General features: G+C 60.8%; 101 protein-coding genes, 2 tRNA genes and 1 riboswitch (3 of these 104 running past the window's edge). Of the genes, 44 read left to right on the top strand and 59 right to left on the bottom strand.

The genetic code is table 11. The features are described 5' to 3' along the window. On the top strand, positions 1-8 hold the end of the coding sequence (locus tag ASG47_RS11745; RefSeq protein ID WP_082511707.1) for an ABC transporter permease. 892 nt of this gene lie to the left of the window's left edge; the window shows 8 of its 900 coding nt (coding positions 893-900); its start codon lies beyond the left edge, outside the window; it ends in the stop codon at positions 6-8. Continuing rightward, positions 1-718 carry the 3' portion of an ABC transporter ATP-binding protein gene (locus ASG47_RS11740; protein WP_061909209.1) on the top strand. Its footprint begins 17 nt before the window's first position, so the window shows 718 of its 735 coding nt (coding positions 18-735); the start codon falls outside the window, past its left edge; it ends in the stop codon at positions 716-718. Before ASG47_RS11745 ends, ASG47_RS11740 begins: the two co-directional genes overlap by 25 nt. 16 nt (positions 719-734) lie before the next feature. Further along, entirely contained in the window at positions 735-2,096 is a 1,362-nt protein-coding gene (locus tag ASG47_RS11735; RefSeq protein ID WP_061909207.1) for an LLM class flavin-dependent oxidoreductase, read from the top strand. Positions 2,097-2,100: 4 nt separating this feature from the next. Beyond that, positions 2,101-3,216 carry an LLM class flavin-dependent oxidoreductase gene (locus tag ASG47_RS11730; protein WP_061909205.1) on the top strand — a complete coding sequence of 372 codons (1,116 nt, stop codon included), beginning with the start codon at positions 2,101-2,103 and terminating at the stop codon, positions 3,214-3,216. Positions 3,217-3,237: 21 nt separating this feature from the next. Here the strand turns inward: ASG47_RS11730 and ASG47_RS11725 are convergent, their stop codons facing one another. Beyond that, positions 3,238-4,089, bottom strand: coding sequence for an alpha/beta fold hydrolase (locus ASG47_RS11725; protein WP_162243254.1), 852 nt, complete (start codon positions 4,087-4,089; stop codon positions 3,238-3,240). 100 nt (positions 4,090-4,189) lie between these two features. On the opposite strand from ASG47_RS11725, the gene ASG47_RS11720 reads away from it, so the two are divergent. The 4 genes from ASG47_RS11720 to ASG47_RS11710 all read left to right on the top strand — a co-directional run bounded on the left by ASG47_RS11720 (position 4,190) and on the right by ASG47_RS11710 (position 7,399). Next, positions 4,190-4,615, top strand: a complete 426-nt coding sequence (locus ASG47_RS11720; RefSeq protein WP_061909201.1) for a thiol-disulfide oxidoreductase DCC family protein — start codon at positions 4,190-4,192, stop codon at positions 4,613-4,615. A gap of 187 nt (positions 4,616-4,802) precedes the next feature. Further along, positions 4,803-5,330: a hypothetical protein gene (locus tag ASG47_RS21270; protein WP_320408921.1), complete on the top strand. Its 528-nt coding sequence runs from the start codon at positions 4,803-4,805 to the stop codon at positions 5,328-5,330. Further along, on the top strand, positions 5,225-5,914 hold the full coding sequence (locus ASG47_RS21325) for an FAD-dependent monooxygenase (protein WP_413813459.1): 690 nt from the start codon (positions 5,225-5,227) through the stop codon (positions 5,912-5,914). The genes ASG47_RS21270 and ASG47_RS21325 overlap by 106 nt, the downstream gene beginning before the upstream one ends. Before the next feature lie 189 nt (positions 5,915-6,103). Further along, complete coding sequence (locus tag ASG47_RS11710) at positions 6,104-7,399, top strand: glycoside hydrolase family 125 protein (RefSeq protein WP_200940907.1); 1,296 nt, start codon at positions 6,104-6,106, stop codon at positions 7,397-7,399. Between the two features lie 275 nt (positions 7,400-7,674). Here the strand turns inward: ASG47_RS11710 and ASG47_RS11705 are convergent, their stop codons facing one another. The 6 genes from ASG47_RS11705 to ASG47_RS11680 all read right to left on the bottom strand — a co-directional run bounded on the left by ASG47_RS11705 (position 7,675) and on the right by ASG47_RS11680 (position 14,179). Beyond that, complete coding sequence (locus tag ASG47_RS11705; protein WP_061909197.1) at positions 7,675-8,757, bottom strand: ABC transporter ATP-binding protein; 1,083 nt, start codon at positions 8,755-8,757, stop codon at positions 7,675-7,677. A 20-nt stretch (positions 8,758-8,777) separates the two neighbouring features. Further along, positions 8,778-9,770 (bottom strand): levansucrase, encoded by a 993-nt coding sequence (locus ASG47_RS11700; protein ID WP_061909195.1) that lies wholly within the window; start codon positions 9,768-9,770, stop codon positions 8,778-8,780. Between the two features lie 27 nt (positions 9,771-9,797). Beyond that, positions 9,798-10,676 carry a carbohydrate ABC transporter permease gene (locus ASG47_RS11695; RefSeq protein ID WP_061909193.1) on the bottom strand — a complete coding sequence of 293 codons (879 nt, stop codon included), beginning with the start codon at positions 10,674-10,676 and terminating at the stop codon, positions 9,798-9,800. Positions 10,677-10,679: 3 nt separating this feature from the next. Then, the gene (locus ASG47_RS11690; RefSeq protein WP_061909191.1) at positions 10,680-11,762 is read right to left on the bottom strand and encodes a carbohydrate ABC transporter permease; all 1,083 of its coding nucleotides are present in this window, start codon (positions 11,760-11,762) and stop codon (positions 10,680-10,682) included. A 75-nt stretch (positions 11,763-11,837) separates the two neighbouring features. Continuing rightward, complete coding sequence (locus tag ASG47_RS11685) at positions 11,838-13,106, bottom strand: extracellular solute-binding protein (protein WP_061909189.1); 1,269 nt, start codon at positions 13,104-13,106, stop codon at positions 11,838-11,840. Then, positions 13,103-14,179: a LacI family DNA-binding transcriptional regulator gene (locus tag ASG47_RS11680; RefSeq protein WP_061909187.1), complete on the bottom strand. Its 1,077-nt coding sequence runs from the start codon at positions 14,177-14,179 to the stop codon at positions 13,103-13,105. Before ASG47_RS11680 ends, ASG47_RS11685 begins: the two co-directional genes overlap by 4 nt. Before the next feature lie 305 nt (positions 14,180-14,484). Here ASG47_RS11680 and ASG47_RS11675 point away from each other — a divergent pair, with 305 nt between their 5' ends. The 3 genes from ASG47_RS11675 (at position 14,485) to ASG47_RS11665 (ending at position 18,484) form a co-directional block, all read left to right on the top strand. Next, complete coding sequence (locus ASG47_RS11675; RefSeq protein WP_061909185.1) at positions 14,485-15,666, top strand: phosphoserine transaminase; 1,182 nt, start codon at positions 14,485-14,487, stop codon at positions 15,664-15,666. A 172-nt stretch (positions 15,667-15,838) separates the two neighbouring features. Next, complete coding sequence (gene serA, locus ASG47_RS11670) at positions 15,839-17,422, top strand: phosphoglycerate dehydrogenase (RefSeq protein ID WP_061909183.1); 1,584 nt, start codon at positions 15,839-15,841, stop codon at positions 17,420-17,422. 132 nt (positions 17,423-17,554) lie between these two features. After that, positions 17,555-18,484: an aldo/keto reductase gene (locus ASG47_RS11665; RefSeq protein WP_061909181.1), complete on the top strand. Its 930-nt coding sequence runs from the start codon at positions 17,555-17,557 to the stop codon at positions 18,482-18,484. 8 nt (positions 18,485-18,492) lie between these two features. Here ASG47_RS11665 and ASG47_RS11660 read toward each other — a convergent pair whose 3' ends face one another. After that, positions 18,493-19,440: a DMT family transporter gene (locus tag ASG47_RS11660; RefSeq protein WP_061909179.1), complete on the bottom strand. Its 948-nt coding sequence runs from the start codon at positions 19,438-19,440 to the stop codon at positions 18,493-18,495. 181 nt (positions 19,441-19,621) lie between these two features. Between ASG47_RS11660 and ASG47_RS11655 the strand changes: the two genes are divergently transcribed. Together ASG47_RS11655 and ASG47_RS11650 are read left to right on the top strand one after the other, a co-directional pair. After that, the gene (locus ASG47_RS11655; RefSeq protein ID WP_061909178.1) at positions 19,622-20,911 is read left to right on the top strand and encodes an adenylosuccinate synthase; all 1,290 of its coding nucleotides are present in this window, start codon (positions 19,622-19,624) and stop codon (positions 20,909-20,911) included. 48 nt (positions 20,912-20,959) lie between these two features. Further along, positions 20,960-23,014: a hypothetical protein gene (locus ASG47_RS11650; protein ID WP_061909176.1), complete on the top strand. Its 2,055-nt coding sequence runs from the start codon at positions 20,960-20,962 to the stop codon at positions 23,012-23,014. 37 nt (positions 23,015-23,051) lie between these two features. On the opposite strand, the gene ASG47_RS11645 is transcribed toward ASG47_RS11650, so the two are convergent. The 3 genes from ASG47_RS11645 to thiB form a co-directional block, all read right to left on the bottom strand. After that, the gene (locus ASG47_RS11645; RefSeq protein WP_061909174.1) at positions 23,052-23,690 is read right to left on the bottom strand and encodes an ATP-binding cassette domain-containing protein; all 639 of its coding nucleotides are present in this window, start codon (positions 23,688-23,690) and stop codon (positions 23,052-23,054) included. Then, positions 23,677-25,266, bottom strand: coding sequence for a hypothetical protein (locus tag ASG47_RS11640; RefSeq protein WP_061909172.1), 1,590 nt, complete (start codon positions 25,264-25,266; stop codon positions 23,677-23,679). Before ASG47_RS11640 ends, ASG47_RS11645 begins: the two co-directional genes overlap by 14 nt. Positions 25,267-25,418: 152 nt before the next feature. Then, entirely contained in the window at positions 25,419-26,423 is a 1,005-nt protein-coding gene (thiB, locus tag ASG47_RS11635; protein WP_061909170.1) for a thiamine ABC transporter substrate binding subunit, read from the bottom strand. A gap of 67 nt (positions 26,424-26,490) precedes the next feature. Further along, positions 26,491-26,592, bottom strand: a riboswitch (TPP riboswitch). A 33-nt stretch (positions 26,593-26,625) separates the two neighbouring features. Between thiB and ASG47_RS11630 the strand changes: the two genes are divergently transcribed. After that, positions 26,626-27,318: a thiamine diphosphokinase gene (locus tag ASG47_RS11630; RefSeq protein WP_156464078.1), complete on the top strand. Its 693-nt coding sequence runs from the start codon at positions 26,626-26,628 to the stop codon at positions 27,316-27,318. A 58-nt stretch (positions 27,319-27,376) separates the two neighbouring features. After that, positions 27,377-28,021, top strand: coding sequence for a hypothetical protein (locus tag ASG47_RS11625; RefSeq protein WP_061909166.1), 645 nt, complete (start codon positions 27,377-27,379; stop codon positions 28,019-28,021). 46 nt (positions 28,022-28,067) lie between these two features. Here the strand turns inward: ASG47_RS11625 and rpoH are convergent, their stop codons facing one another. Beyond that, positions 28,068-28,937, bottom strand: a complete 870-nt coding sequence (gene rpoH, locus ASG47_RS11620) for an RNA polymerase sigma factor RpoH (RefSeq protein ID WP_061909164.1) — start codon at positions 28,935-28,937, stop codon at positions 28,068-28,070. Positions 28,938-29,178: 241 nt separating this feature from the next. Beyond that, positions 29,179-30,207 carry an RluA family pseudouridine synthase gene (locus ASG47_RS11615; RefSeq protein ID WP_061909162.1) on the bottom strand — a complete coding sequence of 343 codons (1,029 nt, stop codon included), beginning with the start codon at positions 30,205-30,207 and terminating at the stop codon, positions 29,179-29,181. Here ASG47_RS11615 and ASG47_RS11610 point away from each other — a divergent pair. Then, the gene (locus tag ASG47_RS11610) at positions 30,206-30,559 is read left to right on the top strand and encodes a DUF6476 family protein (RefSeq protein WP_062629889.1); all 354 of its coding nucleotides are present in this window, start codon (positions 30,206-30,208) and stop codon (positions 30,557-30,559) included. The two genes, ASG47_RS11615 and ASG47_RS11610, sit on opposite strands and share 2 nt — an antisense overlap. A gap of 18 nt (positions 30,560-30,577) precedes the next feature. On the opposite strand, the gene ASG47_RS11605 is transcribed toward ASG47_RS11610, so the two are convergent. After that, a complete protein-coding gene (locus tag ASG47_RS11605; RefSeq protein WP_061909158.1) occupies positions 30,578-31,753 on the bottom strand; it encodes a hypothetical protein in 1,176 nt (391 codons plus the stop codon). A gap of 166 nt (positions 31,754-31,919) precedes the next feature. Then, a complete protein-coding gene (locus ASG47_RS11600; RefSeq protein ID WP_061909156.1) occupies positions 31,920-32,492 on the bottom strand; it encodes a DUF1134 domain-containing protein in 573 nt (190 codons plus the stop codon). 124 nt (positions 32,493-32,616) lie between these two features. On the opposite strand from ASG47_RS11600, the gene ASG47_RS11595 reads away from it, so the two are divergent. The 3 genes from ASG47_RS11595 to ASG47_RS11585 all read left to right on the top strand — a co-directional run bounded on the left by ASG47_RS11595 (position 32,617) and on the right by ASG47_RS11585 (position 34,412). Then, positions 32,617-33,084, top strand: a complete 468-nt coding sequence (locus tag ASG47_RS11595; RefSeq protein WP_061909154.1) for a YHS domain-containing (seleno)protein — start codon at positions 32,617-32,619, stop codon at positions 33,082-33,084. A 78-nt stretch (positions 33,085-33,162) separates the two neighbouring features. After that, the gene (gene chpT / locus ASG47_RS11590; RefSeq protein ID WP_082511704.1) at positions 33,163-33,915 is read left to right on the top strand and encodes a histidine phosphotransferase ChpT; all 753 of its coding nucleotides are present in this window, start codon (positions 33,163-33,165) and stop codon (positions 33,913-33,915) included. Between the two features lie 128 nt (positions 33,916-34,043). After that, complete coding sequence (locus tag ASG47_RS11585; protein ID WP_061909152.1) at positions 34,044-34,412, top strand: response regulator; 369 nt, start codon at positions 34,044-34,046, stop codon at positions 34,410-34,412. A gap of 3 nt (positions 34,413-34,415) precedes the next feature. Here the strand turns inward: ASG47_RS11585 and ASG47_RS11580 are convergent, their stop codons facing one another. From ASG47_RS11580 to ctrA, 3 genes are all read right to left on the bottom strand, one after another. Continuing rightward, the gene (locus ASG47_RS11580; protein ID WP_061909150.1) at positions 34,416-35,693 is read right to left on the bottom strand and encodes an RNA polymerase sigma factor; all 1,278 of its coding nucleotides are present in this window, start codon (positions 35,691-35,693) and stop codon (positions 34,416-34,418) included. An 81-nt stretch (positions 35,694-35,774) separates the two neighbouring features. After that, a complete protein-coding gene (locus ASG47_RS11575) occupies positions 35,775-36,641 on the bottom strand; it encodes an alpha/beta fold hydrolase (RefSeq protein WP_413813464.1) in 867 nt (288 codons plus the stop codon). 160 nt (positions 36,642-36,801) lie between these two features. Then, a complete protein-coding gene (ctrA, locus tag ASG47_RS11570; RefSeq protein ID WP_061909146.1) occupies positions 36,802-37,509 on the bottom strand; it encodes a response regulator transcription factor CtrA in 708 nt (235 codons plus the stop codon). A 428-nt stretch (positions 37,510-37,937) separates the two neighbouring features. Here ctrA and fliI point away from each other — a divergent pair, with 428 nt between their 5' ends. Further along, on the top strand, positions 37,938-39,260 hold the full coding sequence (gene fliI, locus ASG47_RS11565; RefSeq protein WP_061909144.1) for a flagellar protein export ATPase FliI: 1,323 nt from the start codon (positions 37,938-37,940) through the stop codon (positions 39,258-39,260). 61 nt (positions 39,261-39,321) lie between these two features. Then, entirely contained in the window at positions 39,322-39,735 is a 414-nt protein-coding gene (fliJ, locus tag ASG47_RS11560; RefSeq protein WP_061909142.1) for a flagellar export protein FliJ, read from the top strand. Positions 39,736-39,845: 110 nt separating this feature from the next. On the opposite strand, the gene ASG47_RS11555 is transcribed toward fliJ, so the two are convergent. The 3 genes from ASG47_RS11555 to ASG47_RS11545 form a co-directional block, all read right to left on the bottom strand. Then, a complete protein-coding gene (locus tag ASG47_RS11555; RefSeq protein ID WP_061909140.1) occupies positions 39,846-40,508 on the bottom strand; it encodes a PRC-barrel domain-containing protein in 663 nt (220 codons plus the stop codon). 380 nt (positions 40,509-40,888) lie between these two features. After that, positions 40,889-41,347 (bottom strand): GNAT family N-acetyltransferase, encoded by a 459-nt coding sequence (locus ASG47_RS11550; protein WP_061909758.1) that lies wholly within the window; start codon positions 41,345-41,347, stop codon positions 40,889-40,891. Between the two features lie 58 nt (positions 41,348-41,405). Further along, positions 41,406-42,500: a putative zinc-binding metallopeptidase gene (locus ASG47_RS11545; protein ID WP_061909138.1), complete on the bottom strand. Its 1,095-nt coding sequence runs from the start codon at positions 42,498-42,500 to the stop codon at positions 41,406-41,408. 140 nt (positions 42,501-42,640) lie between these two features. Between ASG47_RS11545 and ASG47_RS11540 the strand changes: the two genes are divergently transcribed. From ASG47_RS11540 to ASG47_RS11530, 3 genes are all read left to right on the top strand, one after another. After that, positions 42,641-42,853: a DUF2934 domain-containing protein gene (locus ASG47_RS11540; RefSeq protein WP_061909136.1), complete on the top strand. Its 213-nt coding sequence runs from the start codon at positions 42,641-42,643 to the stop codon at positions 42,851-42,853. 93 nt (positions 42,854-42,946) lie between these two features. Continuing rightward, complete coding sequence (locus ASG47_RS11535; RefSeq protein ID WP_061909134.1) at positions 42,947-43,558, top strand: LysE family translocator; 612 nt, start codon at positions 42,947-42,949, stop codon at positions 43,556-43,558. Positions 43,559-43,620: 62 nt separating this feature from the next. Next, on the top strand, positions 43,621-43,818 hold the full coding sequence (locus ASG47_RS11530) for a DUF2934 domain-containing protein (RefSeq protein ID WP_061909132.1): 198 nt from the start codon (positions 43,621-43,623) through the stop codon (positions 43,816-43,818). 51 nt (positions 43,819-43,869) lie between these two features. Here the strand turns inward: ASG47_RS11530 and flhA are convergent, their stop codons facing one another. The 6 genes from flhA to fliF form a co-directional block, all read right to left on the bottom strand. Beyond that, entirely contained in the window at positions 43,870-46,032 is a 2,163-nt protein-coding gene (gene flhA / locus ASG47_RS11525) for a flagellar biosynthesis protein FlhA (protein ID WP_061909130.1), read from the bottom strand. Positions 46,033-46,102: 70 nt separating this feature from the next. Further along, entirely contained in the window at positions 46,103-47,470 is a 1,368-nt protein-coding gene (locus ASG47_RS11520; protein ID WP_061909128.1) for a sigma-54 interaction domain-containing protein, read from the bottom strand. A 21-nt stretch (positions 47,471-47,491) separates the two neighbouring features. Next, complete coding sequence (gene fliN, locus ASG47_RS11515) at positions 47,492-47,782, bottom strand: flagellar motor switch protein FliN (protein ID WP_244484006.1); 291 nt, start codon at positions 47,780-47,782, stop codon at positions 47,492-47,494. A 56-nt stretch (positions 47,783-47,838) separates the two neighbouring features. Beyond that, on the bottom strand, positions 47,839-48,522 hold the full coding sequence (locus tag ASG47_RS11510) for a hypothetical protein (RefSeq protein WP_061909124.1): 684 nt from the start codon (positions 48,520-48,522) through the stop codon (positions 47,839-47,841). A gap of 3 nt (positions 48,523-48,525) precedes the next feature. Next, positions 48,526-49,602 (bottom strand): flagellar motor switch protein FliG, encoded by a 1,077-nt coding sequence (gene fliG, locus ASG47_RS11505; RefSeq protein ID WP_061909122.1) that lies wholly within the window; start codon positions 49,600-49,602, stop codon positions 48,526-48,528. Between the two features lie 6 nt (positions 49,603-49,608). Next, positions 49,609-51,261 carry a flagellar basal-body MS-ring/collar protein FliF gene (gene fliF / locus ASG47_RS11500; protein WP_061909120.1) on the bottom strand — a complete coding sequence of 551 codons (1,653 nt, stop codon included), beginning with the start codon at positions 51,259-51,261 and terminating at the stop codon, positions 49,609-49,611. 150 nt (positions 51,262-51,411) lie between these two features. Here fliF and ASG47_RS11495 point away from each other — a divergent pair, with 150 nt between their 5' ends. Then, positions 51,412-52,032 carry a glutathione S-transferase family protein gene (locus ASG47_RS11495; protein WP_061909118.1) on the top strand — a complete coding sequence of 207 codons (621 nt, stop codon included), beginning with the start codon at positions 51,412-51,414 and terminating at the stop codon, positions 52,030-52,032. 71 nt (positions 52,033-52,103) lie between these two features. Here ASG47_RS11495 and ASG47_RS11490 read toward each other — a convergent pair whose 3' ends face one another. The 4 genes from ASG47_RS11490 to ASG47_RS11475 all read right to left on the bottom strand — a co-directional run bounded on the left by ASG47_RS11490 (position 52,104) and on the right by ASG47_RS11475 (position 55,941). Further along, on the bottom strand, positions 52,104-52,382 hold the full coding sequence (locus tag ASG47_RS11490; protein ID WP_035102845.1) for a DUF1153 domain-containing protein: 279 nt from the start codon (positions 52,380-52,382) through the stop codon (positions 52,104-52,106). 146 nt (positions 52,383-52,528) lie between these two features. Next, positions 52,529-53,668, bottom strand: a complete 1,140-nt coding sequence (locus tag ASG47_RS11485) for an MFS transporter (RefSeq protein ID WP_061909117.1) — start codon at positions 53,666-53,668, stop codon at positions 52,529-52,531. Positions 53,669-53,811: 143 nt separating this feature from the next. After that, positions 53,812-54,498, bottom strand: a complete 687-nt coding sequence (locus ASG47_RS11480) for a flagellar hook assembly protein FlgD (protein ID WP_061909115.1) — start codon at positions 54,496-54,498, stop codon at positions 53,812-53,814. A 12-nt stretch (positions 54,499-54,510) separates the two neighbouring features. After that, a complete protein-coding gene (locus tag ASG47_RS11475) occupies positions 54,511-55,941 on the bottom strand; it encodes a flagellar hook-length control protein FliK (protein WP_061909113.1) in 1,431 nt (476 codons plus the stop codon). A gap of 277 nt (positions 55,942-56,218) precedes the next feature. Between ASG47_RS11475 and mnmA the strand changes: the two genes are divergently transcribed. Next, the gene (gene mnmA / locus ASG47_RS11470; RefSeq protein WP_061909111.1) at positions 56,219-57,370 is read left to right on the top strand and encodes a tRNA 2-thiouridine(34) synthase MnmA; all 1,152 of its coding nucleotides are present in this window, start codon (positions 56,219-56,221) and stop codon (positions 57,368-57,370) included. A 66-nt stretch (positions 57,371-57,436) separates the two neighbouring features. Here mnmA and ASG47_RS11465 read toward each other — a convergent pair whose 3' ends face one another. Next, positions 57,437-58,321, bottom strand: coding sequence for a LysR family transcriptional regulator (locus tag ASG47_RS11465; RefSeq protein ID WP_061909109.1), 885 nt, complete (start codon positions 58,319-58,321; stop codon positions 57,437-57,439). A 156-nt stretch (positions 58,322-58,477) separates the two neighbouring features. Between ASG47_RS11465 and ASG47_RS11460 the strand changes: the two genes are divergently transcribed. Next, positions 58,478-59,995 (top strand): lyase family protein, encoded by a 1,518-nt coding sequence (locus ASG47_RS11460; protein ID WP_061909107.1) that lies wholly within the window; start codon positions 58,478-58,480, stop codon positions 59,993-59,995. Between the two features lie 58 nt (positions 59,996-60,053). On the opposite strand, the gene ASG47_RS20680 is transcribed toward ASG47_RS11460, so the two are convergent. Further along, positions 60,054-60,227, bottom strand: a complete 174-nt coding sequence (locus tag ASG47_RS20680; RefSeq protein WP_156352012.1) for a hypothetical protein — start codon at positions 60,225-60,227, stop codon at positions 60,054-60,056. 108 nt (positions 60,228-60,335) lie between these two features. Here ASG47_RS20680 and ASG47_RS11455 point away from each other — a divergent pair, with 108 nt between their 5' ends. Together ASG47_RS11455 and ASG47_RS11450 are read left to right on the top strand one after the other, a co-directional pair. Next, on the top strand, positions 60,336-60,890 hold the full coding sequence (locus ASG47_RS11455) for an RNA polymerase sigma factor (protein WP_244487088.1): 555 nt from the start codon (positions 60,336-60,338) through the stop codon (positions 60,888-60,890). Then, positions 60,887-62,866 (top strand): YfbK domain-containing protein, encoded by a 1,980-nt coding sequence (locus ASG47_RS11450; protein ID WP_061909105.1) that lies wholly within the window; start codon positions 60,887-60,889, stop codon positions 62,864-62,866. The genes ASG47_RS11455 and ASG47_RS11450 overlap by 4 nt, the downstream gene beginning before the upstream one ends. A 160-nt stretch (positions 62,867-63,026) precedes the next feature. Here ASG47_RS11450 and ASG47_RS11445 read toward each other — a convergent pair whose 3' ends face one another. The 3 genes from ASG47_RS11445 to ASG47_RS11435 all read right to left on the bottom strand — a co-directional run bounded on the left by ASG47_RS11445 (position 63,027) and on the right by ASG47_RS11435 (position 64,707). Then, positions 63,027-63,977 (bottom strand): ring-cleaving dioxygenase, encoded by a 951-nt coding sequence (locus tag ASG47_RS11445; protein ID WP_061909103.1) that lies wholly within the window; start codon positions 63,975-63,977, stop codon positions 63,027-63,029. 116 nt (positions 63,978-64,093) lie between these two features. Next, on the bottom strand, positions 64,094-64,327 hold the full coding sequence (locus tag ASG47_RS11440) for a hypothetical protein (RefSeq protein ID WP_061909101.1): 234 nt from the start codon (positions 64,325-64,327) through the stop codon (positions 64,094-64,096). 59 nt (positions 64,328-64,386) lie between these two features. After that, positions 64,387-64,707 (bottom strand): putative quinol monooxygenase, encoded by a 321-nt coding sequence (locus tag ASG47_RS11435; RefSeq protein WP_061909099.1) that lies wholly within the window; start codon positions 64,705-64,707, stop codon positions 64,387-64,389. 165 nt (positions 64,708-64,872) lie between these two features. Between ASG47_RS11435 and ASG47_RS11430 the strand changes: the two genes are divergently transcribed. Both ASG47_RS11430 and ASG47_RS11425 read left to right on the top strand, forming a co-directional pair. Next, positions 64,873-66,111 carry a putative DNA modification/repair radical SAM protein gene (locus tag ASG47_RS11430; RefSeq protein WP_061909097.1) on the top strand — a complete coding sequence of 413 codons (1,239 nt, stop codon included), beginning with the start codon at positions 64,873-64,875 and terminating at the stop codon, positions 66,109-66,111. Further along, positions 66,111-67,553, top strand: a complete 1,443-nt coding sequence (locus tag ASG47_RS11425; protein ID WP_061909095.1) for a UdgX family uracil-DNA binding protein — start codon at positions 66,111-66,113, stop codon at positions 67,551-67,553. Before ASG47_RS11430 ends, ASG47_RS11425 begins: the two co-directional genes overlap by 1 nt. A gap of 36 nt (positions 67,554-67,589) precedes the next feature. On the opposite strand, the gene ASG47_RS11420 is transcribed toward ASG47_RS11425, so the two are convergent. The 6 genes from ASG47_RS11420 to ASG47_RS11395 all read right to left on the bottom strand — a co-directional run bounded on the left by ASG47_RS11420 (position 67,590) and on the right by ASG47_RS11395 (position 74,129). Then, a tRNA-Phe gene (locus tag ASG47_RS11420) sits at positions 67,590-67,665 on the bottom strand. 126 nt (positions 67,666-67,791) lie between these two features. After that, a complete protein-coding gene (locus ASG47_RS11415) occupies positions 67,792-68,922 on the bottom strand; it encodes a zinc-dependent alcohol dehydrogenase family protein (protein ID WP_061909093.1) in 1,131 nt (376 codons plus the stop codon). Between the two features lie 122 nt (positions 68,923-69,044). After that, the gene (gene hisD / locus ASG47_RS11410; protein ID WP_413813463.1) at positions 69,045-70,355 is read right to left on the bottom strand and encodes a histidinol dehydrogenase; all 1,311 of its coding nucleotides are present in this window, start codon (positions 70,353-70,355) and stop codon (positions 69,045-69,047) included. A 29-nt stretch (positions 70,356-70,384) separates the two neighbouring features. Then, positions 70,385-71,383 carry an ABC transporter permease gene (locus ASG47_RS11405; protein ID WP_061909089.1) on the bottom strand — a complete coding sequence of 333 codons (999 nt, stop codon included), beginning with the start codon at positions 71,381-71,383 and terminating at the stop codon, positions 70,385-70,387. Further along, positions 71,380-73,011 (bottom strand): sugar ABC transporter ATP-binding protein, encoded by a 1,632-nt coding sequence (locus ASG47_RS11400; protein ID WP_061909087.1) that lies wholly within the window; start codon positions 73,009-73,011, stop codon positions 71,380-71,382. Before ASG47_RS11400 ends, ASG47_RS11405 begins: the two co-directional genes overlap by 4 nt. After that, positions 73,011-74,129, bottom strand: coding sequence for a sugar ABC transporter substrate-binding protein (locus tag ASG47_RS11395; protein WP_082511703.1), 1,119 nt, complete (start codon positions 74,127-74,129; stop codon positions 73,011-73,013). The genes ASG47_RS11400 and ASG47_RS11395 overlap by 1 nt, the downstream gene beginning before the upstream one ends. 265 nt (positions 74,130-74,394) lie before the next feature. On the opposite strand from ASG47_RS11395, the gene ASG47_RS11390 reads away from it, so the two are divergent. Beyond that, positions 74,395-75,468 carry a LacI family DNA-binding transcriptional regulator gene (locus tag ASG47_RS11390; protein ID WP_061909085.1) on the top strand — a complete coding sequence of 358 codons (1,074 nt, stop codon included), beginning with the start codon at positions 74,395-74,397 and terminating at the stop codon, positions 75,466-75,468. 26 nt (positions 75,469-75,494) lie between these two features. Here the strand turns inward: ASG47_RS11390 and ASG47_RS11385 are convergent, their stop codons facing one another. Further along, positions 75,495-77,288, bottom strand: a complete 1,794-nt coding sequence (locus tag ASG47_RS11385; protein WP_061909083.1) for a hydantoinase B/oxoprolinase family protein — start codon at positions 77,286-77,288, stop codon at positions 75,495-75,497. A gap of 5 nt (positions 77,289-77,293) precedes the next feature. Beyond that, entirely contained in the window at positions 77,294-79,351 is a 2,058-nt protein-coding gene (locus ASG47_RS11380) for a hydantoinase/oxoprolinase family protein (RefSeq protein WP_061909081.1), read from the bottom strand. 202 nt (positions 79,352-79,553) lie between these two features. Between ASG47_RS11380 and leuC the strand changes: the two genes are divergently transcribed. From leuC to ASG47_RS11345, 7 genes are all read left to right on the top strand, one after another. Next, positions 79,554-80,966 carry a 3-isopropylmalate dehydratase large subunit gene (gene leuC, locus ASG47_RS11375; protein ID WP_061909079.1) on the top strand — a complete coding sequence of 471 codons (1,413 nt, stop codon included), beginning with the start codon at positions 79,554-79,556 and terminating at the stop codon, positions 80,964-80,966. Further along, positions 80,966-81,616 (top strand): 3-isopropylmalate dehydratase small subunit, encoded by a 651-nt coding sequence (gene leuD / locus ASG47_RS11370; protein ID WP_061909077.1) that lies wholly within the window; start codon positions 80,966-80,968, stop codon positions 81,614-81,616. The genes leuC and leuD overlap by 1 nt, the downstream gene beginning before the upstream one ends. Further along, positions 81,613-82,251, top strand: a complete 639-nt coding sequence (locus ASG47_RS11365; RefSeq protein WP_061909076.1) for an isochorismatase family protein — start codon at positions 81,613-81,615, stop codon at positions 82,249-82,251. The genes leuD and ASG47_RS11365 overlap by 4 nt, the downstream gene beginning before the upstream one ends. After that, positions 82,248-83,129, top strand: a complete 882-nt coding sequence (locus ASG47_RS11360; RefSeq protein ID WP_061909074.1) for an isocitrate lyase/PEP mutase family protein — start codon at positions 82,248-82,250, stop codon at positions 83,127-83,129. Before ASG47_RS11365 ends, ASG47_RS11360 begins: the two co-directional genes overlap by 4 nt. After that, complete coding sequence (locus ASG47_RS11355; RefSeq protein WP_061909072.1) at positions 83,126-84,055, top strand: 3-hydroxyacyl-CoA dehydrogenase; 930 nt, start codon at positions 83,126-83,128, stop codon at positions 84,053-84,055. The genes ASG47_RS11360 and ASG47_RS11355 overlap by 4 nt, the downstream gene beginning before the upstream one ends. A 15-nt stretch (positions 84,056-84,070) precedes the next feature. Further along, positions 84,071-85,537 (top strand): NAD-dependent succinate-semialdehyde dehydrogenase, encoded by a 1,467-nt coding sequence (locus ASG47_RS11350; protein WP_061909070.1) that lies wholly within the window; start codon positions 84,071-84,073, stop codon positions 85,535-85,537. A gap of 179 nt (positions 85,538-85,716) precedes the next feature. Then, positions 85,717-85,793, top strand: a tRNA-Met gene (locus ASG47_RS11345). Positions 85,794-85,895: 102 nt separating this feature from the next. Here the strand turns inward: ASG47_RS11345 and ASG47_RS11340 are convergent. Continuing rightward, positions 85,896-87,743: an ABC transporter ATP-binding protein gene (locus tag ASG47_RS11340; protein ID WP_082511702.1), complete on the bottom strand. Its 1,848-nt coding sequence runs from the start codon at positions 87,741-87,743 to the stop codon at positions 85,896-85,898. A 345-nt stretch (positions 87,744-88,088) separates the two neighbouring features. Between ASG47_RS11340 and ASG47_RS11335 the strand changes: the two genes are divergently transcribed. Further along, a complete protein-coding gene (locus ASG47_RS11335) occupies positions 88,089-88,640 on the top strand; it encodes a flavin reductase family protein (RefSeq protein ID WP_244483994.1) in 552 nt (183 codons plus the stop codon). A 79-nt stretch (positions 88,641-88,719) separates the two neighbouring features. Here the strand turns inward: ASG47_RS11335 and ASG47_RS11330 are convergent, their stop codons facing one another. From ASG47_RS11330 to ASG47_RS11320, 3 genes are all read right to left on the bottom strand, one after another. Beyond that, a complete protein-coding gene (locus tag ASG47_RS11330) occupies positions 88,720-89,697 on the bottom strand; it encodes a magnesium transporter CorA family protein (RefSeq protein ID WP_061909066.1) in 978 nt (325 codons plus the stop codon). A 224-nt stretch (positions 89,698-89,921) separates the two neighbouring features. Further along, on the bottom strand, positions 89,922-92,570 hold the full coding sequence (locus tag ASG47_RS11325) for a response regulator (RefSeq protein ID WP_082511701.1): 2,649 nt from the start codon (positions 92,568-92,570) through the stop codon (positions 89,922-89,924). Positions 92,571-92,575: 5 nt separating this feature from the next. Then, on the bottom strand, positions 92,576-93,355 hold the full coding sequence (locus ASG47_RS11320) for a TatD family hydrolase (protein ID WP_061909064.1): 780 nt from the start codon (positions 93,353-93,355) through the stop codon (positions 92,576-92,578). Positions 93,356-93,538: 183 nt separating this feature from the next. On the opposite strand from ASG47_RS11320, the gene ASG47_RS11315 reads away from it, so the two are divergent. Next, complete coding sequence (locus tag ASG47_RS11315; protein WP_061909062.1) at positions 93,539-95,380, top strand: adenine deaminase; 1,842 nt, start codon at positions 93,539-93,541, stop codon at positions 95,378-95,380. Here ASG47_RS11315 and ASG47_RS11310 read toward each other — a convergent pair. Beyond that, entirely contained in the window at positions 95,362-97,053 is a 1,692-nt protein-coding gene (locus ASG47_RS11310) for an ABC transporter ATP-binding protein (RefSeq protein WP_061909060.1), read from the bottom strand. The genes ASG47_RS11315 and ASG47_RS11310 overlap by 19 nt on opposite strands. 155 nt (positions 97,054-97,208) lie before the next feature. On the opposite strand from ASG47_RS11310, the gene ASG47_RS11305 reads away from it, so the two are divergent. The 3 genes from ASG47_RS11305 (at position 97,209) to ASG47_RS11295 (ending at position 98,769) form a co-directional block, all read left to right on the top strand. Continuing rightward, positions 97,209-97,592, top strand: a complete 384-nt coding sequence (locus tag ASG47_RS11305; protein WP_061909058.1) for a hypothetical protein — start codon at positions 97,209-97,211, stop codon at positions 97,590-97,592. Positions 97,593-97,657: 65 nt separating this feature from the next. After that, positions 97,658-98,176 carry a copper chaperone PCu(A)C gene (locus tag ASG47_RS11300; RefSeq protein ID WP_061909056.1) on the top strand — a complete coding sequence of 173 codons (519 nt, stop codon included), beginning with the start codon at positions 97,658-97,660 and terminating at the stop codon, positions 98,174-98,176. Beyond that, positions 98,176-98,769, top strand: coding sequence for an SCO family protein (locus tag ASG47_RS11295; protein ID WP_082511700.1), 594 nt, complete (start codon positions 98,176-98,178; stop codon positions 98,767-98,769). Before ASG47_RS11300 ends, ASG47_RS11295 begins: the two co-directional genes overlap by 1 nt. Before the next feature lie 77 nt (positions 98,770-98,846). Here the strand turns inward: ASG47_RS11295 and ASG47_RS11290 are convergent, their stop codons facing one another. The 10 genes from ASG47_RS11290 to nrdE all read right to left on the bottom strand — a co-directional run. Beyond that, complete coding sequence (locus tag ASG47_RS11290; RefSeq protein ID WP_061909054.1) at positions 98,847-101,105, bottom strand: tetratricopeptide repeat protein; 2,259 nt, start codon at positions 101,103-101,105, stop codon at positions 98,847-98,849. After that, on the bottom strand, positions 101,102-102,148 hold the full coding sequence (locus tag ASG47_RS11285; RefSeq protein ID WP_061909052.1) for a glycosyl hydrolase family 8: 1,047 nt from the start codon (positions 102,146-102,148) through the stop codon (positions 101,102-101,104). The genes ASG47_RS11290 and ASG47_RS11285 overlap by 4 nt, the downstream gene beginning before the upstream one ends. Next, the gene (locus ASG47_RS11280; protein WP_061909050.1) at positions 102,145-104,394 is read right to left on the bottom strand and encodes a cellulose biosynthesis cyclic di-GMP-binding regulatory protein BcsB; all 2,250 of its coding nucleotides are present in this window, start codon (positions 104,392-104,394) and stop codon (positions 102,145-102,147) included. The genes ASG47_RS11285 and ASG47_RS11280 overlap by 4 nt, the downstream gene beginning before the upstream one ends. Continuing rightward, complete coding sequence (gene bcsA / locus ASG47_RS11275) at positions 104,391-106,559, bottom strand: UDP-forming cellulose synthase catalytic subunit (protein ID WP_061909048.1); 2,169 nt, start codon at positions 106,557-106,559, stop codon at positions 104,391-104,393. Before bcsA ends, ASG47_RS11280 begins: the two co-directional genes overlap by 4 nt. Positions 106,560-106,574: 15 nt before the next feature. Next, the gene (bcsN, locus tag ASG47_RS11270; RefSeq protein ID WP_061909046.1) at positions 106,575-107,504 is read right to left on the bottom strand and encodes a cellulose biosynthesis protein BcsN; all 930 of its coding nucleotides are present in this window, start codon (positions 107,502-107,504) and stop codon (positions 106,575-106,577) included. A 339-nt stretch (positions 107,505-107,843) separates the two neighbouring features. Beyond that, the gene (locus tag ASG47_RS11265; RefSeq protein ID WP_061909044.1) at positions 107,844-108,509 is read right to left on the bottom strand and encodes an epoxyqueuosine reductase QueH; all 666 of its coding nucleotides are present in this window, start codon (positions 108,507-108,509) and stop codon (positions 107,844-107,846) included. A gap of 201 nt (positions 108,510-108,710) precedes the next feature. After that, the gene (gene prpB / locus ASG47_RS11260; RefSeq protein ID WP_061909042.1) at positions 108,711-109,631 is read right to left on the bottom strand and encodes a methylisocitrate lyase; all 921 of its coding nucleotides are present in this window, start codon (positions 109,629-109,631) and stop codon (positions 108,711-108,713) included. 94 nt (positions 109,632-109,725) lie between these two features. After that, positions 109,726-110,868, bottom strand: coding sequence for a 2-methylcitrate synthase (prpC, locus tag ASG47_RS11255; RefSeq protein WP_061909040.1), 1,143 nt, complete (start codon positions 110,866-110,868; stop codon positions 109,726-109,728). A 147-nt stretch (positions 110,869-111,015) separates the two neighbouring features. After that, positions 111,016-111,990 (bottom strand): class 1b ribonucleoside-diphosphate reductase subunit beta, encoded by a 975-nt coding sequence (gene nrdF / locus ASG47_RS11250; protein WP_061909038.1) that lies wholly within the window; start codon positions 111,988-111,990, stop codon positions 111,016-111,018. A 19-nt stretch (positions 111,991-112,009) separates the two neighbouring features. Continuing rightward, positions 112,010-113,469 carry the 3' portion of a class 1b ribonucleoside-diphosphate reductase subunit alpha gene (gene nrdE / locus ASG47_RS11245; RefSeq protein ID WP_061909036.1) on the bottom strand. The gene runs 715 nt beyond the window's last position, so the window shows 1,460 of its 2,175 coding nt (coding positions 716-2,175); the start codon falls outside the window, past its right edge; the stop codon is at positions 112,010-112,012.

Raw genomic sequence — 113,469 nt, 5'->3', positions numbered from 1 at the left:
CTCATTAAAGGCGGTTGAAGTCCGCCGGCTGACCCGCCGCTTTGGCGACGTCACCATCCTCGACGACCTCGACCTCGACATTGCCCAGGGCGAATTCGTGGCTCTTTTAGGCAAGAGCGGTTCAGGTAAGAGCACATTCCTGCGTGCACTGGCCGGGCTCGACTACGAGGTGGACGGCACCGGGTCACTCCGAACGCCGGAAAAGCTCTCCGTCGTGTTTCAGGATGCGCGGCTCCTGCCTTGGCGCAGTGTGATCCAGAATGTCACGTTGGGCCTTGGTGGGGCAGGGCGTGAGCCTGGCCGAAAAGCTCTTGAAGAGGTGGGGCTCGCAGGTCGCGAAACGGCCTGGCCGATCCAGCTTTCCGGCGGCGAGCAGCAGCGCGTGGCGCTGGCCCGCTCGCTGGTACGGGAGCCCGCATTGCTCCTGGCCGACGAGCCTTTTGGGGCACTCGACGCGCTGACGCGGCTCAAGATGCACGATTTGCTCCGCGAGCTCTGTGCGCGCCACCGGCCGGCAGTGCTCCTCGTCACACACGATGTCGACGAGGCGATCTCTCTGGCCGATCGCATTCTGGTGCTCGACCAGGGCCGCCTGGTCGAAGACCTCAAGGTCGACATCAAGGGCCGTCGCAGCCACGGCGATCCACGCTTTGGTGCTATCCGATCCCAATTGCTGTCGCGGCTTGGCGTCGACGTCGACGACCGAAGCGCTGCCTAAACGAAAGGACACTGAAATGAGTGAGAAAAGACAGCTCAAGCTCGGCGCCTTTATCATGGCGACCGGACACCATGTTTCGGCCTGGCGGCATCCAGCCTCGCAAGCCGATGCAGGACACAATATCGACCACTATAAAGACCTGGCGCAGACCGCCGAGCGCGGCAAGTTCGATCTCGTCTTCGTCGCTGACAGTCCGGCGGGGTGGGAGCGAGCCAAAGATCCGGAAGCGCTGCGACGCTCAAGCCAGGGCGCGCATTTCGAACCGATAACGCTTTGGGCAGCCCTGTCGCAGGTGACGAGCCATATCGGCTTTGTGGCGACGGCATCCACCACCTACGAGGATCCCTATCTCCTCGCGCGAAAATTTGCCTCGCTCGATCATATCAGCAAGGGTCGAGCTGCCTGGAACGTCGTGACGACCGGGGCCGACGTCTCCAAGAATTTTTCCATCCCAGGACATCCCGCGCATGCGGATCGGTATGAGCGCGCCGAGGAGTTCGTCGATCTCGTCAAAGGGTTGTGGGATTCCTATGAGGACGATGCCTTCGTGCGCGACAAGGCAAGCGGCGTCTATCTCGACCCCGATAAAATCCACCAGCTCAATCACCAGGGCAAATTCTTCACCGTCAGCGGTCCGCTCAATGTCGCGCGTCCCGTGCAGGGCTATCCAGTAATCGTGCAGGCTGGTGCCTCCGAGCCGGGACGTGAGCTGGCGGCCCGGACCGCCGAAATGATCTTTACCGCCAATCAGACCATTGAAGATGCGCAGGAATTTTATTCGGACGTGAAGGGCCGACTTGGGCGCTACGGCCGAAGCACCAATGAGCTCCTCATCAATCCTGGCATCTTCCCCGTTCTCGGCGGCACCGAGAAGGAGGCACAGGAAGAGTATAACTATATCCAGTCCCTCATCCACCCCTCGATCGCCTGGACAATTCTGGAGCGCCACTACAAGGGCATCGATCTTTCGGGATATTCGCTCGACGACCGCGCTCCGCCATTGCCGCAGAACACCGAGCTTAACAAAAGCCGGCTCAAGCTCGTAACCGATCTTGTCGAGCGCAATAACCTCACTCTCCGTCAGCTTTATCTGGCGGTTGCGGGCGCTCGTGGACACCGCACTGTCGTCGGTACGCCCGAGCAAGTTGCCGATGCGATCCAGGATTGGTTCGACAACGGCGCCGCGGATGCTTTCAACATCATGCCGCCCATTCTGCCGACCGGCCTTAGCGACTTTGTCGATCAGGTTGTCCCGATCCTGCAGAGAAGAGGGATTTTCCGGACCGAGTATGAGGGCCAGACACTGCGCGAAAATCTCGGACTGTTGCGTCCGGCCAACGGGCTTGCCCAGCCTGCCCTCCAGCGTAAGGCCGTCTAGAGACATGAGCACGACCGAATTTCTTTGGTATATCCCCAATCAGGTGAACCCCGGCCATCGCGGCGAGCCCGTTGCCGTCGATCACAACAGCCTCGACGTACTGACCGCGCAGGCCGAGGCGCTTGAGGACAACGGTTGGCATGGTGCGCTGCTCGGAACGGGCTGGGGGCGGCCCGACACGTTTACCCTTGCGACGGCATTGGCTGCGCGCACCCGAACCTTCGAACCGTTGATCGCCATCCGGCCCGGCTATTGGCGACCGGCCAATTTCGCGTCTGCGGCGGCGACGCTCGATCATCTCACCGGTGGGCGGGTGCGGATCAATATCGTGTCGGGACAGGATAATCTGGCCGCTTATGGCGACAGCGAAGGTGACCAAGCGCATCGCTATGCGCGGACCAAGGAATTCATGAGGCTCGTCCGGCGGCTTTGGACGGCGGAAAACGTCACCTTTGCCGGTGAGCATTTCTCGGTGACCGACAGCACCGTCGTGCCACGACCGATCGTTCGAGGCGATCGCAGACATCCAAAGCTCTACTTTGGCGGGGCGTCCGAAGCCGCGGAGCGCGTGGCGGCCACTGAAGCCGATGTGCAGCTTTTCTGGGGCGAACCGATCGAGGGCATTGCCGAGCGCATCGCTCGACTCAAAGCACTCAGTCTCGAGCTTGATCGCGACCTGCCGCCGCTCAAGTTTGGGCTGCGGATCACCACTTTGGTGCGTGACACAACCGAAGAGGCCTGGCGGGATGCCGAGGCCAAGGTGGCTCAAATGGCGAGGCATCAGGGCTTGGGGTGGGACGATCACAACCGCAAGGTTGCCGTGGGTCAGAAGCGGCTATTGGATTTGCATGCTCGCGGCGAGGTGCTCGACGATAATCTCTATACTGCGCCGGGCAAGTTCGGCGGGGGCGGCGCCGGGACAACCTGGCTCGTCGGTTCGGCCCGAGACGTGGCCAATAGCCTCGAGAAATATCGCGCCCTCGGTATCGATACGTTTGTGCTGTCCGATACACCCTACCTCAATGAGATCAAACGTCAGGGCCGGCATCTGCTGCCGCTGCTCCGTAGCGTCCCGGCAGATAGAGATGCGCAGGAAATAGAGCCGGAACTAGTGAATTAGGCCTCTACAAGTGTGCCCGGGCTAAGTGCTTGCGCGCAGTTCCGCGCGCCTCCAGTGCTCTTCCAATGCCGCACAAAAAGCTTCGGGAACATCCAGATTGGCACAATGGCCACCTTTGGGAAGGTCAATCAGATCGATATTGGGCCGGTGGGCTAACCTGCGGATATCGTGTCGCAGCCGCAGATTGACCGCGTGGTCCTTGCCGCCCCGAAGCACGAGCACGGGGCGATCGTAGCTGAGCGCATTGGCGATGAAGTCGTAGCGGCGCAGACCAGAGACAATTGCCGCGCCAGCCCCAACGTTGAATTGCCGTATGGCTGTCTCAATCGACTGTCGGCCAAACAAGCTTTGCGTCGTCGTTCGAGCGGTCAACCAAGCGGTCACGGGCGCGCCGGGCAAAAACGATAGGCGCAGGACGTGGGCCGCCTGCGCAGGCAATTGCATCGAAAAACAGGTGCCGAACAGCGCTAGGCTCTCCAGCCGATCGCTTTGCGGTGTTCCCAGGAGATGGAGAGCCAGGATGCCTCCGAGTGAATTGCCAACCCAGTGCACCTGCCTGGCATTGGCGTGCTCAAGTACAGCGAGGACGTCCTGCGCCATGGTGGCAATGGAAAAATCGGCAGCACGAATGGGTCCGGAGGGCACGCCCGAAGCTCCATGTCCCCTCAAGTCGGGCACGATCACCCGATGGCCGCTCTCGGCAAAACGCACTGCGTCATTGTGGAACTGCCGGCCCGAGGATGCGAGACCGTGCACCAAGACGATGTCGGTTGCGGAGCGTCGGAGGGGCACGTATTCCGCATAGGCCAGCGTAACGCCCGAAGCGGTGTCGAGACGATGCCTCTCAAGCATGCCGGAGGTTTTTATGTGCACGGCTTCAGGCTCTCCTTTGCCTAGAGTTGGGGGCGAGATCGGCCGTTCGCAATCGGAACGGCCGATTGTTGTTCCCTGCCAAACCGGCGTAGAAGACAGCATGGAAGACTTTCACAGCGAGACCGACGGATCGCAGCGTCCCATAATTGTCTTTGATGCAATGTGCGTACTCTGCTCGGCCAATGCGCAATTTGTTCTCAACAACGATAGCCGCGGCCATTTTCTGCTGGCATCCATGCAGGGCGAAGTTGGCAGCGCAATCTATCGCAAGTTCGGTATCGATCCTTCTCAACCCGATACTATGGTGGTCGTGACCGGAGAGCATGTTCGGCGGAACAGTGACGCTATTCTCTCCATTTATGAAGGGCTGGGGTGGCCATGGCGAATGCTCTCGATTTTTCGGATCATTCCCCGGGCTCTCCGCGATCCAATCTATCGCTTTATCGCCCGCAATCGCTACCGCATCTTCGGTAAGCGAGACGCGTGCTGGCTGCCGACACCGGAGCAAGCCAAGCGTGTGCTTTAGACACTCGGTCAGATTGGTCGCCACCTTGCAGATCAGATGGGGAGCCGCTCTTGCGTAAACGCCTCGATATCGCAGTCGCGGGTGCAGGTCCGGGTGGCTTGGCGACTGCCTGTTCCTTGCGCGGCAAGGGCACAGGGTCCGATTATTCGAGCGCTTCGAAACGCCCCAACCTGTCGGGTCGGGCCTCATGCTGCAGCCAACCGGTCTGGCAGTTCTCGATGCGCTTGGACTGAGCCAGGGCATCGCCGCGCTTGGATCGCCTGTGGATCGGCTCGTTGGGACGGATTTTCGTTCGGGCCGAACGGTACTTGACGTCAGTTATCGCCCACTCGGGGCTGATGTCCACGGGCTGGCGGTCCACCGCGCGGCGCTGTTCAGCGTTCTGCACGATGCGGTTGTGGCAGAGGGCATAGAAACTTCGGTTGGTTTTGCCGTCACCGATATGTCCCGCGCCCGCTCCGGCTATTACCTCCACAGCGGCAATCGGCGCCAAGGCGCGTTCGATCTTATCGTTGATGCGACCGGCTCCTTGTCGCGCCTGCGCCAGTTCGCCCGGCACAAGCCAACAGCGCGTGCGCTCTCGTTCGGTGCGCTCTGGGCCACTCTGCCTTGGATCGACGAGGGTTTCGACCGGCGCGCGCTCGTGCAGCGCTATCGCAAGGCGAGCGTGATGATCGGCGTCCTTCCGGCCGGCAAGCAGGTTGCAGACGGCTAGACCTCGCAGCTTTCTTCTGGAGTTTTAAGACCGCTAACTATGAGGCCATCCGCAGCGCCGGTATTGAAGCCTGGCGGTCAGACGTTCGCAAATATTGGTTAGAGACGGAGCCGCATCTGGCAAATGTTGCGCATTTCGACCAACTCACTCTCGCCCGATATACGCACTCGACCCTCAAAATTCCCGCAGGCGATGGGATAGTTTTCATCGGCGACAGTGCGCATTCAACGAGCCCGCAATTGGGGCAGGGGGCCAATATGGCCTTGCTGGACGCAGCAGCGCTGGCCTGGGCAATGGACAGCACGAATGACATTCCCTCGGCGCTTGCCGCTTATGCGCAGATGCGGCGCTGGCATGTGCGGCTCTATCAGTTTCTCTCCAACGTGCTGACGCCGCTCTACCAGTCTGACAGCTCTATCTACCCGATGTTTCGCGACATCGGTGCCGGCAGCCTGGGTAAGATCGCACCGCTGCCGTGGCTATTGGCCAAACTGATCTCGGGGCAGCTTCTGCTGCCGCACAACCCTCTGCTCCTCTCTGAGAAAGCAGGCCGTGGTGAAGCACCCGGGCATAAGTTCGTTTGATTGAGGAGCGCTTCGGGCTGGGCGCCTTGGTGTTGTTTGGGCTGGCAGATAAATGAAAGATTTGGGACCGGCTTCGAATTCCGGACGCTGGCGCATTGTCGATGTGCTGCGCTCTGGTTAGGCTCCGAATCTGAAGCCATGAGATAATTAGAAGTGCGTGAGTAGCGCCAATAGATGGAGACGGCCGTGATGGGGGAGTCAGTTTACCCAATCGTTCAGAAAATCTCGAACCAGGTCGGGGAGACGCTGGGCGCACAGGTGGGCGAAACCGTCGAGCGCTGCCTGGTCGATATGCTGACAAGGACCGTCACGCGTCTGCCCGACGGGACGGCGTTCGTCATAACGGGCGATATTCCGGCAATGTGGCTCCGGGATTCCACGGCACAGCTGGCGCCATTTCTGCATTTTGCGCATCAGGATGCCGGGCTGGCCGATCTCATTGCCGCCGTATCCAGGCGCCAGCTCGACTATGTTCTGCTCGATCCCTATGCCAATGCCTTCAACGCCACCGATAATGCTGCAGGACATAAGGACGTCTTCCCTCAGTCGCCCTGGGTGTGGGAGCGCAAATACGAAATCGACTCGCTCGCTTATACGATCCAACTGGCCTACGACCTGTGGGCGACAACAGGCAGAACCGACCATTTAAAAAGCTTCGAGGCGGTGGCGAAGGTCGTCATCCAAACATGGCGGACAGAGCAGGACCACGAGCGCAATTCGACCTATCGCTTTGAGCGTATGGACTGCCCGCAGAGCGATACGTTGACGCGCGAAGGTCTGGGGCCGGTTACGGGGCATACCGGAATGACCTGGGCAGGGTTCAGGCCGAGCGACGATGCCTGTGTCTACGGCTACAATATTCCCGGCAACGCTTTTGCTGCAGTCGCGCTGCGCGATATAGCGGAGGTGGCAGTCAAAGTTTTTGGAAACGACAGCCTTGGGCGGGACGCCGATCGCCTCCGCGAGGAGATCGAGAAGGGCATAGAGCGTTTCGGACTGGTGGAGGTCGATGGCAAAGACCCGGTCTATGCTTACGAAGTCGACGGGCTGGGCAATAGTCTTCTGGCCGACGACGCCAATGTGCCGAGCCTACTCTCGCTGCCCATGCTGGGTTGGTGCACCGCAACTGACCCGATCTATCTGGCGACCCGCTCCCGCATCCTTAGCAAGGCCAACCCGTATTTCTATGCCGGGAAGGCTGCGTCTGGGATCGGCAGCCCGCATACGCCACCCGACCAAGTGTGGCCCATTGCCCTCGCCGTACAGGGGCTGACCTGCGACAGCCTCGCCGAAAAGCGCGATTTGCTAGACCTGCTGCTCGCAACCGACGGGGGCACGGGCCTTATGCACGAATCCTTCCATGTCGATGATCCCACAAGGTTCACGCGACCATGGTTTTCCTGGGCCAATGCCATGTTTTGCGAGCTCGCACTGGACGTTGCCGGCCTACGCAGCTATCGCCGCTCCGCTGTGAATTATAAATAGCTGGCTCGTTTATTGACTCCAGCCTCCGCGCGGTGCGCTGCCGCAAACGCAATCTGCGCTAGCAAGATGCGAAAGCTCACACTGAAAAATCGGCGCTTTGAATGAACCGCCGGACGAAGTGGATTTCTCCAGCGTTAAGGGCATCTTACCGAACAACAGTTTTGGCGACCGCTATCGTGGCGGTGGTCCGAAGTGGATCTGGTGTTGCGGGACTGACGTCATCAAAGGTGGCGGTTCGGATTCGTCCGCAGCCACCCTTTATTGCGACGTGGTCGTTATGTGACCTGCAGTGCGGTTCCATGAGCGTCGAACAGGACGGCTTTGCTCGCCTCGGGGGTGAGGTGCAGGGTGGCGCCGTGGGTTACGGGGAAGTCGCCGTCCAGGGCTGCGACGATGGCTTTGCCGGATGGCAGGCGCAGACTGACGATGGTTTCGTTGCCGAGGTGCTCGACGAGGGCCACCGTCGCGGTGATGGGGCCATGATCGGCTGCCTGCATTTGGTGGGGGCGAGTGCCGAGCGTCAAAGCGGCGCCGACTTTGAGGCCATCGGTGGCGACCGGGATGGATACCGGCTTCATATCCGGACCGGAGACTGTCACCACGCCTGATCCGATTTCGTCGATCGTAACGTCGAGGAAGTTCATCTTGGGCGAGCCGATGAAGCCGGCGACGAAGAGGTTGGCGGGGCGATGATAGAGTTCGAGCGGCGAACCGACCTGTTGGACGACGCCGGCATTGAGGACGACGATCTTGTCGGCCAGGGTCATGGCCTCGACCTGATCATGCGTCACATAGATCATGGTGGCGCCGAGATCCTGATGGAGTTTTGAAATCTCCATGCGCATGTCCATGCGCAGCGACGCGTCGAGATTGGAGAGTGGTTCGTCGAAGAGGAACACTTCAGGCTGACGCACGATAGCGCGCCCGATGGCGACGCGCTGGCGCTGGCCGCCCGAGAGCTGGGCTGGCTTGCGATCGAGAAGGTGCTCCATCTGGAGAATACGCGCGGCTTCGCGGATTTTTGCGTCGCGCTCGTCCTTGGGGGTCTTCTTGATGCGAAGCCCGAAGCCGACATTGTCGTAGACTGTCATATGCGGATAGAGCGCATAGGACTGGAACACCATGGCGACGCCGCGGTCGCGCGGTTGCATGGCATTGACCACCTGGCCGCCAATGCTGAGTTCGCCGCCGGTGATATCTTCGAGCCCCGCAATCATGCGGAGCAGGGTGGATTTGCCACAGCCGGACGGGCCGACGAACACGACGAATTCGCCATGTTCGATCTCAAGGTTGACGCCCTTGATGACCTCGACCTTGCCATAGGTCTTCTGGAGGTTTTGCAGGCTCAGTCCAGCCATGATGTTCTCTCCGTTTTCGCTTAGACCTTGGCGCCCGGGGGCAGCTTGTCGAGTTCGGTGTGGAGGAGCCCGTCGGCATCGACGCGCACCGGGATCGGGTCGGACACCTGGCCGATGAAGGAACCATCGGCGGCGTCGTGGAGGAAGCCCATGAAGACAAGGCCATTGTCGGTTTCGACGATCTTGCCGGCATAGCGGCTGCCCTGGGCGCCGTCGAAGAACGGGCCGGGTGCAACTTCCCATGGACCCTGCGGATCATCAGCCACGAGATAGTGCGAGCCGCGGACCGGCGTTTCGGGATTGAGCTTCTTATAGGCCTCGGACCAATGCGAGCCATCGGTGCAGAACAGCATGTACCACTTGCCGTTGACCTCGAAGACCTGTGGCACTTCCATCTGGCCGAACATGCCGCCCTTATAAACGGGAGGCTGCAGCGTCCAGCTATTGAGATCGGGCGAGGTGGCAAAGCCGACCGTGCCACCGGCATTGGGCTCGGCCGTGCCCGGCTGGCGCGCGACCATATACATGAACCAGCCATCGCCCTTAGGGTTCTTCATGACCCAGGGATCGCGGAAGGCACGGTCGTGCCAGTGGCCGGGGGTGTATTCCTCATAGTCCGGGCCGGAAATGTCGAGCGCGAGGCCATTGCCGACGCGCGTCCAGTTGTGACCATCGGTCGAGGTGGCGTGGCCGATGCGCTGCTTCATGCCATCTTCGGCATGTTCGGTGCCCGTGTAAAAGAGGTGCCAGAGGCCGGTATCGTCACGGAGGGTCGAGCCGGTCCAGGTGGTCCAATCGTCCCAGGCGGTCTCTGCGGACGGCGCAAAGGTCGTGCCGAGATGGGTCCAGTTGATCAGGTCTTTTGAGACCGCGTGGCCCTGGGTGACATTGCGGTGGCGCATGTCTGGATGGGCGAGGGTGTTGTCGGCCTGGAGGAAATAGATGTGGTAGTCGTCCCCATCGCGATAGGTCCAGAAATCCCAAATCCATTTGTCTTTAAGTGCGAGAACCAATGTCGTGTCTTTCTAGGTCTAGGAGCGTCAGCCCTTGATGCCGGTTGAGGCGATCGAGGTGATGAAGGCGCGCTGGAGGAAAATGTAGAAGGCGAGGACGGGCAGGGTGATCATGGAGAGGTAGGCCATGACCTCGCCCCAGGCGGTGTTGAGCTGGAAGAAGTATTGGAGACCAACCATGACCGGTCGGAACTGCTCGGATTGGGTGACCATGAGCGGCCAGAGATATTGGTTGTACATGGCGAGGAATTTGAGGATGGCGGCCGTTGCAAAGACCGGGCCGGCGATCGGCACGATGACCATGGAATAGACCTGGAACCAGCTTGCCCCATCGAGACGCGCCGCTTCGACCAATTCCTTGGGCAGATCGCGGAAGAACTGGACGAAGAGGAAGACTGTCAGCGCATCGGCGAGAAAGGGGACGATCTGGACGTGATAGGTATTGAGCCAGCCCCAGGTGACGCCATTGCCGCCGATCCAGGGGAGCGAATTGACCACCATCAGCATCGGCACGGCAATGGTTTCGAAGGGCACGATGAGCGTCGCAATGATGATCGAAAGGACGATCTCCTTGCCGCGGAATTCGAGGAAGACGAAGGCGAACGCTGCCATCGAGCAGAGGAAGAGCGAGCCGACGACGGTCAGCGACGTCACGAGGATGGAGTTGAAGACAAAGAGCCCCACCGGCGCACGGCGGAACGCGGCGAAGTAATTGTCGAGCGAGATATCTCCGATCGGCAGGAAGGCGTTGAACGAGGACGTGTCGCGCAGCAATTGCAGGTCGGGCTTGAACGAGCTCACCACCATGAAGACGATGGGGAAGACGAAGATCACGGCGACCAGGATCAGCAGCAGATATTTGAGGCTGATCTTGAGGCGTTGATTGGGCGAGGTGACAGCGGCCATTTCTTAGCGCTCCCGGGTGACGTAGCGCTGGACCAGCGAGATGGTCAGCACGATGAGGAACAGCAGCACCGAGATGGCGGAGCCACCGGCGATATTCTGTTGCTCATAACCGCGCTGCACGGCCTGGAAGACCAGCGTCTGGGTGGAATCGAGCGGCCCGCCATTGGTCATGACGTCGATCTGCGAAAAGAGCGCGAAGGCCTGCATGGTGATGACCACAAGGATCAGGACCGCGGTATTGCGCAGGCCTGGCCAGGTGACGAAACGGAATTTCTGCCAGCTTGAAGCGCCTTCGATATCGGCGGCTTCATAAAGCGTCAGCGGGATGTTCTGGAGGCCCGCCAGCCAGATCACCATATGGAAGCCAACCGCCTGCCAGATCGACATGACGATGATGGCCCACATGGCCGTATCGGGATTGCCCAGCCAATCGACCGGCTGGAAATGGCCGAAGGAGAGGAACTGGAGGAGATTGTTGAGGAGCCCGCTGCGCCCGTCATAGATGAAGCGCCAGAGGAGCGAGACGACGACGATCGAGACGACGACCGGCATAAAATAGACGGTGCGGAAGACGTTTATGCCGCGCAGCTTCTGATTGATCATCAGCGCCAAAAGGAGCGCGATAATGGATTGGAGGGGCGCGACGATGGCGACGAAAAAGAGCGTATTGGTCAGCGCCTTCATGAAGACGAGGTCGCGGGCGAGGACCAATATTTTGGTATTGCCCCACTCCCAGCCGAACCATTCGCGCATGCCGTTGAGATGCTGAAAATCAGGGTTGTTGCGGGTGAAATCGCGAACGCGCGGATAGCTCAATTCGCCCGTGGCGCTGACGACGAGGCTGCCGTCCTCGGCCTTTTCCGGCTGCAGCACCAGAGTGCCGACGCCGAGCAATTGCTCGAAATTGGATGTGCCGACGAATTGGGTCGGATTGGGCGAAATCAGCCGCTGATTGGTGAAGGAAAACCAGAAGGCCAGAAGAAACGGCACGATAAGGAAAAGCGTGATCAGCAGCAGCGCAGGGCCGCTCATCAGCCATCCGGCGAGCGTATTGGACTGCAGCGATTTGGTCTGTTTGGGGCGCATGTGCGACTGCCTTGAAGACGTGCCGGGAGGCCGGCCCAGAAAAAATCCGGGCCGACCGTGCTCGGGAGGGAGAGGTTACTGCGCGGCAGCGTAATTGTTGTTGCGCGCGATATCGGCGTTGATGGCGTCGGTTGCCGCGTCGAGCGCGTCGACGACGTCAGCGCCATTGGCGATGTCCGAGAGCGCCTTGCGGAATTCGAGCGCTTCGAACACATAGCCCGGTGTCACCGGACGCAGCATGGCCTGCTTTTCAGAGAGCGCGTAGAAGCTTTCGAGCGCGCCGCCGGGAGCGTAGTTCTTGGTGAGCGCGGCGGCTTCAGCGGTTGCCGGGATCAGGCCAATGCCATCGGAGAAGGCTGCTAAGTACTTTGGCTGCAGGGCGAACTCGATGAAGGCGCTGGCGCCATCGGGGTGAGCGGAGGTCGCCGACACGCCGAACTGCCAGGAAGCGCCGCCGATCTTGGGGCCGTTGCCGAAGTCTGGTGCAGGAAGGAAGAGCACGTCGTCGCCGAGGGCTTCGAGCGTCTTGACCGCCACCCAATTCCCATTCCACTGCAGGGCATAATCGCCATCGATGAAGCCGGTTTCGTGGCTCGCCATGTCCTGGCTCGTGCCCGGCACATAGTTATTGGTGAAAAGGCTCTGCCACCACTCGCCGAACGCGACGGCTGCATCGCCATTGAGCGCGCCTTCGGCGGTTTCATAGGAGGTGCGATCGACGAGATCGCCACCGAAGCTCCAGAGGAAGGGCGCGAAGGCATAGGGATACCATTCGCCCTGATCGGCCATGCCGAGGTTGAGCGGATAGTCGAATTCGCCCGAAGACTTGAGGGTTTCAAGGATGCCGTTGAACTCTTCGCCGGTCCATGGCTGTTCGAGGGTCGGAATGCGGATGTTGAACTTTTCGAGCGTCGACTTGCGGGCATACATGGCGACCGCAGCATCCCAGAGGCCGACCGAATAGACCTGGTCGTTATACTTGCCGATCGCGCCGGGCAGGAAACCATCGAGCGCGCCTTCAGAAAGCTGGAGCGGCTGCATATAGCCGGCCCAGGCCCAGTTCGGCATCACCGGACCATCGACGTCGATGATGTCGGGCAGATTACCGGCAACGGCGGCGGCGACGACGGAGTCATTGTAAGCGGCCTGCGGAAATTCCTGCAGCGAGACTTTCCAATCGGTCTGCGAACCGTTGAAATCGGTGATGATGCCGTTGATCAGGTCACGTTCCACCGTGCTGCCGGCGCCGTGGTACCACATGGTCAGGTTGGTTTGGGCGAACGCGGCGCCGCCGAGGGCGGTGCTAAAGGCCAGCGTTGCAGCGAGAAGCTTCAGGGATTTCATATGTCTTTCCTCCTGGTCGATAATTGGGTGATGGTTGTGTCGCGCGGCTGGACGCTGTCGCGCCAGGCGACAGGGCCAGAGACCAACTCATGGGCCGGTTCGCCCGGGCGTTGCGTGCCGGCGATGAGACGCAAAAGCTTGTCGGCAGCGCGGGCGCCCATGGCGGCATAAGGCAATTGAGCGCTGGTCAGGCCGGGATGCAGGTGCTCCGCGATCATGCGATAGTCGTCGTAACCGGCGACTGAGATATCGCGCGGGATGGCCATGCCGCGTTCGCGCAACAGGCCATAGACCCGCATCGCCATCTTGTCGTTGGCGCAGCAGATGACCGTCGGCTCGGCGCGGAGGACACGGTCGAGCGCATCCCAGAGCAGATCGAATTCGTGCGCGGCATTGGCGAGGGCGCCGACCTGAACCAGTTGCTCGTTGAAGGCAATGCCATTGCTCTCCAGCGCGCGCCGATAGCCATCCATGCGCAGTCCGGAGGCAATCTGCTGTTCGGGCAGGGTGAGGAAACCGATGCGGCGATGGCCCCGCTTGATCAACCCATCGACGAGGGTGAATTGGCCGCCCGCGTCATCGGGCAGAACGGCCGGGGTCTCGTCGGCATCAAAGCAATTGACGAGCACCATGGGCCGATCGCGCAGATTGGCCGGCAGGCTGACTTCGCGGTGATATTCGGCGACGTAGAGGACGCCCTCGACGCGGTGCTCGCGGAAGGTCTGCAAGAGCGCCGGGATGCGATCGACCTGACCGCCGCTATCGGCGATGAGCAGGGTGCGATTGCTCTGGGCAATGACGCGCTGCGCGCCTTGCACAAGATAGATTTCGGGAAGGCCAGTATCTTCGAAATGGTGGGTGGTGCTGATGGCGCCGGTGATCATCCCAATCAGCCCGGAGCGCTGCGAGCGCATAGTGCGGGCGGCACTTGATGGCACATAGTTGAGAGAAAGCATGGCCGCTTCGACGGCTTCGCGCGTCTTTTCGTTGACGGGCGCATCCCCGTTCATGACGCGACTGACCGTCTTGGGCGAAACACCCGCAGCTTTCGCAACGTCATAGATGGTGGCCAAGCGATCCTCCCTTGGTTGGACTGATCCGGCACACAGCGCTGCCAACTAATCCACCCCGATGTCTTCCCGGTGATTATGACACCGATGTCATGACATCGGTGTCATATATGCATCTTGCGTTTATCCGGTCAATCCCTGTTGCTGAAGGTCTGCTGCGAGCACATCCTAAGCGCCAATTTTTGGGCAATTTTGCAACCAAAAATGCCAACCAACTCCAGTTGACGCCTTCGAGGCGGAGGAGTATCTCGGTTCTCAGGACATCTCGCCCTAACGCGAGACCATAGGCCTGGGAGGGCCGCTAGAGAATGGCTGATACGCCCCTGACCGCACCGGCGGTAAAACCGGCTAATCCAAATTTTTCGTCGGGTCCATGTGCCAAGCGTCCAGGCTGGACGATTGAAGCGCTTGCTGGCGCGCTGACTGGCCGATCGCACCGCGCCAAGCCTGCCAAGGCGCGCATTCAGCAGGCCATCGACCTGACTCGCGAACTTCTCGAAGTCCCTGCCGACTATCGGATCGGCATTGTTCCCGCGTCCGATACGGGTGCGGTCGAAATGTTCCTATGGAGCGCGCTTGGTGCTCGGGGCGTCGATATGCTGGCTTGGGAATCGTTTGGTGCCGGTTGGGTAACCGACGTGCAGAAGCAGCTCAAACTTGCTGATTGCCGCGTTCTGGAAGCGCCCTATGGCGAACTGCCTGATCTGACGCAGGTCGATTTCAACCGCGATGTGGTGTTCACCTGGAATGGAACGACTTCGGGCGTGCGCGTGCCGAATGCGGACTGGATCCCGGCTGACCGCGAAGGCCTGACCATCTGCGACGCGACCTCGGCGGCCTTTGCGCAGAAGCTCGATTTTGCGAAGCTCGATGTCGTCACCTTCTCCTGGCAGAAGGCGCTGGGTGGCGAAGCCGCGCACGGTATTCTTATTCTCTCGCCACGCGCCGTCGAACGTCTCGAAACGTTCAAGCCTGATCGTCCGCTGCCGAAAATTTTCCGCATGACCAAGGGCGGCAAGCTGATCGAGGGCATTTTCAAAGCCGAAACGATCAACACCGTTTCGATGCTCTGCATCGAAGACGCGATCGATGCCATGCAGTGGGGTTTGCAGATTGGTGGTTTGCAGGCCATGCAGGCCCGTGCCGATGCCAATTATGGCGTGTTGGCCGACTGGGTGGAAAAGACCGATTGGGTCGATTTCCTCGCCAAGAATGCCGATCAGCGGTCGAACACTTCTGTGTGCCTCTCGATCGTTGATCCTGAGATCACGGCGCTTGATGATGAAGGTCAGGCTGCGTTTGCCAAGGCGATCGTGGCGCGGCTGGACAAGCTCGGTGTGGGTTATGATTTTGGGTCGTACAAGGACGCGCCGGCTGGCCTGAGGATCTGGGCCGGCTCGACGGTCGAAGCCTCCGACCTTGCGGCGTTGACGCCTTGGCTCGATTGGGCCTTTGCCCAGGAAAAGGCCGCGCTCAAGGTTGCTGCCTAAGTAGTAAAAACACCCCCTCCCAACCTCCCCCATCAAGGGGGAGGTGCTGATCGAGTTCCTGGCAGGCGACTGCGACAAACTCGGAGCGAAATTGCGGGGATGATCTCTCAGTATTCATGCGGGTCGCCGGTTCAAATCCCGCTCCTGCAGCAAAATTGGAAAAACCCAAAAAATGCCAAAAGTTCTCGTTTCCGACAAACTGAGCCCGACCGCCGTCCAGATCTTCAAGGACAATGGCGTCGAAGTCGATTACCTGCCCGATCTCGGCAAGGACAAGGAAAAATTCCTTGAGGCCATCGGCCAGTATGATGGTCTTGCCATCCGTTCGGCCTCGAAGGTCACCGAGAAGATCATCGCTGCCGCGACCAATCTGAAGGTCATTGGCCGCGCCGGTATCGGTGTCGACAATGTCGATATTCCGGCGGCGACCAAGAAGGGCATCATCGTGATGAACACGCCCTTCGGCAATTCGATCACGACTGCCGAACACGCCATTGCCATGATGTTCGCGCTGGCTCGCCAATTGCCGGAAGCCGATGCGTCTACGCGCGCTTCGAAGTGGGAAAAGAACCGCTTCATGGGCGTGGAAGTCACCAACAAGACGCTTGGCCTGATCGGCGCCGGTAATATCGGTTCGATCGTTGCCGACCGCGCCATTGGTCTGCGGATGAAGGTCATTGCCTTCGATCCGTTCCTGACGCCGGAACGCGCCCAGACGCTGGGTGTCGAAAAGGTCGAGCTCGACGATCTGCTGGCCCGCGCCGATTTCATCACGCTGCACACGCCGCTGATCGACGCGACGCGCAATATTCTCAATGCCGAAAATCTTGCCAAGACCAAGAAGGGCGTGCGGATTATCAATTGCGCCCGTGGCGGCCTGATCGATGAGGACGCGCTCTATGCGGCTTTGAAGTCGGGCCATGTCGCTGGCGCGGCGCTTGACGTTTTCCTCGTCGAGCCCGCGGAAAACAATCCGCTGTTCGAGCTGCCCAATGTCATCTGCACGCCGCACCTTGGCGCCTCGACGACGGAAGCGCAGGAGAATGTGGCGCTGCAGGTTGCCGAGCAGATTTCTGCTTATCTCATGACCGGCGAAATCACCAATGCGCTCAACTTCCCGTCGATTTCGGCGGAAGAAGCGCCGATCATCACGCCATGGGTGAAGCTGGCCGAAGCGCTCGGCTCTTTTGCGGGCCAGCTCACGGAAACGGCGATCACCGGCATCAAGATCGAGTTTGAAGGTACGCCGGCTGGGCTGAATACTCGCCCCATGGTGGCGGCCGCCATCAATGGCGTGCTGAAACCGTCGCTTGGGGACATCAACATGGTTTCGGCGCCGCAGATCGCTAAGGATCGCGGTATCACGGTTGAAACCACGACCCGCGACCAGCAGGGCGCCTATGAAGGTTATGTCCGCCTGACCGTCACCACAGAACAGCAGACCCGCGCAGTTGCCGGCACGATTTTCGCCAATGGCAAGTCGCGCGTCATCCAGGTTAAGGACATCAACATGGAAGCGGAACTCACCCCGTCCATGCTCTATGTCACCAATGAGGACAAGCCGGGTCACATCGGTCGCCTCGGTACACTGCTCGGCACGCTTGGCATCAATATCGCCAATTTCAACCTCGGTCGTGCCGACGTTGGTGGCGATGCCATCGCGCTAGTCTCCATCGACGGGACGCTGACTGAAGAGCAATTGGCCAAGATCGCGGCGCTTGAAGGCGTCAAGCAGGCCAAGGCCGTACGCTTCTAAGACAAGTTCAATTATTGACAATTGGCCCCGCCGGCATGCTGGCGGGGCTTTCTTTTTGGGCGTGCGACGCGCTACTCTCCGGCGTCCCCTGCGCCGGCTTCTGGCGCCAATCCCAAAAATTTCGAGGTTCTGATGAAGACCTTCAAGGTGCCCCACACCGATCTGACCGTGTCGAGCGTCGTGCTTGGCTTGATGCGTATCGCCAAGATGAGCGACAGCGAAATCCAGGCGCTGTTTGGCGCGGCGATGGATGCCGGCGTCACGGTTTATGACCATGCCGATATCTATGGCGGCGAGCGTCATCGTTGCGAGGAGCGATTTGGCGAAGCCATCACGCTCACCGCCGCCGATCGCGAAAAGATCCTGATCCAGTCTAAGGTCGGCATCCGCAAAGGATTTTTCGATTTTTCGTCCGAGCATATTTTGCAGACGGTCGATGAATCATTGGCGGCGCTTCGCACCGATTATCTCGATGTGCTGCTGCTGCATCGGCCCGACACCCTGGTCGAGCCCGAAGATGTCGCTGCCGCCTTCGACAAGCTCGCAGCCTCGGGCAAGGTGCGCCATTTCGGCGTTTCCAACCATACGCCCGGCCAGATCGAAGTGCTGAAGACGGCGGTGAAACAGCCGCTGCTGTTCAATCAGGTCCAGCTCAGCGTCACCCATGCCAATCTCTTCGCGCAGGGTGTCGCGGCCAATATGAATGGGCTCGACCAATCGATCAGCCGCGACAATGGCCTCCTCGATTATTCGCGCCTCAAGGGCATGATGTTGCAGGCCTGGTCTCCGTTCCAGAAGGGGTTCTTCGACGGCGTTTTTGTTGGCGATCGGGAAGGGTTTCCCGAACTCAACGAGGCGCTCGATGAGCTGGCTGAGAAATACAGCGTAACGCCGACGGGCATTGCGGTGGCCTGGATCACGCGCCACCCGGCCAATGTCCAGGTGGTTCTCGGCACGACCAAGCCCTCGCGCGTCGCGGAATGTGCGGCGGGGTCATCCGTGCCGCTGACGCGGGAAGAATGGTATCGTCTGTTCCGCACGGCGGGGCATACGCTGCCATAGGCTTGCGGCTAGGCGGCGCTTTTCCGCGCCGCCCACTCCGCCAGGACGATGCCGGTGATGATGATCGCGGCGGCGAGGAAGTGATAGGCCTCAAGATGCTCGCCTAGGATGATCACCGAGCCTAGCGTGCCGAAAACCGGAATGAGATTGTGGCTCGGCGCCGCGCGATTGGCGCCGACGAGTTCAACGCCGCGGGCATAGGCGATCTGGCTGAACATGGATGGGAAAGTCGCGACATAGGCGATGACCAGCCAGACAGTCGGGGACATTTGCGGCAACGTCGCCACCGTTCCGAGCCCGCCGCCGAACAGCGCCAGCATGATCACCGCTGCGGTTGCCGCGCCGAAAAACGAGACCGCCATGAAGCTGAAAACATGGACCTTTGGGCGAAAGCGGAGTGCGAGCGTATAGGCGGTGTAGGCGAGGCAGGCGAGTATGACAAAACCATCGCCGAGATTGATGTCCATGCGCAGAAGCCGCGATGGATCGCCATGTGTTGCCGTCAGAATGACGCCGAAAATTGCGAGCAGCACGCCAAAAATCTGCAGCCATCTGGCGCGCACGCGAAAAATCAAAAAGTTGGCGCCCAGAATCAGCATGGGCAGTGACGCCTGCTCGATCGCGGAATTGACCGCCGTGGTCATGGTGAGGCCGACGTAAAGCAGCGCATTGAAGAGCGCGTAGCCGATAATGCCGTAGCTCATCAGCACCGGCCACGAGCGTTTCACTTCATCCCAATCGGCGCGCAAATGATGCCAGGAAAAGGGGAGAATGAACAGCGTCGCCAGGACACACCGGCAGGCGAGCAGCAGGAATGGGCTGATTTCGCCGACTACAAGCTTGGCGGCGATGACATTGCCGCCCCAGAAAAGCGGCGCCAGAACCAGCAAAAGATAGGGCTGATCGAGAATTCTGGCGGTTATGCCGCGATTTTCGATGGTCTGCGGCTTTGTCATCGGCGCTTGGGTGATGTAAGGACAGTCGGACTTATCAGTTATTCGGCTGCATTCAAACCCGACACCGGGCGCGGCCGAAAGGACGAATGTCCGCCACTTGGGTAAGGGTGCAGCCTTTCTGGCCGGCCCGATTTCTGTCGTGCCGGGCCTTGGCACGCCTTAAGTTAAGGAAGACTGGACTATGGCGAATGTGGTTGTCGTCGGCTCTCAATGGGGTGACGAGGGCAAGGGCAAGATCGTGGATTGGCTCTCGGAACGCGCTGATGTCGTCGTGCGCTTCCATGGTGGTCACAATGCCGGCCATACCCTTGTGATCGATGGCGTGAGCTATAAGCTGGCGCTGCTGCCCTCGGGCCTCGTCCAGGGCAAGCTCTCGGTCATCGGCAATGGCGTCGTCGTCGATCCCCACCATTTCGTTCAGGAAATGGCCAAGCTGCGCGGGCAGGGGGTCGAGATTACCCCGCAGATCCTGCGCATTGCCGATAATGCGCCGCTCATCCTGTCGCTGCATCGCGAGCTTGACGGTATTCGCGAGGACGCCAATTCCGGCCTCAAGATCGGCACGACACGCCGCGGCATCGGCCCAGCTTACGAAGATAAGGTCGGCCGTCGCGCCATCCGCCTCATCGATCTCAGCGAACCCGATACGCTCATGCCCAAGATCGAGCGTCTTCTCTCGCACCACAACGCGCTGCGCCGCGGTATGGGTCTTGGCGAGATCGACGCGCAGACGATCTATGACGAGCTGACGTCCATCGCCGGCGAAATCCTGCCCTTCATGGATCAGGTTTGGCGCGTGCTCGATGACAAGCGCCGCGAAGGCGCGCGGATCCTTTTCGAAGGTGCGCAGGGCGCGCTCCTCGATAATGATCACGGCACCTATCCTTTCGTAACCTCGTCCAACACCGTTGCCGGTCAGGCCGCCGCTGGTTCAGGCCTTGGGCCAACGGCGATCGGCTATGTCCTGGGGATCACCAAGGCCTATACGACGCGTGTCGGCGAAGGCCCGTTCCCCTGCGAACTCGACGATGAAATCGGCCGCCATCTCGCGACCGTCGGCAAGGAAGTCGGCGTCAATACCGGCCGCCCGCGCCGCTGCGGCTGGTTTGATGCGGTCCTCGTGCGCCAGACGGTCAAAACCTCGGGCATTACCGGGATCGCTTTGACCAAGCTCGACGTTCTCGATGGTCTGAAAGAGATCAAGGTCTGCGTCGGCTATGAGCTCGATGGATCACGCATTGATTATTTGCCCGCCTCAATGGGGGCACAAGCCCGCGTTAAGCCGATCTATGAGACGCTTGAGGGCTGGTCGGAAACGACTGCCGGCGCGCGTTCCTGGGCCGAGCTGCCGGCCCAAGCCGTTAAATATGTTCGCTATATCGAAGAGCTGATCGGGGCCCCGGTCGCATTGTTGTCCACTAGTCCCGAACGCGCAGATACCATCTTGGTAGTTGACCCGTTCCAAGACTGATAAAACTTGCTAAAAGACGTCGCTGCAATTGTGAGTACCCAGTAGCCAATGGCGGACTATAAGGAGCTGTTGCGCCGAGCAATCTCGGCGCTGCCGGAGAACAATGGAGCTGCGCGCCGCGCAGTTTACGAAAAGGCACGCGCCGCCCTTGTCGGGCAGTTGCGGTCTATCCAGCCTCCTTTGCCGGCTCGCGAAATCACCCAGCACCGCCTGCAGCTCGAAGACTGCATCCGTCAGGTCGAGCAGGAAGCGAGCGAAGCCGTCATCAGCCTTGGGCGCGACGCCATGTTTGCGCCCAAACCGGCAGCGGCGGCTCCTCAGCCCGCGCCACAACCTGCCGAACCCGATCCAGTCGCGGTCATCAGCCCACGACCAACTGCAACTGATGCGCGCCCCGCACAAAGTTTCGTGCCGCCGCAGGCCGTCAAGCGCCCAGCGCCGCAACCGGTTTTCGTTCCGCCGGAACCCGAACCAGAACCAGAGCCGGAATATGTTCCGGAGCCTGAGCCGGAACCGATTGTTGAGGCGGTCGACGAGCCTGCCGATGACGATATGCTCACGCAGAGCCCGATGGATGAAACCCTCTCGATCGAGGAAATCATCAGCCAGGCTGCCGATGCGGGTGGCGCCAAGGTCCAGTCCTCGACGCTGCCGTTCGAGCTGCGTCCGGCCGAACGTCCGGGCGTCGCAAAATCCGATGAGCCCGATTTTGTGCCGCCGCCCGCGGTTGCGCCGGTTCCGCTCAAGCGCCCCGATTTCACGCCGCGCCGCGACGTTGCGGCCATTGGTGCCGCTGCTGCTGTCGGATTTGGTGGCACCGCGTCTGCTGTTGCCCGCGTTGAGCCCTCGCTCGGCGGCAGCGCCGCTTTGGCGCGCCAGCCGGTCATCGAGCCCGAGATCACCGTTGTCGAGCGCCCGGTCGAAACCGCGCTCTCGAGCGTGCGCGAAGTCGAGATCGATGACGGCGCCAAGGAAGCCGAAGGCGCCATCGAGCGTGCCATCGAGACGCTTGATCGCGAAGCACGCGGCGAAGTATCGGAAACGACGGCGAGTGGAGAGACTCCAGCTCTCGCCGATGCCGGCCTTGCCGAAGACAATGCCGATCCGAGTGCCTTTGACACGGCTGGCAGCCAGCGTCGCCAGGGTGCAGGTCTGACCATTTTCCTCATCGTCTTTGCCTTGCTGCTCGCGGGTGCCGGTGGCGCCGGTTTCTGGGCGTGGCGCGAAGGTTATGTCGACCTCGACCAGATGTTCGGCCGCGCCGCAGCACCGGTGACCCAGACGGCGGATACACCCATCGCAACGACGCCAACGCTCGATGCGCCGAGCGTCAACGAGACGACGACAGGCCCCGGCAATACGGCGACGACCCCGACGATCGAACCGACAACGTCGATCGACGGCACCGAAGATCGCTTGGAGCCGACACCAGAAGCGGTTACGCCTAATGGCACTGAAACCGCCTTGCCCTCGCTCAATGGCGGTGAGGTCAAGACCGAAGAGCGCCTCTCGGGCGCCGATACCAGCATCGCCGCAACCAACGATCCCGCGAATAGCGTCGATCCGGCCGTGCTCGCTGGCAGCCAGTCGCTGCTGCTTGAGGCCTCGTCCGATGGCCGCACTGGCGCCGTGCCCTTCTCAGGAACGGTCGATTGGGCCAAGGGCGAAGATGAACTCGGCCAGCCGACCCTCGTTGGCAAGGCGAGCATTCCGGCCCGTGCGCTCAATGTCTCGGTGACGATCCGTCGGAACACGGACCCGAGCCTACCGGCCAGCCACTTGATGGAAGTCAATTTCGACGTCAGCGACACCTTTGTCGGCGGCTCGATTTCGAGCCTTCCTGGCGTTTTGCTTAAGAACGAAGAACTTGTGCCCGGCACGCCGCTGGTTGGCGCCTCGGCGCGCATCGTGGGCAATAGCTTCCTCTTTGCCCTCAGCTCATCCCCTGATGACGAGACGGCCAACGTCAACCTTCTAGAAAACCGTCGTTGGCTCGATCTGGCGATTGTTTATGGGACAGGCCGAAACGCCATCCTGACGCTGGAAAAAGACAGCGAGGCGGACTTGCTCTTCAAGGAAGTGTTCGCCGCCTGGGCACAGTAATCAAAAGGCCGCTGGATGAAACCAGCGGCCTTTTTCTTTAGGTCTCGCGAAGACTGCCATTCTCCAGCCGGTAACTCCGCTGCGCCAGCGCAGTGATGTCATCCTCGTGGTGGCTGACGAGAATGGTGTGCCAACCTTCACCCTCTGTCAGTTCTGCGACCAGCGCGCGAATGCCGTGCCGCGTGTCGTCGTCGAGCGCGGAAAACGGCTCGTCGAGGAGAAGAACCGGCTGGTCGCGCAGCAGCGTTCGCGCCAGCGCGATACGTTGCTTCTGGCCGCCGGAGAGGGTGGCTGCTGTCTGCTCGCCAATGCTCTCAAGCCCCATCCGCTTCAACACGGCATCCACGCGGGTGCGCTTTTCCGTCTTGCCGACATGGCGCGGCAGGCCCAGGGCGACGTTGTCACGCGCCGATAGATGTTCAAAGAGATTATCGGATTGCAGCAGCAGTGAGATGGGGCGCGTCTCCGGCGAGAGCGGCAGAAGATTTTGTCCGTCGAGATCGAGGCTCCCACCTTTTGGGTTCAAGAAACCAGCCAGAAGATCGAACAGCGTCGATTTGCCCGAGCCGCTGGCGCCTGAGATCGCAGTCACGGCGCCAGCTTCAGCCGCAAAGCTGAAATCATAGGTTTGCGTGTCCGCGCCATAGGCAAAGGCGAGGTGGTCAGCGCGAAGCATGATCTAGTCTTTCGAAAAGGCGGGGTAGAGCCACAAAGGCGACAATGGTGCCGACGAGGAGGATCGCAGCGATAGCCGCGGCATCATTGTTGCGATAGGCGCCGAGCGCGCGGAACATCATCAGCGGCAGGGTCTGAAAATCCTGCGTGCCGAACAGCGCGATGACGCCGAGATCGCCGAGCGAGAAGCAGAAGGCCAGGGCCAGCATCAGGCCGATATCCTTGCCCAGCAGCGGATATTCCACCAGCCGGAACTGCTGCCAGCCGGAAAGGCCCAGCGATCGGATGAGTTTTCCGCGTGACCGCGCAACCGCGTCGAGTGGCGGGCCGAGCGTCGCGACGGCGAAGGGCAGGGCAAGGAGACTGTTGGCGATGATGACGACAACCGGCGCCGCTTGCGCTGGCGCCACGCCGAGATTGCGCACGATCAGGAAAAAGCCGAGCGAGAGTACGACGGCCGGCACCGCGAGATAGGCAAAACTCGGCGTGCCCAGCAGCGTTCGCGCGGCGCGCGAACCGCTGGCAGCGCGGCCCAATGTCAATGCCAGAGCCAGAACCAGCGTCAGCCCCGCCGAGGCGCTACCGATGATGAGACTCGTGCCCAGCGCCCACCAGAATGTTGCCTGGGCGAACACGCGGAGGAGGCCGAAGCCGAGCCCGTCAATCAGCACGGAGACAAGCGGCAGGGCGAAGCCAACGGTGGCGAGAGCCAATATCAGCCCCTGCAGGACGCGCGCGCCAAAACCATCGCGCCAAGTTGGCGGCAGCGAGCGGCCTTGGACGCTGACGACAGGCGTCGTGCTTGATGCAAGAAGGATAACGAGCGCGCAAACGCCGATCTGGGTCAGGGCCAGTCGCACGGCGCCGACAAGATCGAAATCGAGCCGCACCGCCGAATAGATGGCCACCTCTAGCGTTTGGTTTGCTGGTCCGCCGCCGAGCAGCAGCACGATCGGGAAGCTCGTAAAGGCGAGGAGAAAGATGATGGCGCCGAGGCCCGGCAGGCTGGTGCGCATGGCGGGCCAATCTATCAGCCGAAACCGCTGCGTCGCTGATAGGGCAAGTGATTGCCCGACCTTGAGCTTGCTTTGCGGAATGGCATCGAGCCGCGCAAGGAGAATGCGCGCGGCAAAGGCGCCGTCGAGGATGACATGGGCGAGGAGAATGCCGGAAAGCCCAAAGGCCGGATTGCCGATCGAAAAACCGAATAGCGTTTCGCTCGCCTGGTTGATCCAGCCATTGCGGCCCCAGATGGAGAGGAGCCCAAAAGCGACGACCATGCCGGGCGTGACAATGGCGGCGGCAAAGAGCCCGACCACCAGATCGCGCCCCGGAAAGCGCAAGCGATTGAGCGCCCAGGCGAGGGCCATGCCGACGGTGAGCGAGAGGATGGTAGTAAGGCCTGCCTGGATGGCGGTCATCCGCAGAAGGTGCGGAATGTCGACGCGCGAGGAGCCGCTGGCGTCGGTGGCGGCGGAGAAGATGGCCCAGAGCACGGCGGCGATGAGGCCGGCTATGGCGACGGCGAGGGCTGCGGAGATGGCGATGCGGGTGGGGCGGTGGGGGAGGGTCAGCATGAGTAGCCACACGCACTGAACGGCACCTTCCCCCTTGCGGGGAGGGTTGGGGAGGGGGGAGTGAGCCACAATAGCGTCGTGGCTGCCGACACCCCCTCCCAACCTCCCCCGTCAAGGGGGAGGTGCCATATCGAGTTTGTGGACAGCATCGATTACTGCACCGCCGCCAGCATCTCGTCGATCCACTCGGACGAATCCGCCAGGATATCCTCGTCGCTCAGCCGCAAGGTCTTTTCAGGCTGCGGCAAGCTGGCAAAGGCCGGGTTGAGATCAGCCCCAAGATCGACCACGGGGAACATCCAATTGGTCGTCGGGATGATCTTCTGGCCCTCGGGCGAAGCGAACCATTCGAGGAACTGCTTGGCAAGATCCTGGTGCTTGGAAGATTTCAAAATCCCGGCCACTTCGATCTGCGGATAATGCCCTTCTTCGAACAGCGCCGCTTTGATCGTGTCGTCGTTCTCTTCGATGATGTGGTAGGCGGGCGAGGTCGTATAGGAGAGCGCCATGTCGGCTTCGCCATCGAGGAAGAGCGAATAGCTCTCGCTCCATTCGCGCGTGACGGTCAGGATATGGGGCTTGAGACCGGCCCAGATTTCCGTCGCGCGGTCGCCATAGGCGGCCTTGATCCAGAGGACGAGCCCAAGGCCCGGCGTTGCCGAACGCGGGTCCTGGATGGCGATCTTGAAATCGTCTGGCATGGCGATGAGCTCTTCAAAGCTCTTGGGCGGGGTTGCGGTCCGGTCCGTGTCGTACATGAAGGCGAAATGCGAATAATCGAATGGCACGAATTGCGCATCCGCCCAGGCTTCCGGCAGATCAAGCTTGTCGAGCGTCAGGCCATGATCGGCAAAAAGCCCGGTGGCGCGGGCTTCGCCGGCAATGGCGGTGTCGAGCCCGACAATGAGGTCGGCCTCGGTCGTGGCGCCTTCAAGCTGCACGCGGCGGAGGGTGCCGATGGAGGAGTCGGCGGCGACCCAATTGAGCTTGCAGCCGCAGACGGGTTCGAAGGCTGCGGAAAGCTGCGGGCCGGGACCCCATTCGGCCGCAAAGCCGTCATAGGTGTAGATGGTGAGCGTGGGTACATCCTGCGCATGGGCAGAAACGGCAGACAATCCAAAAAGGACCGCAAGCGCGAGGCAAGTGGATTTGACCATTGGGTCATCCCTTCAACGGTTGCGGCCATGGGAGAAGGGATAAGTCAATGGAGAGGACGCGAAGAGACGCCCTTGCCATCTCGAACTTCCTCCGCCAGCATGACCTGGTTCAGGTTCTATGGGTAACTCTCAGCTCCGGACATGATCCGGAACACCCCAGCGAGACGGCTCGGACCATATTGAGAGAATTGTGACAGTGCAAGTGACTTCAGGAAGCGGCGCAGGCGCAGTGCCGCTGGTCTTTCAACGGCCTATGGCCATTGTCGGCGGCGGTGCCGTCGATATCGCGCTTTTGCAGGATCTGGGCGCGCGCGGCATTGCGCTGGTTGGTGCCGATGGCGGCGGCGACGCGATCGGCGCGGCGGGCCTGACGCCCGATGCGATCATCGGCGATCTCGATTCTCTATCCGATCGAGCCGGGTGGGAGCAGCGCACGCGCGTCATCCATATCCCCGAGCAGATCACCACCGATTTCCAAAAGGCGCTCTATTCGACCAGTGCCCCGGTGACCCTTGCCCTTGGGATGACCGGTAAACGCCTCGACCATACGCTCGCCGCGCTCAGCGCGGTCCTCCAATATGCGCAGATGCGCAAATTACTGCTGGTCGATGAAACCGATGTCGCGCTCGCAGTGACCGGCTGCATCGCTTTCGACGCGGCGCCGAAAGAACGTGTGTCGATCCACCCGCTGGTGCAGATCCAGTTCCGCCGATCGACCGGGCTTTATTACCCCATGGATGGCCTCATGCTTGAGCCGGGAGGCCTCATCGGCACATCGAACGAAGGCACAGGTGGAGAGGTGGTGGTCGAGCCTGAGGACGACACGCCCTGGCTTCTTATTCTGGGCAAGGAGCGGCTCTGGGATCTGATCGAAGAGGCGCGCAAAAGTGCATAGACGCAGCGTGCTTGCGGGTCTCGCCGCCACTCCGCTTCTGACAGGCAGGGGATTTGCCATGAGCAGTTTTACGCAAGCGATCGCGGCCTCGCTGCCGCCCGGCATGGAACTACCAGAAGCCTTCGTCACCACGATCGACTGGCTCGACGCCAACAATTTTGTTCGCGATGGCAGCATGGCCTTTGTCAAACAGGCCGATGCCCAGCTCACCAGCGAAACCGGCTTCAAGCCGGTCGATCCCGGCCATGTCGAGGCATGGCTTGGTACGGATGACAAGGCCTATACCGGGCGCCTAGCGCCCATTATCCCGACCGGCGGCGAAGGCTCCTACGCTGCGCTGTGGCGCCGTGACGATGGCGATCTCTCCATCGTCCATATGGGCTCGGGCTCCGGCTCGGTGTTGATGGCAACGCTGACCGAGAATCCCGTCGATATGCTGCGGCTTATGGCGATCGGCTATGGCGAACTGTGCTGGCCGGAATATTTCGGGATTACGCCGGAAGACGAGCATGCCAATCTCGTGGCCGCCGTCGGCGCGGAAAACGTGCCGCCCTATAGCCCGCCAGCAGAGTTCCGCCAGTTCATCAGCAAGACATTTGATGTCACCATCCCGCGAACGGCGACGGAAATTCTTGGCAATATCGAGAATGCCCCGCCGAACGATCCCTTCACGCTTTGGCTTGCGTCCATTCCTGAAAACTAAAAAGGCGGGCACTTGGCCCGCCTTCGTCATCTCATGATGTCGTCGATCAGTGCGGACGAGCCGCTTCCTTGACCGCTTCCTGCACCTTTTCAAAAGCGCGGACCTCGATCTGGCGGATACGCTCGCGGCTGACGTCATATTGCTGCGCCAGCTCTTCGAGCGTCGATGGATTGTCCTGCAAGCGACGGGCCTGGAAAATGGCGCGTTCACGCTCGTTGAGCACATCCATGGCTTGCGTAAGCAGGCCCATGCGCTCGTCGAACTCTTGCGTTTCGCCGAGGCTGGTTTCCTGGTCGGGCGTATCGTCGACGAGCCAATCCTGCCATTCCGACGAGCCTTCGTCCGCACGCATCGGCGAGTTGAGCGAGGCGTCGCCCGAAAGGCGAGCGTTCATCGATACGACATCGGCTTCGGTCACCTTGAGCGTCGTCGCGATCTGCTTGATCTGGTCAGGGTGGAGGCTCCCCTCTTCCAGAGCCGCGATCTGGCCCTTCACCTTGCGCAGGTTGAAGAACAGCCGCTTCTGAGCGGCAGTCGTGCCGATTTTGACGAGGCTCCACGAGCGGAGGACATATTCCTGGATCGCGGCTCGGATCCACCACATGGCATAGGTCGCGAGGCGGAAACCCTTTTCAGGCTCGAAGCGCTTGACCGCATGCATGAGGCCCACATTGCCTTCCGAGATGACTTCGGAGATCGGCAGACCATAGCCGCGATAGCCCATGGCAATCTTGGCGACCAGACGCAGATGGCTGGTGATCAGCTTCTGCGCCGCGCCGGGATCGGCATGTTCCTTGTAGCGCTTGGCAAGCATGTATTCTTCATCGGGCTCCAGCATCGGAAACCGGCGTATTTCCTGAAGGTAACGGCTAAGTCCGCCCTCAGACGAGAGGACAGGCAGATTCGTTTGGGCCATCGTGCACCCCCTTTCGTGATTCCCCCGCATGGCGCGGGCGGAAAATCTCCTCTTGTCCTTGCGGCACAAGACGAGACGCACAGCCATATATAGGCGGCAGTTTGGCGAATTTAAGAGGCAAAAGACGTCCGAACGTTACAATTCGGATAAGGTTCCTGCCAGCATTCGAACTGCCTGATAGGTATACGCCCCAGGCCCCCAAGCAGTTCGATCACCCTTGGGTGAGTGACCGGAGCTGAGCTTATCGGGCGAATGCCTTGTCGAATGGCTCAAGCGCGTCTTCGAGCGCTTGCAGATCGTCTGGCAAATCGGCCTCAAACGTCATCTCTTCGCCGGTGACGGGATGCTCGAAACCGAGTTCGGCAGCGTGGAGCGCTTGCCGGCCCAAAGCCCGGACGGCATCTGCCAATTCTTCGGGGAGACGATTGAGCTTTGTCGCAAAACCAGACGCGTAAACCTGATCGGCGACCAGCGGATGGCCGATATGGGCCATGTGCACGCGGATCTGGTGCGTGCGGCCGGTTTCGAGCTGGCACTGGATGCGCGTGATATCCCAGCGCTCGTCGCCATAGCGCGCCTCGACCGCATAATGGGTGATTGCCTCGCGTCCATCCTTGCGTACTGCCTGTTTCAAGCGATTGCCGGGGTCGCGGCCGAGGGGCGCATCGACCGTACCGAGCGCGCTTTGCGTCGTGCCCCAGGCAAAGGCAGTATAGGCGCGATGGAGGGGACCGGTGCGACCGTGATCAGCAAACTGGGCCGAAAGGTGCTTATGCGCCCGATCGGTCTTCGCCGCGACCATGACGCCTGACGTGTCGCGGTCGAGCCGATGAACGATGCCCGGCCGCTTTACGCCACCGATGCCTTTGAGGCTTTCGCCGCAATGGTAGATCAGCGCATTGACCAATGTGCCATTGGGCGAGCCGGGGGCAGGGTGGACTACCATGCCGACGGGCTTGTTGATCACGATGAGTTCGTCATCCTCGTAAAGGATGTCGAGCGGGATATTTTCCGCCACCGGTTCAGGATCTTCCGGGGGTGGGGCAAGAAGGACGATTGTCTCGCCCGCCTTCAGCCGGTATTTGGGTTCGCTGACGGTCTTGCCGTCGATCGTGACAGCGCCTTCAAGGATCAGGTCCTTGATCCGGCTACGGCTCAGGACATCGTGCTCCTTGGCGAGAACGGCATCGAGCCGTCCGCCGGCCACTGTTTCATCGACGACAAGCTCGATCGGCTCGCCCTCGAATTCGGAAATGGTTTCGTCTGCCATGAGTGATCCTGACAAGTCCGGCAATACGCCCTTTCCTGACGAGAGGGAGCTCACGCCGGAGGCTAATGCCGCTATTGGAAAAGCACGCCGCTCGGCGGGTTTCGCCATGGGCATCATGTTGCTCGGCTTTATGGCGGTTGGCTTTGCGATTGTCTATCGCGTCATGCGCGATGCGCCGCCGCCAACGATCGCCGAAACCGTCAGCGTCCCGGCCGGCGCCGAAGTGCTCTCGGCACTCAGTGTCGATGGCACGATCCAGGTGACCTATCAGGCCGGCGGCGCGGTAATGCTCTCAGTCTTTGACGCAAGCACCGGTGAACTGCGGCAGACGACGGCGATTTCCGCGGAGTAGGAATTAGGGGCTTTGCCCTCAGCGCCCCTGAATTTCCCTTAGAGCCTGCAGGCGGTCCGAGACCGACCCACGACGTGGACCTTCGCTCGGCGGGGGTTCGAGCGTGCCCATGGATTCACCATCGTCGGCGAAGCGCTGAACGCGGTCAAAGAGGCTTTCCTCGACCTCGTCTTGTAGCGGCGCGTCATTGTCCACCGCATAAACGAGCTTGCTGACGCTGGCGGCGATATCGTTCAGCCGCTCGCGCAGATGAGCCTCTTCCATCCGCTCGGTGTCCCAATCGGCCAGAATGGAAGACCCCACATTGGCGACCTTCTTGCGGAGCTTTTCGACCTCGTCTTCGAGGTTGAGCTTGTCGGCCAGAAGTTGTTCGGCGCGGCCATTGCTTTGTGCAACCGCCTCGCTGCTTTCGGCGAGCAGGGCATTAAGGCGGTTTTCGGCGCGGGCAATCCGCGCCTCTGCTGCCGTCAAAGCCTCTGCGTTTTCTTCCTGATCAGCGTCGCGGCGGGCGAGGGCATTGCGCATGGCGGCAATCGCGGCGGTCGATTCCGTCGAGCGGCGATCGGAATTCTCGAGGCGCTCGATGAGGCTGCGAGCCTGATCTTCGAGGAAGGCCGCGCGCTTACGCTCGACGGCCAGCGCCGTCATCAGACGCTCCATGTCTTCTTCATAATCGCCGAGAAGACCGATCTCCTGCGCCATGGTCGAGGCTGGGAGGCCACCACGCAGATTGCTGCGCAGACTTTCGATCTCGCCCTGTCGTGATTCAGCATCGCGTTCGCGCATGCGCAACCGCTGGGCAAGGTCGGTGCCTTCCTTTTCGAGCTCGAGAATGCGCGCCCGCAGTTCTTCCTGCCGCGCTTCGAGTTCGGTGACGACGGAAAGGTGCTTGTCGCGTTCGGCCTTGAGCGCGCCGAGATCGGTGCGCTTTTGATTGACGTCGCTGAGCTGCTCGGCAAGGCGCTTGCGCAGAGCCTCGACATTCATTTCGAGCCGGCGGGTCGAGAGCGCGAATTCGGCTCGCAACTGGTCCTTGTCTGCGCGGAATTCGGAAAGGGTGATCGGGGTCGCCGCTTCAATGCGGCGCTTGGTGAGGCGCACGGCGCGCTTCCACACCGCGGGCATGATGATGAGCGCGATCAGCCCCGCAGCTAAGAGGCCCAGCGCAAAATACATCATGTTTTCGATCAGCATCGCGCATTCTCCGGCTGCACCGGCAGACCCAACGGCTTAATAAGCCGGACCGGTCTAGCCTGACCATCTTTGCCGAAGATTAACCCTAACGGCTTTGGGGCTCACCGTCACGAAAAAGCCGGGGAAAGTGCCCCGGCTTGCCTACACGTTTTATCGCTTGATCCGATCAGAAGGGGTTCCAGGTGGGCTCGTTGGTGAAGTTGAGATAGCCGACATTGATCCCGAGACGTGCGCCGACGCCGGAGCGGATGGGCACCACGACGACATTGCCGCGCTTGGTGACTGTCATGCCGAAGCCGCCGAGCACATAGGCCGAGCCATCAACACCGGGGTAGCGGCCAAGGATTTCCTGGATGGCGTTGAGATTATAGACCAGCATTATGACCTTTGAGCCATCGCCGCCAACGTCGAAGCCGATGCTCGGACCCTGCCAATAGATTGAATATTCTCCCGCATTGCGGGTGAAAAGCTTGCCCTCGCCGTACTTGGCCCCGATGAACAGGGCGCCGCCGGCTTCCTCGCCGAGAATATAGCCATTGGGCAAGCCGAACTGGCTCACGGCCTTTTCAACGACAGAGGCAAGGCCCTGAGAGGCGGAGCCGAAAAACTGGTGTCCGCTTTCGACCAGTTCCTGGCCGGAATAGGTATCGCTCAATGAGCCCTGCGCGAAAGCGGGGGCGGCCGCAGGCATGGCGAGCGCCAGAATGAGGGCGCCAATCTTGGCGAGGCGTTTGAACATGGTCTGCTCCCTTGGCGGCTCAGCGTGGTTACGAAGACATTAAGGTCTTTGCGGCAAATTTGCCGTCGACGTCGTGCCGTTCCTGAGCCAGATCATGAAGCAAACCTCTAAACAAATCTTAACCATGTTTGCCGTGCTTCTGCCGCTTTTCGGGCCGGTTTCGGCCCAGTTCAGCGCGGCAGTCGCCCAATCGGTCGTGAGTTATATCACCACCGATCCACTGACCGGCACCGCTATCGGCGGCATGGATCCGGTGTCTTATTTCACCGATCCGGCACCGCTGCCCGGCAAGCCAGAGTTCGAATTCTCCTGGAAAGGCGCGCCCTGGCACTTTGCCAACGAGGCCAATATGGAAGTTTTCAAAAAACATCCGGAAATTTATGCGCCTCAATATGGCGGACATGGGGCCATGAGCATGGCGCGCGGTTTTGTGTCGGATTCCGATCCGCGGATGTACACCGTCTTCAAGGAACGGCTTTTTCTCTTTTATTCCGCCTCCAACCGCGAGGCATTTCTTCTCGCGCCAGATGCCGCTGCGCGCAACGGCGCCAAGAACTGGCCCACTTTATCCAAAACACTGTCGACGCAGTAGTGCTCGGCAACGCTCCTCACTATCCTTCCGCAACACTGATTCCCCTCTGCCTTGGGCGAGGGCGTATGGAGACCGACGATGACCGATATCATTGAGCTCAAGGCAACAGACCTCGCTGCCATGCTCTGCTCGCGGGTTTGCCATGACCTCATCAATCCTATCGGCGCCATCGGCAATGGCCTCGAAGTCCTGGCCGATCCCAACCAGGCCGATATGTCAGAGGGCGCCCGCGACCTGATCGCCAGCGCGGCCAAGCAGAGCCGGGCCAAGCTCGAATTCGCCCGTCTTGCCTATGGCGCGTCCTCGACCGCCGGCACCGATATCGACACGCGCGAATGCGAGCGCGTTGCGCGCATTCTCTTTGAAATCGAAAAGGCCGATCTCGAATGGGATGTGCCGCTGATCCTTCTGCCCAAGCATAAGGCCAAGCTATTCATGAACATGCTGCTGATTGCAGCAGGTTCGGTACCGCGGGGCGGTCAGGTCAGCGCGCGTATTTCAGGTCCTGCGGGCGAAGAAAAGTTTGAATTCAGCTCCAAGAGCGATCCAGAAAAGCGCCAGAAGACGCTGGTCCCCTCGGGCTCTGCCGGCCTTTTGTCGGGCATGCCCGATGAAGGCTCGGTCGATGCGCGCGGTATCCAGCCGTTCTATACCGGTCTTCTCGCCCGCATGACCGACATGGAACTCGATATCGGTATCGAGCAGGACGTTTTCTTCTTCACCGCTCTGCCCAAGTCCAAGGACGCCGTGGAGGCATCGGCCGCTGAAGAAACGAAGGCGGAAGACGTGAAGGTCGAAGAGACCAAGTCCGAAGACGTCAAGGCCGACTAACCGGCGCATCTGTCTGGCGCATGTCGCTTTTTGGGGATCAGTCCCCATTTTCGAGCGGTATGCGCTAACCTTTCTCGAACCAGTTGCGCTGCATACTCCGGGTTGCCCTTGCTGCCCGGAGTTTTTAGATGCCAACCTGCCTGATCATTGACGACTCCAGCGTCGTCCGGAAGGTCGCGCGGCGCATTCTCGAAGATTTGCACTATGAGGTCGAAGAGGCCGAAGACGGGCAGGAAGCCTTCGAAAAGTGCAAGGTCAACATGCCTGACACGATCCTCCTCGATTGGCAGATGCCGATCATGAGCGGGCTCGAATTTCTAAAGCATTTGCGGGCCTATATCGGTGGCGAGACGCCCCATATCGTCTATTGCACAGTCGAGAACGACATCGGCGCCATCGCCATGGCCCGCAAGGCCGGGGCCAACGACTATATGATGAAGCCTTTCGATCGCGCGATCCTGGCCGCCAAATTCGATCCCGCCATCGTCGCGGCCTGATCGTCAGGCCGTCAGCGCTGACATCGCCTCATCGGCGCGTCCGAGGAGATAGGCTTTTTCGCGCTCGTTCCGCGTGAGCTCCGCTGCGCGGCGGAAATCGAGATTGGCTTCTGTGTGCCGCCCGAGCTTGCTCAGGAGATCACCACGGACGCCGTAAAGCAGGTGATAATTGTCGAGCAAACCACCTGACCAGATGGCGTCGACGAGCGTGAGTGCCGGGGCAGGGCCCTCGGCCATCGAAACCGCGACGGCCCGATTGAGCTCGACCACGGGCGAGGGCATGACCTCTACCAAAAGCGCATAGAGCGAGGCGATCCGACGCCAGTCGGTGTCCTCGGCCCGCCACGCCCGCGCATGGCAAGCGGCAATCGCTGCCTGGAGGGCATAGGGGCCAATGTCACCGCCGAGTGCCGTCACGCGTTGCAGCCCGTTGAGGCCGCGGCGGATCATCAATTGATCCCAAAGTGCCCGGTTCTGGTCGGGCAGGAGGATCGGCTCGCCTTTGGCATTCGTGCGGGCATTGACCCGGCTATGCTGGATTTCCATCAGCGCCAGGAGCCCGTGCACCTCTGCCTCTTCGGGCATGAGCTGCGTCAGAATGCGCCCCATGCGCATCGCCTCTTCGCAAAGCTGCGGCCGCATCCAGTCTTCCCCAGCGGTGGCCGAATAGCCTTCGTTGAAGATAAGGTACAAAACACCCAGAACCGAGGCGAGCCGCTCAACCCGCTCGGCGCCGCGCGGCACTTCATAGGGCAGGCCCGCATCGGCAATGGTGCGTTTGGCGCGGACGATCCGCTGGCCGATGGTCGTGTCATTGGCGAGGAACGCCCGAGCAATTTCCTCGGTCGTCAGGCCGCCGATGAGCCGCAGCGTCAACGCCACACGGCTTTCTGCCGGCAGGATGGGGTGGCAGGAGGTGAAAATCAGGCGCAGGAGATCGTCGCCGACATCGTCGTCCATGCTGTCGTGGATGGCGGTTTCGGCGTCAGGCACGTCTTCCTCCATGGTGCGCCCGACTTCCTCGAGCTTTCCCGCCGCCATTTTGCGGTGGCGAAAATAGTCGATTGCCTTGCGCTTGCCCGCCTGCATCAGCCAGGCGCCGGGATTGCGCGGCACGCCAGTTTCCGGCCAATGCTTGAGCGCAGCCATGAGCGCGTCCTGCGCCAGTTCCTCGGCCAGCGAGATGTCGCGGACGACACGGGTGAGGCTCGCGATGAGCCGCGCCTGTTCCTGCCGCCAGACAGTCGTGATGGCTTTGTCCGTTTCGGTGCGATTGCTCATCGGCTCCTCCAGATCGCTGGGCAAAGTGCCAGCGAAAAGACGCGAGGAAAAGGCCGGACTGCATCGCTCCGGCCCCAATCACTATTGATCGAACATGCCCTTGGGCGTTTCGCCCTTGAGGAAAGGCTCCATAAAGCCCATGAGCAGGTCTACCTGATCGATGACGGCCGTGTGCGAGGTCGCCGGGAGAATAGCAAGGCGTGAGGCGGAAAGGGGCTTACCCATATCGCCGGGCTCGCCACCGCCAAGCAGGCGGTACATGCTGACGAGGTGCTCAAGGGTCATCATGTCGGAGTCTCCGCCGATGATCAGCACCGGCATTTTCAGCTTCTTGACCTCCTCGCCCCAGGCCATCGGCTCATGCTCGAGCGCGATCATGCGCTCGACAAACGGCCGGAAGCCTTCAGGATTAGGCGCGAGGGTTTTCCAGGCGTCCTCCATGGGCGTGCCGACGAACATTTCGGGCACCATTGTCGGGATCATGGCGAGGAATGCCGGCTGCGAGCCCGACATGTCATAGCTCACCGAAGCGGTGATCAGGTGATCGACTTTTTCGGGATGGTCGATGGCAAGCCGCAAGGCGGCCGCCGCACCCATGGAATAGCCAAAGATATCCGCCTTTTTGAGCCCGACATCGTCCATGAACGCCGCGACGTCGCTCGCAAGGTTGGGATAGGTCACCGGCCGGTCGATGTCTTCGGTGCGTCCATGGCCCTGAAATTCGAGCGCATAGACAGTGTGGGTCTTGGCGAGTGCGGGGATAATCCCGCCCATGGCCGGGATATTCATATAGGCGCCATGCAGCACGACGATCGGCGCGCCTTCGCCCGAAACCTCATAATACATGCGCATGCCGTTGACGTCGGCATAGTCGCCCTTGGCCTCGGCTTGGGCCTGCGCGCCAATCGTTGTCAGCAGAATGGCTGCGGCAATGGTCAGGGAACGCAACATCGATAGTCTCCATCGGCTTGGCACTTGAAGTGCGCTTTCGATGAGACGACGAGTGGGCCTATCTTTGCTCGACATGCCAGATGCGATTATTTGGGCAATAAAAAACCCCGCCGTTGAGCGGGGCTCTTTACGAATGACGCTGAAGCGATGCGGTCGCTTAGGCGACGTTTTCGCTATAGGCATCGGCCTCGTCAGGCTCGCGCAGCACGTAGCCACGGCCCCAGACGGTTTCGATGTAATTCTTGCCTGCAGTTGCGACGCTGAGCTTCTTACGCAGCTTGCAGATGAAGACGTCGATGATCTTGAGTTCGGGCTCGTCCATGCCACCATAGAGGTGGTTGAGGAACATTTCCTTGGTCAGGGTCGTACCCTTGCGGAGCGAAAGCAGCTCCAGCATCTGGTATTCCTTGCCCGTCAGGTGAACGCGAGCGCCCTGGACTTCGACCGTCTTGGTGTCGAGGTTGACCATGAGATCGCCGGTCGAGATGACCGACTGGGCATGGCCCTTGGAGCGACGGACGATGGCGTGGATGCGGGCCACGAGTTCGTCTTTGTGGAATGGCTTGGTCATGTAGTCATCGGCGCCGAAGCCGAGACCGCGTACCTTGTCCTCGATGCCGGCAAGACCGGAGAGGATCAGGATCGGCGTCTGAACCTTGGCGACGCGCAGGGTCCGCAAGACCTCATAGCCGCTCATGTCAGGCAGGTTCAGATCGAGCAGGATAATATCGTAGTCATAGAGTTTGCCGAGATCGACGCCCTCTTCACCGAGATCGGTGGTGTAGACGTTGAAACTTTCAGACTTGAGCATCAATTCGATGCTCTGCGCCGTGGCGCTATCGTCCTCGATGAGGAGTACCCGCATTATATTCCCCTTGTCATTCGTTCCTGCTGGAACCTGCGCGGTGGATGACAAGTCGTCCCACGCGCTCCAACCCTACTGGATATGACTGAAGCCTAAGCTCAAATAGTTAACAAAGTTTAATTCGGTTCGGCAATACGCAAACGACGTTAGGGCGATTTAAGTTTAAGTGTCTGAAATTGCAACATAAAACGGATGAAAATTTCTTAAAGTATTACGTTAAAAGTTGCCTACAAGCGATTCAGTCGACTCATCCATTCGTCGTCGTGCCGGGATTTTGGGCATAGTTCGGCCTTTGCCTGCCTTGGACCCGACTGCTCAGCCAGTAGCGAAATTTGGTTAATGTTCGGTTATCTTGCGATTCGTGACGGGCTCGATTCGAGCCGTCGCGTAAACCATGTCTCTTTCGAACCGGGGTTGCAGGACCACTCATGAAGGCGCTGATTTCAGCCATCGATGCGATCGACGACGTCGAGGTTTTCGGGCGCGTCAAATCGGTCCAGGGCCTTCTTATCGAAGTCGTCGGTCCCGTGCGCGAACTGCGCGTAGGTGGGCGGGTGATGATCGAAGGCAGCGACGGCGATACACTGGCTGCCGAGATCATCGGCTTCCGCGATGGCCATGCGCTCTGTCTGCCCTTTGGTGAATTGAGCGGCGTGCGCCTTGGCTGCAAGGCCGTCTTCAAGCGCCATGACGGCGCGGTCAATCCGTCGATGTCCTGGCTCGGCCGGGTCATCAATGCCAATGGCGAACCGATCGACGGGCTGGGCCCTCTTCAGCGTGGCGCCAAATCCTATCCGCTCCGCCAGTCCCCATTAGCTGCGCATGACCGCGTCCGTGTCGGTGCGCCGCTCGATCTTGGTGTCCGCACGCTCAATACATTTACGACGCTCTGCGAAGGCCAGCGCATGGGCATCTTTGCCGGCTCAGGCGTCGGCAAGTCCGTCCTGATGTCAATGCTGGCACGCAATACCAATGTGGACGTCTCGGTCATCGGGCTCATCGGCGAACGTGGCCGCGAGGTGCACGAGTTCATTCAGGAATATCTCGGCGAAGAAGGCCTTCGCCGCGCCGTCGTCGTCGTTGCGACCTCGGATGAAGCCGCGCTCATGCGCCGGCAGGCTGCCTATATCTCCCTCTCGCTCTCGGAATATTTCCGAGACGAGGGCAAGCGCGTCCTTTGCATGATGGACTCGCTCACCCGCTTTGCCATGGCGCAGCGCGAGATCGGTCTTTCCATCGGCGAACCCCCCACCGCCAAGGGTTATCCACCGACAGTTTTCACAGAATTGCCACGTTTGCTCGAAAGGGCCGGCCCAGGGACGCCTACGACCGGTTCTATTACCGGACTTTTTACCGTTTTGGTGGAAGGTGATGATCACAATGAGCCAATTGCGGATGCCGTGCGCGGGATTCTTGATGGGCACATCGTGATGGAGCGCGGAATTGCCGAGCGGGGTCGTTATCCTGCCGTCAACGTGCTCCGGTCCATCTCGCGCACCATGCCAGGGTGCGTACCGCCCGATTTTCGGCCGGTACTGGCAAGGGCGAGGGAGCTCATGTCCATATTCTCGGACATGGAGGAGCTGATCCGGTTGGGGGCATACCGCAAAGGGTCGGATCCGAATGTGGACCTTGCTATCGGTATCAACCCGAAGCTGGAGGCGTTTTTGAGCCAGCAGCGGGAAGAGACCACGACGGTTGCCGAAGGCTATCGACGCCTGGCGGAAATCATCGCGGAAGCCGATGCTTAGGGTCTATCGGGAGGGCTTAACGCCTTTTCGGAACTGGCTTGATGTGTAAGGAGTACAGGTCTTGAAATCGCGCAGCGAGAGCCTCATTCGGCTCAAGAAGTTCAATGTCGACGAAAAGCGCCGGCAGGTTATGCAGATCGAAATGATGGTCGCGGACTTCGAGCGCATGGCCTCCGAGCTCGATCAGCAGATCGAGATCGAGCAAACCAAGACCGGCATTTCCGATGTCGCTCATTTTGCTTATTCCACCTTTGCCAAGGCCGCGCTCCAGCGCCGCGACAATCTTCTGGCTTCGGCCAATGATATGCGCGGCAAGCTCGAAAATGCGCAGGACCAGCTCGCCGAAGCGCTCGAAGACCTGAAAAAGGTCGAGCTGCTCGATCAGCGCGAACATGAGCGCGAACGCCAGGAACAGAACAAGCTTGAACAGGCAGATTTCGACGAGGTAGCCCGTCAGCGCTTTCTCAAGCGCTAGTGCCCGGCGCTTCCCTTGAAGCGCCTCTCTTCGTTAGACGAAAAAAGGCCCGCAGAAGCGGGCCTTTTTTTTTTTCTCGGGTCCTCAGTGAACAAGGACCTATGAGAAACTTAGTTGGTGGTGGCGGGAGCTGCCGGTGCCATCGTGTCAGCCGGAGCTGCTGGGGTCATGCCGTCAGCAGCAGGGGCCATCGCGTCGTTCGCGCCATCGACGGGCTCATCGTCAGCCCAGACGAAGTCGGGAGCTGCGGTCAGAGCATCAGCCGTGGTCGGAACAACCCAACGTTCGGTGTTGTCGGCAGCAACGGTGAATTCAAGCGCCTTGAAATCAACGGCAACGCTCTTTTCGCCGATGCCGAGGAAACCACCAACGCCGATCACCACAGCAGTGATCTGGCCATCAGCGTCGAAAACCAGGTCGCTGATATTGCCGATTTCTTCAGCGTCATCACCGGCGCTCGAATAAACGGGCTGGCCGATCAGGCGCGAACCGAGGTTATCGGTATCAGCGGCAGTGTAGCCGGCCGACATATCCCAAGGCTCATTGACGTCGGTTTCTTCCATAGCACCAGATTCAACAGGCGCAGCTTCAACACTCGTTGCCGGAGCGGCTGGGGTTTCAGTGCCCATAGCTGGCGTTTCAGTGGTGGTTGCCGGAGCTTCGGTGCCCATGGCCGGAGTTTCCGTCGTGGCAGGAGCAGGCGTGGTCTGGGCAATAGCAGCGGTACCCATGAGCACGGCAACGGCCGTAGTAGTCAAAAGCGTGCGGATCATTGTAGGCTCCAAAGGTTCATCGTTTTCATGAACAGGCCCATGTGGTGATTACTTGCCGGTAGCACCGCATGGGCCGTTATGATGAGACAACGTCACGTCCCCACGACCCGTTCCCGAGCAATTTTTTCCGATTTTTCGGGAACCATGAAATATTTGCTGCAGAAAAATTAAAAAGGCCGGCTTCCGCCTAGGCGGTGCCGGCCCTTTCCGCCTCCCTGGCGGATTAGTCGCGTCCTGCGAAAAGACAAGAATTCGCGTTCTTGCCGTAGCACCACACATTGGTTGCCGCCCGGCAGGACGCGCTCTATGAGCGACAGATCCACAATAGCGCAGGAATTAAGGCAGGAGTCCGCTGGCCGGGTTAATGCGTTAAATTTGACTTAATTGGATAAGGTTGCGGTATCTTTATCGTAGTCGCGCATCGCCCGATGCGGCATGCCGCCGTCGAGAAATTCGGGCCCGAATTCGACGAAACCTAACTTACGATATAGGCCGAGTTTGTCCGATTGGGCAGTGAGATAGAACCTGTCTCGGCCATCTTGGCGCGCATCTGCCATTGCGGCTTCGATCAACTGGCGCGCGACGCCCCGGCCACGATAATGGAGGCGCACGGCGACACGGCCGATCTTGATGTGCTCGGGATAATCGATGAGCCTTAGGGTGCCGACCACTTCGCCATCGGCAATCGCCACGTAGTGCGTTGCCGTCAGATCGAGTTCGTCGTTCTCCTCTTCCTCCGGCACTTTTTGCTCCCAAACAAACACCTCGCGCCGGAGCGCAAAGGCGGCGTTGCACAGGGTCGAAAAGGCGGGGACAGTGAGAATGGTAAGGCTGGACATGAAGTGGATGTAGCAGGCGGCCGCTGTGCGGTGAAGCGCCAACGTCCGCCAGCCTCTCTCATTCCACCGCTTCGAGCGCCGCTAATTGTTCAAGCGCCGGCGCCTGATGCACCAGATCGTTGACGAAGGCGAGCTTGTCGATCACGGGCGGTGACAGCACGAAGGGATAGGCATCGGTTTGCCCCATAGCCCGGTTGAGATTGTTGAGCAGCGACGCCAGCGGAATCCAGTTGTCGACGATCTCGCTCATATCGGGCGCCATATAGGGATCGAAGCGAACAGGCGGCAGCGCGAGACTCTCGTCCCCCGTTCTGGGTTTTGCGCGAATGCCAAAAGCGGCAGCCATCTCCACAGTGTCGGTGATGTGGAGATAATGGGCGAAGGTTTCGGCGAAATCTTCCCAAGGGTGGGCGGTCGCATAGGCACTGATATGGGTCGCGGGCCAACCGGCCGGGGCGCCATTGGCATAATAGGTCTTGAGCGCCTGCCCATAATCGGCGCGCTCGTCCCCGAAGAGGTCGCGATACCGTGCTTCCTGTGGCTTTTCACGCACCAGCAAATCCCAGTAGTGATGCCCGATCTCGTGGCGGAAGTGGCCGAGGAGCGTGCGATAGGGCTCACCCATGCCGGTGCGCCGCCGCTCGCGTTCTGCATCGTCCGCTTCGGCGAGCGAAATGGTGATGATGCCGTTTTCATGCCCGGTCATCACCGGCGCATTGCCATCGCCATCGGCGAGGAACCGGAAAGCGAGACCATGTTCCGGATTTTCCGCGCGCGTTTCGAGCGGCAAACCCAAGCGGAGCAGCGAGTAAAACAACCGTTTCTTGGCGCGTTCGATCGTCTGCCAGCGCGAGAGATTATGTGGGTCGTCGAGCGAGGGAATGGTCTCATTATGTTGGCAGGCGAGGCAGAAGATCGATCCACCCTCTTCCTTGGTCACCAGCCAATTGCAGGCGGCGTGGCGCGCGTTGTCGCAATAGATATAGGTCTTGCCGGGCATGGCAGGCGCTGTCCACGCGTTGTCGCCTGCGGGGTCGAGCGAGACCAGCGCATTTTCCTCCGGCAGATAGCCGAGAGCGTGGCCGCAGTGCTCGCAAAGATTGTTCTCAAAATAGATCGTATTGCCGCAGTGATCGCAGGAAAAAAGCTGCATGGGGCCCTCGCTGTCGCGTCCGGAACAATGTCGGGCGTGCTGGCCCGTTCCGGTCCGTGCAAAATTCTCGTTGCCGGCCGCGCTGTCACGCGGTTGCCGCGTGACTTGTCTAGACCAAAGCCATTTCAGGAGGATTTGACATGGACATCAACGAAAACAGCATCCGTGAACGTGCCCGCTGGCTCTGGAAGCAAGCCGGAAAGCCCGAAGGCCGCGATGTCGAGTTCTGGCTCGATGCGGAAAACAGCCTCCGCGCCGAGGGTAGCGACGGCAATTTCCGCGCCAGTGAAGGCGAGGAGCACAATTCCAATCCCAACGCCTATTCCCCCACTCCATTCGGCACGCAGAGCTGAACCAGATCCCAAGGCCTCGGTGGATAAATCTGCCGGGGTCTTGCCCCCGGGCGGCGCAGGCGAGATGGTCGCAGCGCCCAAGGAGGCCGATGCATGACCGTTGAATTCCTGATCACCACCTTGATCGTCGTCGTTTCGCCCGGCGCCGGCGCGCTTTACACCATCGCGGCCGGCCTTGGCCGCGGGGCACGCGCCAGTCTCTGGGCCGCGTTCTTCTGCACGCTCGGCATCGTCCCGCACATGATTGCCGCCATCACCGGTCTCGCCGCCATCCTTCACGCCAGCGCCATGGCCTTTGAGATCATCAAATATCTCGGCGTCGCCTATCTCCTCTACATGGCCTGGGCGACTTTGCGCGAAACCGGCTCGCTTGCCGTCAAGGCGGATGAGGCGAGGAAGCCACTCAAGGACATGGCGACCGAGATCATCCTCATGAACCTGCTCAATCCAAAACTCTCGATCTTCTTTTTTGCTTTCCTGCCGCAATTCGTTCCGGCCGATGCACCCGGCGCCGTGCCACAGATGCTGCAATTGAGCGGAGTTTTCATGATAATGACCTTCGTGGTCTTCGCGCTTTATGGGCTCTTTGCCGCTGCGATACGCAATCAGGTGGTCTCGCGACCGGCAATCATGGTCTGGATGCGCCGGTCCTTTGCTGCCGCCTTTGTCGCCTTGGGCGCAAAGCTCGCACTGACCCAACGCTGAGCGGTCAGCAACTCTCGTCTCTGCCGGGCGTTAACCAACGTCGTCAAGACGAGGAGGAATGCATGGCACATCACGAGGAAAACAAAATTCGCGACCGGGCCTACCAGCTTTGGGATCTGGCCGGTCAGCCCGAGGGCCAGGAGCAGGATTTTTGGTATCAGGCAGAGCGCGAGCTCGCCGAAGAGATCGAGGTCGATACCTCCAAGGAAGCTTCGGTTCTCGACCTACCTCCCATCATTCCGGGCGGCATGACCAAATGAATTAGGGCGACCCTGGGGTCGCCCTTTTTGTTTCCAACTCTGCCTTAGCTCTTAAACGCTGCCCACCGTCTTGAGGCGCACGCGCGGGTGAACCTCGTTCTGGCTCATCACCACCGTCTGCGGGCGGAAGCGCTCGATGATGGCGCGGACATGTGGCCGGATCGAAGGCGAGGTGATCATTACCGGCAATTCGCCCTGCTGAGCGGCGCGCTCAAAGCCCTGGCCGACCGCCGCGATGAACTGCTGCAGGCGGCTCGGTGCCATGGCGAGGTGACGGTATTCGCCTTCGCCAACCATGGCTTCGGCAAAGTCGCGTTCCCATTGCGGCGAGAGTGTCAGGAGCGGCAGGTTGCCGTCCTGGCCGAGATTGGCGGCGCAGATCTGGCGCGCCAAGCGCGAGCGCACATGTTCGGTGATCGACTGGATCGAGCGGCCGGGGCCCGCGACTTCGGCAATGCCTTCGAGAATGGTCGACAGATCGCGGATCGAGATGCGTTCGGTTAGAAGCGCCTGCAGCACACGCTGCACACCCGAAACCGAAATCTGGCTCGGGATGATGTCTTCGACCAGCTTCTGCTGGTCCTTCGGCAGACCCGAGAGCAGGCTCTGCACATTGGCATAGCTGAGGAGTTCAGCCACGTTTGCCTTCAAGACTTCTGTCAGGTGGGTCGAGATAACGGTCGATGGGTCGATAATCGAGAGACCACGGAGCTCAGCTTCGTCGCGCAGCGCCGGATCGATCCAGGTTGCGGGCAGGCCGAAGGTCGGCTCGGTCGTCTGGTGGCCCGGCAGGTCGATTGGATTGCCATAGGGGTCCATAACCATGAGGAGGTTGGCGTGGATCTGGCCGTGCGCCGATTCCACTTCCTTGATCCGAACCTTATAATCGTTGGGCTCGAGCTGCATGTTGTCGAGAATGCGGACCGGCGGCATGACGAAGCCGAGTTCGAGCGCGAGCTGGCGGCGGAGCGCCTTGATCTGCTCGGTGAGGCGATCAGTGCCGCTGTCGTCTTCCTTGACGAGGCCGAGGAGGCCATAGCCGAGTTCGAGCTTGAGATCGTCGATCTTGAGGCTTTCGCTGATCGGCGGTTCGCCGGCCGGCGCACCACCAGCGGCAGGCTGGCCCGGCGTACCACCCGCAGCCTTGGTCGCAGCATCAGCCACAGCCTTGGCGCGTTCAGCGACATCGCGAACGGTCTTGCTCTTCGAGGCGCGGTAGGCGGCATAACCAACACCGCCGGAAAGGGCCATGAACGGGATGAGGGGCATGCCCGGCAGAAGGGCGAGAGCGGCCATGACGGCCGACGCCATGCCGAGCGCCTTGGGATAGCCGCCGAATTGGCTGGTCAGGGCCTTGTCGGCCGAACCGGTCACACCCGACTTCGACACGAGAATACCAGCAGCGGTCGAAACGATCAGCGCGGGGATCTGCGAGACAAGGCCGTCGCCGATGGTCAGGAGCGTGTAGACCTGCCCGGCTTCACCGGCCGAGAGCCCTTCCTGGAAGATGCCGATGGCCATGCCGGCCGAGACGTTGATGAAGGTGATGATGAGGCCGGCAATGGCGTCGCCGCGCACGAATTTGGACGCACCGTCCATGTTACCGAAGAAGGCACTTTCGCCTTCGAGTTCGGCGCGGCGCTTTTTGGCGGTGTCTTCATCGATCAGGCCCGCCGAAAGGTCGGCGTCGATGGCCATCTGCTTGCCGGGCATGGCGTCCAGGGAGAAACGCGCCGCGACTTCAGCGATACGGCCAGAACCCTTGGTGATGACGATGAAGTTCACGATCACGAGAATAATGAAGATCACGATCCCGATGACGAAGTTGCCGCGCGTCACGAAGTTGCCGAAGGCCTCGATGACGTGACCAGCCGCCGCCGAGCCATTATGACCTTCCGAGAGGATGAGGCGTGTCGTTGCCAGGTTCATGCCTAGACGCAGCATGGTGGCGATCAGCAGCACCGTCGGGAAGGACGAGAATTCGAGCGGCTTCTGGATGAAGAGAGCCGTCATCAGGATCATGACCGAGAAGACGATCGAGATGGCGAGGAGACCGTCAACCATAAGCGCCGGCAGCGGCACGATCAGGATGACGATCAGACCCATGACGCCGGAGGCGAGGGCGATATCGCCCGAACGCAGCGTATCGAGCACCGTCTTGACTGACGGTGGCTTGAAGCTGAAGCGGGAATTCGAGGCTGAAAGATCGGTCATGTGATCGGGCTACCGGGGAGAAACGGGAAAGGAGGGCGGCGATTTCGCCGTCCTCCCGCCAAATTTGGATTTAAGCGACGTTGCGCCGCTCGCCGGGGTCGGGAATGTTCATTCCCTCGTCCGAATATTGGTTGAGCTTGTTCCGCAGCGTCCGGATCGAGATACCGAGGATATTGGCCGCATGCGTGCGGTTGCCCCAGGTATGGTCGAGCGTATCGAGGATCAGCTCGCGCTCCACATCGGCCACGGTGCGGCCGACAAGGGCGCGGGACATGGCTTCGGCGGTTTCGGCGAGCTGCTGGGCCGGCGAATTGGCGCGTGCGGCTTCATTGAGGCCCATGCCGTCGGGCAGGACGATGGCTTCGGAGCCGATCATCGTGCCAGTGGCGAGCAGTACGGCGCGGTGCAGCGTGTTTTCGAGTTCGCGGACATTGCCCGGCCATGGCGCATGGAGGAGCGCGGTGCGCGCATCGTCCGAAAGCTCGCGCTTCGGCAAACCATTGGCCTTGGCATATTTGGTGACGAAATGGTCGGCCAGCGCCACGATATCGCCCGGACGCTCGCGCAGCGCCGGGAGCTTAAGATTGACGACGTTGAGGCGGAAGAGAAGATCTTCGCGGAACGAGCCTTCGCGGACAGCCTCGACGAGGTTGCGGTTCGAGGTGGCGAGGATGCGGATATCGACCGGGACGGGCTTGTTGCCGCCGACGCGATCGATCACCCGCTCCTGAATGGCGCGGAGGAGCTTAGCCTGCAGGCGAACATCCATTTCCGAGATTTCGTCGAGCAGCAACGTGCCGCCCGAGGCTTCCTCGAACTTGCCGACGCGGCGCGCGATAGCGCCGGTAAAGGCGCCCTTCTCGTGGCCGAACAGTTCGGATTCAAGGAGCGCTTCGGGAATGGCGGCGCAGTTGACCGAGATGAACGGCTTGGCGGCGCGCTTCGAACGCGAATGGACATAGCGCGCGATGACTTCCTTGCCGGTGCCGCTTTCGCCGGTGATGAGGATCGAGGCTTCCGAGCCTGCGACCTGCTCGGCCATCTTGACGACGCGCTGCATGGCGGGATCGCGGAAGAGGAAATCTTCGCTGTCGCGCGATACTGCCTGGATCACGGCTGCGATCAGCGCGGCATCGGGGGGCAGGGGGATGTATTCCTTGGCGCCGGCGCGGATGGCGTTGACGGCGGCAGCGGCATTGGTTTCGACGCCGCAGGCGACGACGGGAATGGCGATGCGTTCGGCTTCGAGCGCGGCGATGAGGCCGGCAATGTCCATCATCACATCGACGAGCAGCAGGTCGGCGCCACGCCCGGTGCGGAGCGCTGCCATGGCGATTTCGATGCCCGGCGCGTGAGCGACCTTGGCCCCGCCATCCATGGCCATTTTGGTGGCCTGGCTCAGTTGACCTTCAAGGGTTCCGACGATGAGGAGACGCATACCATTCACTCCCGTTTCTTATTATTGCGGCTTGATGATCTCGGTCATGGTGACGCCGAGCCGATTTTCGACCAGCACGATTTCGCCACGCGCCACGAGGCGGTCATTGACGTAGATTTCGACGGCTTCGCCGACCTGGCGGTCGAGTTCCACCACTGTGCCGGTGTCGAGCTTGAGAAGGTGCGAGACCGGCATCTTGGTGCGGCCAAGCACGACCGACACGCGCACCGGCACGTCGAAGACAGCTTCGAGGTCGTCGGCGGTGCGCTCCACATAGGCTTCCATGCGATCGCCACGCTCGGGCGTCGGCATTTCGTCGAGGCCGAGTTCGCCCATGTCATTGGTATCGAGTTCGGGATCGGTCGGATTCATTCACCGCTCTCCTTGTTGTGGTGGCTGCCGGTCTTATTCGCCTTGGCGGCGAGATAGTTGGCAATGGTTTCGTCGATGTCGGTTCCAAGGGCGCCGGTATCGCGGATGAGGCCGCCATCGACCCATTCGAGGCGCCCGTCGCCGAGGCGGATGTCAGGCTCGCCCATCACGACGAGACGCCCGGCATAACCGGAGGTCGCGATCTGGGCAGTGGCGATGTCGCGGATCTGGTCGGCGAGATCGGGGTGGCAGCGGATGACGAGATGCGGCACGCCCGAAAGGCTCGGCATGCATTCGGCGATCAGCGCTTCGAGTTCGCCGGCTGGCTCGCGGTTGATGAGGTGGAAGGCAAGCTTACGGCCGACGCTGACGGCGAGGTCTACGGCGGCGACATGGTTTTCCATGCGCGCATCGTCGAGTGCGGCCGTCATGCTTGCAGCATGGGCGGCAAGCATGCCAGCGGCCGCTGCAACGGTCTGGCTGGCCATGGAGGTGGAATTGCCTTCGCCGGCCATGAGACCTTCCGCATAGCCTTCTTCCCGCGCCTCGCGCACAAGACGGGCCACGACGTCCTCGGGAATGCCGACTGGCTCGGGCGGCAGGTCCGGCATGGCAGTCGCCGCATGGACCGGGCGGTCCGCGAGGTCGAGGTCGAAAGTAAAGCGGGCGAGGGCGGCCATGGTTTAGCCGACCATCTGGTCGTCGCCCTTGGACTTGACGATGAGGATTTCCCCCTTCGCGGCCATGTCCTTGGCGGTTGAAACCATACGGCTCTGAGCTTCGTCGACGTCCTTGAGACGCACCGGACCCATGGCCATCATATCGTCCTGCATCAGCTTGGCAGCGCGTGTCGACATGTTCTTGAGGAAGAAGTCCTTGACCTCGTCATTGGCGCCCTTGAGGCAGAGCGCCAGTTCGCGCTTGTCGACACGGCTCAGCAGCGTCTGCACTGCGGTCATGTCGAGCTTGGCGAGATCTTCGAAGGTGAACATCAGCGACTTGATGCGCTCGGCATCTTCGCGATTGCGTTCTTCAAGGCTCGTGATGAAACGCGCTTCGGTCTGGCGATCGAAGGAGTTGAAGATTTCGGCCATCAGTTCATGGCTGTCGCGGCGCTTCGAGGTATTGAGCGTCGAGATGAATTCGGTGCGGAGGGTCTGCTCGATCTTTTCGAGAATGTCCTTCTGCACCACATCGAGACCGAGCATACGCTGCACGACTTCCATGGCGAGTTCCGCCGGAAGCGAAGCGAGCACATCCGAAGCGTGTTCCGGCGCGATCTTGGAGAGGATCACGGCGACGGTTTGGGGGTATTCGTTCTTGAGGTAAGCGGCGAGCACGTCAGCCTGAACGTTGGAAAGCTTTTCCCACATGTTGCGGCCGGCCGGACCGCGGATTTCTTCCATGATGGAATCGACGCGTTCCTGCGGCAGGAACGACAGGAGGAGGCGTTCGGTCGAGTCAGAATTGCCGGCCACATTGCCGTTGGAAGCAATGTTGGTGACGAATTCGGCCATCAGCTCATCGAGCATGGCTGGGGTAATCGGGCCAAGCTTGACCATGGCACGCGAGAGCGTCTTGATCTCGTGCTCGTCGAGTTCTTCAAAGATCGGCTTGCCGTGATCGGGACCAAGCGCGAGGAGGAGCGCTGCGGCCTTCTCGTCGCCCTTGAGGGCGCGGTAGCTCGAAGCGCCGCCGATCCTGAGCTGGGGACCGCCGGAGCGGCTATCACTCTCGACAGACTGGGAAACAAGGGCCATGTCAGATCACGCTGCGTTAGAGAGCCAGCCGCGCACGATGAGCGCTGCCTGCTTGGGATTTTCTTCGACCAGCGAGCCGACCGACTTGAGCTGCTGGAGCTGGGCTTCGCCCAGGGCCTTGGCGTCTTCGATCCAGTCGTGATTGGCGAGTGCGGCGCGCGCCTGGTCGGTCATCGGGTCTTCGGCCAGCGTCGGGATGACATTGCCTTCGGCATCGAGCGTCGTGCCCTGGCCCAGTTCGACGGCAGCCGGCAGAGCCAGCGTCGTTGGCTCGGGGCTCATGACCTTCTTGAGCAGCGGACGGAGCACGAAGAACATCAGGGCCAGGGCGATGAGGAGGGTCACCGCCATTTCGGCGCCGTTCATGATGTCGTCGCGGGTGAAGTCGAGGAGGCCACCCTGCTGATCGGTGCCCGCCGGAGCGAGGTCCGGACGTTCGGCGAACTGCATGTTGACGACATCGACGGTGTCGCCGCGATCGATCGAATACCCAACTGCCGAGCGAACCAGGGTCTGGATCTGAGTGATTTCGTCGGCCGAGCGAGGGGCATAGGTCATGTTGCCCTGGCCGTCGTCGGTGTAGGTGCCATCGACCACCACGGCCACCGAGAGACGCTTGAGCGCACCGGCTTCGGTCACGGCTGTCGCGGTCTTCTTGGAGATCTCGTAGTTGACGACTTCTTCGGTCGAATTGCCCTGTTCGGTGCTGCCGTCGCTGCCATTATTGGCGCTGGCGCCCGGCAGTTCATTGGCAACGGTGGCCTGACCGGCAGCGGCGCCCGACTGGTTCTGGGCTTCACGGGTCTGGGTCGAGCGAACGACCTGGCCATCGGGGTTGAATGTTTCTTCGGTTGTCGTCGAGCGGTTGAAGTCGAGTTCGGCCGACACTTCGACGCGGGCCCGGCCCGGTCCGACGACATTGGCGAGCATGTCTTCGATGCGGGTACGCATGCGGTTTTCAAAGCCGAGCACGCGTTCTTCGGCCTGGCCGGCCATGGCGCCGAGGCCATCGTCTTCGGTACCCGAAGCAAGCAGATTGCCGGCATCGTCGACGATCGACACGCGCTGCGGGGTCAGGCCTTCGATGGCGGAGGCAACGAGGTGCTGGATGGCCTGGATTTCGCCATTCGACAGCGCACCGCGCACGGAAAGAACGATCGATGCCGAGGGGTCCTTGCGTTCGCGGCGGAACAGTTCGCGCTCGGGCAGGACGAGGTGGACGCGAGCGCCCTTGATGCGCGTCAGCGACGAGATGGTGCGGGCCAATTCGCCTTCGAGGGCGCGGACATTGTTGATGTTTTGAACAAAGCTCGTCGCACCCAGCGTCGATTGCTGGTCGAAGATTTCGTAGCCGACCTGGCCCTTGCTCGGCAGACCTTCACCGGCAAGGTTCATGCGGACGGTCGTGATCTGGTCGCGCGGCACGAGAATGGTGTCGCCGTCGCCGCGCAGTTCGTAGGGAACGCTCGAGGCTTCAAGCTGGGTGATGATGGCCGAGGAGTCCTCAAGGCTCAGACCACTATAGAGCGGCGCGAGATTTGGGGTTTGGGAGCGCATCATCAGGAAGACGAAGAAACCCAGGATGAGCACGGCCACAGTCGCCATCGCAGCGAGACGTGCAATGCCGATGCGGTTGATGAGAGTAGTGAGACTATCCACGCTGCCACTCGAGTTTGTTCTAGTGCCGTCGTGGGAGCCCCCGTCGACCGCTGGGCAAAAATTACCCACCAGATGGTAAACAATGTCTTAACCACTCGATGCGAAACGCAAAATCAGGCAAGATTTGCCGGGTAGACAACGAGGATTTCCATGGTTCGAGTTTTGGGGCGCGTCACCTCGATCAATGTGCGCAAAGTGTTGTGGGCACTGGACGAATTGGGTGAAATCTATGATCGGGAGGATTGGGGATTGCCCATCCGCGACCCCAAAGTCCCAGAATTCCTGGCTCTTAACCCCAATGCCCAGATCCCGGTCTTCATTGACGATGACGGACTGACGCTTTGGGAGAGCAATGCCATCCTGCTTTACCTTGCCAAGACCCGCTCTGCCCTGCTCCCCGTGGACATTCACGCCTATGGCCGCGCGCTTCAGTGGCTGATCTGGCAGGCAACCGAGCTCAACCCGGCCTGGGGATATGCCCATCATGCGATCGCCCGGAAGACACCCGGCTATGACGACCCGGCAAAAATTGCCGAATCAGTCAGCCGCTGGAACGGACAGATGGACATCCTCGACGCCGAATTGGCGAAGGGGGCGCCCTTCATTGCCGGCGAGGACTTTTCGATCGCCGATATAGCGTTGGGTCTTTCGACGCATCGCTGGCTGCGCACACCTTTTGAGCGCAAGGCGCTGCCCCATGTCGAGGCGCATTATGAGCGTCTGCGCCAGCGCCCTGCCGGCGCCAAATGGATGCCGGATAATATTCCCTGAGGCTTTAGCCAACGCGCAAAACCCCCGAGGCCCGTGGGCCTGGGGGTTGTCGCGATCCCAAACGAAGGCGATTAGCCTTCGCGGTAATGCTGGATCCAGGTTGTCCGCAACCCGGCAAGGCCATGCTTATCGATGGCGGCTTGCCAGTTTAGAAACTCATCGACACTGAGCGTATAGCGGTCACAAGCCTCTTCGAGACTCAGGAGACCACCACGAACAGCCGCGACGACTTCCGCTTTGCGGCGGATAACCCAACGGCGGGTATTGGCTGGAGGCAGATCCGCAATAGTGAGCGGGCTGCCGTCCGGACCGATAACGTACTTTACGCGAGGACGCATCTGTACGGTCATTTTACTCTCTACTCAAACCTGACCATATGAGGATGAGAGTAGGCCGATGAGCTTAAGATACCGCTAAAGGGAAACTTACAACCCGTTAAGATTGCGAAGAAATATCAATCAATTGTCGGGGCTTGCGATACTTGCCACGACCCGCTTTAGACTCTCTTTTCTGGCGCCAGGGCACCCGTCAAAAGGAGCGCGACGGCCAGGACCGGGACGATCACCCAGTAGGATGTCCTGATGCCGAAATGCTCGGCCAGGAACCCCAGAAGCGGCGGGCCGGCAAAGAAGACGACGAAGGTCATCTGGCTCAGCGCCGCGACATTAACGGCCGATGGGCGGTCCGTCCGCCGCGCTGCCGCCGAGATAGCGAGCGGGTAAACCGACGAGCAGCCGATCCCCGCCAGCATGAAGCCCAGTAGCGCCAGGAGCGGATGGGGCGCCGAGGCGACCATCACCACGCCGAGCGTTGCCACCAGCAGCAGCGTGCGCCCGACCGCCTGTGGCCCGAACCGATCGATGACACGATCCATGCTCAACCGCCCAATGGCGATGGCAAGCGAAAAGAGCGTCACGCTGAGCCCGCCGATAAACGGCTCGACGCTGAACACGTCGCGCATATAGATCGCCGACCAATCGACCCCGGCGCCCTCCACAAAGAGCGGCGCGGCGCCAAGAAGGCACAATGGCAGGAGCCCGATCGTCGGGAAGGCAAAGGCGTGCGTCTGCCCGCCATGGTCTTCCGCTCGCGCTGGTGCGTTTTCCACCTTGGAAAGGATGAAGACGCCAGAGACGACGACCACTACCAACGCAATCGCGAGATGGATCGCCACGGACACCTCGGCCTGCCGCAGACCCGCTGCGACAAGCGCCGTCACGAAGAACCCAAAGCTCCACATGCCATGCACACGGCTCATGATCCGGCGGCCCAGCAGAGCCTCGTGCCTGTCAGCCTCGACATTGATCAGGATTTCGAGGGCACCGGCAAGGAGGCCTGCGCAAAACAGCACCGGTGCTACCCAGAGCGCGCTGGGCATCCAGGGCACGAGCGCATAGAGCGCCGAGGCTCCAAAAATGGCGGTGAACGACCCCGTCCGCGCCCCAAGCCGCTCGACCGTGCGGCCAAGGAAGGTGATGCCGCATAAGACGCCGAGCGACATGGTGATCAGCATCAACCCGAGCTGGCCTTCGGTCAGCCCGAATTTCACCTGCAGGTCCGGCAGGCGCGTCAGCATGCCGCCCATGGTGATGGCGAAGGCAAACTGCATGAAGTAGAGGCGCTGGTGCGGCTGCATGGCTATGGGCTCGGTTCGGCGGGCGAGGTGGGCCGCTTCTCATGGCAAGCCAGGGCTCAAGGCTCAAGCGCTTTGTGGCGGCGGAAACCAAAACACCGCTGCCCATCGGACAGCGGTGCCAATCAAGAAAAGCCTTTGGCTCTTTACGAAGCTGGTGTCGTCGTCGCGTCCGGCAGGCGGACTTCGCTGACATCGCTCAGCGGCACCTTGGCGGCGCCAACCGTTACCATCGGGGAGCCCGACGAGAAATCGACCGCGCTCACCTTGCCGATGGCGGAAGTCGTGATCTTGACGTTCTTGCCCGACACATTGGTGCCTTCGAGCGTCAGTGTGTAGAGCCCGTCGGGCATCGGCTGGCCATTGCTGCCAATGCCGTCCCAGGCAAAGGTGCCCGAGCCCATATTGAGCGAGCCGGCCTGGGTATAGACCGTGTCGCCCTTGTCGTTCTTGATGGTGATATTGGCATTGGCGACGTTCGCTTCGGCATTGTAGCTCCACATCGCGTGGGTGCCGGAAAGCTGGGTCGTCTTGCCCGAAATCGTCACCTGCTTGCCGATATAATTGACGGCGTCCATGCGGCCCGCATTCTGGGTCGAGGACAGGAGGCTGCCGAGATATTCATTGGTCTTGAGCTGCTGCTCGACGCCGGTGAACTGCACGAGCTGCTGGGTGAACTGGTTGGTGTCGAGCGGATCGAGCGGGTTCTGGTTCTTGAGCTGCGTCGTCAGGATCGAGAGGAAGGTGTCAAAGTTCTGCGCAATGGTCTGGCGCGAAGCTGCAAGACCACTGTTATTGCTTACGTTGGAAGAGCCGGAAACGCCGTCAACCATGGTGGTGGGTCCTTAAGCGATGATGTTGACGCCGCTCGCCTGAAGCGCGCCGCGATAAAGGGTAATGGGGGGAGCGGCGACTTCTGTCTCTTCCTGGCCATCCTGGCCACCGCCGAACCCGCCTTGCTCGCTGCCCGAATGCTGGTTCTGGTCACCAGCGAAGGGGTTTTGCTTCAGCGAGAATTCGAGATTGGTCTTGCTCTGATCAAGGCCCGCCTGCTGCAGCGCCTTTTCGAGGGCGCGCTGGTCGCGCTGCATCAGGTCCAGCGTTTCCGCCTTTTCCACGGTCAGCTTGGCATGCACCTGGCCCTTGTGGTCGATATCGAGCCGGACATCGATACGGCCCAGTTCGGCCGGATCGAGCCGCATCTGGAAGCGGGTATTGCCGCCTTCCACTTGCCGCGATAGCTCGAAGGCGATCTGCGGCAGGTTGAGTTGCTGCTGGCTCGTCTGATAGCCGGTTTGGACGATGCGCGGCGTCGTCGCGGCATTGACGGGTTGAGCCGTGGGATCATTCTGGGGCTGCGCCGCTTGTGCCGGGCCTGCTGCGCTCACAGCCGAATTATTGTCCTGAGGCGCATTCTGGCGCGTGGACTGGGTAGCGTTGGGCGCCTTGTCCTGTGCGGCTGGCGCGGCATCGGCCGGCTTGGCTTCGGTCTTGCGCTCGGGCTTTGCTTCAAGGTCCGCCGCGGCAACTGCCGGCTTTTCTTCGGCCGCCGTCGCAGTCGCTTTGCCGGTCAGGACGGGTTCGGTCAGCTTGAGTTCGGGCGTTGCCAGTTCCGGCTCTGTGGGGATGGCCTTGGCGAGCTTTTCGAGCCCGCCCAAAAGCTTGGCAAAGCTCTCTTCGATGCCCGGATCGAGAGCGACACCGGCGGCGCCGAGCTTATCGCTCACAAAGGCTTTCAGCTTTGCCGCCAGATCGTCCTTGCCACCGCCTGCCGCCGCCACGCCCTTGGCGAGCTCGGCCAATTGCTGCATCAGCGTCTTGAGGTCCATCCCAAGTTGCTTGGCGAGATCGTTGAGCGCGCCTTCGACTTCGCCGAGGGCTGCCGGGTCATTGGTCGCGGCCGCCTGGCCGACCTGTTCGGTGCTCAGCCCCAGCGCCGCGAGCGCCGCCAGGAGGCTCTCCGCCAGGCTATTTTCGCCGGTTCCGGTATCCTTGTCGTCGTCGGATTTGGTCTCGGTGGTTTCACCGGCCTTGGCCGTTTCTGTGGTTTCGGTGGGTTTTTCGTCCGCTGCGGGCGCAGCATCACTCGACGCTGGCGCGCTATCGCTCGGCGCTGTCTGTTGCGTCGCAGGCTGTTCTGGCCGTGCCGGTGTGTTCGCGGCAGCGTCAAGCATGCGTGCAAAGCCGTCGTCGCCCCCACCGATCGGAATGATCGGTTGAGGCTTGACCACATTGCCAACCATCGAGGTTAGCAGATTTGCCACTGTTGAAGCCATGACTGCGCTCCGTCGAACGAATGAATTCCCTTCACCCAATGCAAGCGCCTTGCCAGTTTGCGCGTTTCGAAATTTTGCTATCAGTTTCAGATGATTAGCGTTGGTCGAACCACGCTGTCTGCTCTCCTCAGCTGTGCGTTCGGTCACTACTTCGGAACAGTTTGACCCCCACCCGGCAAATCCTGCCGGGCCGCCGATTGCCTAGAAACATCATTCGGCGTATGGAAGCCGCTCACGCTTATCCGCTGGCCCTTGACCCCATCCGGATTGGAAAGACATGTTGAATTCGCTTGATATCGCCAAGCGTCCCGAGGACACGCGCGTTGTTGTCGCCATGTCCGGGGGCGTCGACTCCTCCGTCGTTGCCGGTGTGCTCGCCCGAGAGGGCTATGAAGTCATCGGCATTACCCTGCAGCTTTACGATCATGGCGAGGCCACCCATCGCAAGGGCGCCTGCTGCGCCGGCCAGGACATCCACGATGCCCGCCGCGTTGCCGCCAAGCTCGGGATCCCGCACTACGTCCTCGACTATGAAGAGCGCTTCAAGGCCTCGGTGATCGAGCCCTTCGCCAATGCCTATCAGCAGGGCGAAACCCCGGTGCCCTGCATCGCCTGCAATCAGTCGGTGAAATTCGTCGACCTGATGACCGTCGCCCGCGATCTCGGCGCTGACGTTCTGGCGACTGGCCACTATGTCCAGGCCCGTCTCGGCGAAGATGGCCGCCGCCAGCTCTTCCGCCCCGTCGACAGCGATCGAGACCAGACCTATTTCCTCTTTGCCACGACGCAAGATCAGCTCGATTTCCTGCGCTTCCCGCTTGGGGGCATGAGCAAGCCAGCCGTGCGCGAACTCGCGCGCGAATTTGGTCTCGAAATCGCCGAGAAGCACGATAGCCAGGACATCTGCTTCGTGCCGCAGGGCAAATACGCCGATATCATCGCCAAGATGCACCCCGAAGCGCTGGCCCAGGGCGAGATCGTCCATCTCGACGGCCGCGTCCTCGGCACGCATGACGGCATCGTTCACTACACGATCGGCCAGCGCAAAGGCCTCGGCGTCGCCGCCGCCGAACCGCTCTATGTGGTCAAACTCGAGCACCGCACCGGACGCGTCATCGTCGGCCCACGCGAAGCGCTCAAGACCCACACCGTCCGCCTCCGCGACGTCAATTGGCTCGGCGCCACCCCGCTCGCCGAAGCCAGCGCCGGCAATGGCGCCCCCGTGGAAGTGAAAGTTCGCTCCACCCGCGGCCCCCAGCCCGCCGTCATCCAGATGCAGGACGGGGAAGTCTACGTCACCCTCGTCACGGGCGAATACGGCATCTCCCCCGGCCAAGCCTGCGTCTTTTACGCCGACGACAGTCAAACCTCGGAAGTCTTAGGCGGCGGCTTTATCGCCGAAGCCGTGCCGCAGGCCTTGGTGGCTTGAACGTTCGGCGGCCTTAGCAACCAAATGTCACCCCGGCCTTGCGCCGGGGTCTGTAGCCGCATCGGCTCACTGTCGCGCCAAAAGCTCAGTGCATATTTCCAGGAAGCGCGTGCGCGCCGGGTGGCTCGCTGACGTGTTTGGCCAGAACACGCCAAGCTGTCCGGGCTGCAGACCCTCAAATCGAATGATTTCGACCTGCGCTCCGCCAATTGAGCGGGCACTAAAGATATCGCCCACGGTCAGGCCGACACCCTCCATCACCATGCGCAGAGCCGAGGTGGAGTCGGGGACCGTCATCGCGATATTGGGCCTTATGCCTTCGGCCTCAAACAGACGATCGAGTTGCCGCCGCAATGGCGCCGCTTGACGCAGCGCGACAAAGGGATGCTGGTCGATATCTCGAACGGTCAGCACCGCGCGACCCGAAAGCGCATGCCCTCGTGGCAAAATGACCGCCGCGCCAAAAGTCCCGACGCTTTGCTGAATGACTTCGGGCAAATCGAAGGGCAAGACCGCTAGGCCCACATTGAACCCCGAGGGCATCATCCATTTGCCGTCGTCCTGCCGATGGAGGCCAGAAACGGTCAGCGGGACGTTGGGCATTTCCGCGCGCAATTGCGCAACCACGGGCGGCAGCAGTCCATGAAAGGCATAGGGCGGCGCAACAATATGGAGGTCTGGCTGCTGCTGGGCGCGCAATTGCCGCGCGGTGATGTCGAGTGCCGCTACCCGGTCGAGAATGTCCCGGCTCTCTTCGAGATAGACTAAGCAATTAGGCGTAGGCGACAGCCTGCGGCCGATCCGAAAGAACAGTTCGAAGCCGAGTTTTGCCTCGAGATCGCGCACGATACGGCTGATCTGCGGCTGCGTGCGGCGCACGATTTCCGCGGCTCCGCTGATGGTTCCGGCCGTCACGACCGCGTCGAGAACGCGTAGTGCCCACAAATCCATATATGCGCCTCACGCATGGTTTTGGTCGAACTATGCATTATTCTACGTTTGGTCAGTGTGGAAGTGTTTCGTCATTGCGGACCGAAATACGGCCGCAGAATCACACACGGTGCCTCGATCTTCCGAAGAGAAGGCTGGCACCTCGGAGGATAAAGCATGATTGCCCCAATTCGCCCCGGCAAAGCCGGGTTCTGCGCTGCCTTGACCATTGCAATGCTCACCAGCCCGTCCCTGCAGGCGCAGGACGCTCCACAAGATTCCTTCTATTGGCTCTCGGAGATGAACAAGGCATCGACTGTCATGGTGGTCGAAACCGGCATCGTGCCGGCTGATCTCGGCGCAACCATCGCCGATGCCGTGGCGCAGGTGATCGAGGATCAATCCGTCGACGGCGCCGCGCGCTCGGGCGATTATCTGCAGGTCGAACCGCTCCTGATCGAAATCGGGGGCCCTGACGTCACTCGCATGCATTCGGGCCGTAGCCGCCAGGATATCGGTTCGACCAGCGAACGCCTGTTCCAGCGCGAAGCCGTGCTGCAATTGCTACAGGCGCTGATCGACACGCGCACCGCGCTGTTGACTTTGGCCGAAACCAATCCAGACGCCATCGTCCCCGCCTATACGGTCGGCGTCCAGGCGCAGCCGATTACGCTCGGCCACTACGTCACCGGCTATGTGCAGGCGCTTGACCGAGCCGCCGAGCGCGTCAAAGTCCTCTATGACGAGGTCAACATGTCGCCCTTGGGCTCAGCAGCCCTTGGCACGTCCAGCTTCCCGGTTGATCGCGAACGGCTGGCCGAACTCCTTGGCTTCGGCGGCGCCCTCGAAAACTCGCTCGATGCCAACCAGCTGTCGCGCATCGATACCGGTGGCGTTGCGGTCGGGGTTGCCAATTCAATGGCGCTGACCGTCGGCACGCTCCTCTCCGATATCGAAGCGCAATATCGGTTCACGTCGCCCTGGCTGATCCTCAAGGATGGCACCACCGGCAGCAGCAGCATCATGCCGCAAAAGCGCAATCCGAACTCGGTCAATACCGTGCGTGGCAATGCCAGCGCGGTCCTCGCCAAGTCCACCGGGTTCTATTTCGGCGCCCACAATCTGCCTCATGGCCTCCGTGATCAGGGCAATTCAGCCACCGAAACCCTGGAAGCGGCAACCAAAATGCTCGCTTCGCTTGAAAGCCTTCTCGGCGATCTCGAATTCCGCGAAGCCGTGGCGCTGGCCGAAGTCAATGCCGACTATTCAACTTCGACCGAATTGGCGGACGTGCTGCAGCGCGAGGCCGACGTTCCGTTCCGCGTCGGGCACCACTTCGCCTCGATGCTGGTCACTTATGGCCGCGCCAATGCGCTCAAGCCGGCCGACCTGCCATTTGCAGAAGCCGAGAAGATATTTGCCGAAGCAGCCGCGGAATATGATCTCGCCGATATTGCCTTCCCGCTCACCGAAGAACGGTTCCGCGAGGCGCTAAGCCCACAAGGCATGGTCAATGCCAGCCTGGGCCTCGGCGGTCCGCAGCCGGCAGAAGTGGCGCGCATGATTGCCGGACAGCATGCGACTATCGAGGGCGACACGGCCTGGCTCGCCGGCGAGCGCAAGGAACTGGCCGACGCCGCCACGGCTCTGAACGAGGCCTTCGAAGGCATCCGCACCGGCACCGCCGCAAAGTAAGTCACCACCACTCTTCCCGCGGCGCCAAGGTGCCGCGGGTTTCGAAAAGGCAGAACTCTTAGTTTGCAGTCTGCTCCGCTGTCGGCTGCACGCCCGCGCTCGCCGCATCGCGCAGTGCCTGATACGAGCCGAGCCCACCCATCATCATCGATATCGTAATGAGCAGGATCAGCGCGCCCATGGCGAGGAGGAAGACCCGCGTGCGGTTGAGCTTGAAGGGGCTGTCGGTCATGGCAAAAGTTTTCCCGCAAAAAATCTGAAAAGCGACCAAAGGACCGTCGGCCGCCGAACGTCTTACGCTAAACTAGCGCCAAAGAGGCTCCATGTGCAGGCAAGCTTGGTGGGACTGACTGCCGCATCCATCCCCGATCCGACCCATGCCTATTCCGAGGCCTTGGTGCGGCGCGCCCAAAATGGCGATGCCGAGGCTTTTGCCGAATTGATAGAAGACCAATACGACCGCATTTTCCGTACGGCCTGGCGCTGGTGCGGCAATGCGCCCGACGCCGAGGACATCGCGCAGGATGTCTGCGTGCGGCTCGGTGCAGCGCTCAAAAGTTTTGACGGCCGCAGCGCCTTCTCGAGTTGGGTCTATCGGATCACCATCAATATGGTGCGCGATTTTCAGCGCGCCGGCCGCCGCCGCGGCGCCCATGTCGATGCCTATGCCGAGATCGCCCCAACCGAAGAAGCGCCCTCGCAGGAAGATGCGGCGACCAGCAGCCAGCTTTGGGATGCGGTGCGCCGCCTGCCGGAAAAGCAGCGCGATGCCGTGCTCCTCGTTTATGCCGAAGACCTTTCTCATGCCCGCGCCGCCGAGATCATGGGCATCAAGGAAGCCACAGTCTCTTTTCACGTCCACGAAGCCCGCAAGACCTTGAGGGGGCTCCTATGACCGATCATCGCCCCGATCCCTTCGACCAGCTCCGCAATGCGCCGGCTCCGCGGCCGCGCGATGCGGCTAAAGCCGCTGCGCTCGCCGCCGCCCGCGCCGCATTCGAAGCCGAGACCGAAAAATCCAAAATCCCGGCCAAAGGAAATCCCGCGGCCCGCCGTCTCATGTCCATCTTCGCTTCCTTCAAAAGGATTTCGATCATGGATATGCGCGTTCCCATCGGCACTGCCGCCATTGCCCTCCTCGTCCTGCCGCTCGGCTGGCAGCTTTATTCCTCGACCGCTCTTTCGCCGACGCAGTCGGTCAGCCGTCCGGCTCCAGCCCCGCAGCCCGTCGAAGAGGCTGAGCCCGCGCCGGTCGATACGCGGAGCGAAGCGCCGGCCGTGGCGCCGCCCGTGACAACCATGCCGGTTGCGCCAGAGCCGATGCTCGAAAGCGAAGCCGCGCCGTCGATGATGCGCATTCCGTCCGCCGTCCCGCCGCCACCGGCCGCGCCGATAACGCTCGCGCAGGACAGCGCCATGAGCCCGGCCTATATCGGCACGTCCGCCACCGAACCGAGCGGCGACGAATTTACCAGCTTTGACGAGCAGCGCCTCAAGATTGCCGCCGAAGAGCCGGTTTCAACTTTCTCGCTCGATGTCGATACGGCGAGCTATTCCTATGTCCGCCGCCAGCTCGAGGACGGTTTTGTCCCCGAGCCCGATGCCGTGCGCATCGAAGAGCTGATCAACTATTTCCCCTATGACTACCCGGCCGCCCCCAGCGCCGACATGCCGTTCAAGCCGACGGTCAAAGTCTTCCCGACGCCCTGGAACGACAAAACCGAGATCATGGCCATCGGCATTCGCGGCTATGCCCCGCCCGCCGAAGCCATTCCGCCGAGCAATCTCGTCTTCCTCATCGACACCTCTGGCTCGATGGACGAACCCGACAAGCTGCCGCTCCTCAAGCGCTCCTTTGCGCTGCTGCTCGATCAGTTGAGCGACAAGGATACGGTTTCGATCGTCACCTATGCTGGTTCGGCCGGTGTCGCCCTCGAACCCACTTCGGCCAGCGACAAGGCAAAGATCCTTTCCGCGCTCGACGAGCTTGGGGCAGGGGGCTCCACTGCCGGCGCCGAAGGGATCGAACTGGCCTATCGCCTTGCCGAACAGGGCAAGGTTGACGGCACCAATCGGGTGATCCTCGCCACCGATGGCGATTTCAATGTCGGGATCGATGACCCCAAGGCCCTCGAACAGTTCATCACCAAAAAGCGTCAATCCGGCATCAGCCTTTCGGTGCTCGGCTTCGGCCGCGGCAATCTCGACGATGCGACCATGCAGGCGCTGGCGCAGAACGGCAATGGCAATGCCAGCTACCTTTCCAACTTCGCCGAAGCCAAGAAGGTGCTCGTCGAAGAAGTCGGCGGCACGCTCCACACCATTGCCCAGGACGTCAAGGTTCAGGTCGAGTTCAATCCTGCGCTCGTCTCGGAATACCGCCTCATCGGCTACGAAACCCGTCATCTCAACCGTGAGGATTTTAACAATGACGCGGTGGATGCCGGCGATATCGGCGCCGGCCACACGGTCACCGCGCTTTACGAAATCACGCCTGCCGGCGAAGGCCAGGTCGATCCCTTGCGCTATGGCAGTGAAACGACGCAACCCGCCGCTAGCGGCGATGAACTCGCCTTCCTCAAAATCCGCTATAAGCTGCCCGGCGAAAGCGTCAGCCAACTTATCGAACAGCCGGTGACCCCATCGGTCGCCTATGACGACATCGCCGTCGCCGGGATCGATGCCCAATTCGCCACCGCCGTTGCCGCCTTCGGCCAAAAACTGCGCGGCAGCGCTTATGGCAGTGACATGACCTGGGCCGAAATCGAAGCCTTGGCCCGATCCGCCCGCGGCATGGACGAAGGCGGCTATCGGGCTGAGTTCGTCAGGTTGGTGAGAGATGCCGCGATGCTTGAGCCGGACGCGGAGTAGCCCCCACCTAACCTCCCCCTGAAGGGGGAGGAATGCCCCGGCTCTTGCCGAGAAGGATGGGCACCACCAGCAGATCCCTCCCCCTACCAGGGGGAGGCTAGGTGGGGGGCTCGCCACTCCCAAACAAAATCCCCGCTCTCGCGGGGATTTTCATTTTCGACTAGACCAGCGGTTTCAACCCCGCCTCGATCTGCGCCCGACGCCCTTCGAGGAACGGTGGCAGCGACAGTTTTTCGCCCAGCGTTTCCATCGGTTCGTCCGCCGCAAATCCGGGCACATCCGTCGCGATCTCGAACAGAATGCCGTTGGGCTCGCGGAAATAGAGCGAGGTGAAATAGAACCGCTCGACTTCGCCCGAAGACCGAATGCCAAAGCTGTTCACGCGTTCGATCCATTCATGGAGCGAATTCTGATCCGGCGTGCGGAAGGCGACATGGTGCACGCCGCCAGCACCAGGCCGCGCCCGCGGCAGGCTCGGGTCGACCGAAACATGCAGTTCCGCAGCCGGGCCCCCCGGACCCATTTCATAGACGAACACTTCGCCGCCGCGTTCGCGGGCCGCATAGTGCCGCACCTGGCGCATATTCATCACGCGCGTCAGCATGGCATCGGTCGGCTCGAGTTTCGGCACCGAAAGCGTCATCGGGCCGAGCCCGATGATCTGCTTGTCTTCCGGCACGGGCGATTTGGCCCAGGGGATCACCTTGTTTCGCCCATCGACGACAAGACGGAAGCGCTGGCCTTCGAAATCCTCGAAATCCATCGAGACGTGGCCCAGACGTTCCTTGATCCCGCTCGTCGAAACCTGATTGGCTTCAAGATGCTCCTTCCACCATTTCAGCGTTTCTTCGCTGTCGACGCGCAGACCCGTGCGGCCCACCGTATGGTTGCCGCGCTGTTCGCGCAGGGTGGGAAAATCGAAGAAGGTCAGGTCTGCGCCGGGCGAGGCGACACCATCGCCATAAAAGAGGTGATAGGCCGTGGTGTCGTCCTGGTTCACCGTCTTCTTGATGAGGCGCATGCCGAGCGTCTGGGTGTAAAATTGGAGGTTGCGCGGTGCGTCGGCGGTCACTGCTGTCAGGTGGTGGATGCCGCCAAGTTCGAGGGTCATGTGATGTCTCCCAATTCACGCGGCGCCAGTCGCCGTCTTCGCTCATGAATGTATGGCAGACGGCGCGTTAGGCAAAGAAAGACAATTGCAACGCACTGGTGTCGATTTTCGAACGATTAGTCGGCGACGCCCGCGGGCAGCGTCCCCGCCTTGAACAGCACTTTGGGCTCGTCATAGGTGTCGGCTTCGACATCGACATCGGCCGAATAGGCCCAGATGCCGGCGCGCGATGGCGCAATGCGCTCGGCCGAAGCAATCGCAGCCTCGGCGGACTTGTGCGCCGTCGGCATATCCGGCTCGAGCTTGCGGCCCTTTTGTCTAAAACCCTGAACGAAATAAAGCGTCGGCATGATCAGCCCCTCTGGTTGCCCCGGGCATAGCACAGACCCTTCCAAGTGCCACCTGAAGATCAGACCGCGCTCAGAAACGTCAACACCGAATTGGGCTCTTCGATCAGCGTCCGCAATTTGGCGTTGAACACGGCGCCATACTCCGCCGAAATATGCGCCTCGAATGCCGCCCGGTCTTTGTAGATTTCATAGACCACGAATTTTTGCCGAGCATCGAAACGACGATAGGTGTCGAACACCACATTGCCCGGCTCGGGGCGCACATCGGTGGCCAGCCCAGCGAGCAATTCGGCTACCTCGTCCGCCTTGCCCTCCCGCGCAGTAAATTCGGCAATCAGCGACACCGGGTCGTTGGCAGGCAGTTTGTTCAATATATCCATTATGCGGTCTCCAGGGCCAATCGCCTGCGACACGTTTTACCACCGCGTCATTCCCGCGGAAGCGGGAATCTCCCGAGCCGTCCCCTCATCACAATTTCCTCAGACATGTCTTTTTCACATGCACCCGCGCCGGACTCTCGCTACTTTTAGAACAAAGGAAGAACAATGGTTGCTCTGACGCTCTCGCGAAAACTCGCCATTCTTGCCGATGCCGCTAAATACGATGCGTCCTGCGCCTCGAGCGGCACGGAGAAGCGCAATAGTTCCAAAACCGGCGGCATCGGCTCGACCGAAGGCAGCGGTATCTGCCATTCCTATGCGCCCGATGGTCGCTGCATTTCGCTTCTCAAACTGCTGCTGACCAATTTCTGCGTCTACGATTGCGCCTATTGCATCAATCGCTCGTCTTCCAACGTCGCCCGCGCCCGCTTCTCGGTCGATGAGGTCGTTCGCCTCACCCTCGATTTTTACAAGCGCAATTACATCGAGGGACTTTTCCTCTCCTCCGGCATCATCCGCTCTCCGGATTATACGATGGAGGAAATGGTCCGCGTCGCACGCACTCTGCGCGAGGTCCATCTTTTTGCCGGCTATATCCACCTCAAAGTCATCCCCAATGCAGCGCCCGAGCTTCTTGCCGAAGCTGGCCGATGGGCCGATCGTCTCTCGACCAATATCGAATTGCCGACCGATTCCGCGCTCGAGCATTTCGCGCCGGAAAAGCGTCCATCGGAAATCCGCACCGCCATGGCACGGCTGCGTGGCAAGCTCGATGAAGCGACACCCGACAATAAGCCGTCAAAAGCCAAACCCGAAAAGTTTGCCCCCGCCGGACAATCGACCCAGATGATCGTCGGCGCCGATAAGGCCGATGACAGCGCCATCCTCACGCGCGCCGCCGGCCTCTACTCCGGCTATCGGCTCAAGCGCGTTTATTACTCCGCCTTCTCGCCCATCCCCGACGCCTCATCGCGCCTGCCGCTCGCCCCACCCCCGCTGATGCGCGAGCATCGCCTTTACCAAGCCGATTGGCTCATTCGCTTTTATGGCTTCGACGTCCCCGAAATCGTGGCGGGCGGGGAGGGCGGTCATCTCGATCTCAATATCGATCCAAAGCTCGCCTGGGCGCTCAAAACCCGCCAGAGTTTCCCAGTCGACGTCAATCGCGCCGACCGCGAAATGCTGCTGCGCGTTCCAGGCCTCGGCGTCCGTGCCGTCGATCGCGTCATCACCTCGCGCCGCCATCATCGCCTGACGCTTGCCGACGTCTCGCGCCTCACCGCCTCGATCGACAAGGTGCGTCCCTTCATCTCGGCAGCCGATTGGACCCCCGGCGGTCTCACCGACGACATCAAGCTCAAGCAAAAGCTCACGCCCCAGCCCAAACAGCTCGAGCTTTTCTGATGCTGTCCGTCCGGCTCGACCATCTTAATGATCTCGATGAGTGGCGCAGCAAGGCGCGCCGCCTGCTCGCGGCTGGCTTAAAACCTTCGCAAGTCGTCTGGCGGGTTGGGGCGGAAGAGAACGGGCTCTTCGAAGCGGGCGACGACATGCTGCCGCAGACCGATGGTCCGATCGGTTCCGTCCCTCGCCAGTTCATGGAGCTTGCAGGGTCGGTCATCCAGCATTCCGAGCCAGAACGCTTCGCGCTGCTCTATCGGATGCTCTGGCGCCTGCAGCAGGATTCACGAATTCTCGCTAACGCTGCTGACGCCGATACCGGAATGTTAACGAAACTGGCCTCTGCAGTGCGTCGAGATGCCCATAAGATGAAGGCATTCGTCCGTTTCCGTGCCATCCCCGACGCTGATGAAGAGCACTACATCGCCTGGTTCGAGCCCGACCATTACATCCTCGAAGCCACGGCACCATTTTTTAGTCGCCGCTTTGCCGGCATGGTCTGGGGCATTGTCACACCCTATTCAAGTGCCTTCTGGGACAAGGAAAATCTGCGCTTTGGTCCCGGTGGCTCGAAGAAAGATATCCCGGCCGAGGATGCGGTGGAGGATGATTGGCAGACCTATTACGATTCCATCTTCAACCCGGCGCGCCTCAAGGTCGCGATGATGAAGTCGGAAATGCCGATGAAATATTGGCGCAACCTGCCTGAAGCCGCTCGCATTGCTCCCTTGATCCGCAATGCCAGGCAAATGGAGCAGGACATGATCGCCCGCGCCGCAACCCAGCCGCCCGCTCGCCACACGCGCCAAAAAGCACATGAGGTTGAGGAAAAAGATAATGATATTCAATCACTTAGTGACGCTGTGGAAGCGATTGGCGGATGCCGTCGTTGCCCGCTTTACGAGCACGCCACGCAACCGGTCTTCGGCGAAGGCCCCGCCCAGGCTGAGGTCATGTTCGTTGGCGAGCAGCCCGGCGACCAGGAAGATCTCGCTGGTCGCCCCTTCATCGGGCCTGCCGGTCAAGTCTTTGACGAAGCTATGGAAAAGGCTGGCATCGACCGCAGCCGGCTCTATGTCACCAATGCGGTAAAGCACTTCAAGTTCGAGCCGCGCGGCAAGCGCCGCATCCACCAAAAGCCCAATGCCGGTGAAATCCAGGCTTGCCGCTTCTGGCTCAATCTTGAACGCGATTTTCTGAAACCCAAGATCGTCGTCGCTTTGGGCGCCAGCGCGGCCCAAAGCCTTCTTGGCAAAGCGGTTTCCATTTCAAGGATGCGCGGTCAGCCGATCCCGCTCGAAGATGGCACCGTGCTCTTCATCACCAACCACCCCTCCTATCTCCTCCGCATTCCTGACCCACAGAAAAAGCGGGAGGAAAGCGCCAAGTTCGATGCCGACCTGGCCCTGATCCGCGACCACATGGAAAAGCTGCACGCAGCCTAAGCATGGCTAGAACGTTGAAAATTTAAGGGAAAAGAGTGGTGCCCGAGACCGGAATCGAACCAGTGACACGCGGATTTTCAATCCGCTGCTCTACCAACTGAGCTACTCGGGCATTGTATTCGCAGCGCTGAGCTGCAAGCCATCGGCCTTATAGGGTAAGTGATTTTTGGGTGCAAGCGATAAGAGCGACTGTGGAAATCTTTAAGTGCCGGCCGAGAAGTGTCGGCCGGCCAAGGGCTTAATGGCCCATGGTGACAACGCCGCGCAGCAGGCTTCCCTCCCGCAATTTGTCAAAGCCGGCATTGATCTCGCTGAGCGGCATGACCTCGGACAGCAAGCGATTCACCGGCAGGATGCGGCGCTTATAGAGCCGCACGAAGCGCGGAATGTCCCGCGCCGGAACGCATGAGCCCAAATAGCTGCCGCGTATGGTTTTTTCTTCAGCCACAAGATTGACGGGCGAGAAAGCAAAGCTCGCCGTTGGTGCCGGCAGGCCACCAGTCGTCAATTGCCCGCCGCGCCGCACGATTTGATAGCCAGTTTGCAGCGCCGCCACTGAGCCTGCGAGCTCAATGGCATGATCGACCCCGCCATGCGTCGCTTCCTTGATGACGTCGACAACGCCCTCGGCAGTGGCCTGGAACACGTCCGTTGCGCCCATGCTGAGCGCCAGATCGAGCTTTTCGCGGGATAGGTCCACGGCGACGATCTGCTCGGCTCCCGCCGCCTTGGCGCCCATCAGCGCCGCCATGCCGACGCCGCCAAGCCCAATCACGGCGACCTTATCGCCCGGCGCGACCTTGGCCCCATTGAAGACGGCGCCGACGCCGGTCAGCACCGCGCAGCCGAAAAGCGCTGCTTCTTCAAAGGGGAGCGACTTGTCGATCTTGACCAGCGAACGCCGCGACACCGTCGCATATTCGGCGAAGGCCGAGACGCCGAGATGATGATTGAGCGCGTGGTCATGCTCATGCAGTCGCCGCTCGCCAGACAGCAACACCCCGGCGCCATTGGCCGCCGCGCCCGGAATGCAAAGGGCAGGGTGCCCATCCGAGCAGCATTCACACGACCCGCAGCTCGGCACGAAAACGAAGACCACGTGATCGCCAACCGCAAAATCATCTATCCCCGGCCCCAGCGCTTCAATTATCCCCGCCGCTTCGTGTCCCAAAACCATCGGCAAAGGCCGCGGCCGATTGCCGTCGATCACCGAGAGATCGGAGTGGCAAAGCCCCGCCGCCATGACTTTCACCAGAACCTCGCCCTGACCCGGCCCGCTGAGTTCAATCTCCCCGATCCGCAGGGGTTTCGAGATCGCGTATGGCGCGGAAAGGCCGGATTGCTCGAGAATGGCAGCGCGAATTTTCATGAGGGATTTCTCTACTCTGCGGTCCAGCCAACGGCCAGGCCCAGACGCCGACCAGCCCCGGTCACGAGGGCGCGTTTGCCGTCGAGACGGAAACTGTGGGATCGGGGCAGGGTCATGCTGGTTTACTCGGCGGCGCTGGCATAGGGGACGTTACGACCGCCGAAGCGGCGTACGCGGATATTGGCCTGTTCGGCGTGCCCGGCAAAACCCTCCAGCATGGATAGCCGGGAGCCATAGGCGCCGATCTTGGCGCTTGCGGCGTCCGTCGTGATCCGCTGATAGGTGCAAGTCTTCAAGAACTTGCCGACCCAGAGCCCGCCGGTGAAGCGGCCAGCGCGCTTGGTTGGCAGGGTGTGGTTTGTGCCGATGACCTTGTCGCCAAAGGCGACATTGGTGCGGGCGCCGAGGAACAGCGCACCATAATTGGTCATGTTGTCGAGGAAGTAATCGGGGTCATGGGTCATGACCTGGACGTGCTCGAAGGCAAGTTCGTTGGCGACGGCGAGCATTTCCGCGTCATCGGCGCAGAGGATGACTTCGCCATGGTCGCGCCACGAAACCCGAGCGATTTCGGCCGTCGGCAGAATTGAAAGCAGGCGCTCCACCTCGGCCATGGTTTCGCGGGCGAGCTTTTCCGAAGTGGTGAGCAAAATGGCCGGTGAAGTCGGGCCGTGCTCGGCCTGGCCCAGAAGATCGGTGGCGCAGATTTCGGCGTCGACCGTATCATCGGCGATGACGAGGGTTTCGGTTGGGCCGGCAAAAAGGTCGATACCGACGCGGCCATAAAGCTGGCGTTTGGCTTCGGCGACGAAAGCATTGCCGGGACCGACGAGCATGTCGACTGGCGCAATGGTTTCGGTGCCAAGTGCCATGGCGCCGATGGCCTGCACGCCGCCGAGAACGAGGATTTCATCGGCGCCGGCGAGGTGCATGGCGGCGACGATGGCCGGATGCGCCCCACCCTTGAATGGGGGCGCGGCAGCGACGACGCGCTTGACGCCGGCCACCTTGGCCGTCAGGACGCTCATATGCGCCGAGGCAACCATGGGGTATTTGCCGCCGGGGACGTAGCAGCCCACGGCATCGACCGGGATGTTCTTGTGACCAAGGGTCACGCCGGGCTCTGTTTCGATCTCGACGTCCTGCAGCGCAGCCTTTTGGTGTTCGGCAAAGCGACGGACATTGGCCTGGGCAAAGCGGATATCTTCGAGGTCGCGCGCCGAAACCTTCGACATTGCGGCTTCGATATCCTGCTCTGAGAGTCTGAAATTTTCGGGCGACCAATTATCGAATTTGGCCGAGAGTGCGCGCACAGCGGTGTCGCCACGTGCCTCGATGTCGGCCAGAATGCCTTCAACCGTAGAGCGAACTTTGCTATCCGCCTCGGCACGCCCGGCGGCGGCCTCGGCAGTTTTGAGATGGGTGGCCAAGATGGTCCTCCTGCGCTTGTCGCGCCTTGAATTTAGCCGAGGTCTGAGGCTTCGCGACCGCGGGTGATTTGGGAGATGGTGATTGCCAGGATCAGCGCGCCGCCATTGAAGACATTGGTGACCCAGAGCGGAATGCCGAGCATGGAAAGGCCGGTAATGCCGGTCGCGAGGAAATAGACGGCGACCAGCGTGCCCCAGGGATTGAAGCGTCCCGGCTGGATGGTGGTGGCGCCGAGGAATGCGGCGGCAAAGGCGGGGAGCAGGAAATTCAGGCCCGAATAGGGATCGGCCGAACCCAGCACGCCTGCATAGAGAATGCCGGCAGCCGAGGCGAGAACGCCCGACATGACCAGGGCGCCGACGCGCACGCGATTGACGGCGATGCCGTTGAGCCGGGCAACTTCACGCCCGCGCCCGACGAAGAGCAGCTTTCGCCCGAGGGGGGTGTAATCGAAAATGTACCACATGATCAGCGCGGCGGCCAAAGCGTAGTAGAAAGCGTAGGGAATGCAGAAGAGGCGATATCCGACTGCGGCCATGATCAGGTTGTTGTCGATGCCGCCAATGGTCGAGGAGTTGGTCATCCATTGCACGGCGCCACTCATCAGCGAGGTAGAGCCAAGGGTGACGACCAGCGAGGGCACGCGGAAATAGATGATGAAGAGCGCGTGGAAGAGCCCAACCAGCACACCCATGGCCAGAACGATGCAAAGCACGAGGCCGATCGGCATCTGGTGCCAGACATTGAGGACGCCGATAGTCGAGGCGGAGAGCGTCAGCGTCGCGCCGACGGAGAGGTCATAGTCGCCTGCCGTCAGCGGAATGATGATCGCCAATGCCAGCAAGGCTGCCGGGGCATAGGAGGCGAACATGATCGAAAAATTGCCCCAGTTAAAGAAGGCCGAGGGCATCGCGGCGCTGAAGAGGCCGATGATAACAACCCAGACCAGCAGCAAGGCGATGCGCTCGAACTGGCGCGTGAGATTGACTGCGGGCTTGGCGGCGGACGGGGTGGAGAGGGCGTCGGTCATGATGCAACCCGCGAAGATTGGGATGGGGTGGAAAGGGGCGCGGCTGTGGCGTAGCAGGCTTCGGAAATGCCATCCTTGGTGACGGCATCGCCCGAGATTTCGGTGCAGATGCTGCCCTTGGAAAAGACCAGAACACGATCGCAGATCTCGGCCAGCTGTTCGGCCTCCGAGCTGGCGCAGATAACCGACATGCCCTTGGCTGCAGCGGCGCGGAGCGCGGCAAAGATCTGCTGGCGGGTGCCGACATCGACGCCCTGGGTCGGTTCGTCGAGAAGCAGGAGGCTGGGCGAGCGGTTCATCCAGCGCGCGATCAGCACCTTTTGGGCATTACCGCCCGAGAGCGCCGAAAGTTTGAGGCCTGGATCATTGGGGCGCACTTCAAATGTCGTGCCCAGCGATTTGGCCTCGCGGACCATGGCGCCGTTGCGCAGGAACCCGCCGCGGAAAAAGCGGGAGACATCGGGCAGGAACATGTTGTCGACGATGGGCAGACTATCGACGCCGCTCGCGCCCTGGCGGTCACCAGGCAAAAGGGCAAAACCCATGTCGATGGCAGCCTTGGGCGAGAGCGTCTTCTGGTCGAACGCGTTGCCGCCTTCGATGGCGATCGTGCCGGAACGCGCAGGATGTGCGCCAAAGACGAGATAGGGCACTTCGGCATAGCCCGAACCGATGAGGCCGGTAAGCCCGAGGATTTCGCCCTTGCCCACATCGATGTCGGAAGGCTGCAGCATCTTGCCGGCGAGACCAGAAATGCGCGCATAGACCGGGCGGCTGATGGCGGGACCGGCGGGCCGCTCAGCCTTGGTGAGGCTGCGGCCGACGATCATCTTGACGATGGTCTCGTGCGTGGCGTCGGCGCGCTTCAATTCGCCAGCCATGACGCCGTCGCGGAGGACCGTGATTGAATCAGTGATTTCCATGACCTCGTCGATGTCATGGGAGATGAAGATAACGCTCGAGCCAGAGCGGGTGATCGAGCGCACCATATCAAAGAGCTGGGCCACGCCGGCCGCCGGGAGAAAGGGCGTCGGTTCGTCGAGGAGCACAAGGCCGGGGCGGCCGGTGACGGCGCGCGAAGCTTCGATTTCTTCGAAGGCGCGGACGATGGCGAGCAAAGCGCGCTGCACCGGAGTCAGGCGATCGACGCGCTCACTGGGGTCGATATCGAGGCCAAAGCGGGCCAGCGCCTGCCGGGTGGCGCGTTCTTCAGCAGACCAATTGATATAGGCGGACTTGGCCGCGGTCAGTGGCACGAGGCGCAGATTTTCCATCACCGTCAGCGACGGGATGAGACCGAGATTTTGATGCACGAAAGCCATGCCGAGCCGGCGATAATCGCCCGGCTTCAGAGGCAGGCTCACGCGTTCACCGTTGAATTCCAGCGTGCCGCCTTCATCGGGCGCGTGGAAGCCAGCGAGGATTTTGACGAGCGTCGATTTGCCGGAACCATTCTTGCCGAGAAGTCCATGGACCTCGCCGGGCATGACCTTGAACGAAACGTTCTGCAGCGCCTTGGCGCCGCCAAAGGTCTTGGAAATATTGGACACCGACAGCACCGGGAGCGCCTGAGGCGCCCCCGGATGGTTGGTCGGATCGGGGAGTGCGTGATCCGACAGTGCGGTCATTATTCGAGGCCCCAGAGCTTGCGGAAGCCAGACTTGTAGGCATCGCCATAGCCGGTATCGAACTGGGCCGGGGTGCCAGCTTCGGCAATGTTGTTCTTGTCGAAGATATAGAAGGGCACGTTGAGCGCGGTCGGGGTCGGAAGGCCGCAGGCGTCGCGGAGGTGGCCGTCGACCGTGGCATAGGCGATCCAGTCGAGGCTTTCCCCTATGTCCATATCGGCCAGACCCTGGGCGATATAGTCGAGCACGAAAGGCGTGCCATTGAAGGTCGCGAGCTTGACTTCGCCGGTCTTGCCGGCAAGGCGCAGCGCGGGGACGACGAACTGGCTCATGGAGTCATAGATCGGGATCACGACATTGATGTCGGGATTGGCCTGGACGGCAGTCTGCACGGCTGGCTGGATCTTGGTGCCCCATTCGGTCACGCCGACATTGATCTCGGTGACGATCTTGCAGTTCGGGCAATTCTCGGCGAGCTGCTTCTTGAAGTTTTCGACCAGAGGAATGGTCGGCGGCACGTCGGTCGAGATGACCAGAGCGACATTTGCCTTGCCTTCGGTCGCGACAGTCGACCAGTCAGCGAGGATCGTGCCGATTTCACCGAAGCCGATGGTCAGCGAGCTCGACACCACCGGGTGCTGTTCGAAGCTTGGGTCGTAGAAGTGCGAGGTCATGACCTTGACGCCGGCATCGCTGGCAGCCTGGAGCTGCGGGGCGACGGTGCCCGGATCGATACCCGAGATCAGGTCGATGATGTCGTATTTTTCGCGCGTTGCGAGTTCGATGCCCTGGACCCACTGGCTCGGCTGGCCCTGGTTTTCCCATTCGCGCACTTCGAGGCCAACTTCGGCGCCGGCCGCCTTCATGCGATCGATGATGCCCTTGAGAAAGGGATTGCCGCTATTGTTCGGGATCGACATCATCTTCTTGCCGGCCGAGCAGGCCTTGGCATCGAAGGCGTCACCCGGGGCAACGAATTCAGGCTTCGAGGTATATTTGGCGATATTTTCCTTGGCCCGAGCCAAGCCGTCGCTCGCCTCGTCTGCAGAGGCAGCCCCTGCAAAGCCAACAAGCATGGTCAAGGCGCCAACCGACGCGAGCAGCGCGCGTTTGTTCATGAGAGTCTCCCTGTATCCGGCCATCGAACCCCCCTCGGGCTATGACGGTGAATGCGTATTCATAGGAGCGCAACTCATTACCCAAGTCAATTCCCGTTCTAAAAATCTTTGGCGAGAATTCTTGTAGCGGCGAGCGGTTTTTGCAGGCGAGATGCACAGCAAGCGTGCAGGTTTACATTGAAACCCAGCGCGGCTGGGATTATCGATAGGGGAAGGGCGAGGAATGCATGCGCATTCTGACGGCAGGCCCCCGGAAAGAAAATTGATGGCGCGGAAAAGCTCCAGGTCAACTTCGTTCGATGTCGCCGCTTTAGCCGGCGTTTCTCAATCGGTGGTCTCGCGGGCCTTTACGCCCGGCTCGCGCATAGCGGACGAAACCCGCACCAAAGTGCTCGAAGCTGCGCTCAAGCTTAACTACGTCCCGAACTCCATTGCCAGCAGCCTGACGACGAAACGCACCAATATCGTTGCGCTGATCATCGGCAATCTCGACAATCCCTTTTACGTCCACGTCCTCCACACCTTTAGCCGGCGCCTCCAGGCGCAGGGGCGGCAGGTGCTGATCTTCACCGTCGAGCCGAATTCGGAAAGCGACGAGGCAATCATGCATCTCCTCAAATATCAGGTGGACGGCGTGGTCTTGACCGCGGCGCAACTTTCGACCCGCATGATCAGTCTCTGCCATGATCGCGGCATCCCGATCGTGCTGTTCAATCGCTACATTCCGGGCTCCGATGCGTCCGGCGTGCGCTGCGACAATGTCGCGGGCGGCGCCTTGATCGCCGAAGCCTTTTTGGCTGCGGGCGCGCAGAATTTTGCACTGATCACCGGCGATTTGAAGGGCACGACAAGTGGCGATCGTGTGCGCGGTTTCGTTGAGCGCCTGCTCGATGGTGGCGTAAAGCGCTCCCAGATCGTCGAGGTGCATGGGCATTCCTCCTATGAGGGGGCCTTCAACGCGACGATCAAGCTGATCCGCGACAAAAGCCGCGTGCGCCCCGACGCTTTGTTCGGGGTTAACGACATCATGGCCATGGGCGCCATCGATGCTTTGCGCCATCGCCTGGGTCTGCGCGTGCCGGAAGATCTGATGGTCGGCGGCTTCGACGATATCCCCGAAGGCCGCCGCGCGCCCTATCAGCTGACCACCGTGAGACAGCCGATCGAGCAGATGGTCGATGAAACCCTGTCCATCCTCCATCTCGACGATCCGACCGAGCCAATTCCGCGTGGCATTGACCGGCCGATCAAGGGGCGTCTGATCTGGCGTAGTTCGATCCCCGTGCCACCAGCCTATCGGGGCGAAGCGGATGCCGCGAAAAACGAAGACGAGAGATGAAAACGGGGCCTTTCGGCCCCGTTCGCTTATTCCGCTGCTTGGCGTTCCGGCGGCGTGTAGCCGAAGTCGAAAGCTGGCGGCTCGCCGCGCTCTTTCTTGGTGGCGTCGCGCAGCTTGGCCGTGGCTGCGAGGTCTGCCTCATTGTCCTCGGTCAGGATGACGCCATAGGATTTCTCCGCCTGTTCGCGAGAGACGAGGCCATAGCGCACGTCGCGGGCGACGATCTCGGCGGCGCGTTCCAGCGGATCGCCCCAGCCACCGGAACCGGCGGTCTTGAACACGACGCGGTCGCCGGGATTGACCTTGAGATTGTCGATCTTGGACGGGATGCGGGTCGGTTCGGTTTCGCCGTTCTTGATCACCCATTTGCTCGATGTGCCGCCGTGAAGGCCGCCATTGATGCCCCAGGGTGGCACGACTTCGCGGTCGTCATGGATCGAGACCTGGCCCCTTTCGAGCAGGCGATAGACCTTTTCGATCCCGGCGCCACCTCGATGAAGGCCGGGACCACCGGAATCCTGGATCGGCTGATAGCGCTCGATGAGAACGGGATAGTAGTTCTCGATATATTCGATGGGGGTCGCCGAAAAGAGCGGCCACCAGGCGTGACCGTCGAAGCCATCACCCTTTGGTCGTCCCGGCACCCCGCCGAACAGCAATTCCATGAGCTGGAAGTACTTGTTGTCCTTGTCGGTGCCCGAGAAGATGAAGTGCGGGCTCGTGCCATAGCCGGCAGCCATTGAAAGCTGCGGCACGAACTTGCCGAGCGCGCCGGCCTGGCAGTCGAAGAAGCGCGTATGGGTGTTGAGGCGGTTCGAAAGGGCTGCCGGGAAGCGCGGATTTAGCAGGCTTCCTTCCGGCAACACGATCTCGAACAGGTCATAAAAACCTTCGTTGAACAGCACCGAAGGGTCGAACGACATGATCATATAGACGCCGAAGAAGAGCTTGCAGAGCCCTTCATGGATATGGAAGTTGATCGGGCCTTCCGCCTGCGCATCCGTCCCGGTCCAGTCGAACACGGCCACATCGCCGCGACGGGAAATGGTCAGCGTCATCTTGAACGGGCCATTGCCGAGGCCATCGTCATCGACATAGTCGGTGAAGCTTACCGGCTCTTCCGGAATGTACTTCCGAATGACGACGCGCATGGCTTCGCGGGTGCGGGCCAAAAGCATGTCGCAAGCGGTCATATAGGTCTCGCGGCCAAAACGGTCGCAGAGTTCCTTGACGCGGGTGCCGGCCGTCCGACAGCCGGCGATCAGCGCCATGAGGTCGGCCCGGTTCATGTCCGGCGTGCGCGAATTGTTGAGCATGATGTCGAGGACACCCTGGTTCAATTCGCCCTTGGAGTAGATCTTGACCGGTGGGACGCGAAGGCCTTCTTCCCAGATGGTTCGGGCATTGGCGGGCATCGAGCCCGGTACGGTGCCGCCGACATCGACCATGTGGCCGAAGATCGAGGAGAAGCCCACGAGAACCTTCTCGTGGAAGATGGGCAGCATCACGCACCAGTCATTGTTGTGCGAGATCGAGCCCTTCGAGGCATAGGGGTCGTTCCAGACGAAGATATCGCCTTCGTTCACGTCGCCGCCGAACTTTTCGACGACGGAGGGAATGTAGGAGCCGAACTGGCCGACGATCATCTGGCCGCGTTCGTTGCAGATCATCGGGAATTCGTCGTGCTGCTCGCGGATCACCGGCGAGAGCGAGATGCGTACGACGACGCCGTCCATTTCATAACGGGCGTTCTTGAGGGCGTTCTCGATGATGTCGAGGGTGATCGGATCGACGGTGGTTGTGTCGGTTGCGTTGGTCATGGCGCTCAATTCCCCTTCGAAACGGGCCAGATCAGGATATTGCCGTGCGCATCGATCTCGGCATAGTGCGCCGGGAGAAGCACGGTCGTGGTGTCATATTGCCGGATGATTGCCGGGCCTTCGACGCGCGAGCCGACGCCAAGCCTGTTGCGGTCATAATGGACCGTGTCCTGCCAGGCGCCGTTGAAATAGCCCGGGCGCGTCTCGATGATCGCGGCTTTCACGTCGGTCGAGGCGGCTTCGGCGAAGGACTCTTCCACGGGCTCCGTGGCGCCGCGGGCAACGACGCGCATGGCGACGAGTTCGACCGGAACGGTGAAGCGCACGCCATAGAGGCGTTCGTGGATATCGTGGAAATCAGCGAGCGTCTGCGTCAGCGCGCCCTTGTTATGGACGTCTGCAGCGCTGACCGGCACCGCCACTTCAAAGCCCTGCTGCTCATAGCGAAGATCGAGTGAATAGGTGATCGAGGCATCGGCCTCTGTCACTTCCTGCTCGGTCAGCCAAGTCTGCGCCTTGGCTTCGAGTTCGGCGAAACGGCTCCAGACTTCGGCTGGGTCAAGGCCCACGGTCGAGCGGATATAGGTCTGCACGAATTCGTTGCGGAAATCAGCTTCGAGGAAGCCGAGTGCACAGAGCACGCCTGGATTCGGCGGCACTAGCACAGGATAGCAGCCCAAAAGTTCGGCCATGGCATTGCCGTGAAGCGGGCCGGCGCCGCCAAAAGCGACGAGGCCGAATTCACGCGGGTCGAGACCGCGCTGCACCGTGATGACGCGGAGCGCGCCGAGCATGACTTCATTGGCGATATCGATGATGCCCTTGGCCGCGTCTTCGGGCGAAAGGCCGATCTGCTGGCCGACATTGGCAACGGCCTTGCGGGCGCCTTCGACGTCGAGCTTCATTTCGCCACCGAGCAGCACGGGCGGCAGATAGCCGAGCACCACATTGGCGTCGCTCACGGCCGGTTCCGTGCCGCCACGCCCGTAGGAGACCGGACCTGGACGAGCGCCAGCACTGCGTGGGCCGACGCGGAGCGAGCCGGTCAGTTCGGAAACGTCGGCGATCGAACCGCCGCCCGCGCCAACGCTGCGCACGTCGAGCGTCGGCACCTTGGCCGGGAACATGCCGACTTCGGTCGAGCGCGAAATGGTGGCTTCACCGTCAATGATGACGGCAACGTCGGTCGACGTGCCGCCCATGTCGAAGGCGAGCAGTTTCGGGAAGCCCGAGCGGCGCGACAGCATCATGGTCGATGTAACGCCACCGGCAGGGCCGGACAGCACGGTATGCACCGGACGTTCCGAGGCTGCCGCGGCGCTCATCAAACCGCCATCCGAGCGGACGATATGAAGGCGCGCGGTGACGCCATTGTCGGCCAGGCGATCTTCGATGCGCGAAAGGTAACGCTTCATGATCGGGCGGACATAGTCGTTCATCACCGTGGTGATGGCGCGGTCATATTCGCGGAATTCGGGGAGGATTTCCGACGAAAGCGAGACCGGGATATCGGGGAAACGCTGGGCTACGATATCGCGCAATTGGCGCTCATGGGCGGCATTGGCATAGGAGTGCATCAGCGAGATGGTCAGCGCCTCGATGCCCGAGGAGCAGAGATCGTCGATGAGCGCGGTGGCCGCCGCCACATCGAGTTCGCGGACAACTTCGCCGCGCGCATTCATGCGCTCGGGAATGCCGCGGGTATCGGCAAGCGAGGCCAATGGATCAGGCTTTTCCATATTGATCCAGCCAAAGAGCGGACCCGGGGTCCAGGCCTTGGCGAGATGGAGCGTATATTCAAAGCCCTCGGTGACGAGGAGCCCGACGCGCGAGCCCTTGCCTTCGAGCACCGCATTGGTGGCGACAGTTGTGCCGTGCAGGATCAGGTCGATATCGGCGGGCGAAATACCGGCCTTCTCGCAGATCAGCTTCACGCCTTCGACGACGCCGATCGACTGATCTTCGGGCGTTGAAGGGGTCTTGGCCTGAAAAGTTCGCCGGCCTTTCTCATCGTGAAGGAGCAGGTCGGTGAAAGTACCGCCAACGTCTACGCCCAATCTCATAATTCATCCCTTGTCTTAGTCTTCCCCGTCACGCATGCACCCTCATCCAATTGGATATTGCATGCGCATTCACACCAGCATAGATTGGGGTTCGACATCTTCGCAAGTGCAAAGATTGCGGGCCTCTCCAGATTCTTGGACTGGCCTGCAGAGGCTGCACCACTACACTTCATGAATAGGGTTTCCTGGTCTCGGCGGGGCTATGAGCGCACTCACTCTCTATGACAAGGTTTGGCAGCAGCACGTCGTCAAGGACTATGACGACGGCACCAGTCTGCTTTACATCGATCGACATCTCGTGCAGGAGGTTTCGAGCCCGCAGGCCTTTGCTGGCCTTGTGGCGGAAGGCCGGAATCTCGTGCGTCCTGCGGCTCATATCGCCGTTGCGGACCATGCGGTCCCGACCCGGTTGCGCCATCTGCCGCTGCCTGATGGCCTGGCCTCGCGCCAGGTTTCGCGGCTTGAAGCCAACTGCGAGCGCTTCGGTGTCCACTATATTGGCATGAACGACAACCGGCATGGTATCGTCCATGTCATCGGGCCGGAGCTGGGCTTTACGCTACCCGGCATGACGCTGGTTTGTGGCGATAGTCACACCTCGACCCACGGGGCCTTCGGCGCCATTGCCTTCGGCATCGGCGCCAGCGAGTGTGAATGCGTATTCGCAACGCAGACCCTGCGGCAGAAGAAACAAAAGACCATGCGCGTGACGCTCAATGGCGCGCTGCAGCCGGGTGTCGCCGTCAAGGATATCATCTTGGCGCTGATCGCCAAGATCGGTACCAATGGCGGCGTCGGCCACGCCATCGAATATGCCGGGCCGGCAATTGCGACGCTTTCCATGGAAGCGCGCATGACACTGTGCAACATGTCGATCGAGGCGGGCAGCCGCGTTGGCATGGTCGCGCCAGACCAGACGACACTCAACTATGTGCGCGGCCGCAAGCTGGCGCCGACGCCGGACATGCAGGCCGCAGCTGAAGCGCACTGGCTGAGCCTCCGCAGCGATGCCGATGCTAGGTTCGATCGTGAAGTCGAGCTCGATGTTTCCGCGCTCGTGCCGCACGTCTCCTGGGGCACAAATCCCGGCGAAACGGCGCCCGTTTCCGACCGCATTCCCGATCCAGCGCTCGAGGCCGATCCGGTGCGTCGCGCCAAGATGGAGCGAAGCCTAAAATACATGGCGCTCGAACCGGGAATGAAGCTCGACGAAATCGCCATTGATCGCGTTTTTATCGGCTCCTGCACCAATGGCCGCATCGAGGATCTTCGTCTTGCCGCTAAGGTGGTCGAGGGCCGGCATGTGGCGTCCACGGTCGCCGGCATTGTCGTGCCGGGTTCCGCCACCGTGCGGATTCAAGCCGAAGCGGAAGGGCTCGACCGCATCTTCAAGGATGCCGGTTTCGAATGGCGCGATTCAGGTTGCTCGATGTGCGTCGCCATGAACGATGACCGCCTCGCGCCCGGCGAGCGGTGCGCGTCGACCTCGAACCGGAATTTTGAGGGGCGGCAAGGGCAGGGTGGTCGGACCCACCTGATGAGCCCGGTCATGGCCGCCGCTGCCGCGATCTCGGGCCATCTCGTCGATGTGCGCACGCTGGGGAAATCAGCCTGATGGAAAAATTCGTTACCCTCACCAGCGTCGCGGCCCCTTTGCCCGAAGCCGATGTCGATACCGATATCATCTTTCCCGCCCGCTTCCTCCTGCTGCTCGACAAGGCTGGCCTCGGCAAGCATCTCTTCCACGAGCGTCGGCACCGGCCGGACGGCACGAGCACGGATTTCGTCCTCAACGTTCCTCTGTTCAACGAGGCCAAGATCCTCGTGGCGGATGCCAATTTCGGTTCGGGATCGAGCCGCGAACAGGCTGTGTGGGCGCTGGCCGATTTCGGCATTCGCTGCGTCATCGCCCCAAGCTTTGGCGAAATCTTCTATTCCAATTGCTTCAAGAACGGCGTTCTTCCCATCGTCATCACTGGCGAGGCCCATGCCAATGCATTGGCAGCGGCTGCTAGCGGCGAGCCGTTCTCGATAGATCTCGAGCGGCAGACGGTCACCCTTCCCAATGGCCCCTCACTGTCTTTCGAGATCGATCCATACCGGAAGGCGGCGCTGATGCTCGGTCTCGACGAGATCGGCGAAATCCTCGCGCAGGATGCCGATGACATCGCCGCCTTCGAAAAGCGCCATCGCGCCTCTCAGCCTTGGCTGTTCCTCGACGATGGCCGACTCGACTCTCTCTTCAGCCAGACGGACAAAGCATGACCGAGCAAGACCTGTCACAGAATTATAAGGGCGCCTTCGGCAAGCGCATCGGTTTCGGCAAGAAGCCGGCGCTGATCATGATCGATTTCGTCGAGGCCTATTTCGACCCCAGCTGCTCGCTCTATGCCGGCACCGAAAGTGCCCTCGAAAGCGGTTTACGCCTCCAGGCCGTAGCGCGCGAAGTCGGCGTGCCGGTGATCTATACCAACGTCGTCTACAACAAGACGGCGCTCAATGGCGGCCGCTTCTATCAGAAGTCGATGACGCTCCATCATTTCCTGGAAGGCAGCCCCATGGGCGCCTGGCCGAAGGGGCTTGTGCCGGGCGAAGATGAGCTCGTCATCTCCAAGCAATATGCCAGCGCCTTCTTCGGCACCTCGCTCGCCTCGACGCTGACCTCGCTTGGGGTCGACACCCTCATTCATACCGGCGTGTCGACCAGTGGCTGCATCCGCGCCACCTGTGTCGACTGCAATTCACACGGCTTCATTCCGATCATCGTGCGCGAGGCTGTGGGTGATCGTCATCCGGCCCCGCACGAAGCCAACCTGTTCGACATGGACGCCAAATATGGCGACGTCGTCTCCGAAGCCGAAACCATTTCATATCTCAGAAATCTAGGACGAAATTTATGAGCAAGCCCTCCCTCAAGGCCGCTCTGGCCTCCGGTCAGTTTGTGGTCGCCCCCGGTATCCACGACATGATCACCGCCGTGGTCAGCAATAAGGTCGGCTTCGATTTCGTCTATGCCTCGGGCTATTGGATGACAGCCTCGGCCTATGGTTTGCCCGATGCTGGCATTGCCAGCTACACCCAGATGCTCGACCGCGTCGCTACCCTCTGCCGCACCGCCAATGCTGCGGTCATCGCCGATGCCGATACCGGCTATGGCGGGCTTCTCAATGTGCACCACACCGTGCGCGGCTTTGAAGAGGCCGGCGTCACCGCCATTCAGATCGAAGATCAGGAATTCCCCAAAAAGTGCGGCCACACGCCGTTCAAGCGCGTCGTGCCGATGATCGACATGGTGGAAAAGGTCAAGGTTGCCGTCGAAGCGCGTCGCAATCCGGAGACCCTGATCATTGCCCGCACCGACTCCCGCCAGACCGATGGCTTTGAAGGCGCGCTCAAGCGCGGCATTGCCTATGGCGAAGCCGGTGCCGATATTGTCTTCCTCGAAGCGCTTGAAAGCGAACAGGAAATGCGCGATGCCTGCGCCCGTGTCAGTAAGCCGATGATGGCCAATATGGCCGATGGCGGCAAGACGCCGATCCGCTCCAAGGCCGAACTCGCCGATATCGGCTATAAGCTCGCGATCTTCCCCTCGGCCACCGGCCTTGCCGCCGCCGCCGCTGCCGAAAACGCGCTGCAGGTTCTCAAGAACGAAGGCACGTCCAATTCGCCGAACTCAAAACTATTCAATTTCGGCGAATTCAACACGCTGATTGGGTTTGAAGAAGTCTGGGACTTCGAGCGTCGCTGGGCCCGCCCCAACACGACGGCTGCCGAATGAGCACCGTCGCCTGTATCGGTGCCGGCACGGTCGGCCGCGCCTGGGCCGTGGTCTTCGCCCGGGCCGGTTACGATGTCAGGCTCTATGACGCCATAGGCGGCGAAGTCGCGCGCACCGCCATCCCTGGTGCGCGCCGCACGCTTGAGCTTCTATCGGAGAACGGGCTTCTCAAAGAAGACGTCGACACGGTGGTCAGCCGCATCAGCGCCGCCAGCTCGATTGCCGAAGCGGTAGCCGATGTCGTCTTCGTCCAGGAAAGCGTACGGGAGGACGTCGCCGTCAAGCGGGAGGTTTTTGCCGAGATCGCCGCCCATGCTCCGGCCGACGCCATTCTCGCCTCCTCGACCTCGGCAATCCCCGGCTCGGATTTTCTGGGTCACTTTGCCCATCCCGAACGCGCCCTCGTCGTCCATCCGGTCAATCCACCATCCCTCATCCCGCTGGTCGAACTCTGCGGCACGCAATGGACGGCGCCCGAAACCGTCGCCAAAGCCCGGGCCCTCATGACCGAAGCCGGCATGCGGCCGATCGTGCTCAAGAAAGAAATCGACGGCTTCATCCTCAATCGCCTGCAGTTCACCCTCGTTGCCGAGGCGCTGCATCTTGTTGGCGAGGGCTACTGCACCCCTGAAGATGTCGACGCGGTCCTCACTGTTGGCCTCGCGCTCCGCTGGGCCTCCATCGGCCCCTTCGAGGTCGCCCACCTCAATGCCCCTGACGGTTTTCAGGGCTTCATTGACCGCCTCGGCCCGATGATGCGCCGCATGGGCGAAGCGGCGCGAACCGATTACGATTGGACGCCGGAGCAGATCGCATCAGCGCATGCGGAACTTGCCGAGCGCGTACCGATTGACTCCATTGCCGATCGCCAGGCCTGGCGCGATCGGCAAATCCTGGCGCTCCGCCAGCTCAAGCAGAAGCAGTAGATTTAGGATTTGATCATGACCACCCGTTCGCTCGCCCTCAAGGACCAGTCGCTCCTCGTCGACAAAGCCCTCGTTGGCGGCAAATGGGTGGCCGCGCCCGATGGCGCCAAGATCGACGTCACCGACCCATTCGATGGCGCTGTCATCGGCACCGTCCCGAGCCTTGGCGTCGATGTTCTGCGTCAGGCGATCGATGCCGCGCATGAGGCCCAGCCCGCCTGGGCCGCCAAGACCGCCAAGGAGCGTGCACAAATCCTGCGGCGCTGGTTCGATCTCATCATCGCCAATGCCGATGATCTCGCCCTGATCCTCACCAGCGAACAGGGCAAGCCGCTGGCCGAGGCCAAGGGCGAGATCATAAGCAATGCCGGCTATATCGAGTGGTTCGCCGAAGAGGCCAAGCGCATTGACGGCGACATCATTCCTGGCGCCAGTCCCAACCAGCGCATCCTGGTGCTCAAGCAACCGGTCGGCGTCTGTGCTGCCATCACGCCCTGGAATTTCCCGAACGGCATGATCACCCGCAAGGCCGGCCCGGCGCTCGCCGCCGGCTGCACGATGATCCTCAAGCCAGCCTCGCAGACCCCGCTCTCGGCCCTCGCCCTCGCCGTGCTGGCCGAACGCGCCGGCGTGCCTGCGGGCGTCTTCTCCGTGGTCACCGGCTCTGCAAAGCCCTTCGGCCAGGAATTCTGCACCAATCCAAAGATCGCGAAAGTCACCTTCACCGGTTCGACCGAAGTCGGCCGCTGGCTGATGCGCGAGGCGGCTGGTGGCATCAAGCGTCTGTCGCTCGAACTCGGCGGCAATGCCCCATTCATCGTCTTCGACGACGCCGATCTCGATGCTGCGGTCGATGGCGCCATGCTTTCAAAGTTCCGCAATGCCGGCCAGACCTGCGTCTGCGCCAACCGCATCTATGTGCAGGAAAGCGTCGCCGGGGCCTTCGCCGAAAAACTCGTCGCCAAGGCCCGCGCTCTCCAACTCGGCCACGGCACCGAGCCCGGCGTCACCCAAGGTCCACTGATTGATGGCAAGGCTGTCGAGAAGGTCGAGCAACACGTCGCCGATGCTCTTGAAAAGGGCGGGCGTTTGCTTCTCGGCGGCAAGCGTAGTGCGCTCGGCAGCACCTTCTTCGAGCCGACCGTCATCGCCGACGTCACCCAGTCCATGCTCGTCGCCAAGGAAGAAACCTTTGCGCCCCTCGCGCCGATCATCACCTTCAAGGACGAAGCCGACGTCATCGCCAAGGCCAATGACAGCGAATTCGGCCTCGCCTCCTATTTCTACGCCCGCGATATGGGCCGCATCATGCGCGTCGCCGAAGGCCTCGAAGCCGGCATGGTCGGGGTCAATACGGGCGCCCTCGCCAACGAAATGGCCCCCTTCGGCGGCGTCAAGCAATCCGGCCTTGGCCGCGAGGGCTCAAGATACGGCATCGAGGGCTACCTTGAAATCAAGTACGTTTGCCTTGCAGGAATTTGAGGGCAGGTCTCGGCTCTGGCGACACTGAAGTCGCCGTCAGAGCCAGCCCCAGATGAGCGATTTGCGTTGTCTTCAGGCGCCCAAATCCACAACCCAACCAAACCTCTGCGGAGCACTTGACACTGTTCCGTTCCCCGTCTAGTACGACCCCGCAAGCGTGACTTCGGTCGCTGCGTTGTGGCGGAGTAGCTCAGTTGGTTAGAGCAGCGGAATCATAATCCGCGTGTCGGGGGTTCAAATCCCTCCTCCGCTACCAGAACACCCCAATCATCATTCACCTGTAGCTGACGTCTATACATAAACCTGTGTCCGGTTTGCGCGGGGAATAAGCCCAGCGGTGACGCTGGGCTTGTGTTTGCTAGATACTACCCTGAACCGAGTGCAATCTTGCATAAACGCCTTCAGCGGCCATGAGTGTATCATGGGTGCCGTCTTCAACGATGCCGTCTTCCGTCAGGACCAGAATACGGTCGGCGTGGCGGACAGTAGAAAGTCTATGGGCAATGACCAGCATGGTTCTGCCCTTCGAAAGTCCAAGAAGGGCCTGCTGCACGGCACGCTCGCTTTCATTGTCGAGTGCTGACGTGGCCTCGTCGAAGATCAGCACTGAAGGATTTTTGAGGAAGGCGCGGGCGATGGTCAGCCGCTGCTTTTGCCCGCCCGACAGTTTTACCCCTCTTTGCCCTACGTCGGTCTCATAGCCCTGGGGGAGTGCCATGATGAAATCGTGCGCATTGGCTGCCTTGGCTGCCATGACGACCTCCGCCTGGGACGATTTAGGCCGCCCATAAAGCAGGTTATCCCAAATCGTGCCGCCGAAGAGGTAGACATCTTGCTGCACGAGGCCAATGTTGCGCCTGAGGTCGGCAAGTCGGATATCGCGCACATCTCGCCCGTCCAGGGTTACCTGCCCCTGTTCGACATCGTAAAAGCGCGGCACCAAGCTGCACAAAGTACTTTTGCCTACGCCCGAGGGTCCGACCAAGGCGACGAACTCGCCTGGCTCTATGGTCAGGGACAGGTCGCGAAGCACCGGTTCGCCTGATCCCTCATAGCGGAAACCGACAGCCTCGAAGCTGATCCGTCCCTTTAGGGTGCCTACCGGTTGAGCCCCTGGGCGGTCAGCAATCGCCGGCTCTTCCTCGAGCAATTCCATGGCCCTGTTGAAGCCGGTATATCCCTCCTGCCAAAGCCGGGTGAAATTATCCATCCGCCGCAGCGGATCGGTCAACACGCCCAGGGTCAGCAGCAGGACCAAAAGATTTCCAGCAACAAGTTCTCCGGTAACGACCCGCATGGCGCCGAGGAGAATGACGACAACAGTCAGGAACTGGTTGAACCCCTCCATCCCTGACCACAGCATAGCCTCACTCCGGTAACCGTCCCGCCGACTCTCCAAAAACAACTGGTTCTCGGTATCGAAACGGCGCAACTCGTCCCTTTCATTGCCGAAGGACTGGACGACGCGAATACCGCCCAGGACGTCTTCGACGCGCTCATTGACGCTCGCTATCTGCTCCTTGCTGACCACAAGCGCATGCTTCATCCGTCCATTGAAATAGAGGGCATAAACGAGCGCAAAAGGGACGATTGCGGCAACAACGGCTGCAATCAGCGGGTCGATCCAGATCAAAACCGCCATAGCGCCGGCAAGCTTCAGGACGCCGATCAAAGCGTCTTCCGGCCCATGGTGAAAAAGCTCACCGAGCCAGAGCGAGTCATTGGTGATCCGGCTCATCAATTGGCCGGTCCGCTGACGATCGTAAAAGCTGAACGACAGGTTCTGGCAGTGCTCGAACAGATCCCGACGCACTTGCGCTTCGATACGCGCGCCCATGACGTGACCTTTATAGTCGACGAAATAGACGGCGAGGATCTGTAACAGGAAGGCGGCCAACATGATGGCGCCGAAGCCGGCCAGTTGCCCGAAGGCATCTTGGGACTGGAGCAATTCGGGTAGGCGGAGAATGATGACGTTTGTTGTCACCGGCAGCGCAACTGCAGCGGCAGCGACCAGCACGGCCGCGCCGACGACCGCCGAGAACAGTGGCAGATGAGGCCGATAGTATGACGTGAAGCGCCGAAACCGAGAACGGGCTTTGTCCCGCGCGATAGTCTGTTCAGCGCTTGATTTGAGAAATGAAAAAAGGCCGCGGCTAGTGGCTTTTTGCGCGCGCTTGGCCCCGTTGGGAGATTGGGAATGCATGAACGGTCATGTCCTGTTGCAGACGAAGTGCGAATGTGTCGGACATGACGGTTTTCATTCTGATCTCCCTAAAGATTGGGACAAAGCTAACGCCGGCCGGGGCGGAACTGCAACCAGGCGCTCTTGGTAAATGCCGACAGTGATGCTTTTGCCACGGGACACATCGGGACACATCGGCACCACGCCTCCGAGAACTCTTTTAGTCTATAAAGTTTGTAGATATAAATTTCTTTCTGCCGTCTCCAACCGGCAAACTGTGCTCCCTGGCGATATCGTGCGCGGTCCGGGAGCGGGCTAGGGTAGGGGACAAGCGTCATATGGGCGCGTCAGATGGGGAGAGGCCCTTTGTCGATCATCGATATTGCAAGCTTCCGGCCGGCTCAAAGGGCTGAAGTGGAAGACAGCGCTTTCAAATTGGCCATGCGCAATCTGGCCGGGGCCGTCAGCGTCATAACCGTCGGCACGGGAAGCAATCGCACCGGTTTTACCGCAACGTCTGTCTCTTCATTTTCCGCTGAACCGCCGACCATACTCGTCAGCCTCAACAAAACGTCGTCCTCCTGGCCCATCCTGCGCGATGCCGCATCGTTTGCCTGCAATATTCTCAGCGACGGTCAGAGCCCCGTCGCCGATCGCTTTGCGGGCAAGGGTGGCATCAAGGGCAATGATCGTTACGTTGGCTGGGAGTGGGACCGGCTCGAGAGTGGCGTTCTGGGTCTCCAGTCGGCATTGGCTGTGCTCGATTGCGACGTTGACGAGATTATCGAACGTCATACGCATGCGCTGGTCTTTGGGCGCGTACGCCATGTCGAGGTGACGACCTCGGAGCAGCCGCTCCTCTATTGGCGTGGCCAATATCAGCAGCTTCTGCCTAATTTCGATCCGTTCAGAAGCTAAGCGTTACGCCTAATTCCGATGCCCGCGCCCTGACAAGGACGCGGGTTCGATGCCTGTTTGATCCTGGCAGCCTCTTGCTCTACAGCCAGCCTTTGCGCTTGAAATAGAGGAACGGCACCAGCGCTGAAAGCGCCATGAGCCCGATTGCCCAAGGATAGCCGAGGGTCCAATTAAGCTCAGGCATGATCGCAAAGTTCATGCCGTAAATGGATGCGACCAGCGTTGGCGGCAGGAAGACGACGGCTGCGACCGAGAAGATCTTGATGATCTGGTTCTGCTCGAGATTGATGGCGCCTAGCGTTGCATCGAGCAGAAACCCGAGGCGTGCCGACAGCGCCCGCGCATGCTCACCGAGCGAGAGCGCATCGCGCTGGATCAGCCGCACGAGGTGCCGGCTTTCCCTGTCGTCATTGGTCTCGTCCGCAGCCGCATAGTAGGCCGTGAGCCGCGCAATACTGACGAGGCTCTCCTGCACCATAGTGAGCAGTTCGGCTTTGTGTCCGATCAGCGAGATGACGTTCTCGAGGTCATGCGTCTTTACATTGGCTTTGGTCTTGGCCTGCGCCGTCTTGAAGATGCTGCGCGACAAACCGTCGGTCTCGTTGCCGATCCGCTCCAGCGCATCCGCGGTGCGATCGATCATGGCTTCGATCAGGCCCAGCATGATTTCCTCGCCCGACTTGTGCGGGGCGCCTTTGGGCCGCTGCGCGCGGTTCATATAGGCAAGGAATGGCTTTGGCTCGGCATAGCGCACCGTGACCAGCGTCTGATCCTTGAGGATGAAGGTGATCGGGGTCTTGATCGGCTCATCGGTGTCGAGCTTGGCAAGGGCGGTCAGCGTCATGAAGAGCGCGCCGTTCTCGGCATAGAGCCGGGCCGAAAGCTCGATCTCTTCCATTTCGGCGCGGCTTGGCACTTCCACGTCTAGCATGTTCTCGACCTGGTTCACTTCGTCGGCGGTTGGCGAAATCAGGTCCAGCCAAATGGGCAGGCTGGTGCTCTTGTCCATGTCGAATGGCACAAGTTTATCGTCGGTACGCGTGTAGATGCGCAGCATGGCAGTTCCTCAATGCAGGCTCATGGGCCCGCGGGAACTGACCTCGTCAGATCCTTCAGGCCCTGCGGCAGTGTCGAATTCGACTTCGACTGTCGGGGTTCATGATCTTTCTCTTTCAAAGAAGACGCCGGGCGTCTCGCTGCTCAAATGCGCTCTTCGACAGCGTCTGTCAACGCATGCATTCGTGCCGTGGTGAACCGGCCCCCGAGGGCCGGCCGCCAGGATTATTTCGCCGTGGCCGGCACCTTGCCGGAAGCGGCCAGGGCGCGAACCAGTTCACTTTGTGAATAGGGCTTGATCAGCACCTGTGCGTCGGGCTGATCCTTGATCGCAGATGTATCTCCGGTCGCAAAAACCAGCTTCAAGTCGGGCCGTTTCGCCTTGGCCTGCCGCGCCAGTTCAACACCTGAAATGCCGGGCAAGTTGATATCAGTCACGAGAATATCGACCGGCGCGGTGTCCAGTGCGGCCACCGCTTCTTCAGCGCTTCCCGCTGCAACCACGAGATAGCCGGCCTCTTCAAGCAAATCCGCCGTTGAGAAGCGGATGAGTGCATCGTCTTCAACCAAAAGTACCGTGCGTTTGGTCGTGACGACAGGACGCCCTCCCTCAGTCGGGATAGGATTTTCCGCCTTCAAATCAGAGAGTGGTTTGCCCTTTTCTCCTTTGCCGAGAACCTGACGGAATTTCCAGGCCAGGGCTTCGCGCGTGTACGGCTTTGAAAGGAGGTCGACGCCTGCATCGAGCCGGCCACCATGGACGATCGAGTTCTCGGTATAGCCTGAGGTAAAGAGCACCGCGATATCGGGCAGCCGCTCGCGCGCCTTGCGCGCCAGTTCCGGGCTCTTGAGCGTGCCGGGCATCACGACGTCGGTGAAAAGAATATCAATCGGCATGCCACTCTCAATGACATTGAGAGCGCTCGCTGCGTCCACGGCCTTGAGCACGCGATAGCCGAGATCGGTCAGCATTTCGACGACCGTCGCGCGCACTTCATGATCGTCCTCGACCACGAGCACGGTTTCAGTACCACCGATGATCGGTCCGGTGCTCGCCACCACTTCCACGTCTTCGCTTTCGAGCGCACGGGGGAGGTAGAGCTTGATGGTCGTGCCGAGGCCAACCTCGGAATAAATCTTTACATGGCCGCCGGATTGCTTGGTGAACCCGTAGACCATGGAGAGCCCGAGCCCTGAGCCCTTGCCTTCGCCCTTGGTCGAGAAAAACGGCTCGAACACCTTATCGATGATGTCGGGAGACATGCCCGAGCCGGTGTCGCTGACGGCCAGCATCACATATTGCCCCGGCGTCACTTCATCATGGGAGCGCGCATAATCATCGTCGAGGTGAGCATTGCCAAGCTCGATGGTGAGCTGGCCCTGTCCATCCATGGCGTCGCGCGCATTGATGGCAAGGTTGAGGAGGGCATTTTCGACCTGAACAGGGTCGATGAAAGTGTTCCAGAGCCCGCCGCTGACGACGGTCTCGACTTCGATCGCTTCGCCGATGGCGCGGCGCAGCATGTCGTCCATATCGCGCACGAGGCGGCTGATATTGGTGACCTTTGGCTCAAGCGCCTGCCGTCGGCCAAAAGCCAGGAGTTGCGAGGCGAGTTTTGATCCGCGTGACACACCTGCCATTGCATTGGCGATACGCCGTTCGGCGCGTTCATTGCCCGCAATATCTTTGGCGAGAAGCTGAAGATTGCCCGAAACGACCTGCAGCAGATTATTGAAATCGTGCGCGACGCCACCGGTCAATTTGCCGACGGTTTCCATTTTCTGAGATTGCGCCAGTTTTGCTTCCGCTCGGCGACGCTCGTCGATTTCAGAAATGACGCGCGCTTCGAGATCTTCGTTGAGCTGGCGCAGGGCATTCTCTGCTGCGCGGCGATGGGTGATATCGGTGTGAACGCCGATCCATTCGATGATCTCGCCGCCGGCATCTAGAATTGGCACGGCGCGGATCGCAAAGGTGCGCCAGACCCCGCTCTTCTCGCGCACCCTGTGCTCGTGGACATACATGGACTTGGCCGCAACGGCGTCGTTCCAGGTTTGCACCGAGCTATCCTGATCGTCGGGATGCACGGCGTTTGACCAGCCGAAATTTTGATAGTCGTCAAAGCTCTGCCCGGTGAGCTTGGCCCAGCCCGGCTGCTCGCCCAGCATCCGGCCATCGGCACTATTGGTCCAGAGCACGCCGTGGACGGCATCCATGGCCGCGCGGAAGCGACCGACGCTCGCAGCCAGATTGCGCTGCAAAGCAACCTGCTCGGTCTGGTCGATCACGGTACACATGACGCCATTGACCGTGCCAAAGTCGTCGTAGACCGGGGTGTAGTGGAGGTCGAACGTATAGGTTTCGGCACCCGCTGCATTGTTGAGGGTGATTGGAACGCTGCTGTGCGAAATACGCTCGCCCGTTCGCGTCCGCTCGATGATGCCGCGATTGAAGTCCCAAACCTCGGGCAGAGCGGTCGCCACGGACTGTCCCAAGGCGATGGGATGCCGCTGGTCGATGATGGGCGCATAGGCGTCATTATAGAACATCAAATGTTCCGGGCCCCACATCAGCACCTTGGCGACGGGGGAATTGACGATATTGACTACTGTAGCTCGAAGCGCGTGGGGCCATGTGTCGACCGGGCCGAGCGAGGTTTTCGTCCAATCGATCCCGCGGATCAGCGCGCCACAGGCGCCGCCATCAACAGGCCAGTTGACCGTGGAAACCGTGCTCGATCCCACACGCAACTGCCGCAGGGCCGCAGCGAGAAGGTCGCCCTCGGAACTATAGCGCCCCTCGGCCAATTGGCTCGATACAAAGGCCTCCAGATCGGCGGGCAGGGCGAGGGTGCGGGATGGTGCGTTGGTCATAGTCCTTACATACGCCCTGCTTTGGAAAAAAAGCGATAGAAATTGTCAGTGCTCGCCTTTGCAAGCACATCAATTTCAATCCCGCGAAGCGCTGCGAGAAGTGTGGCGGTGGTTAGAAGATTTGCCGGCTCGTTGCGGTCGCCTTCAAGCGGCGCGGGTACCATCGAGGGCGAGTCGGTCTCAAGAAGTATTCTTTCCATGGGTACGCGCTGGGCAGCGTGCCGAATGTGCTCGTTATCCCTGTAGGTGAGTAAACCGCCAAAGCCGAAATACCCCCCAAGGTCGAGCGTTGTTTCGAGGAGCAATGGTCCGCCCGAAAAGGCATGAACGACGAAGGCAAAGGGCTTTTTCGACATGGCTGCACGGAGCATTTCCGACATGGTGTCGTCCTCGCGCACCGAGTGAATGACGAGCGGCAAACCGGTCTGTTGAGCCGCTTCTATATGGGCAGCGAAGACGCGCTTCTGTGTGTTCCAATCCGCATTGCCGTAAAGGCGATCAAGGCCAGCCTCGCCTATGCCGATCACCTTTGGATGCCGTGTCAGCGTTATGATCTCTTCGGCAGTAACATCCGCTTCCTCATCGGCCATATGGGGCAGCGTACCGACGGTGCAAAAGACATTGGGGTAGCGCTCGGCTATGGCGATCACGCGCGCCGCACTTCGAACGCGAATGCCAATATTCACATAGGCGTCGATCCCGGCCGCTTTTGCCCGCGCCATAACCGCCTCGCGGTCTTCAGCAAAGTCATCGAAATCAAGATGCAGGTGGCTATCGACAAACACGGCGAACCTCGGAACGGCAGGGCGGCAATAGCTAGCACGTGGGTTTCCTTACGGAAAATACCCAGGATCGGTTCATTCGCAGTCGATGAGAATTTCGACTTTGACAGCGCGGCGCAGTTTCCTCATCAACTGTCCCTGCAGGTCCCTCCGGCTTGCCCTGTTACAACGACCCCCGGTTTTCCAATGATCAACGCCAAGTCCGAAGTCGCCATCCGCCAGCACCTGACCCTGGTGGCTCTCGGAAAGGCGCCGGCCGATCGGGCTTTGAGCGTTGGCCATCTGCTCGATGTCGCGACCCGCACCTGGCTCGACGACCAGGACATCATCATCAAGGGCGATCGTATCGCCTATGTGGGGCCCGCTGGCAGCTATACCGGCGAAGTTGGCCAGCGCGAAGACCGGCCTGATCTCTGGGCCATTCCGGGCCTTGGGGAAATCCACAAGCATATCGAAAGCTCGCACCTGACGCCCGAATGGGAGGCAGCGCTTGTGCTGCCGCGCGGCAATACCTGGACTTGCGAAGCGAGCCACGAATTCTCCAACGTCAACGGCGCCAAGACTGTCGAATTCTGGATGACGGCGCGCCAGCACGGCTCCCCACTCAAGATTTTCCCACTGCCCGGCTCTGCCGTGCCGCCCACGGCCTATGAGCATGGCGGTGGTTATCTCGGCCATGATGAGCAGGCCGGCTTCATGAGTGAGAGCCTGATGGTAGCCGGTCTCGATGAGGTCATGGATTGGCCCGCCGTCTGGGACGCCACCAATGGCTCGCATAAGCGGCTCTGGGGGATGATCGAGGCGACGTTTGCCCAGCGTGGTGTCGTCGAAGGCCATGCGGCGGGTATCCGCGATCTGCCTGGTATCAATGCCTTTGCCGCCGCGGGACTTGCGTCCGACCACGAAGCCTGGACCGCCGAGGAGTTCTGGGACAAGCTCCGTCACGGCCTATTCATGGAATTGCGCGTCCATTCGATGCCCGATGTGCTCAAGGGTCTTCTCGAGCGTGGGCTCGAAGACTGGTCGCAAATCGCTTTCGCCACCGATGACCGCAGCGCCAGCGAAACTCTCCAAAAAGGCGCGACAGACTACAATGTCCGGACGGCCATCGAAGCTGGCCTCAAGCCCGAAATCGCCATCCAGTGCGTCACCATCAATCCCGCGCGCCACATGCGCCTGACCCCGTGGGTCGGCTCGATCGCCCCAGGCCGCTTTGCCGATATCGTCCTGCTCTCGGATGTCAGAAGCTTCGCCATCGCGGAAGTCTGGGCCGATGGCCGTCAGGTCTCCAAGGGTAAGACCTATATCGAACCGGTCCCCACCATCGCTTGGCCGCAATGGGCGACCGACACAGTCAAGACCGGCGGCGCACTTACCGCCGAGGATTTTGCGATTCCCGCTGAACCCGGCCGCGACAGCATGACCGCAGCTGTCATTCGTCCGTTCCACTGGGCGGACGATTTCCTGATCTATGATCTGCCGGTTCGGGATGGTCAGGTGCAGCGCGACGAAAGCCGCAACATCACCAAATTCGCCATCGTTGATCGCTTCTCGGATAAGAAGTCAGTCTCCAAAATGTTCTGGATTGGCACGGGGCCCAAGACGCCCGATTGTGCCGTCGCCAGTTCGCTCGGCCACGACAAGCATAATATCTGGTGCGCAGGCTCGTCCGATGAAGCCATGGCGATGGCGGTCAATGCGCTGCGCGATATCAATGGTGGATGGGCGCTGGTGCGCGACAATAAGGTCGTCGCCACTGTTCGTTACGAAGTTGCCGGTCTCATGTCCTGCCGTTCGGCCGAAGATCTCGATGCCGACATGCAGAACCTTTATGAGGAGGCCAAGGCCATCGAGTGGATGTATGAGCCGACCTTCAGCCCGCGCTGGTCTCCCGGCTTCCCCGAGCGCCTGTCATTCGCGACACTCACCTGCTCGCCCTGGCGCTGGGTGCTCGTCGCGCCGGGCCCGCTCGCACCTCAGGGCTTCGTCAATGTCCAGACCGGAAAAACTCACTCGGTGGTCTGGTAGGCTTCCAAGGGCGCTGCGGTTGCATTAAGGGTCACCACCTGATCGCCCGGCCGGATGATGCTGCGCCGGTGAGTGATGGCGAGGATCGTCACGTCCTCCAACTGGCGCAGTTCATCCATGATCTGGCTCTCGGTCGTCTCGTCGAGCGCCGAACTCGCCTCGTCGAGGAACAGCACCTTCGGATCGCCATAGAGCGCCCGCGCGATCGAGACACGCTGCCGCTCGCCACCTGACAGCTTAAGCCCGCGCTCGCCGACCGTCGTCTCAAAGCCATCGTCGAGTTTTTCGATGAAACCAAGGATCGAGGCTCGCGCCGCCGCCCGCCGCATGCGCTCCTGATCGAAGTCGCGACCGAGAACGATATTGGCCGCGAGCGTGTCATTGAGCAGCATGACGTCCTGCGGCACAACGCCGACCGCGTCATACCAACTTTCGCGCTTGATCGCGGCGAGATCGACGCCATCGATCAGAATGCGCCCCTCGCTTGGCTCCAACGATTTGAGCGCCAGCCGGAAGAGCGTCGTCTTGCCCGAACCCGTCGGGCCGGTAATGAAGGCAATGCTGCCACCCGGTACGGTGAAGGAGAGCGGCATCAGGGTCTGCCGCTCGCCATAGCGAAAGGCGACGCCCTCAAAAGCAATATTGCCTCTGATCGCGCCGATCGCCCGATCTCCATGCCCCGCACGATCTTCCGGCTCCTGCCACATGCGCGCAAACGGCAGGAAGCGTGAGACCGACCGCATCACATCGTCTATCGCCATGCCGATCATCTCGAATGGCCGGTTGAGCTGGACAAGGATGAGGTTGATGAGGACGATATCGCCCACCGTCATTTCGCCGGCTTCAAACCGCGGCAGCATCAGGAGATAGGTGACGGCTAGTTGCGCCCCGAGCGCGAGCCCAAAAATCCCCGAAAGCGCAATCCGTCGCCAGGACCAGCCGATCCACGACGCCCGCGCGAGATCGGCCTTTTCCGCAAACTTCTCGCTGATCCAGCGATCGCCGTTGAAATAGCGGATCGCCTCCATGCCGTTGACGGCATTGCCGACAAAACGGGCATTGTCCTGCGTCGCTTCGATCGCCTGATCAAGCAGCGGCCGCGTCCACTGGTTTGCGAAATAGGTGAGCGTGATGAAGATCCCGCCGTAGATGGTGACGATAGCGATGATATCAACGCTGATCGTTGCGCCGAGAAGTGCGATTCCAAGGCTGATCTGTGCCGCGCCGGGTATGAAGACAATCAGCACAAGCTGCACCAGCATCTGCACCGCGCCTTCGCCCTGCGACCGCGCCGTCTGGATCGCCACGGGATTGTGCTCGATGAAAAACGTGCCCGGCTTCTTGAGGAGACGCGCGAAAAACTCGGTCGCCGCGATGAACTTCAAGTCCTCCGACGTCATCAGCGACAGGTAGTTCTGCGAATAGGAAAAGAGCGTTTCAAGCCCGCGCATGACCGCATAGCCGACAAAAGCCAGCGCCATTGTGCTCGTGAGATCGCCCGTGGTGAGGCCATCGATCAGCCGCGAAAAGAGGTAGGGCGTCGCGATACCAAGCATCGCATTGATCGCCACGATCACAGCGATTCCCGCCAGCATCAGCCGGGAGTGGCGCCAAAACTGCAGATAAATCGAACTGAGGGCCGGCCCGATTGTCGTCCAGTCGTCTTTCGTCATGACTACGCGCTCTGGCTGGAAGGGGAGGGCACCCTAGTGCGTTAACCATTGCGGTCAACCGTCAAGAATCCCAATGCCGATGCCACCATGCGACACCGCGCGCCTTGCGCATGCCCTTCAGAGGCGCTAGCGATCAAGGCGTTCGAGGAGCCGCAATGCCCTTTCGCATGCGCCACATAGCAAGAGATTTCGGCACCGCCTTCGCGGTGCTCGCCCTCTATTTGCTCGTGCTGCTGGCCCCGCTCCATCAGGCCGCAGGCCTTCAGCGAGATCTGGCGCGGCTCGGCTTTGAATCAAGCGTTTCCTGGTCCGTCTGCGCTTCGCTCGCCGATCACGGTGACCCAAGTTCGCCGCTTCTCGCCAAGTGCCCGGCCGCGGGCATCGGCAAGTCCGATCCGCTCGGGCCGACGCCTGTCGCACTCGTCGCCGAGATCGAGCGGCTGGCATCGCGAGTCGTTTATGACAGCGCTTCGCTCACGCTGGCCTATCGTGCTGCCGATCATCCCGGCCAGCCTCGCGCGCCACCCGCGCACGCCTGAGCTGAAGTAAAACTTTTCCCTATTTTTGCGCCGGTTACTCGGGCGCGTGATCATTCGAGGTTTTCATGACCCGTCATCTCTCCATTTTCGCCCTCGCGGCCATACTTCTGGCCGGCCCCGCAACGCTTGCCTTTGCGCAGGATGCCCATAGCCACACCGCCGCTCCAGCCGGCGATGTCGTCACTGTCGGCTCGCTTGAAATCTCCGGCGCCTTTACCCGCGCAACCCTTCCAAATGCTCCCGTCGGCGGTGGGTTCTTCACCATCCATAATGGCGGCAGCGAAGACGATCGCCTGGTGTCGGCCAGCACGCCCATCGCCAAGGTAACGCAGATCCATGAAATGGCCATGGAAGGCGATGTCATGAAGATGCGCGAACTCGATGACGGGCTCGTCATTCCCGCTGGCGAAACCGTCGTGCTCGAGCCCGGTGGTAAGCATCTCATGATGATGGGCCTCACCGGCACCATCACCGAAGGCGAAACTGTTCCTGTTACCCTGACCTTTGAAAAGGCAGGGGAAGTGACTCTTGATCTTGCGGCTGCCGGCACGGCTGCCGATGCTCCGGCAGCAGGTCACCATTGATGCGCCAGATCACGCTCGTCCGCACCGTCCTTTGGGGACTCGTCGTCGCTGCCGGCCTGACGGCTACCGGCCTCTATGCTTATACGGCCACGCGGCCCGCCCAAGCGCAGACCCTTGGCAATGGCGATTATCAATTGATCACCGCCGAAGGCCAACCCTTCACCCGAGCCAGCTTCGATGGCAGCCCCTCGATGCTGTTCTTCGGCTTTGCCCATTGCCCGGAAGTGTGCCCCACGACGCTTGCGGAAATGACCTCCTGGTACGAAACCCTCGGCGATGAAGCCAAGGAGCTAAAGGCCTACTTCGTCACCGTCGATCCCGAACGCGACACGGAAGCGGTCATCAAAGACTATGTTGCCTGGACCGGCCATGTTACCGGCGTCACCGGCACGCCGGAAGAGATCGCCAAGGCCGCCAAGGCTTGGGCCATCTACTATCAGAAGGTGCCGCTCGAAGACGGCGACTATACCATGGACCATACGGCTTCGATCTTCCTCCTCGACAAGGACGGAAATTTCGAAGGAACGATCGCCTATCGGGAGGACACGGCGACGGCTCTGGGCAAGCTGCGGAAATTACTGGCCCAAAGCTGAGCGTCTTCAAGAGCTATGCATGCTTCAACCTCCCCTTGCGGTGAGGTTGAAGCGGTCATGGGGTGAGATTTGTCGGCCTAATACTGTGAAGCTCGTAGCTGCGACTGAGCCGCCTCGAGCCCTGCCAAAGCGTCGCCGTAACCCGTAGCAGCCACAGCCTCGAAAATTCGCTCGGCTTCGCGATAGCGCTTGAGCTGATAATAGCTCCAGGCCCGTAGGGTCAGCAGATCGTTGCGTTCTGCCGCGTAGCGCGAGCGGGCATCGAGCATGGCCAAGGCGAGCCGATAATCGCCAATCCCATAGGCGCTCGTGGCCTTGAGCGTCAGGATTGAAATTTCAAGTTCGATGGCGCGTTTGTCCGAGATCGGGGCTGCAGCGGCAGCAACGGCGGCTTCATCAGGCAAGCCAAGCCGCACATAGGCGAGGGCGCGCCCATAGGCGGCATCGCTGCGGATCGATTGGCTGGCCGAATCAAGCGCCCGTCCGAAATGATCAACCGCCTGGGCGGGGCGGTTGAGATCCATCAGACACCAGGCATGGGAGAGCGCGCTACCCGGAGAAAGGCTGGCAGGCGGAATGTAACTTCGGCAACTGCCACCGCCGCTGCTGCCGCCACCTCCACCGCTGGGGACCACATCCTCCTGCGCAGGCGCTGCGGCATAATCCTGCCGCGCCTGGGTCGTCGTCGCCCGCACGGCCTGCACCTGTGCGGGGAAGAGCGTCACATGCTGCGGCCTTGGCTTCGGCAGGGGGACGTTGAACCCCGTCGTCGTCACAGAACCAAACTGGGCGATGCGTGCCGAGCGCCCGCCCCAACTGCGCCGGATTTCTTCCACCTGGGTTGTGTTTCCAAGGGCATTGGCCGCAACCATCATGCCATAGGCCGCAGGCTCGAGATCCGATTGCCAGCCAAGCGCTGTCTGGAACCACTCATAGGCCGTCTGCGGCTGGTTGAACGCATAGGCATACCAGCCGAGTTGCTGGGCGATGTCGGCATCGCGCGCCTTGAGCGCTACTCGGACGATCCGCGAAAGCGTGTCGTCGGGGATGGTCAGGCGCGGCTCGATGGCGATCATTGCCGCCGCTGCATCACGATAGACGCCTTCAATGGTGTCGTTGTCGTCGTAGAATTCCGCCATGGCCTTTTCGGCGGCCGCAGGATCGTCGAGCTGCATCAAGGCAACCCCAAGCCCCTCGGCCGATGCGGCGGAGGGATCGGCATCAACGGCATCTTCGAAATAGCGGCGTGCATCCTCAGGCTCGCTGCGCGCCAGTTCGAAATAACCAAGGAGCCGCAGGTCTTCCGCGTTTTTCGACCTGGTCGCTTCTTTGGCCAGCAGTTCGACGTCCGCTTCTTCTGGCTGGTCGCCTTTCTCATCAAGTGCCGCAGCCACGGCGCTTCGCGCCAGGTCGAGCCGGAGCGCAGTGAATTCCGGCGCGCCATCGGTCCCCGGCTTTTCAAGCGCCAGCAGCGGATCGAGCTCGGCTCGGCTCAGCAGGGCCATGGCTTTCTGTATGGTCGCGAAGCGTTCGGCCGTGTCAGTGCAATTGTTGAGGATGTAGGAATACGCGTCGATGCCGCGCTGCTTGGCATCGGTCTTGATGAAAGCTTCCGCCAGCCGCCAGAGATTATCGACGCTGGCGCAGGTTAGAAGCTGCGGCGCATTTGCCGCGATCGAAATCACCGCCTCGAACTGCCCGGCGTCAGATGCCGCGCGGAACCGCGTTCCGGCTTCGCCGCGCTTGATGGTGTCGAGGAGGTCGACAGTGGGCACAAAGCCTGGATCGGCCTGCTGCTTTTCCGCAATTGCTGCCCGCGCACCGGCAAAATCGCCTGCCGTCACCAATTCCCAAATCCGCACGATGGTTTGGTCGGGCACAAAATCCGTTGTCAGCGGATCGGCCGGAGGTTGCCAATTTGGATAAAGCGCCTGCAGCCGTTCGATTTCCCGCTGCAGGCGCTGCGTATCGCCTTGTTGAGCAAAATAGCGCAAGGCGGTTTCGTCTGGCTGGCCGGACGGGGCTGTCTGCGGCACTGCTTGCGCAATGACCGGCGTTTGTGGGGCAACGGGCGCAGCAGTTTGCGCCAATGTGGTCGCGGGCTGGGCTTCAATTGCGGTCGCCGGCGCACCGGTCGGCGGGACTATGGCAAACGGGATGGTTCCGGTGCGTGCGGTGGTGATCGGATCAACCGGAGTACTTGCAGCCGCGGGCTCTTGGGGCACGGCGGCCGGCGTCTGTGCGACGGCAGGCGCATTCCATGTCGTGTTCAGCCCAGCGGCCAGGCCGATGGCCGATACGCTCAGGGCAAAGAAGGCCCAGGTCCAATATTTCATGAGCCAGCCCCCTGACCAAGACAATCAGGGCGGCTGCGGCGCAGATAGTCCAGCATCAGAAGCTGAAGGGTCGCCGCATAATAGCTCGTGGCCGAAAGGCTGCGCAGGTCTTCGGGGACCACCTGACCGTTGGCGATGCATTCCATGCTCGCCTGGATCAGCCGATAGCCTGGTTCGGAGATTGGCTCCACCGCCTGCCCGGTATTGAGGTCGATCTTGAAGAGCCCAACCGAAGACGCCTTGGCGCGGAACGGTTCAAGATAGGATGGATCGGCGCCGCCCCGCATCAGATACAGCGGGATGCGGATGCCATTGTAGCCGAACTCGGCCGGAAAATCAGGCGCCGGGCCAAGCTGGCCCGCGGCCATAACCACCCAATCGCCCGGAATGCCGGCGGGCGTGCTTTGCGCGCGCTTCAGCAGTTCAAGCCCCGTCGCGCCAACTGATTCCCAATCAGCTGAAGGATCGAGTTCCTTGAAGACCGGCAGTGCCTCGTAAATCCAGTATGACGGATTGAGGATGGGCTGGCCGCTCGTTGCATCGCTGCCGGCAAAACCATTGCTGCCGGGAAGGATCGCAAGAAGGCCATCGGCATAAGCGAGCAGATCGCGCCCAATGGTCTCGACAATGGCCTTGGCCTCGGCCGTGTACGATGGCTCGTTCCAGACCTGTCCGGCGAGCACCAGGCCATAGGCGATCAGCATATCGCCGTCCGTCGCATTGTTCGGGTCGGTCACATGCGGATCCGCATCCGGTTCCCAACGCCAGGCGGCAAGGCCGTCGTCGCGGATCATCAGGTCGGTGCGGGTAAAACTCAGGATGCGCTCAAAACTCGGGCGGTCTTCGGCAAGCGCTGCCAGAATCAGTCCATAGCCCTGGCCCTCGCTGTGGCTGATATTGCCGTTACCTGTGTCGATGACGCGGCCGTTCTCGGCGACGAAACCATCGAGATAGGCTTGCCATTCCTGCGGCTCGATCACCGAAGCAGCCTGCGCTGGCAGGGTCATGAGGCCTCCCAGAGCGAGAGCGATGAGCCTTTTCATGATGGCCGTCCAATTCTGGTCAACATGCGCGAGGTCATGAGCATCAGCAAAACTGCGCCCAGAACGATCGCAAAGGTAAAGTATAAAATGTTGCCTGAGAACCAGTTAGCTGCGATCCGACGCAGATTTGTCGGCGAGAATGGCTCGGGCACCACGATGCTGACCATCTCGGCCGGCACGGAAGTCACTTCATTGTCTCCCGGCGCAAGGGCGCTGACCCGGCCAGCAATTTCGCGCCACATAACGGTGTCGATCAGCCGTTCTGTCCCGGCGCGCAAGGTCGCTGGGCTCGTTGAGGTCAGAAAGGTCCAGACCCCGCCCTCGGGTTGATGCGTCTGGGAAACGACCACTGCCTCGGCGCCGGGCATATAGGGCGTGTCGGGCGGCGGTATAAGCCTGAGGTCGGCGGTGTCCACGCCCAGATGCTCGCGCAACCAGGATTCGACATTGGTCAAAGGGCTACTGGTTTCCCCGCCCGCGAATTGATCGAGCAAGGAATCGTCGCCGCCCTGCGCGCCGGGCTGGCCTGCCGCGGCCACGCCAGTGCGGCCGATATTGGTCTGCGATACAGCGCCCGTCGGCATGATCAGCACCGCATCCTGCTCGGGCGATAAATCGGCCTCCGGGATGATGGTGAAATTGATCATTCTGTTCGAGGCGGTCGCCAAACGGGTCGCGAACATCAGAGCCGAGAGTACCGTGTCGCGCCCCTGGCCGATCGCGGCCGGCACATTGGCTTCGTCGACATAGGGCCAGGACGAGCCGGTCAGCACCTGCAGGTCGGGTACCGTCGTTGCCCGCGCATAGTCAGGCATGTGGAAGTAGCTATTGTTCGAGAGCACGAACCGCGTCGGCGCCGAACCGGTCCAGCCTGCGCCACAGGCCACGTCCGAGCGCGTCTGCAGGTTCACGGCAAACGTCGCTTCGTTGCGCCCTGGCCGCAGATTGGTCATCGGAATGCGGATCCGCGTATCCTTGAGCAGCCCGCCCTCGGTGCGCAGCATCGGGGTCGCCGAAGCGATCTGCCCGTTGGTGTAGATATCGATCTCGCTGCCCGGCAGCACATCACGCGAATAGGCCGCCTCGAGCACCAGTTCGAGTTCGCCATAGCGATAAGCATAGAAATCGGATGGCAGTTCGAACTGCATGGTTGTCGTAAAGCGCCGCCCGTTGAATTCGAGCCGGTCGACGCCGAGGCTGGCCATGCTGGCGTTCGTCCCCTCTTCCATCATCGGCAGAGGATAGGGCAGGTCGAGCCGTGGCCGATCGTTGCTAGCCGGTGCGGCTGTGAGGATGGCGTCCCCGGCGCGCGCTATGGATTCCCAATTCGGCCCGGAAATCACGAGGGTGTAGGCGCCTGTCGCGACCGGAACCATGGCCGCGATTGGCCCGGCGCTCGCTTGGGCCCGTGCGGCCTCCAATTCGGCTGGCAGTTCTGCCGCCGGCATAATGGCGACATCCAGCACACCTGGCGTCGCCGCCTCGGAAGGCGCGTCCGCAAAGGAAATGTCGAGCTTGGGCACGCGCATCGAAAGCCCGATCTGCTGGGCAATCCGCATGGCGGCGCTCTGCGCTTGCGCATCCGCAAGCCCGTTTGCCGTGATCAAGCGCAGCGCCGTATCGCCCTGGGCATCGACGCCCACTGCTGCAAGATCGGTCAATTGCTGGATCGGCGCCAGCCCGGCTCCGGCGAGGACCAGTTTGGCGTCGGTGCTCTTGATCTCCGTCCAGAGTTGATAGGTCGAATCCACCGTGCAATCGGTGCGGTGCCGCTGGCTCGCGCGGAATTCGATCATGTTCGGTCCGGCCCGCAAAACCCCCGCGGGCACAGGCAGGCTCACGGGTGTTGCGGCCGAGGACGAGGCGATCGCGGTGTTGGAAATCTCGGTATTGTTGATGCGCACGCGCAGGCTCGAAATTTCCGGCGCAACGACGAGGGCGTTGATAAAGGAAAAATCGAGCGTTGCCGGCGCCGCGGCCTGCGCCTCGGTCAGATAGACAACGATCCCGTGCTTGTCCTCTTCGCCTGTCAGCCTAAGGCTGTCGAACGGCAGGATTGGCCTCTCGAAGGCAGCCGGGGCGGCGACAGGGGCGGGAGTCACAGTTGGCGTGCCGGGGACAGCTTGCGGCGCTGGCTGCACCACGAGGTCGTTCTCCGGCGTCATGTCGAATGGCACAGGCTGCGCCCAGGCTGGCGATAGAGCCGCAATCACGGCAGCGGAAGACAAAAGTGCGCGCATCATCATTTGCCGAGCACCTTCCCCGAGCCGAACCGCAGAAGATAACCCAGCCCGCGGCCCGTCTGATATAGCGCGATGCCGAGGAACCGCGCGGTGCCGCGCAGAATGCCGATATTGACCTGGCGGGCGCTCTGGCGCATCTGCCAATTGCCCGAATTGGCATAGATGAGATCCGCGATCAGGCGATAGTGATAGCCGCGATCAGGCGCGTAGCGGCAGCCGAAGATGACGCCCTTGCCTTCCTGGGTGACTGACTGAATGGTCACGGGAAGGTCGGTGCCATAGATATTGGAGAGCGGGGTAAATCGCAGCCCCGTCGGCATCCCGCGCCCAAGACCGGCGGCCCCGGTCGGCAGACGCACGGCGACGCCGCCGCTCGACACATTGACCATCATGCCGCGCATCCATTCGCCATCGGCCCCACGGATTTCGCAGCGCCGTTCCACGGCAACGCGCCGGCTGCCCCAGCCTTCGCGACGCTCGGAAACGACGCCAAGGGCACAGCCTGCAAGGATCAGATTGAAGATGTTCCAGCCGCCCACCACCATGGTGACTTCGGCTTGATAGGGCTGGGCGCCGATCTTCCAGATCGTCATGCCGACAGCGATCACCAGCAGCAGGAAGATCAGATAAAAGGGACGTGCAAGTTCGGACAGGCGCGAGGATTCAACGCTCTCGTCCTTCGCCGTCACGGTGAAGCTCGGCTTATAGGGATTGCGGGCCACGGAAAACAATGCGCCGAGCAGGTGGACGGACTGGATATACTCGTAGAGCTCGGAAATCCACGGCCATCGCCAGCGCCCAAAGAGCGAATTCTGCATGACGAGGTTCACCACCACATAGGTCAGTGTATAGGCGGCAAATTCCCCGCCCGATGCGGTGAACACCTGCAGATCGAAGAAGAGATAAAAGAACGGCGCAAAAAGGAAGATCATGCGCGGGATGGGGAAAAGCCAGAAGAAGGTGCTCGAGAGATAGCAAAGCCGCTGGGGCAGGTTGAGCCCGGCCTTGAAGAGCGGGAAGCTGAAGAGGAGAATCTGCATCATCCCCTGCGCCCAACGCGTGCGCTGGCCGATGAAGCTGGCAAAGGTCACCGGCTGCAGGCCTGCCACGAGGGGCTTGTCGACATAGATCGAATTCCAGCCGCGGCTATGCAGTTCGATAGCGGTTTCGCAGTCCTCGGTGATCGAGCGGCCGGAAAACCCATTGGTGGTAACGAGCGCTTCGCGGCGCAACAGCGCTGCCGAGCCGCAGAAGAAAGCGGCGTTCCAGCGGTCGAGCCCGCGCTGGATCACGCCATAGAACATCTCGTTCTCCGACGGCATGACTTCGAACGTGCGAAGATTGCGCTCCAACGGATCGGGATTGAGAAAGAAGTGCGGCGTCTGCACGAGGAAGAGACGATTGTCCCGACCGAAGAAAGGAACGGTTTCCTGAAGGAAATCGCGGGCCGGGGCGTGGTCGGCGTCGAAGACGGCGATGAATTCGCCGGTCGAATTGGCAAGACCATTATTGAGATTGCCGGCCTTGGCGTGTTCGTTGCGGGCGCGGGTCAGATAGCGGCAGCCGAGGTCTTCACAGAGCTTTTTGAGCTGCTCGTGCCGCTCCTGGGCGTCGGCGGCCTGCTCGGGATCGGGATTGTTGCGCTTGGCATCGGTCGAGCCGTCGTCGAGCAGCCAGACGGTGAAGCGGTCTTCGGGATAGTCCATGCCCTTGGCAGCGGCGAGTGTGCCGGCAAGCAGTTCATAATCTTCGTTATAGGTCGGGATGAAGACATCGACCAAAGGCACGGGTTCGTCGTCGGGCAAACGGATCGACTTGTGGCTCGGCATCGGCCGCACCACGACGAACAAGCTGAGGAACAGCATCAGAATGCAGTACATCTCAGCGAGATAAAGGATCAGCCCGGGGATGAAATCCATCCACTGATCGATCGGGGGCAGGGTGCTCGTCGTGCGCCAATAGGCGTAGCGCAGCACGATGATGGTGCCGAATGTCAGCAGCAGCAGCCGCCAATTCCCTTCAAGCTTCAGGAGCTTGATCACCATCATGGCAAGGAGCAGTACGGCGCCCATCACGAGGTGGGTCTGCAAGCTTACCGGGATCGTCACCAGCGTGATGACGACCGCGGAGATCGCGATCCAGAGGATAACGGTCAGCGCCTTATTCATGGCCTGCTTCCTTGCCTAATTGCCGCCCGAGAGCGGCGATGGAACCGTTACCCCTGTGGAGGTTGGCCGCGGCAGTCCGCCGCCGATTGGTGTGGTCGTTCCACCCGGTGCGGGCACGATGGGCGCGCCTGGCGGTGGGGTGAGGATTGGTGTCGTCGTCTGAACCGTCTGCACAGGCTGGGCCGGGCGCGTCGGCGCAGGGCGGGTCACGGCAACGGGCTGACTGATAGGAATGACGTTAGCAAAGCCATTGGCATTTTCGGGTCTGATCGGCGCGGCGATGCGACCGATTGCGGTTGGCGCTGCACTCGGCGGGAAGACATCGGTGTTGAGCCGCAGGCGGTACATAATGTCGAGCAGCGCTTCTTCGGAAACGCCGCGGCGGCAAAGTTGCACCCGGAGGATGATTGTGCCGCGGTCAACCGCGCCGGATGGGCGCAGGGTCGGCTCCACCCGCTGCCAGGCATAAAGGCAGACGTCTCCATTGGGCGGCCGCGCGATGGCATAGCCAAAGGGACCGTAATCGTTCTGCACATAATAGGGCGACACGGCCATGCCCGAGCCGGGCCAGGCGGCCAGCGCTTCTTCGGTCAGGTTGACCTGAGTGAATGGCACGTCCTTGAGCGCGGCATCGCTGCCATCTCCACCCTTGCTGGTGAAGCGGATGACGCTGATCTTGTTCTCGCCGACGCTGCGCGCTTCGGTCGCGAGCGAAATATCCTGCCGGATGGCATTGGGATAGGTCGTTTCCACGACGGTGATGATCGCCGGTCCGCCCGGCGGGGGCAGGATGACGGCCTTCGAGGGCCGGATGATCTCGGCTTCCGAGCTTGGCATGTCGCTCGTTGTGGCACAGCCAGCCATGGTCGCCGCTACGAGCGTAGCTGCAATACCATTCCGGACGATGTTGCCCCACGGGAGCACAGTGCGCGTTTTGTCCTGCATGTCAGATAAATCCGAGCTTAGCCCACGATTGCTAGCAACGGCGTCCTGCCTGCTGGATAGCTATGACAAAACTAGGAAAGCATGGTTAATGAAGCGATAACTAAGCCGCTCATTCATGACATGCCTGCCAAGGCCGCAATGCGGGATAGCAACTGGAGTTACCCAACCCCTCTACTTGCTGGCATTACGAAGCTGCAGCATTGAGCGACTTCTTTTCGCCATATTTAAGAGAACCGATAAAATTTATACGGCATTGCACCAGTTGAGGTGCAATAGGGCGATTTAACTCGCAATTTATTGCCATTACGATTGGGACTAATCCCAATCAACGCGTCGGTTCTATTCCGAAGCGGTGTCCTTGCCGTAGTAGTTCTGACCGAGGACGATGCGGTCACGGCCAGTCGAAATACGGTGGTCGTTGGTGTCGCGGAGCGAATAGACGCAGCCGCAATATTCCTGCTGGTAGAATTCTTCGCGCTTGGAGATTTCGATCATACGCGCCGAGCCTCCGCCCTTGCGCCAATTATAATCCCAATAGGAAAGACCCTCATAAGGGGCCGCGGCCCGCTTTCCGCAGTCATTGATCTGCGCCATGTTTTTCCAGCGCGAAATGCCAAGCGAGCTCGTCATCACCGGAAAGCCATGCTCATGAGCATAGAGCGCGGTCCGCTCGAACCGCATATCGAAGCACATGGTGCAGCGAATGCCGCGCTCCGGCTCATGCTCCATGCCTTTGGCGCGCGCGAACCAGTTGTCGCGGTCGTAATCGGCATCGACGAAGGGCACGCCGTGCTTTTCGGCAAAGCGGACATTTTCATCCTTGCGCAGCAGGTATTCGCGCTTGGGGTGAATGTTGGGATTGTAAAAGAAGATCGTATATTCGACGCCGGAGGCCAGCATGGCCTCCATCACTTCGCCCGAGCACGGCGCGCAGCACGAATGCAGCAGCACCTTCTTTTCGCCGGTGGGAGGGGTCAGGACTGGACGTTCAAAATCTTCGCTCATGCGCGCGGCATAGCAAAAGTGCAGAAGGATTTCCAGTTTTTCAGCGGATCGTTATGCAGGTGTCGGCGAGAGTCACATCGAAGTGTCGCTCGATGTATTCAAGCCCACCGGCCGTCATCCCGGCGCAGGCCGGGACCCAGATTTGAAGAGAGGCCCCTGGTCAAGCGCGGGTGACATCATGCTTGCGCTAGCTTCAACGGTTCACTTGCCGTCAATCGGCTCCGGTATAACCGTCGCCACGATCGAGGCATCGAGCGCCTCATAGTCATCCAGCCCGATTGCCGCATAAAGCTCGGCCCGCGTCTGCATGTCTTCGAGCATTGCCTTGGTCGAACCATCGCGCGCGATGGTGCCGTAAAGCTTTTCCTGTGCCTTGTTGGCGACGCGCAGCGATGAGACCGGCCAGATCACCATGCGATAGCCCATCTCCTCGAACTCGTTCGCGGTGAAGAACGGCGTGCGGCCAAACTCGGTCATATTGGCAAGGAGCGGCACACCCGGCATGCGCGCCGCGAATTCGCGGAACATTTCGGCCGTGTTCAAAGCCTCGGGGAAGATCGCATCGGCCCCGGCCTCCATGTACATCTTGGCGCGCGCCACTGCGCCATCCATGCCCTCGCTCGCCGCCGCGTCGGTGCGCGCCACGACATAGAGATGCCGTCGCGCCTTGGCCGCTGCCGCAACCTTCGCCGCCATGTCGCGCGCATCTGCGAGTTTCTTGTCGTTGAGATGCCCGCATTTCTTGGGCAGCAACTGATCTTCGAGATGCACGGCACCGGCGCCTGCATCCTCAAAGGTGCGGACCATGTGCATGACATTGAGCGCTTCGCCATAGCCGGTATCGCCATCGACCAAGACCGGCAGTCCGCTCGCCCGCGCCACCTGGCGGATGAAGAACGACACCTCGTCCACCGTGATGATGCCGAGATCGGGCAGGCCCATCGAGGCCGTCATCGCTGCGCCCGAGAGATAAAGCGCCTCGAACCCAGCATTGCGCGCCTGGATCCCCGCCATGCCATTGTGCGCACCGGGCAAGCGCAAAATGCCGCCGCGCTCGATCAGCGCCCGAAAGCGCAGCCCTGCCGGTTCGGTGGGCATGTCGGAGGAGAGAAGATACGGCATGGTCAATTCCTTTCGACGCTGGCCGGTTCTGCCGCGCGTCCAGCGGTCTTATCGTTCCCTCATCTTTCCAAGAAGAGGGCTCGTCGAGATGGGGTCATCGCTTTTCGATTGGGACAAAGGCGAGGTCTTCCGGTCCGGTGTAATTGGCGCTCGGCCGGATGATCTTTTTGTCCTGCCGCTGCTCGATGACATGCGCCGCCCAGCCTGATGTGCGAGCAATGACGAAGAGCGGGGTGAACATCGCCGTCGGCACGCCCATCATGTGATAGGAAACGGCGCTGAACCAATCGAGGTTGGGGAACATCTTCTTGGCGTCCATCATGGTCGCCTCGGTCCGCGCCGCGATGTCATACATTCGCGTCGATCCCGCCTCCTGCGAGAGGCTTTGCGCGACCTTCTTGATCACCTCGTTGCGCGGATCGGACACCGTGTAGACCGGATGCCCGAAGCCGATGATCACTTCGCGATTGTCGACCCGTTGGCGAATATCCGCCTCCGCCTCATCGGGGTTCGCATAGCGCTTCTGAATATCGAAGGCGACTTCATTGGCCCCACCATGCTTGGGGCCCCGCAGCGCACCGATCGCGCCGGCAAGCGCCGAGAACATGTCCGACCCGGTCCCCGCAATGGTCCGCGCCGTAAAGGTCGATGCGTTGAACTCGTGTTCCGCGTAAAGGATCAGCGAGACATGCATGGCTTTGACATGGCTCTCGCTCGGCGTGGTGCCGTGGAGCAGATGGAGGAAATGACCCCCGATGCTCTCGTCGTCGGTCTCGACCTCGATGCGCCGCCCGTTGTGCGCAAAGTGGTACCAATAGAGCAGCATGGAGCCCTGAGATGCTAACAGTCTGTTAGCAATATCCCGCGCACCACTAACGTTATGATCGTGCATTTCAGGCAGCACACAACCAAGAACCGACACACCGGTGCGCAGCACATCCATCGGGTGCGTCGCCGCCGGCAGCAGTTCGAGTGCTGCCTTGACTACCTCCGGCAGTCCCCGCATCCGCTTCAGATTTGCCTTATAAGCCTTGAGTTCGCTCGCTGTCGGCAAGGTCCCGTGGACCAGCAGGTGCGCGACTTCCTCAAACTCGCAGTTCTGTGCAAGATCAAGGATGTCATAGCCCCGGTAATGAAGATCATTCCCGGTACGCCCAACCGTGCAGAGCGCGGTATTTCCAGCAACCACGCCCGAAAGCGCCACGGATTTCTTTGGCTTCGGCAAGCTCAAGTGCATTCCTCCCTAACGCCGCCCAAGCTTCCTCCGAGCCGAAGCGACTCCCTCACTATAAGGACCTCAAGCGCAGACGCAAACGAAAGGCCGCGCGCCAAGCACAATGAAAAAAGGCGCCTTGCGGCGCCGTTTTAACTCATTGATCTAAGACTAAAAATCCCAGTCTTCGTCTTCTGTCGCGATGGCCTTGCCGATCACGTAGCTTGAGCCGGAACCCGAGAAGAAGTCGTGGTTTTCGTCAGCGTTCGGCGAGAGCGCTGAGAGGATCGCCGCGTTGACCTTGCAGGCTTCGGGCGGGAAGAGGGGCTCGTAGCCAAGGTTCATCAGTGCCTTGTTGGCGTTGTAATGGAGGAACATCTTGACGTCTTCGGCAAGGCCGACGCCGTCATAGAGGTCTTCGGTATAGCGGGCTTCGTTGTCATAGAGTTCGAGCAGGAAATCGAAGGCAAAGTCCTTGATTTCCTGCTTGCGCTCTTCGGAAAGGCGCTCGATCTCGCGCTGGAATTTGTAACCGATATAGTAGCCATGCACCGACTCATCCTTGATGATGAGGCGGATGAGGTCGGCCGTATTGGTCAGCTTGGCGCGGCTCGACCAGTACATCGGTAGATAAAAGCCCGAGTAAAACAGGAAGCTTTCGAGGAAGACGGAAGCGACCTTTTTCTTGAGCGCATCTCCGCTGTCATACTGCTGCATGATCAGCGTCGCCTTCTGCTGCAGGAAGGGATTTTCTTCCGACCAGCGATAGGCGTCGTCGACGTCCGGTGTCAGGCACAGCGTCGAGAAGATCGACGAATAGGAGCGGGCATGCACCGCTTCCATGAAGGAGATGTTCGAGAGAACCGCTTCTTCATGCGGGGTCTGCACATCGGCCATCAGGCGGATCGAGCCGACACCATTCTGGATGGTGTCGAGCAGGGTAAGACCCGTGAAGACGCGGATTGTCAGCTTCTGCTCTTCCGGGTTCAGGGTCGCCCAGCTTGGAATATCATTGCTGAGCGGCACCTTTTCGGGCAGCCAGAAATTAGACGTCAGGCGGTTCCAGACCTCGAGGTCCTTGTCGTCCAGGACGCGGTTCCAGTTGATGGCGCGTACGCGATTGACCGGCCGGAATTGCATATTCATCGGTTTGGCAGCCTTCTTATCAGAGAGCGCAGGAGACACAGCCCTGCACCTCCGTGCCTTCCAGCGCCAACTGACGCAGGCGGATGTAATAGATGGTCTTGATGCCCTTCTTCCAGGCGTAGATTTGCGCCTTATTGATATCGCGGGTGGTCGCGGTATCGCGGAAGAAGAGGGTCAGCGACAGGCCCTGGTCGACGTGCTGGGTAGCAGCCGCATAGGTGTCGATGATCTTTTCCGGGCCGATCTCATAGGCATCCTGGTAATATTCCAGGTTGTCATTGGTCATGAAGGCAGCCGGATAATAGACGCGGCCGATCTTGCCTTCCTTGCGGATTTCGATCTTGGACACGATCGGGTGGATCGAAGAGGTCGAGTGGTTGATGTATGAGATCGAACCGGTCGGCGGCACGGCCTGCAGGTTCTGGTTGTACATGCCGGTCATCATGACCTTGGCCTTCAGATTCAGCCAGTCTTCCTGCGTCGGGATATGAATGCCGGCGTCTTCGAAAAGCTTTGCGACCTTATCCGTCGCAGGCTTCCATTCCTGGGTCGTGTATTTGTCGAAATAGGTGCCATCGGCATATTTCGACTTCTCGAAGCCCTTGAAAGTCTGCTCGCGCTCGGTGGCGATCAGGTTCGACGCGCGAATGGCGTGATAGGTCACCGTGTAGAAATACATATTGGTGAAATCGACGCCTTCGTCCGAACCATAATAGATCCGTTCGCGGGCAAGGTAGCCATGAAGGTTCATGGCGCCGAGGCCGATGGCATGGCTGTCGTCATTGCCCTTGGCGATCGAGGGCACGGACGAGATATTGCTCATGTCCGACACGGCCGTCAGCGCACGGATCGAGGTCTCGATGGTCCGGCCGAAATCTTCGGAGTCCATGGCATTGGCGATATTGAGCGAGCCGAGATTGCAGGAAATGTCCTTGCCCATCTTGGTGTAGCTCAGGTCTTCGGAAAACTCGCTGGCGTCGCTGACCTGCAGGATTTCCGAGCAAAGATTGGACATGGTGATGCGGCCCGCGATCGGGTTCGCCTTGTTCACCGTGTCTTCGAACATGATGTAGGGGTAGCCAGACTCGAACTGGATCTCGGCGATGATCTGGAAGAATTCACGCGCCTTGATCTTCTTCTTCTTGATCCGCCCATCGGCGACCATTTCGCGATATTTCTCGCTGACCGAAATTTCGGTCATCGGCACGCCATAGACCTTTTGCACGTCATATGGCGAGAAGAGGTACATATCCTCGTTGTTCTTGGCCAATTCGAAGGTGATGTCAGGGATCACGACGCCAAGCGAGAGCGTCTTGATGCGCACCTTTTCGTCGGCATTTTCGCGCTTGGTATCGAGGAAGCGCATGATGTCGGGGTGGTGGGCATGGAGATAGACCGCACCTGCGCCTTGGCGCGCGCCAAGCTGGTTGGCATAAGAGAAGCTGTCTTCGAGGAGCTTCATAACGGGAAGCACGCCCG

It is taken from the genome of Devosia sp. Leaf420 (assembly GCF_001425445.1).
GTDB lineage: Bacteria > Pseudomonadota > Alphaproteobacteria > Rhizobiales > Devosiaceae > Devosia.
This window is presented reverse-complemented; position numbering and strand designations above follow the sequence as displayed.

What these genes read in the sequence shown, in the direction of transcription:
- ASG47_RS11735 (WP_061909207.1), top strand. Translation starts at nt 735, where the DNA reads ATGAGTGAGAAAAGACAGCTCAAGCTCGGCGCCTTTATCATGGCGACC.
- ASG47_RS11730 (WP_061909205.1), top strand. Translation starts at nt 2,101, where the DNA reads ATGAGCACGACCGAATTTCTTTGGTATATCCCCAATCAGGTGAACCCC.
- ASG47_RS11720 (WP_061909201.1), top strand. Translation starts at nt 4,190, where the DNA reads ATGGAAGACTTTCACAGCGAGACCGACGGATCGCAGCGTCCCATAATT.
- ASG47_RS21270 (WP_320408921.1), top strand. Translation starts at nt 4,803, where the DNA reads ATGCTGCAGCCAACCGGTCTGGCAGTTCTCGATGCGCTTGGACTGAGC.
- ASG47_RS11710 (WP_200940907.1), top strand. Translation starts at nt 6,104, where the DNA reads ATGGGGGAGTCAGTTTACCCAATCGTTCAGAAAATCTCGAACCAGGTC.
- ASG47_RS11705 (WP_061909197.1), bottom strand. Translation starts at nt 8,757, where the DNA reads ATGGCTGGACTGAGCCTGCAAAACCTCCAGAAGACCTATGGCAAGGTC.
- ASG47_RS11695 (WP_061909193.1), bottom strand. Translation starts at nt 10,676, where the DNA reads ATGGCCGCTGTCACCTCGCCCAATCAACGCCTCAAGATCAGCCTCAAA.
- ASG47_RS11690 (WP_061909191.1), bottom strand. Translation starts at nt 11,762, where the DNA reads ATGCGCCCCAAACAGACCAAATCGCTGCAGTCCAATACGCTCGCCGGA.
- ASG47_RS11685 (WP_061909189.1), bottom strand. Translation starts at nt 13,106, where the DNA reads ATGAAATCCCTGAAGCTTCTCGCTGCAACGCTGGCCTTTAGCACCGCC.
- ASG47_RS11675 (WP_061909185.1), top strand. Translation starts at nt 14,485, where the DNA reads ATGGCTGATACGCCCCTGACCGCACCGGCGGTAAAACCGGCTAATCCA.
- serA (WP_061909183.1), top strand. Translation starts at nt 15,839, where the DNA reads ATGCCAAAAGTTCTCGTTTCCGACAAACTGAGCCCGACCGCCGTCCAG.
- ASG47_RS11665 (WP_061909181.1), top strand. Translation starts at nt 17,555, where the DNA reads ATGAAGACCTTCAAGGTGCCCCACACCGATCTGACCGTGTCGAGCGTC.
- ASG47_RS11660 (WP_061909179.1), bottom strand. Translation starts at nt 19,440, where the DNA reads ATGACAAAGCCGCAGACCATCGAAAATCGCGGCATAACCGCCAGAATT.
- ASG47_RS11655 (WP_061909178.1), top strand. Translation starts at nt 19,622, where the DNA reads ATGGCGAATGTGGTTGTCGTCGGCTCTCAATGGGGTGACGAGGGCAAG.
- ASG47_RS11650 (WP_061909176.1), top strand. Translation starts at nt 20,960, where the DNA reads ATGGCGGACTATAAGGAGCTGTTGCGCCGAGCAATCTCGGCGCTGCCG.
- ASG47_RS11645 (WP_061909174.1), bottom strand. Translation starts at nt 23,690, where the DNA reads ATGCTTCGCGCTGACCACCTCGCCTTTGCCTATGGCGCGGACACGCAA.
- ASG47_RS11640 (WP_061909172.1), bottom strand. Translation starts at nt 25,266, where the DNA reads ATGCTGACCCTCCCCCACCGCCCCACCCGCATCGCCATCTCCGCAGCC.
- thiB (WP_061909170.1), bottom strand. Translation starts at nt 26,423, where the DNA reads ATGGTCAAATCCACTTGCCTCGCGCTTGCGGTCCTTTTTGGATTGTCT.
- ASG47_RS11625 (WP_061909166.1), top strand. Translation starts at nt 27,377, where the DNA reads ATGAGCAGTTTTACGCAAGCGATCGCGGCCTCGCTGCCGCCCGGCATG.
- rpoH (WP_061909164.1), bottom strand. Translation starts at nt 28,937, where the DNA reads ATGGCCCAAACGAATCTGCCTGTCCTCTCGTCTGAGGGCGGACTTAGC.
- ASG47_RS11610 (WP_062629889.1), top strand. Translation starts at nt 30,206, where the DNA reads ATGAGTGATCCTGACAAGTCCGGCAATACGCCCTTTCCTGACGAGAGG.
- ASG47_RS11615 (WP_061909162.1), bottom strand. Translation starts at nt 30,207, where the DNA reads ATGGCAGACGAAACCATTTCCGAATTCGAGGGCGAGCCGATCGAGCTT.
- ASG47_RS11605 (WP_061909158.1), bottom strand. Translation starts at nt 31,753, where the DNA reads ATGCTGATCGAAAACATGATGTATTTTGCGCTGGGCCTCTTAGCTGCG.
- ASG47_RS11600 (WP_061909156.1), bottom strand. Translation starts at nt 32,492, where the DNA reads ATGTTCAAACGCCTCGCCAAGATTGGCGCCCTCATTCTGGCGCTCGCC.
- ASG47_RS11595 (WP_061909154.1), top strand. Translation starts at nt 32,617, where the DNA reads ATGTTTGCCGTGCTTCTGCCGCTTTTCGGGCCGGTTTCGGCCCAGTTC.
- chpT (WP_082511704.1), top strand. Translation starts at nt 33,163, where the DNA reads ATGACCGATATCATTGAGCTCAAGGCAACAGACCTCGCTGCCATGCTC.
- ASG47_RS11585 (WP_061909152.1), top strand. Translation starts at nt 34,044, where the DNA reads ATGCCAACCTGCCTGATCATTGACGACTCCAGCGTCGTCCGGAAGGTC.
- ASG47_RS11580 (WP_061909150.1), bottom strand. Translation starts at nt 35,693, where the DNA reads ATGAGCAATCGCACCGAAACGGACAAAGCCATCACGACTGTCTGGCGG.
- ctrA (WP_061909146.1), bottom strand. Translation starts at nt 37,509, where the DNA reads ATGCGGGTACTCCTCATCGAGGACGATAGCGCCACGGCGCAGAGCATC.
- fliI (WP_061909144.1), top strand. Translation starts at nt 37,938, where the DNA reads ATGAAGGCGCTGATTTCAGCCATCGATGCGATCGACGACGTCGAGGTT.
- ASG47_RS11555 (WP_061909140.1), bottom strand. Translation starts at nt 40,508, where the DNA reads ATGATCCGCACGCTTTTGACTACTACGGCCGTTGCCGTGCTCATGGGT.
- ASG47_RS11550 (WP_061909758.1), bottom strand. Translation starts at nt 41,347, where the DNA reads ATGTCCAGCCTTACCATTCTCACTGTCCCCGCCTTTTCGACCCTGTGC.
- ASG47_RS11545 (WP_061909138.1), bottom strand. Translation starts at nt 42,500, where the DNA reads ATGCAGCTTTTTTCCTGCGATCACTGCGGCAATACGATCTATTTTGAG.
- ASG47_RS11540 (WP_061909136.1), top strand. Translation starts at nt 42,641, where the DNA reads ATGGACATCAACGAAAACAGCATCCGTGAACGTGCCCGCTGGCTCTGG.
- ASG47_RS11535 (WP_061909134.1), top strand. Translation starts at nt 42,947, where the DNA reads ATGACCGTTGAATTCCTGATCACCACCTTGATCGTCGTCGTTTCGCCC.
- ASG47_RS11530 (WP_061909132.1), top strand. Translation starts at nt 43,621, where the DNA reads ATGGCACATCACGAGGAAAACAAAATTCGCGACCGGGCCTACCAGCTT.
- flhA (WP_061909130.1), bottom strand. Translation starts at nt 46,032, where the DNA reads ATGACCGATCTTTCAGCCTCGAATTCCCGCTTCAGCTTCAAGCCACCG.
- ASG47_RS11520 (WP_061909128.1), bottom strand. Translation starts at nt 47,470, where the DNA reads ATGCGTCTCCTCATCGTCGGAACCCTTGAAGGTCAACTGAGCCAGGCC.
- fliN (WP_244484006.1), bottom strand. Translation starts at nt 47,782, where the DNA reads ATGCCGACGCCCGAGCGTGGCGATCGCATGGAAGCCTATGTGGAGCGC.
- ASG47_RS11510 (WP_061909124.1), bottom strand. Translation starts at nt 48,522, where the DNA reads ATGGCCGCCCTCGCCCGCTTTACTTTCGACCTCGACCTCGCGGACCGC.
- fliG (WP_061909122.1), bottom strand. Translation starts at nt 49,602, where the DNA reads ATGGCCCTTGTTTCCCAGTCTGTCGAGAGTGATAGCCGCTCCGGCGGT.
- ASG47_RS11495 (WP_061909118.1), top strand. Translation starts at nt 51,412, where the DNA reads ATGGTTCGAGTTTTGGGGCGCGTCACCTCGATCAATGTGCGCAAAGTG.
- ASG47_RS11490 (WP_035102845.1), bottom strand. Translation starts at nt 52,382, where the DNA reads ATGACCGTACAGATGCGTCCTCGCGTAAAGTACGTTATCGGTCCGGAC.
- ASG47_RS11485 (WP_061909117.1), bottom strand. Translation starts at nt 53,668, where the DNA reads ATGCAGCCGCACCAGCGCCTCTACTTCATGCAGTTTGCCTTCGCCATC.
- ASG47_RS11480 (WP_061909115.1), bottom strand. Translation starts at nt 54,498, where the DNA reads ATGGTTGACGGCGTTTCCGGCTCTTCCAACGTAAGCAATAACAGTGGT.
- ASG47_RS11475 (WP_061909113.1), bottom strand. Translation starts at nt 55,941, where the DNA reads ATGGCTTCAACAGTGGCAAATCTGCTAACCTCGATGGTTGGCAATGTG.
- mnmA (WP_061909111.1), top strand. Translation starts at nt 56,219, where the DNA reads ATGTTGAATTCGCTTGATATCGCCAAGCGTCCCGAGGACACGCGCGTT.
- ASG47_RS11465 (WP_061909109.1), bottom strand. Translation starts at nt 58,321, where the DNA reads ATGGATTTGTGGGCACTACGCGTTCTCGACGCGGTCGTGACGGCCGGA.
- ASG47_RS11460 (WP_061909107.1), top strand. Translation starts at nt 58,478, where the DNA reads ATGATTGCCCCAATTCGCCCCGGCAAAGCCGGGTTCTGCGCTGCCTTG.
- ASG47_RS20680 (WP_156352012.1), bottom strand. Translation starts at nt 60,227, where the DNA reads ATGACCGACAGCCCCTTCAAGCTCAACCGCACGCGGGTCTTCCTCCTC.
- ASG47_RS11450 (WP_061909105.1), top strand. Translation starts at nt 60,887, where the DNA reads ATGACCGATCATCGCCCCGATCCCTTCGACCAGCTCCGCAATGCGCCG.
- ASG47_RS11445 (WP_061909103.1), bottom strand. Translation starts at nt 63,977, where the DNA reads ATGACCCTCGAACTTGGCGGCATCCACCACCTGACAGCAGTGACCGCC.
- ASG47_RS11440 (WP_061909101.1), bottom strand. Translation starts at nt 64,327, where the DNA reads ATGCCGACGCTTTATTTCGTTCAGGGTTTTAGACAAAAGGGCCGCAAG.
- ASG47_RS11435 (WP_061909099.1), bottom strand. Translation starts at nt 64,707, where the DNA reads ATGGATATATTGAACAAACTGCCTGCCAACGACCCGGTGTCGCTGATT.
- ASG47_RS11430 (WP_061909097.1), top strand. Translation starts at nt 64,873, where the DNA reads ATGGTTGCTCTGACGCTCTCGCGAAAACTCGCCATTCTTGCCGATGCC.
- ASG47_RS11425 (WP_061909095.1), top strand. Translation starts at nt 66,111, where the DNA reads ATGCTGTCCGTCCGGCTCGACCATCTTAATGATCTCGATGAGTGGCGC.
- ASG47_RS11415 (WP_061909093.1), bottom strand. Translation starts at nt 68,922, where the DNA reads ATGAAAATTCGCGCTGCCATTCTCGAGCAATCCGGCCTTTCCGCGCCA.
- ASG47_RS11405 (WP_061909089.1), bottom strand. Translation starts at nt 71,383, where the DNA reads ATGACCGACGCCCTCTCCACCCCGTCCGCCGCCAAGCCCGCAGTCAAT.
- ASG47_RS11400 (WP_061909087.1), bottom strand. Translation starts at nt 73,011, where the DNA reads ATGACCGCACTGTCGGATCACGCACTCCCCGATCCGACCAACCATCCG.
- ASG47_RS11395 (WP_082511703.1), bottom strand. Translation starts at nt 74,129, where the DNA reads ATGAACAAACGCGCGCTGCTCGCGTCGGTTGGCGCCTTGACCATGCTT.
- ASG47_RS11390 (WP_061909085.1), top strand. Translation starts at nt 74,395, where the DNA reads ATGGCGCGGAAAAGCTCCAGGTCAACTTCGTTCGATGTCGCCGCTTTA.
- ASG47_RS11385 (WP_061909083.1), bottom strand. Translation starts at nt 77,288, where the DNA reads ATGACCAACGCAACCGACACAACCACCGTCGATCCGATCACCCTCGAC.
- ASG47_RS11380 (WP_061909081.1), bottom strand. Translation starts at nt 79,351, where the DNA reads ATGAGATTGGGCGTAGACGTTGGCGGTACTTTCACCGACCTGCTCCTT.
- leuC (WP_061909079.1), top strand. Translation starts at nt 79,554, where the DNA reads ATGAGCGCACTCACTCTCTATGACAAGGTTTGGCAGCAGCACGTCGTC.
- leuD (WP_061909077.1), top strand. Translation starts at nt 80,966, where the DNA reads ATGGAAAAATTCGTTACCCTCACCAGCGTCGCGGCCCCTTTGCCCGAA.
- ASG47_RS11365 (WP_061909076.1), top strand. Translation starts at nt 81,613, where the DNA reads ATGACCGAGCAAGACCTGTCACAGAATTATAAGGGCGCCTTCGGCAAG.
- ASG47_RS11360 (WP_061909074.1), top strand. Translation starts at nt 82,248, where the DNA reads ATGAGCAAGCCCTCCCTCAAGGCCGCTCTGGCCTCCGGTCAGTTTGTG.
- ASG47_RS11355 (WP_061909072.1), top strand. Translation starts at nt 83,126, where the DNA reads ATGAGCACCGTCGCCTGTATCGGTGCCGGCACGGTCGGCCGCGCCTGG.
- ASG47_RS11350 (WP_061909070.1), top strand. Translation starts at nt 84,071, where the DNA reads ATGACCACCCGTTCGCTCGCCCTCAAGGACCAGTCGCTCCTCGTCGAC.
- ASG47_RS11340 (WP_082511702.1), bottom strand. Translation starts at nt 87,743, where the DNA reads ATGCATTCCCAATCTCCCAACGGGGCCAAGCGCGCGCAAAAAGCCACT.
- ASG47_RS11330 (WP_061909066.1), bottom strand. Translation starts at nt 89,697, where the DNA reads ATGCTGCGCATCTACACGCGTACCGACGATAAACTTGTGCCATTCGAC.
- ASG47_RS11325 (WP_082511701.1), bottom strand. Translation starts at nt 92,570, where the DNA reads ATGACCAACGCACCATCCCGCACCCTCGCCCTGCCCGCCGATCTGGAG.
- ASG47_RS11315 (WP_061909062.1), top strand. Translation starts at nt 93,539, where the DNA reads ATGATCAACGCCAAGTCCGAAGTCGCCATCCGCCAGCACCTGACCCTG.
- ASG47_RS11310 (WP_061909060.1), bottom strand. Translation starts at nt 97,053, where the DNA reads ATGACGAAAGACGACTGGACGACAATCGGGCCGGCCCTCAGTTCGATT.
- ASG47_RS11305 (WP_061909058.1), top strand. Translation starts at nt 97,209, where the DNA reads ATGCCCTTTCGCATGCGCCACATAGCAAGAGATTTCGGCACCGCCTTC.
- ASG47_RS11300 (WP_061909056.1), top strand. Translation starts at nt 97,658, where the DNA reads ATGACCCGTCATCTCTCCATTTTCGCCCTCGCGGCCATACTTCTGGCC.
- ASG47_RS11295 (WP_082511700.1), top strand. Translation starts at nt 98,176, where the DNA reads ATGCGCCAGATCACGCTCGTCCGCACCGTCCTTTGGGGACTCGTCGTC.
- ASG47_RS11290 (WP_061909054.1), bottom strand. Translation starts at nt 101,105, where the DNA reads ATGAAATATTGGACCTGGGCCTTCTTTGCCCTGAGCGTATCGGCCATC.
- ASG47_RS11285 (WP_061909052.1), bottom strand. Translation starts at nt 102,148, where the DNA reads ATGAAAAGGCTCATCGCTCTCGCTCTGGGAGGCCTCATGACCCTGCCA.
- ASG47_RS11280 (WP_061909050.1), bottom strand. Translation starts at nt 104,394, where the DNA reads ATGATGATGCGCGCACTTTTGTCTTCCGCTGCCGTGATTGCGGCTCTA.
- bcsA (WP_061909048.1), bottom strand. Translation starts at nt 106,559, where the DNA reads ATGAATAAGGCGCTGACCGTTATCCTCTGGATCGCGATCTCCGCGGTC.
- bcsN (WP_061909046.1), bottom strand. Translation starts at nt 107,504, where the DNA reads ATGCAGGACAAAACGCGCACTGTGCTCCCGTGGGGCAACATCGTCCGG.
- ASG47_RS11265 (WP_061909044.1), bottom strand. Translation starts at nt 108,509, where the DNA reads ATGAGCGAAGATTTTGAACGTCCAGTCCTGACCCCTCCCACCGGCGAA.
- prpB (WP_061909042.1), bottom strand. Translation starts at nt 109,631, where the DNA reads ATGCCGTATCTTCTCTCCTCCGACATGCCCACCGAACCGGCAGGGCTG.
- prpC (WP_061909040.1), bottom strand. Translation starts at nt 110,868, where the DNA reads ATGCACTTGAGCTTGCCGAAGCCAAAGAAATCCGTGGCGCTTTCGGGC.
- nrdF (WP_061909038.1), bottom strand. Translation starts at nt 111,990, where the DNA reads ATGAATATGCAATTCCGGCCGGTCAATCGCGTACGCGCCATCAACTGG.